Here is a 115,343-nt window from a genome sequence, read left to right as displayed (position 1 = left end):
AGCTGAGTTCATTGATGGCGAACCGGGTGCTGGATAACATCGATCCGCGGTAGCCATCAGCGGCAAAGAAAGAAGGCATATCCCTTCACTTCGCCCTCCATTGCGCGAAGCATGTCTCCTGTGGGAGCGAGCCTGCTCGCGATGGCGTCGGGTCAGCAGCATCGATGCAGACTGACCCACCGCTATCGCGAGCAGGCTCGTTCCCACAATGAGCAGGACGCTTCAGTCCCTACCACCAGGACGAACCACCCCACACATCGCGCAACTGCGCCGCACTGATAGCGCGCTGTCGCGGATTGAACGCCAGCGCCGAGCGCAGCGCTGACCAGCAGCGCCAGGGCAGGTTGCGTGGTGCCTTGAGTTGGCGGTCCAACCGGGCATCACGCGCCTGGATGGAAGATAAGCGACGAAACGGGTGATCGCCGCTCGCCAGTTCGTACAATGAACAAGCCACGCTGTAGATATCGGCGCTCGCCGATAGGGGATCACCTTCGAGCAGCTCAGGGGCGGCGTAGCCGGGAGTCCAGGCTTTGAGGCGTTTGCGGTCCAGTTGGGGAAGGCGCTTGCAGGGCTGCCTTTGGGCGAGGCCCAGGCCGAAATCGAACAACCGCACGCCCTCATCGCAGAGCATGACGTTGCTTGGCTTCAGATCTCCATGCAAAACGCCTCGGCCATGGATAAAGGCCAAGGCATCAAGCAGCGGCACGGCAATCGCTCTCAGCTCATGCCAGGGCAATCCCTGCGGCTGCTCGCAGAGCAATTTGTCGAGGGTGATGCCGTGCATCAATTCCATGGTGATAAAGGCCTTCCGGCGGGCAGCGTCCACTTCAAAGGTGTACGGCTGCAACAGGTTCGGATGGCGCAGTTGTCGAGTCAGGGCAAATTCGCTGTACAGCAACGCGCTGGCATCAGGTGATGTATCGAATTGCTCACTGAGCATTTTCAAGGCGAGATACGGCTCCGGATCGCCGTACTGTTCGTGCAGCAGGTCCCGAGCGCGGTACACCACGCCCATGCCGCCAGCCCCCAGCAAGCGTTCGAGACGATAGCGTCCGGCGAGTATTTCCGGGCTGTTGCCGGCAGTGCACGGGTTCGAAGCGACGGCAGGCGCACCAGCGGCGAACGCGCAATACGTTGGGAGAGGGTCCTCTTCGCTCATTGGCGAATCACCACGGCCGTCAGGTTATCCCGCGCCGTGCCACCCAGAGCGCCTTCGAAAAGATGCTCCAGTACTCTGCGTGGGGACGCCAGGTCCAATGCGTTCCCCAGGGCTCCAGCGCTCAGGTCCTGATATAAGCCATCAGTACATAACAGAAACGTATCGCCGCGGTGAACGTCCAGCTCCAGCACCTCAAGGTTCAACTCCAGCGTGGCACCCACCGCGCGAGTCAACGCCTTGGCCGCCGGATGGGCACACGCCTCGTCGCGGCTGATGCGGCGCGTATCGATCAATTGCTGTTGCAACGAGTGATCCTTGGACAGCTGATACAACCGTCGACCGCGCCACAGATAACAGCGGCTGTCGCCGGCCCAGATGCAAATCCCACGGTGACCTTCCAGCAACAGCACCACGACTGTGCTTGCGCTAATGCCTGGTTGATCCGCTGTGACGGTGAGTTCATGGGCCAGCCGTCGATTGGCCCAGCGCAGACACTGGCGCACCGCTTTTGAACGTGCGCTTAGATCCCGGTGTAGCGGCAGGTCCGCCAGGCTGGCGATAACCAGCTGACTGGCGATATCTCCACGCCAATGGCCACCCATGCCGTCGGCAACCGCCCACAGGCCATGCTGTGGGCATTCGAGGAAGGCATCTTCGTTGCGTTGCCGAACCTTACCGCGGTCGGTACGCCCGGCACTGTGCCAAGCGCCGACACTTGGCGTCATAGCTGCACCGGCATTCGAAAGGTGCGCAATACGTTCATGTCAAAGGGGTTCGGCGTACGCTGGCTCGTCAACAGATAATTGGCTCGCAGGCCACCCAGGTCTGCTTTGAGCAGGCGCACATCGCGTCCGCTCAGGTCCTCTGTCTGCATAAGGTCGAACAAACGAAACAGCGACCAGGGCCCGGTATTCTTCTCGATTCCCACGCCCCGCCCGACCGTTTTTTCCAGCACCAAGGCGGTACGCCCGTCCTGTGCTGCGCTTGGCCAGGTGAACGCCACAGGCAAGATCGGACCGTGGCGGTATTCAAGCGTCCTGTCACCGAAACGGAATTCGGAACGGCTTACCGTTGGATCAAGGGTGTAAGGCTCAAGCGTAAACTGCACCTGCGGTTCAGCCGGGTCCTGGGCGAAAAAGCTACGCCGTATGGTGCGCGCCGCTGCCATTTGGTCCAGATAGGCCCTGGACAACGGCAGGCCCTGGCCGTCGACGCTGCGCAGGCGGTACTGCCCCGCCGAATCGTTGACGAAGGGCCGGATATAACTTTCGAAGAATCGATCGGCAACGCCTTGATCCCTGAAGAACTCCCGAAAGTCGTTGAGCGCGACGTCGCTGGCACTGTGAGCATTGAACGGATATCGCTTGTTGATCGCCTTGGCGTAAAAGCTGTACAGCTCGTTCTGATAACGCTGGTTCAAGTAGCGGTACGAATCGTCGAGCACCAGACGCCAGCTGTCCTCGGCCACCGCGCTGAACCATGCCGCGACCGGACGCGGTAACCGAGCGGTCGCGGCGCGCAGGTGGCCCAACGCATCCTGCTGGCCGCCCATACGGTTGCGGGCCAGTTCGAATGCAGCATGATCCGGCGCACCGGCTCGAGCCAGACTCGCCAGTTGCAGTTGCACTTCGTCAAGCGCCCGCAAGGCGTGGTTCAGATCGGCCGTCGGGGCATTATCGGGTCCCAGCAAGCGATGCAGTGACTCGAAACGTCGCTGCAAGGATTTACGCGCAGTGTCCGGCAGGCTCTCCTTCAAGGACCCAGCGACATTCCCGGCCACAGCAGCGAGCCTCGCAACAGGATGCCCTCCTTCCTCGGCCGCCGGCGCCAGCGTATCGAAGTGTTCGGCAACGGTCGTGATACGAGTGTTTTCACGCACCTGGACCAACATCTGCACAATCGGCGAATGAGCCGAGGTCAGCCCTGCAAGTTGCTCGGCGCCCTGGCCCGCACGGGTGATCGTGTGGACGGCTACCTGGCCAACCGCTTCGCTCCAGCGGTCGGAATAGTCACGAAAATACAGTTGTTCCAACTCGGCCATCAGGCGACGCATGTCCATGTCACTGAGGCCTTCGCCGTCACCCAATACCCAGTTGTCTTGCAGTAACCGGGGGATGAGGGTCGCACCGCGGATCGAAAAGAATTGCTCGTAACCCTGCCGGGTGTAGAAACCGGGGATCACATGGTCGGTTCCGACGAGCAACGTCCCCTGGGCGCCCAAGTGGTGACTGAGCCTGTAGGGCGGCAGATGGCTCGCCTGGTCGCGCAGCATCCTGTACACCACGACGGCCATGGATTCACCGCGCAGGCGTTCACGGGCCTGGGCCACCAATGGCTCATCGAGTGCATGGATGAAGGGTTGCTCCAACAGACGCGCGAAATGCGCGTTCAACCTCTGTTGCCGCGCCGCGTCGGCGGGGTAGCGAAGGGACCAATCGGTGGCCATCCGCTCCATGAGCCATGCACTGTCGCGACGCTCTTTCATGCCTAGCATCAGGTACGCACGCAAGCTGACAAGCAGGTGCTCGCGTTCATCCCGGTTGCTGCGGATGTGTTCTTCCAGCCTTTTTGCGACCCGTGGCAACAGTTGCGTTTGCAACGCATGGCGGTAAGCGTCGTCTAGCACAGCGTCACTGGCCTCACCTTGGTACAGCCCCACGCGTTCGTACAGCGGCACTGTCCTGACGGGTGGGAAAACCTGGGTAGCCTCGAAGCGTGTATCAAGTGAATCGAGCATTGCAGCCCAATCGCCGGTGTTTTTCTGAACAGACTGGAGCTGATCCCAGCGTTGCGCCAACAGACGCAGATTTTCCAGACGCTCGTGATTGAACGCAAAACCCTGTGTCCACAACAACCCGAACAGGCCAGGAATCGCCAACCCAGCGAAGTACAAGGCTGACTGCCCCCAGTAGAGGCGTCGGCGCCCGCGCTGATCGAGGTCGGCCAAGTCGGCCTCCGGGAAAATTACCCGACTGAACAAATGATGGACGAATCGCCCAGGCCGACCAGGCGCAGCTCGGGCGTTCGCTCGCGTCTGTCCGCCGACCGAGTCCGGAACCCGACTCGAAGACGGTACGCAGGTCAGATAGAAGCCGCGCAATGTGCAGCCGCTGCCGGTGAATCCTTGTTCGGCCAACAAACACAGATGGGCGCCGATCTGCCCCAGTCGATGGGGAAAATCCAGGATGCTGCCGCGTCGTAGCGAGTCACGCTCCTGCTGCATCCGCGTGATCACCTGGCCATTGAGCCGCTGCAACAGTGCTTCGAACTCGCTACGCAGCAGACTCACATCGCAACCCCGCTGGTCTCGATTGAAGCTGGCGCCCAGCACCTGGTTGTTTTCCTCGCGCGTCAGCGAATCGAAGAACTCATTGAAGCCGGGCACTCGGTCCGCTTTGCTCAGGATCAGGTAGGTCGGCACATCAGTGTGTAACCGCCGTCGCAGTTCTTGCAGACGTCCTCGGATCTGCCGGGCCAAGGCGTCGACTTCACTCTCGCTGCCCGACAGCAGGAGGTCGATAGGCACGGTCATCAGCACACCACTCAAAGGGCGTCTGCGGCGACGCTTGCGCATCAGCTCGAGCAACGCAGCCCAGGCACTGTTGTCGACGTCGTTGTCCGCCTGGGTCAGATAGCGCCCGGCGGTGTCGACCAGCACGGCGTGTCCGGCGAAAAACCAATCGCACTGCCGGGTAGCGGGCAGGCTGTCGTGGGTTTGCTGGTCGAATCCGCCTTGGGACAGTTCATGGCCGCAGCTACGCAGCAGACTGGTCTTGCCGCTGGCTGGCGGCCCCATCAACAGGTACCACGGCAGGTCGTTGCGCCAGCGTCCGCTACGTCCGGGATAAAGACTGGAGGACCTCAGCGCTCTCAACGCCTTCTTGAAGCGCGAGCGCACCTCGCGTCGCTCACTCTCAACCCTGGCTTGAGACACCTCGCAGGTGTCGTTTCCACCGAGGCTCGCGGACGATTTCCCGCGCCCATTGAAGAACACCATACCCAGGCCCCAACCCAGCACAAGCACAATGATGCTCAGCAATCGCGCCGTGGTGCTCGCCCAGAATCTGTAGTCATTGACGGCCACCAGTGGCCCGACGAACCACACCATCAGCGCGACCCACGACACCAATAACAGCGTCCAGACCCAGGTCTGGCGCGCCCAATCCACGGTTTTGCGGTAAAGCAATTTCATGACACGTCCCTGTTTACGACCGCAGCCGAGCGGTAGCCGGTCCTGGCAATAGATAAGGTTGAAGCACGTTTTTACGATGCTCGCTCAACACCCAGGCGAAGCTCGAATACATCGTTCCCAGGCAGATCGCCGTGAAAAGCGCCACGGCCCAGGCAGGAGCCATGCGCATCGGTTTGCGTCGGTTTTCATCGCGCATCTCACCGGGCGGTGATAGCTCGGGGGGCACCCCGCGGACTTGGCGAATCAACCGATACAGGGCATCTCGAAGACTTTCCAGCTCCAGTATCCCGCGCGTCTGAACCCGATACTTGCCCTCGAAGCCAAGGGCCAGGCTCACATATAGCAGCTCGAGCATCGCCAGATGTTTGATGGGGTTTTTCGATAGGCGCTCGAGCAGCTGGAAAACCTTCTCGCCGCCAAACGTTTCGTTGTGGAACGTGCTGAGCATACTCATCTGCGACCAGCCACTCCCAACACCCCACGATGTCGTCACGATCGCCTCGTCAATCACGGTGCAAAGCACGTAACGAGCAGCAATCAACTGGCTGCTTTCCACGCCCTTTTGCACTGCGTGGGCCTCGAACTGCTCCAGGCCCTGACTCAGTTCCTGCTTGAGTGTCTGCAAGTCCTCGCGTTCGCCGCCACGCTTGAGCTGGATCACTTGCGACAGCAACCCGGACGCTGCCGCGACCAGTGGATTGAGGCTGACATTCGATGATTGGAGGCGCGGCTGGTGCGCCGCATAGATCATGCGCTCCTGTAGCTGTTCCATGCGTGGCGGCGCGGCGCCGTCGGTCAGGGGCCCGCAGACGGGGCGCTGTCCATGATGATCGAGCAGGACAGTGGTTTCGTCCTGGGGATTTTCCGTATCCATTGCGTTCAATTCCTGATGGCCCAAAAGTTCAGTTCAAGCCCGGCAAAATCGCCGCTGACATGAAATGCGAAGCCTGCGCAGCGCTTGAGCTGAACCAGGTCTTCGGGGCTGGGCTCGAGAATGAAATAAGTCTTGTTGGCGTGGAAAGCGATCTGCCGCGGTGCAACGGGCAATGGCCTGAGCGGGATACCGGGCAGGTGCAGGTTGACCAATTGGCGGATGCGCTCTACCGAACTGATCTTGAGATGCGACGGCAACCGCTGGCGCAGCGCTTCGCCGTCGCAATGGGCACTGGCCGCCAGTACGAACGAGGCCGAGTCCAGCAGCGAAGGGTCCTTTAGCTGCGAGACGAAGATGCCGTATTGGCGCGCCTGCAATTGCAGCTCGATGGCATGCTGCTCGAGCACCATCGCCAACACCTGCCGGATCGCTTGCATCAGGCTTCGAAAACACGTGCCTTGGTCGAGGTGCCGGTAACGGTTGTCGAGCGGCGGGCGTTTGCTCTCGCTGGAGAACGTCGACAGGTCCCCCAACAACGTCAGCAGCGCCTGGTACAGCGTTTCAGGATGCACCTGCTCCAGTTCCAGATAGTGGCGCAACAACAGTTCGCTGCGGTTGATCAACTGCAACATCATGAAATCACCGACCTGAGCGCCGCCGACTTTGCCATTGGAGCGAATCCGCTCGGCGAGGCTATCGCCACGGTGGCCAAGCATGCCGATGATTTCTTTCAGGCATGACTGTAGAAAAGGGGATGAACGCACGTGGATAACGCTCGGCACAAATTCCGGGTCGAGCCGGATAACGCCATCGGCCGTAATGTCGAGCACCTCACAGAGCTTGAGTTTCACGAAGGCATGGTCGCTCTGTTGCTCGCCCAGCAGCAGGCGCAGGTCCGGTCGGCCGCAGCTGATCTGGCTCCCGCCGGCGCTTGCGGCATTGGAGTCGATCACCTGTGTGTCGTATGTGGTATAGCGTGCCAGTACGTCGGACTGTTCCGGATTTCTGGCCTCGATGTGATTGCCGGTCACCAAAGGCAGCGCAAGGTAAATCGGGGTGTTGCGGGTGTTTGACGGTATTTCCAGGATCAGCGGTTCGGCGTTGCCTCCCGACTCGAAGAGGCTGCCGTCTGGCAGCACTCCGCTGGCCTGGCTGACCACCAGCTGGCCCATGTTGAGAAATTGCCGGTCGATTTCCAGCGCCAGGAATCCCCAGGCATAGCTGGACAGCAACCGGGTGCGCGCCCTGAGTTGATGATCGAAATAGCGGTCGTTGTGTTGCAGATGCTGCGGGCGCAACAACATGCCTTCTTGCCAGATGACCTTATCGTGGTTCATTGCCCGTCCTTTTGGCCATTGCGACAGGCGTCCTGGAGATCCCATTCTGATCCAGAGTCAGATGCGCTTCAGTCAGCTGCTGCGCCGCGATCGGCAAGGTGTAGCGCCAGCGGACATGCGGCAGGTCGCGGTAAGCGGCCAGCACGCCGACGTAACGCCCCATACCCGAGATACTGAGCCTGAGCTCCACCGTTTCGCCGGGGCGCAGTTCTAACTCTTCGCTAAAGATCAGGTCGGGCGACAGGGTATCTTTCGCTCGCTCATAGAGACTCAGGAAGTCCGCGTTCTCGAACGCCACCGGATGCTTGAGCTCGAACAGTCTCACCACCACTGGCGATGGTCGTGCGTTGATATCTGGATTGAGCTGATCACTGGTGACCAGCGTGAGGTTGAGCTTGGTCATCGTCGAGAACGGCGACAGCACGGCGCATCCGCTCAAGAGCAACGTCGTGGCAAGCGTGGTCAAGGTCCTGGATAAAAACATCGTGCAATGAGCCATGGTCGTCATCCGCGGTACTCGATATGCAGGCTGGACACCAGGCGAACCTGCTCCTCATAGGCGCGGGAGAAATCGCGGGCCAGCACCCGCTCGGTCCAGTCGTCGTCCTGGCACAGCCCCTGGTGATACCGGCCATAAGCCTTCCAGTAGTGACCCGAGGTGGTAATCAGCGGTTTATGTTCCCGCTCCATGCGATGGATCAATTGCCGGGGTGAAAAGTGCTCCAGCGTCGCCCGCAGGGTGGCCCGGCTGGCTGAGAGCAGAGCCACCTGGTGAGCTTGCAGGTCACGGTGGGCCCGGGCAATGACCTGATCGGCCGGCAATACGGATGGCGTGTCCGGAAGCAACAGCCTCTTCAACGCGAGAAGCGGATCGTCGGTACATTTCAGCGCGCCCTGCTGTTCGTCATGACTGGGCGGATCAGACAGGCGCAGCTCGTTCTTCAACTCCGACTGAGTGCGCAAGCCTTGTTGCAAACCATGGACGCTTTGCTTGAGCAACTGCGCTGCGCTGATCGCCAGGGCTTCACGCGCGTTGTCGTCCAAGCGCTCAAGGTCCAGGCCCAAGGCAGCACCGAATCGCTGCCAGAACGCTTCGCATGGGTGATCGGCTGCAATGACGGTCGGAGCTGGCTTTGGCACCGGCTCGAAGGGTGCCTCAGTCAGCTCCGGCAGCGGCAGGTTTTCCATGTCGACGCGGGCGTAATCGGCACGACCGAACGCATCAGGCAGCACGGCAGCGGGACAGATCAACTCGTCGATGTCACCAAAGGCACGCTCCTGCTGATCCAGCGCCTTCAAAGGATCGAGGGTCAGAAATGCGTCGTCCGGGATGAGATCGCCCATCGGAGTTGTACGCCCGGCTCCCACGACACCGCCAGTATCCCCCGGGACCAACCGCGCCACGACCTCCATATCTCCCAAGACGTAGACATCGCCGTCCTGTACGCGGACCGGCTTGCCCTTGGACAGGCGCAGCCCACTGGCCCGGTGGACGGTACCGTTGCCGCTGGTATCGGTCAGGAAAAATGCCCCCTCGCGGAAGGTGACCAACGCGTGCCGCTTGGAAAGCACGCGTCTTCGGTCGGGAATGACCCAATCGCAACCTTCGCCGCGTCCGATCACGCCACCGGCTGGCCCAAAGGTTTTCCGGCAAAGCTGCGCAGGGATGAATTGCCCGGTGCTGAGCACCTCGAAAACAAGTTCCATCTACACAAGCTCCTTGCGATCAACTGCCACGGTTAACCGCCTGCGGATCACCCAGAGGGCGATAATCGCTGTCGTTGAATTTGTAGTTGCCATTGCAGCCACCCAGGGCGATGAGCAGGACGAAGGGCAGCAGGACGGCTTGCCATGGAAAGACAGGCATCGGAATCTCCGCAGATGAAAGGGCCAGGGGTATTGGTAGAAATGGGCAAGTGGCAGGTTCAGCCATCGAAGTCCCTGCGTTCGACCTTCAGACGGGTCAGGCGGTAGAGCAGTGTGCGCAGTGGCAAGCCCAGCTCGCGCGCGGCACGGGTCTTGTTGCCGTTGTTCTCGCGCAGGCAATCGACCAGCAGGCGACGTTCGATTTGCGCCAGCCGTTCACGCAGGCTTACCTGGCCGCGTCCGGGTGGGCTATCGATCTGCAAGGAAAAATGCTCGACGAGCAGTTCGCCGCCCTCGCACAACAGCACGGCTCTTTCGACGATGCTCTTGAGTTCACGGACGTTCCCCGGGAAGCCATAGGCGGCCAGATGGTCAAGCGCCGCCGCTGACCAGGACACCGGCCCACGCTGCAAGAGCGCGCAGGCCTTGTCGGCAAAATGCCGGGCCAACTCGATGATGTCCCCTTCGCGCTGGCGCAACGCCGGTAGCAGGATCGGAAACTGTGCGAGGCGGTAATACAGGTCTTCGCGAAACTTGCCCTCTTCCATGAGCTGCTTCAGGTCGCGGTGAGTGGCGGCGATGATGCGCACATCCACGGTGTGGGTGTCGTTGGACCCCAAGGGTCGGATTTCTCCCTCCTGCAATACACGCAGCAGCTTGGCTTGAAGGGCCAGCGGCATGTCGCCTATTTCGTCGAGCAGCAACGTGCCGCCGTTGGCCGCATCGAACAGCCCGGCCCGGTCTCGGTCCGCACCGGTGAACGCGCCTCTGCGATAGCCGAAAAGCTCGCTTTCCAGCAGGTTCTCGGGTACTGCAGCGCAATTTTGCACGATGTACGCCTTGGACCGCCGCGGGCCATGGTCGTGGATCGCCCGGGCCACCACTTCCTTACCGGTACCGGTCTCGCCTCGCAAAAGCACGGTATAAGGGCTGTGCAGCACTTTATTGATCAGCGCACAGGTCTTGCGCATCGCCGCGCTCTTACCGATCAGGCCGAAGCCATTGCCGCCCGACAGGGCCGGGGCAGGCGACGCGGGTTCGTCGACGGAACGGCGCGGACGCTGCAGCAAATGCATCTGCCCGAGGGCGAATGCCCCAAGTTGCGTGAAGGAGTGAGCGTACCCTTGCAGGTCCAGGTGTTCGGCACTGGCACACAGCAACAGCCCTCTCGTGCCGTCCTGGGGATTGACGAGGGGCACACAAAGCAATGACTGCCATGGCGTGGCCCGAGGTGGCAGGAAACGGGTCTCGTGCAGGCTTTCACCTAACGCATCAAGGCACACGACGCGGTTCTGGCGCAGGGCGTATTGCAGCAGTTGCTCATCGTGATAATCGGACGGCAGGTCGCTGCGATCACGAAAGTGCAAGTGACCTTCGAGGCATTCGGTGTTCAACTCAAGGCGAGTGCGGTTTGCATCACAAAGATACAGCTGCACCAACTCGCAATCGCTGAGTCGCGCCACGCCTTGGATGAAGACCTCCACCAACGCAGCGCCGTCGGTAGCCCCCGAAAGGCCGGCAAACTGCTCCAGGAGCGCTTCTGCATAGGGCAGCGGATGCGCGATCTCTCTCAACATCGCACCCACCTCAGCTGAACTCACACACGACGCCCGCATCGCTGTCGAGCGTGGCATGTACATGCCGCACCTGTTCCTCCCCCGCCATGGCCGCCAGCAATCGGTCAGCGACCAAAGGCGTCAAGTGCCGGTCCAGCAAACGGTCAATCAACCGTGCGCCGCTGTCGCTGCGTGTGCATCGCTCGACCAGATGTCCCACCAGAGTCTCACAATAGGTGAAGCCCATCTGGCGGCGATGCAGCCGCTCGCCCCATTGATCGAGCTTGGCTACCACCAACTCACGCAGAACCGCCCCATCGACCGGTAGATAGGGCACCACGCACATACGCGCCAACAATGCGGGCTTGAAATGCTGACTCAATATCGGGCGGATTGCCTCCTCAAGGCGTTCGGCACTCGGCGTCCCATCGCTTTCGCACAGTTCGGCGATACGTTCGCTGCCCAGGTTGGACGTCAGCAAAATGAGGGTGTTACGAAAATCGATTTCCCGTCCTTCCCCGTCATTGGCCAGACCTTTGTCGAAGATCTGGTAAAACAGGTTCAACACCTCCGGATCGGCCTTTTCAACCTCGTCCAGCAACACGACGCAATAGGGTCTTTGGCGAACGGCCTCGGTGAGCATGCCGCCTTCGCCAAAGCCAACGTAACCCGGGGGTGCGCCGATCAGGCGGGAAACCGTATGTTTTTCCTGAAACTCGGCCATGTTGAGTATGGTGATGAAGCGATCGCCGCCGTACAAAAGGTCGGCAAGGGCATGTGCCGTTTCGGTCTTGCCGACTCCGCTGGGCCCGACCAACAGAAACACGCCCACCGGTGCATCGGTCCGATTCAGGCCTGAAGCGGCGGCGCGCATCGCCCGATCAAGCGCCTGTACGGCCGGTTCCTGGCCTCGAATGCGGGTACGCAAGTCCCCCGCGAAACTGGCGACCTTGGCGTTATGTTCCCGAGCCAGTTGTGCCAGCGGCACACCGGTCCATGCATTGATCACCTCCGCCACCAGTCGCGGGCAGACTTCGAAGCTGACCAGTCGCTCCTGGAGCTGCGCAGCCACCAACAAGCGGTGGGTCTCGTGCAGCGCCTCCTCCAGGGCCTCGACACCCAGAAGCTGATCGCCTTTGATCTCGCGCGCCTCGGCCAACTGCCGTCGCAGTGACAACAGCCGCTCGGCAAGGATGCGCTGCTCGGACCATTGGATTTCCAGCGTCCGATGCTTGAGATCAATGGCTTGCAGGTGTTTCTCCAGCGCGTCCAATGCGTGGGGATCGACCGGTAATCCAGCTTCTGCATCACGGCGCAACGCATACCGCTGGCGTTCGCCTTCAGCCTGCTCGCCACGCAATCGTTCGAGGCTTGGAGGCGCAGCGGCCAAGCTGATGCGCACGCGGGCACAGGCAGTGTCGAGTACATCTACGGCCTTGTCGGGCAGTTGCCGGCCTGCCAGGTAGCGAGCCGACAACTGCGCCGCCGCGACCACCGCATCATCGCGCAGATAAATGCCGTGGCTGCTTTCGTAGATCCGGGCCAGCCCTCGCAGGATCGTCACGGCTTGATCGACGGTCGGTTCGTGCAATTGAACCGGTTGGAAACGGCGGGCCAGCGCCGGGTCCTTTTCGAAATATTGTTTGTACTCGGTCCAGGTGGTGGCGGCGATGGTGCGCAGCTCGCCCCGGGCCAGAGCAGGCTTGAGCAGGTTGGCGGCGTCGCTGGCGCCAGCGTTGTTGCCGGCGCCAATCAGGGTATGTGCTTCGTCGATAAACAGGATGATGGGGCTGGCCGACGCCTTTACGTCGTCGATCACACCCTTGAGACGCCGCTCGAACTCCCCTTTGATGCTGGCGCCGGCTTGCAGTAGCCCCATGTCCAGTGCCAGCAGTTCCACACCGTCAAGCACCGACGGCACTTCCCCGGCCGCGATGCGCAAGGCCAGCCCCTCGACAATGGCCGTCTTGCCCACCCCGGCTTCACCCACCACGATTGGATTATTCTTGCGCCGACGAACGAGGATATCGATCATCTGCCTGATCTCATCGTCCCGACAAAGCACGGGGTCGATCTGGCCCTCGCGGGCCTGCCGGGTCAGGTTATGGGTGAACTGCTCCAGCAAGTCGGCGTTCATCGTCGCGGATCGATTGAGGTCCGACTGGGGCGGCTGTAAGGCCAATTCCTTGAGTCGGTCGGCACTCAACCTGCCAAGCAAGGCCTGATAAGCACTGCCCGCATAGCGAAGCGGGTTACGTAGCAACACCAGGACCAGCGCAGCTTGTCCGACCTGGCTCTGGCCCAGTTCGAGATGGGCGACCAACAACGCATCCTGCAACCATTGCACCAGCTCGGGCGCGAACACCGGACTGCGCGTAGTACTGTGTCCCAACTGCGGTTGCAAGGCGGCGTTCAGCTCGCCGACATCTATCCGCGCCTCCTGCAAAGCACGCACAAGCAGCCCCTGCGGACGACCCAGCAGGCTGAGCAATAGATCTTCCACCAGCACTTTGTCCGCGCTGCGGACTATGCACTGCTCGGCCGAGCGCTCCAGGTCGCTTTTCGTTTCGGCGTCCAGCGCCTGGATAAGTTGCTGAAGGTCTACGTTGATCATGTCGTCCATTCCAAATGAGATTTGCTGCCGAGGATCACCACGCCATCCGCACGCTCGCGCCCCAGCCAACTGGTCCATCCCAGGCGACAGGTGTTCTGCTCGCCGATGCGCAAATCGCGTATCTGCTGCTGACACAGGACCAGGCGGATGTCGTATTCCAGCGAGTCACGCAGGGTGAATCGCACCAACGAACACAGCGGCTGGTAACCGATGCCTATGGGCAGGAATTCATGGAAGCGTTGCCAGTCCAGCCCGCTGATATGGATCCGGAACTTGCCACCGCAATCGCGCACTCGTTCGCCGAGTACCAGCTCGCTGCTCAACCGGCTGTTGACGTTCCCAAGGCGATTGCACTGCTCGTCAGGAATGTCCACGCGACGCTCGACGCACTGTTCAAGGTGGACTTCGGCGTGCTTGAAGTAGTAACGCAGTACGGCTTCGATCAATGCAGCCGAATGAGCACGTAGACTCAACAGGCCCAGGTAAGGCAGCAGACGCCGCCAGTTCAGGTGGCCGGCCCTGCGCAGCTCTTCGTCGCCCAGACCGACCAGGGCAAACAGCTGTTGCGAGAACGGGTCTTGCGCCCCTCTTTTAAAACTCGCGCAATAACGGTACTTGCGCCAGATCGGCAGCATCAATCGCTGGAGGCGGTGGTGGAAGATGTCCAGGAAATGCAGCGTCGGATTACTGCCCTCCTCCCCCAAGGCCTGTTCACCGTAGAACGCCGGTAGCGGCGATCCGGCTCCAACCAGGCTCAGCAGATTCAGGCGCAAGCGCGCCCGTAGCTCGCCGTGCTCCTCGAAGAATTCGACGCGGTCAATATCGCTGGCGGGAAACCCCAGGCTCGGGTTGGCATGGAATTCCAACCGGTCATACAGCGCTTCGTCATCGAGTTCGGGATGGGCTTCACGCAGCTTATCGATGACCAGCGACACAGCCTGGAACAACGAGTACTCGCGTATTGCTTGTGTCAGCGCGCTCATAGAAGCGGCTGCTGTCCCATACGGGGCGCCCATTGGTACACCTCTCCTTGTGTGCTGGTCACGCGCAGTTCGTGGTACGAATTGAGGCTGGCATACAACGCGAAAAATTCGTTGAGCACTGAAGCAAAGAGGAACAAGTCCCCTTCGCCGATATAACCCTGAGGGTCGATGGTCAGCTCCGTACACAGGCCACGAACCGGCAAGCCTCGATGCAGCCGGTCGACAGGCCGATGTCTGATGGACTTGAGCCCATCGAGCAATCGCTTGCTGACCTTTTCCGCCTGATCATCGTGGTACTGCGCAAAATCGTAGGTTTTGAGGATCACCTTGAGCGCATTGACGTTTGCCAGCGACAGGTAGTTGAGTGACATGTTGCTGATCAATTTCCAGAGGAAGTCGTGACCGAGCGGAGGTGCGAAGCTCGGCGTCACCCGGCCGATATTGCGAAAACTCAAAGACTCCGGAGTTTTTTCTCCAGGCTGGTCGATGTCCCCAGGCCTCAACTGGCGTGGCAGGTCCTGATTGGTGCACATCAGCTCTATGGACAGGGTTTCATGAGGCCTGATGTGTTGCACCCCGAAGCTCAGGCGGGTATCGAGGCCGCCATGCAGTGACGATGGACGCTGGCGGACGCTGTAATAAGGACGGTCCTGGGACACGTCAAAGCTTGCATCGTGCTCGAAGGATTCGAACGGTACATAGGTCTGGTGACCCAACCCACCAGGCTTCCACCCGGTGACGCCTTCTACTGAAAATACCGCGCAATGCTTCTGCTCGTAGTCGGCCGGCAACAATGGGTAGTCGTCCTGCTTGCCATCCAGGCGGATGGGCTGCGCATCATGCTTGAACAGGTTGACAATCGGCGTGCAGTAGAGCTTTACGTTTTCCAGTGTCGGACGCATCCGCTGCAAAGCACTTGTGCCAATGTCGAAGCGCAGCTCCAGACCGCGCATCTGTTCGAAGCTATCGGCTTGCAAGGTATTGATCACATCCAGGCCGATGACGTCGACAAACAGAAACTTGTCTTGGAATGCAAAATACTCCTGCAAGTAGCGATAACCGCGGAAGGTATTCAGCGGGTAGGGAAGCAGGGCTTCCTCTTCGGCAAACCCTACGGGCCGGACACTGTCGGGCGCGATATTGAATGTGAATGGGGCGCCGTCTGCAGCCTTGAGGGCTGCCCCGGCTCCGTCCAGCGGAACCAACTCGATACGTTCAAGGTGACGTAGCAAGCTGAGATAGAGTGCCTGGCTGATGTAACGCTCCCCAGCCAGGTGCAGACGCAAACGACTCAGTTGGAGGTCGCCAAAATGACCGTCGCAGCACATCTCCAACCGCAGGTTCAGCAGCGAACCTTCGCCTTTAACCGAATAATTCAAGCCCGTCAGTTCCAATGCCAGGAGGTCGATTGGATAACAGGTCAGAAAACGGCAAGAGACCTCTTCGACAGGCTTGCTCTGTACTGATGTATCACGCGCCACTCTCAGCGCAGGGCCGGGGCGCCTGAGCGGGTCGAACTGCAACATGCCAAAGGCTGGCAACGGCCGCATATAATTGGGCCACAACAGCTGCATCAACGAATGGCTCAGTTCCGGCAATTGATCGTCGAGCTTCTGGCGCAGGCGCCCCGTCAGGAACGCGAAGCCCTCCAGCAGCCGCTCCACATCCGGGTCTTGTCCCGCCTGCCCAAGAAAGGGCGCCAATGCTGGATTGCGTTCAGCAAAGCGTGCGCCCAATTGGCGAAGCGCAGTCAGCTCGCTTTGGTAGTAATGGTTAAGAGGCATGTGCGGCTATCCCTGTCTGACCTGGACCTGCCCGCCGCCGTCCAGGCATGCGGCGAAACTGACCTGCCGCTTCATGCTGCCAACCTCCAGGACCGCCTCGATGCTGAAGGACAATCGAAGCGGATCGGCGTCACCGGGCCTTGAAGCGACACGGACATTCCTGAGGCGCGGTTCACAGGCCTCGACGAACGCCTGGATCGCCAAGCGGGCCTGACTCCTTGCATCGTGCAGGCCCAAGCGCAGGTCATTGAGATCCGGAAGCCCGAAATCAGCCAGCGTCTGCACGCTACCCGCTCGGGTACTGAGCATCCTGGCCAAATGAGCAGCTACGGATGACGCGACACCGGCCTCGTGACTCATACCTGGCCGTGCTTCGACATCACCACCAAGGCGCTCAAAAAGGCTGCCATAAGTCATGAGGCCGCTTACGCCTTATCCAGCTTGCCGACCAGCGACAAGGTGAAATCAGCCCCCATGTACTTGAAGTGAGGCCGTACATTCAGGCCTACGCGATACCAGCCCGGCTCGCCTTCGACATCGCTGACAACGATCTTCGCCGCACGCAACGGACGACGACCACGGACTTCGGCAGCCGGGTTCTCCTGATCGGCAACGTACTGGCGGATCCAGTTGTTGAGCTCCCTCTCCAGGTCCGTACGCTCCTTCCATGACCCCAGTTGCTCACGCTGTAGAACTTTCAAGTAATGAGCCAAACGATTAACGATCATCATGTACGGCAGTTGGGTGCCCAGCTTGTAGCTCAGCTCCGCATGCTTGTCGTCGGCACCGGTGCCAAAGAACTTGGGCTTCTGCACCGAGCTGGCAGAGAAGAACGCAGCGTTATCGCTACCTTTGCGCATGGTCAGGGAAATGAAGCCCTCTTCAGCCAGCTCATACTCGCGGCGATCGGAAACCAACACCTCAGTCGCAATCTTGGTTTCGATCTCGCCCATGCTTTCGAAGTGGTGCAACGGCAGGTCTTCAACCGCGCCGCCGCTTTGAGGACCGACGATGTTCGGGCACCAGCGGAACCTGGCGAAACTGTCGGTCAGCCGGGTACCCAGCGCATATGCGGTATTGCCCCACAAGTAGTGCTCGTGGCTGTTGGCTACGGTCTCCTTGTAGGCAAAGGATTTAACGGGGTTCTCGTCGGGATCATATGGATTACGCAACAGAAAGCGCGGCACGGTCAGGGCGATATATCGAGCATCTTCAGACTGACGCAAGCTTTGCCACTTGGCGAATTGCGGTCCTTCGAAGTGGTCCTTCAGATCCTTGATGTCCGGCAGACCCGTGAAGCTTTCCAGACCAAAGAAGCTCGGGCCGGCCGCAGCGATGAACGGCGCATGGGACATGCAGGCGACGCTCGATACGTACTGCATCAATTTCACATCGGGCGCGCTGGGAGACATGAAATAGTTGGCGATGATCGCCCCCACCGGCTGCCCACCGAACTGCCCGTACTCGGCCGTGTAGACATGCTTGTAGAGGCCCGACTGCATGATTTCGGGAGAGTCATCGAAGTCCTCCAGCAGGTCACTCTTGGAGACGTTGAGCATTTCGATCTTGATGTTCTCGCGAAAATCGGTGCGTTCGACCAGCAGTTGCAGCCCGCGCCAGGCTGACTCAAGTGCCTGGAAGTCGGGGTGGTGGAGAATCTCATCCATCTGGCGACTGAGCTTGGCATCGATCTCGGCGATCATGCGGTCGACCATGGCCTTCTTGACCGGCTCGCCGTTGTTATGCGGTTTCAACAGTTCTTCGATAAATGCCGATACGCCGCGCCTGGCGATGCTGTAGGCCTCGTCATCCGGCAAAAGTCGGGTTTGAGCGACGATGCCGTCGAGAATGCTCTGTTCGTTGTGTTCGCTAATTGCTTGCTGTGCTGCACGGGTGCTCATCGATAGCTTCCTTGACTATGGGTTCAGGCGTCCTGGACGGCGGCATTCAAGCCCAGCTCATCCAATATTCGACTGCGCGAATCCTGGTCGGCGAGCACGTTTTCGATCGCTTTTCGAAACGCCGGCGCATTGCCCAGCGGCCCCTTCAGCGCCACCAGCGCGTTGCGCAACTCCATGAGCTTGTTGAGCTCCGGCACCTGGTCGACCAGATTGGCAGGGGTGAAGTCCTTCATCGAACGCACGCGCAGCTGTACGGCCAGATCCTCGGTTTCGCTCTCTTCCTGGAGGCGGTTCGCTACGCTCAGCGTCAGGCTCAGCTCTTGCTTGGCCAGCACTTCATCGAACGTCGTTTTGTCGATGCTGATCGGCTTGCGATCCTCGACGTTGCGTTCGTCCTTGCGGTGGGTGTAGTCACCGATCGCCAACAGCTTCAACGGCAGCTCGATCTCCTCCTGGGCGCCGCCGGTGGCGGGCTTGAAGGTGATGTTGATGCGTTCCTTGGGGGCGATCGAGCCTTCTCTGGCCATGATTTTTTCCTTACGTTCCAGGGCCCGAAGGCCTATTCAATGACCCGTTCCAGGTCGAGATGACACAACCTGCGATAGGTCTCTTCCCTATGCTCACGTATGGTGTGGCTCTGGGGTAACAGCTCGCAGCAGTTATGGAGCAGATGCAGTATCTGGAGCGCGAGTTCGGGCTCCCATACATGCAGCTCGGCGCGATGCAACATCTGGTCGAGCGCTTCGAGTTGAACCTTGGCAAGTTCGTATTTCCTGGCCGAGAAGCACAGGCGGGCCATTGCGAACCGCCAGAGGAATTGCTCGCGTGCCCCTTGGGCGCTTTGCATTCCTTGCCTGAGCGACCGGATGGCAGGCTTGAGCCCTTCCTGACGCAGGACCGCTTGGGCTTCTTCGAAAGCCTGCTCCCAAGGTGCCTGGTTGTCCCCAATGACAGCGGTATCGGGCGCAGGGCTGGCAGTCCGCAGGTGGGGCTTGACGTGGGTTTCGATCCAGGACCGAGTAGCCGGGTCGGCGAAAGCCCCCCCGTCATGCCAACGCAGTTCAATGACCCCCGGTAGTCGCTCGATGAACGATGCGAAATGGATTTCCACTTCCCGCATGGCTTGTTCGGCATCCAGGCCTCGCAGACATTCCCAGGCAAGCCTGTGGCCATCGAACCAGAACGGGGACTTCGCCAGGCTGGCCTCGATTTCCACGAGCAGGTCCGCGTAGTGCCCCTGCCGGAAACCGTCCGAAAATCTTTTCAACGTGTCCGCCGGCAGCCCGCGAAGTTGCGTGATCTGTTCGGCGTTCCGCTCGGGCAATACATCGATGGAGAGCCAGAGCAAGGTTCGATTGAGGCGTAGGGCACGGACATCGGTCGCTTTTTGCTTGAGCCACCAGGCACATAACTGTTGAGCGCCTTCCTGCTGCGCGCGCAGCGCCTTATGAGCCTCTTTTTCGCTTTCAATGGGGGTGCCAGGCGCGAGCAACTGCGTGGCGGCTTGTTTTACCTGGGCCACCACCGCCTCAATGGCACCGGGCTGGGGCAGGTTTTCGGTTGTACGTTGGATCATGGTGTTGAGCCGCCGGCACAGCGGCAACAACAACGGCGCGTCATCGCCCAACTGAGCGCTACAGATGGCCTCGAGGCCTGCAAGTCGCTCCGCCAGATGATGAAATATCGGCAACTGGTCCTTGATCGCTACGTCATCACCCAATGCCTGTTCCAGACGGGGCAGCAACCAACCGATGCTGGCTGCACGGGTTCGATTTCTGAGTGGATGCACCTGTGGCCAATGGTGATGACACAACTGCTGCAACAGGCCGATTCCGGCCAGCAGGCCTCGGTACGACTCGCACTGATATAACGCCCAGGTCAGCCATGCCGCGACACGCAGATCCTTCGACTGGGTGCGCAGCAGTTGCTCGCAGCCTTCAATGACTTTTGACCAGTCGACCTGGCTACTTCCGTGCATCGACCCGGCTTTATTTACCTCGCGCTCCAGTGCTTCGTATTCGTTTGAAAAGCGTACGTCCACGCCCACAAAACTCTCTTGGGAGATTGGGCTCCTGGCTATAGCCAGATAATGGGTGGACAGCTTTTCGGAATAGGACATTCGCGAGCCTGTTTTGAACTTTACAAATGGACTTACATGAGTGATTGGGCTATTCGCGTTGAATTTTCGCAACGACTTGTAGGAAGTTTCATCTCATGCCGTCACTACCCGCCCGACGCCAGTCAGCATGGGCTTCGATCTTTCGAACGCCCGACAGAATGCCAAGATTCAGCAATTAAAAAAGTAGGAAATTTCGCTTTTTCTATAAAAGCTGGAAATCAAATTCGCACTGGAAGTTTCAGCACAGAAATTGTCCTCTTAAATATTGTTTCAATGCCCCAGACGAAACACTTTCTTCACTGAATAAAAACCACACATCATTTTGTCTATGCCCTAAAGGCAAACCGTACCCATGGGATTAGCGACGGCTTCGCCGCCGAGCGGGAGCAAGCTCCCTCGCCACGGGTCGTAGCATGGTCCGGTTCAGCGGTCCAGCCACCGAGTTCTTCCAGGGGCCATTTGCGGTCAAACCTTTTGGCCGTTTCGATCCCCTTTTGGCCTCTCCTGCCGTTCTCTGAAACGCCCCGCCCCGCAAGACTGTGAGCCAACGATTCAGCCTGCGGAGAACAACAATGCTGACGATCTATTCGGACGATCATCACCTGCACCACGGACGCTGCGAATTGATGGACGGGCAGTTGATGCCCTGTTTCGAGATGCCTTCGCGTGCCGATCACGTGCTGGAGCGGGTCAAGGCTCAAGCGCTGGGGCCCGTTGAAGCGCCGGAGGACTTTGGGTTGGGGCCGATCCAGCGGATTCACACGCCCGCCTACCTGGAGTTCTTCAAGGGCGCCTGGGCGCGCTGGGCTGAGTTCGGGCGCGACGGCGACTTGCTGCCCTTTACCTGGCCGGCGCGGACGTTGCGCACGGTCATGCCCACCAGCCTGCACGGGCAGTTGGGTTATTACAGCTTCGACGGCGGGGCACCGATCACCGCCGGGACCTGGCAGGCGGCCTACAGCGCCGCCCAAGTGGCGCTTACCGCCCAGGCTGCGATCCAGCGCGGCGCCCGCAGTGCTTTTGCGTTGTGCCGCCCACCGGGGCATCACGCGGCCAGTGACTTGATGGGCGGTTATTGCTACCTCAATAACGCGGCCATCGCGGCCCAGGCATTCCTCGACCAGGGCCACAAGAAAGTGGCGATCCTGGACGTGGATTACCACCACGGCAACGGCACGCAGTCGATTTTTTACGAACGCAGCGATGTGTTGTTCGCCTCGATCCATGGGCACCCGGAGGCTGAATTCCCGTTTTTCCTGGGCTATGCCGATGAGCGCGGTGAAGGCGCGGGTGAAGGCTTCAATTTCAACTACCCTTTGCCGGCCGGCTCAGGCTGGGACACCTGGAGCGCGGCGCTGGAGCAGGCGTGCGGCGAAGCCCAGCGCTACGACGCCGATGTGCTGGTGGTGTCGCTGGGCGTGGACACGTTCAAGGACGATCCGATCTCGCAATTCAAGCTCGACAGCCCGGACTACCTGGCGATGGGCAAACGCCTGGCGGCGCTCGGCAAGCCGACGCTGTTCGTGATGGAAGGCGGTTATGCGGTGGCAGAAATCGGCATCAATGCCGTGAACGTTCTCGAAGGTTTTCAAAGCGCCCAATGAGGAAAAACAGCATGAATAAACTCAAGCGTTTAATGGCCCCGACCTTGTGCGCCGCGCTGCTGTGTGGCGCCGTTCAGGCCGAGGAGCGCACCTTGCGCGTCTACAACTGGTTCGACTACATCACGCCCAAGGCCCTGGACGATTTCAAGGCGCAGAACAGCCAGGTGAAACTGGTCTACGACATTTTCGACACCAACGAAGCCCTGGAGGCCAAGCTGCTGACCGGCAACTCCGGCTATGACGTGGTGGTGCCATCCAACGTATTCCTGGCCAAGCAGATCGAGGCCGGGGTGTTCCAGCCGCTGGACCGCAGCAAGCTGCCGAACTGGAACCACCTCGATCCCAAGCTGATGAAGTTGATCGAGGCCAACGATCCGGGCAACAAATTCGCCGTGCCCTACATGTACGGCACCATTCTGATCGGCTTCAACCCGGACAAGGTCAAGGCAGCCCTGGGCGACAATGCACCGGTGGACAGCTGGGACCTGATTTTCAAGGAAGAGAACATCAGCAAGCTCAAGCAGTGCGGCGTGGCGCTGCTGGACTCGCCTTCGGAGATTCTGCCGCTGGCCTTGCAGCACCTGGGCCTGGACCCCAACAGCAAGAAGCCGGCGGACTACGCCAAGGCCGAAGCGCTGTTGATGAAGATTCGTCCGCACATCACTTATTTTCATTCGTCCAAGTACATGGCCGACATCGCCAACGGTGACATCTGCGTGGCGGTCGGCTATTCCGGCAGCTTCTCCCAGGCCGCCAACCGGGCCAAGGAAGCCAAGAACGGCGTGACGGTGGACATGCGCCTGCCCAAGGAAGGCGCGCCGATCTGGTTCGACATGCTCGCCATCCCCAAAGGCGCGAAGAACCCGGACGATGCCTACACCTTCATCAATTACTTGCTGCAACCGGAGGTGATCGCGCCGGTCAGCGATTTCGTCGGTTATCCGAACCCGAACAAGGACGCCACGGACAGGGTCGACCCGGCCATTCGCAACAACCCCAACCTGTACCCGACCGAGGCGGCGATGGCGACGCTGTACACCCTGCAGCCGCTGCCCAAGGACGCCGAGCGGGCGCGAACGCGGGCCTGGACCCGGATCAAATCCGGACAGTGAAAGACTCTGTGAGAGCAAGGTTTGCCCGCGATCAGGCGTATGCCTGTCGTGAAGATGCTGGAGGTGCCGCCGTCATCGCGAGCAGGCTTGCTCCCACGGGAGTCCGTGGTGGGCGTGGAGTTTGCGAGCCGCATTAGCCGAAACTGTGGGAGCAAACCTGCTTCCACAGGGCATACATAGTTACCGCCTCCCCCATCTGGCACCGCCCTAGCATGGAAACCCCGGAGCGTTTTGCTGCGGGGTTTCCATGTATCAAGGCAGGGAGCCATAGATGACACCCACCGCTATCACACCGATCCCCAAGCCCGAGACCAGCCCCAGGGATGTCGTGCTCAATCAGTTGCTCGCCGGGCCGACGTATCCGGAGGTCGCGTCGGTACTGCTGCGCGATGCGCTCAAGAAGCTCTATCCCGAGCTAAACCTCGATCCCTATAACACCGTGGTCGGCGAGCCGGCCTGGGACATCGTCGATGACGAAATCGTGCGCCGCCCGACACGCTACGAAACCCTGAGCGAAATGCTGGCCGGGCTGGTGAATGAAAAAAGCGATCCGATGTTGCTGATCGAAGGGCTGCACTTCCTGACGCAGTTGCCGCTCACCTCCCCCGATGTGCATTTGCCAGTGCGAATCGACCAGATCGGGCGGTTGCTCAACGAGTTGGTGCCGGCGATGTTGACGGCCTGCCAGGAGCAGCAACTGGCGTACTGGAATGCCTCGCTGGGTGAGGCCGGCCCGCGCTGGCATGAACTCTCCAGCGCACTGCGCAAGGCCTGGAATGTCGGCCATGTAAAAGGCTGGACGTCGGATGAATGCGCCATGGCCAGGCAACTGTTTCAGTATCCTGACTATAAGGACCGCAAGGAGCATGACTCTTACGACAGCCACGCGTATCTGATCGACATCGATAAGGTCGATGGCCCCGAGGTATCGCGGCTGGGCGGTAACTCGATCGTGGTGCTGATCGGCACCATCGACAAAAAAGAGGTCATCCTCAAGTACTCGATCGTCAACGGCTATCAGAAATTCGACTCTCGGCAGGCCCTGGGGCAATCCCTTCCGGACCACTTTGGCAGTGCCACTTACCGCAAGATCCAGTGGCAGCTGTTTGAGCCCGACGGCAATATTTTCGATCACAAGGCCTGCGGGATGATTGCCGAGCAGGTCAAGGTCATCGGTTCGTTGCCGCAAACGTGGATGACCTACGAGAACAAGCCTGCCGGCGCTGACGATCCGGATGAAGATGCGCTGGTGGCCTGGTTCCAGAAGCAGATGCCTCACTGGTTGCTGGCAGCCTCGCCTTCGGATCAGACCCTGTTCGCCCAGCACATGAAAGACCTGTCGATCCTCAACCAGGTCCATGCCGGCAAGACTTACCTGGATGAAATTCCGCCCATTCGTGCCTACGCCTTGGACCTGCTGAGAACCCAGATGATCGCGCAGCATCCTGACGCCGCGAAGCTCGACCTGGAGGAACTCGAGATCGAAGTCCGCAGCCCGGTCATCTGGGGTAGTTTCGTGGTACCGGGCAAGATCGACGTCACCCGTTTCAGCCTCGTTGAGCTGGCCTTGCAGAACCTGATCGCGCTGCCACTGGGCGACAAGTCCCTGGTATTCCTGGACGAGACAGAGTTACCCGAGTGGCTGACCGTCGACTACCTCGAAGGCCTCATTACCCAGGTGGATATCGGTCGCGTATACCCCGAGTTGATCAAGCGCAAACTGCGTGACGATCCGGCGGAGTCGAGCCGCCGTGAAAAGCTGTACATCGAACAGTTGCGCATTCAGCTCCCCATGCTGGCGCTCGAATGCAAGATCCGCGGTGAAGGGCACCTGGACGACCGTGGCTACCGCTACGTCGCCGCCCTGATGGCGAAGCGGGAGGCTGATCGCAAGGTCGACGGCAAAACCATTGTCATACGCAAACTGGCCTTCGTACCCGAACTGCAACTGGGCGACGCCGAAGACATCGTCACCAATATGTTCGTCATCGGCCCCGAGGATTCGAGCGCCGGGCCTTGCCTGCTGTATCGCCCGATGCTGCAACCGCAGTTGAGCCAGTACCCCTCGTTCAGCAACCTGTTGTATGCGATCAGGCAGACCCCTTCGCTACGCCAGTCGGTGCTGGCCTGGTTACCCGACGGGGTACGTGACGACTACGGCCGTTATGTGTTCCCGGATTTACTGCCCTCGCCCTGGAGCATCGTGGCGTTCGTGGCTGCGCCTCTGACGTCCCTGGCCAATAGCGGGCCCGTCAGCCTGACCGACAAGACCCTGGGGGCGAACTTCCTGACGCAGCTGTTCAAGGCCAACGCCGATGCCATGGTCGAGCTGGCTGATCGTCAGTCGGTTTCCAATCGAGAAAATCGCTGGGAGAGTTTCAAGCGCGCCGGCTGGCTGATATTCAATCTGGCGCTGCCGTACCTGGGCACGGCGGTCGGCACCGCAACCTGGCTCTGGCAAATCCTGGACGACATCGACAAACTGACTCAGCTCAAGGACCCGGCCGACCGGCCAGCCAAATGGGAAGTGTTCACCGACCTGCTGCTGAACGTCGCACTGGCAATCATTACCCACGCCATCGACCGCGCCAGGGCCTCCCGAAAGCCATATCAGGCCCAACGCCCACAGGAAGTGCGCGAGCTGGAAAGTCTGCCCAAGCCCAAGCATGAGCTGGTGATAGAGCAACTCGAACCGCTTTCGAGCAAGGCGCTGCCGGCCGAACACTACGAGGCCATCCGTTCCAGCGGCGCCTTGATGGGCCGATCACGCGACAGCACCAGGTTGCTTGACACCTTGAGTATCGACGAACCCCAGGATCCGGGGCAACTGCAAACCGAGGGCGCGCTTAAAGGGCTCTATCAGCAGGGGCAGGACTGGTCGGTCAAAATGGCCGGCAGCTGGTTCAAGGTGAAGGTCGAAGGCGAGCTGGTCTCCATCGTCGATGGCAAGGACCCCACCCGCGAGGGACCGCCCCTGATAGGCGACGCTCACGGTAAATGGCACATCGACACGCGCCTGCGCATACGCGGCAGTGGCTCCAAAGCCATCAGGCAGAAAGTCGTGGCCGACGCCCAGCGGCGCCGGATTGATCTGCTGGCGGCGCTGAACAAATTCGAGGAAACGAAACCGCAGAACCAGCAACTGCTGACCATGCACGCCAAGGAAATGAACGAAGCGTCGGGGCCTGCCAGGGAAGTGAAGCGCGATGAGTACGTCAGCCTGCTCAAGGCACAACGCGCGAACTACGAACAGGCACTGACGGTACTGATGGAGTGGCCACTCTTCCAGTCCAGACCCGACTACCCCCGCACCCGGCTCGGCTACCTGAACGCGCAGATCAACTTCACCTTCGCCGAGATGGAAGCGCTTCAGGAACGATTCGCCCCGGCCATCGGTAAGGCCAAGAGCATGGTCACCTCCAGGGTCAAGGTGCTGGAGCAAGAGCACATCGATGCGGCCCAGAACATGGTCAACGTCGGTGATGACATGATCGAGCGCCTGGACTACATGGAAACACGCTTCACCGAGCTCAAGGAACTCGGCTATGAAGGCTTCGAATTCATCCGCCGGCACCGCAGAAAAATGCCGCTCTACACCGCCGCCGACCTGCGCCTGATCAAGCTGGATATGTACCGCCACCTGTGCCTGTCACTGGAAAGCGTCGAGACGATGCCCGAAGGTTGGGAAGCGCTCAACCAGGTTGTCGACAACGCCACGGTTGCGTACCAGAGCCTGCGCGACGCGATCGATGAGCGCAGCGTGATCCGGCTGGACGAGCGAATCGATGCATTTGGCAGCCTGGCCGAACAGTTCGCCGCCATCGATGAACACCTTCACTACCTGGGTACCGAATACCGGGGCAGCATACTGCCGCAGCAACTGACTCGCCTGCGCACGGGAATCGCTGCGCTCGAGCAGTGGACGGTCTATCACCTGGCGACTGCTCTGGATGAAAGACGCGACCGGCGAAACGCCGGCTCGCCTTATGAACAGCGCCCCAGACCCAGGAAAAAATTCATTCGTGCGCGCTTCTGGGGCCTGGTCAGTGGCGAACCGCGCCTGTCCAGAATGATGGAAGAAACCGATTGGCTCGACGTGAAGAATCCGTTCTCGGGAGACATCATCGTCACCTTCCACCGCAAGGAGACCGGTGAATGGATTCCCCATGTGAAACCGGACGCCGCGTCTGCCACGGTGCCGGCACTGGACGTCAGCATCGTCAAGGGTAATAACCTGATCAACGGGCTGACGGCATTCAAGGCGCAGATGGAGGAGGCGGTGAAAAAGCCCGGCCAGACAACCGCCGGTATCGGCATGGTGCTCAACGCTCACGCCGGTCGAATGGAAAAAGTCAGCGCGGCGATCAAAAAAGCGCTCGATCAGGCCCAGGGTGTGGAATCCAACGAAACCTTCGAGCTGCCGGAGGCACAACGGCGCTCGGCAGAGGCCCTGCGCACGCAACTCGATAAGGAAGCGAGCGCCCTGTATGTCCTGGGCTTCGACACTGTGATGAGTGTGATCAAGCAACGCCCGCCGACCATGAGTGGCGTGATATGGCTCAAGAGCCGCAACCAGATCTCCATTAGCAAAAAGACGAACCGGCAGCGCATCAAGCAGCCGCCCTACGGCTACCTCGACCGCTATGAGATCAAGGACCTGAAGTCCAACAAAACGCTCTGGTTTGCCGATTTCCGTTATTCGACCAACTGGGTGCCCGCCTACACTTTTCTGTCGGCACGCTTGAAAACCGTGGAGCAAGCCAACGAGAGGAGCACCCTTGACGAGGTGAACCAGCCCCTTAGCCAACGACAACTGATCGACCTTTACCGCAGTGAAATTGCGGTGGATCAGGCCAAGGAGGTGTTCTTTCAGAAAAAACACTCATGACACTCAGCGGCGGGCCTGTAAGGCTGTTCACTTAAGGCTTGTCTGACTCGTTGTGGCGAGGGAGCTTGCTCCCGCTGGACTGCGCAGCAGGCCCATCACAGCTGGCGGCGTTTTGCCTGCTGAACCGGGTTGCCGCTACGGGGGCCGCTGCGCAGCCCAGAGGGACCAAGCTCCCTCGCCACAGGGTGGGTGATTGTTGAATGAGCGGCGTTGCACTTCATGGCAGGTCTGACGCCTCAGTTTCTCCAGGCTTTCACCAGGTCCGCCAGCGCCGTTGCAATCGCCGCTGGCGGGACGGCAGCGAAACCCAGTACCAGCCCGGCCCGAGCCTGCTCTGCCGGGGTAGCCGGTAACCAATAACTGCTCAGACCATTGATTTCGACCCCCACCGCAGTGGCCTGCGCGATCAACTGGCGTTCACGTTCAACGTTGTCCACCGGCACCATGACGTGCAGACCCGCGACGACCGTGGGCATGGCACCGACCCCGGCGATAGCCTTCGGCCAACCGGCCAGCAGCGCATCACGCCGGGCCAGGGCGGCCCGGCGCATGCGCCGGATATGCCGCTGAAAATGCCCGGCGGCCATGAACTGGGCCATCACCGCCTGAGTACTGACTTCCGAGTGGCGCACATCCACCGCACGGCGCCGGGCGAACGCGTTGACCAGGCCCGGCGGCAGTACCAGGTAGCCCAGGCGCAGCGCCGGGAACGCCACCTTTCCAAACGTGCCGACGTACAGCACCCGTCCCTGGCGATCCAGCGCCGCCAAGGGCGCCAGCGGTGCGCCGCTGTAGCGGTACTCACCGTCATAGTCGTCTTCGACGATCCAGCCATCGTTGCGCTCGGCCCAGGCCAGCAGCTCCAGGCGCCTGGGTAGACTCATGACCACCCCGGTGGGGTATTGATGAGACGGCGTGACGTACGCCAGCTGACAATGGCTCAACGAAGCAAGCGCGGAGCAATCCAGGCCGTCGCTGTCCACCGGCACGCCCCGCACCTCAGCCCCGGCTACGGCAAATGCGTGCCCGGCAGCGCGATAGCCAGGGTTTTCCACCGCCACCACGTCGCCGGGGTCCACCAACAGCTGTGCACAAAGGCTGATGCCCTGTTGTGCGCCACTGGTGATCACAATTTGTTCAGCCGTGCATTGCAGGCCTCGGGAACTGCGCAGGTAAGCGGCGATCAGGCCGCGCAGGCGTGCATCGCCCTGAGCATCGCCGTAGCACAGCTGTTGCAGATCCGGTTTACGCCAGAAAGCCGCATTCAGCTTGGCCCAGACGTCGAACGGAAACAGATCGAACGCCGGGACACCCACTCGAAAAGCCCGTGGCGGTCCGCTGGGTGGCTGGGCCAAATGGTTCTTCCGGACCCGTTCCAGCGCCCCACTGTGGATAACTTTACTGGATGGACCCACAGGTAAATCCAGCCAATCTGTGGATAAGGTTGTGTATAAGCCTGTTGAAAACCCTGTGGATATATTTGTGGATATATTTTCCGGCGAAGGGCTTTTCGCGAGCAGGCTCGCTCCCACGTTCGAATGCACATTCCCGCGGGTGCGGGCCTGCTCCCGATGGGGTCCGCCCGGTACCAGAGAAGACAGCTCAGCCACATATGTGCCGTCCCCCACCCGCCCCTCGATGAATCCCTCGGCGTATAGCTGATCGTAAGCGCGCACCACGCTGTTACGGGAGATCGACAACGCCGTCGCCAGGTCACGACTGGCCGGCAGACGCGTGCCGCTGGCGAGGCGCCCGTCGAGCACCCGCGCACGCAACGCCTGGTAAAGCTGGCGACTGAGTCCATGACGACGGTCCAGCTCGATTCCGGCGGGGTTGAACGACAGCGGCGGCACGGTGGGGCTCATGACAACCTCGCAATGGTCCTATCGAATTGGCCCGAAGTGGCTCTTACAACAGACCAATAGCCTGCCTAGGATGCTCGCAATCGCCAAGGAAAATCGTCATGTACAACCCCAAAGCTTTCGCCGTGGAGGACCTCTCCGAGTTGCACCGGATGATGGACGACTGCCGCCTGGCCGTGTTGATCACCCAAGGTGAGCACGGCTTGCAGGCCAGTCATCTGCCGCTGCTGCTGGATACGCAACAAGGCCCCAACGGCAGCCTTTATGGGCACATGGCCCGGGCCAATCCGCAGTGGCGCGACCTGCAAGCTGGGGCACAGGCCCTGGTGGTTTTTGCCGGGGCCGATGCCTACGTCAGCCCGGCTTTCTATCCCGGCAAGGCCGAGCACGGCAAAGTCGTGCCGACCTGGAACTACCTGGCCGTACACGCCTACGGCAGTGCCGAGGTGTTCAGCGATCCGCATCGGCTGCGCAAGCTGGTCGGCGCCCTCACCGACCGCCACGAAACCGGTCGCAGCCAGCCCTGGAAACTCGACGATGCGCCGGCCGAGTACATCGACAGCATGCTCAAGGCCATCGTCGGGTTCGTCCTGCCCATCCAGCGTTTGGAAGGCAAGCGCAAGCTCAGCCAGAACCGCAGCCCGGCGGACACCGCCGGAGTACAGAACGGCCTCGCCGCCAGCCTCGACCCGCAGGATCAGGCGCTCGCACGCTTGATGCCCGCCCCCTCGCCCAAGGAGTGAACATGAGCCAGACCCAGATCCGCCTCGTCAGCGCTGACGACCACGCCGCCTGGCTGCCGTTGTGGCAGGCCTACCTGCGGTTCTACAACACCGAACTGCCGGACGCCGTCAGCCAGAGCACCTGGCAACGCCTGCTCGACGAGCGCGAGCCGACCCACGGTGCACTCGCCTGGCAGGGCGATAAGGCGGTGGGCCTGGTGCACTTCATTTATCACCGCTCGAACTGGAGCATCGAGAACTCCTGCTACCTGCAAGACCTGCTGGTGACCGAACAATGCCGCGGCACGGGCGTCGGCCGGCAGTTGATCGAATTCGTCTACCACACCGCCAAGGCCGACGGCTGCTGCAAGGTTCACTGGCTGACCCACGAAACCAACGCGACCGCGATCCAGCTCTACGAGCGCGTCGCCGAACGGCCTGGCTTCATTCAATTTCGCAAAGCCCTGTAAGGAGCGCAGCATGTCGATTTCACTCGCCGATTGGAAAGGTGTCCCGGCGCCTACCACCCGACTGATCGAAGGAAGGTTCATCCGCCTGGAAAAGCTCGACCCGGCGCGCCACGCCGACGGGTTATGGCACGCGCTCGAAGGCCCCGGCGCCGATCCGAAACTCTGGGACTACCTGCCCTACGGTCCGTTTTCCGAGCGTAAGGCATTCAATGCCTGGCTGGACAACCACGCTGCCCATCTCGACCCGTATTTCTTCACCGTGATCGATCGCGCCAATGAACAGGTGCAAGGCATCCTCAGCCTGATGTCCATCGTTCCCGCGCAGGGCCGCATCGAGATCGGCCACGTAACCTTCGGCGCGCCGATGCAGCGTTCGCCGAAAAGCACCGAGGCGGTGTACCTGCTGGCGAAAGAAGCGTTTGCCCTGGGCTATCGGCGCCTGGAATGGAAGTGCAACAACGCCAACGCCCGTTCGCGCTACGCCGCCGAGCGGCTGGGCTTCACCTTTGAAGGCGTGTTCCGCCAGCACATGGTGGTCAAGGGACAGAACCGCGACACCGCGTGGTACTCGATGCTGGATTCGGAATGGCCGGCGCTCGGCGCGGCGTTCGAGCGATGGCTCAGCGACGAGAATCAGCGAGAAGGCGGCCAGGTGCGCAGCCTGGCCGAATGTCGCTCGGCGTGATGAGCGAGCGAGGATCGCCACCGCGCATCGGCGCGCGGTGGCGATCGTTCAAGGTCGATCAGGATTCAGGCGGCTTCCTCGTGGCCAGGAACGGCTCGAGCACCTGCGGCGTCACCCCGCTTCGAGCGTACGGCCAGGCCCATTGGGGTATGGCCCCATGGGCACTGACATAACTGGCGAAATCCAGCCGGCCATGCCCTGTGGAGCTCGCCGAAAAATCGAAGTTATGCAGGAAGTACTGAACCTGTCGGTCGCTCATGGTGAACGCATCCCGGATCAGTCGATGCGCCCGGGCCTCATCATTGACCAGGCTGTCGATCAAGGCGCTGGTGAGCGCCGACTCGCTGTCCAACGAACCTGGTCGCCCCAATGCGAAACGGATGTTGTCGTCGCTGAACTGCGGCCCGATCAAGTCGTGCCAGATGGCCCTGGCGCTGTCGCGCGAAATCCCGCGCATCGAGCGAATGGAGACCCAAAGGTTCGACCGGTTGAACAGGATCGCGACCCGGCTGTTGGACAGCGGCTGCCCTGGCAAACTAAACAACCGGGCGACCGCCGACAGGTCACTGTCCTTGACGTACCGGACCTCCTGGAGAAAGCCGAAGAAATCCAGCAAGGCCTGGCGATGGGTGAACAGGCTGTGCAGGTTCCAGTCGTCGAACGGCCGCATCCAGTTGATATCGATGGCGCCATACCTCGTCAATTCGTCATAGCGGCCGCTGACGTAATCGCCGATGAGCTGAAGGCGCGAGTTGGAGATGCTCGGTGTGCGTATCCATTGCGACAGCAGGCTCACGGGGAACAGGCCTCCCAGGTTGGAGGCGATCACCGGAGACTTGAGTAGAATGCTTGCCCGCGCCTGCAACACGGGAAATCGCTCCAGCGCCACGGTGAGCAAGTCGACAAGGTCATCGGCGCGGTCGTAATAAATGTGTTGCTCCAGCAAGTCCGCATCGTCATCCATGAGGTTGCCGGTCTCCTGCTCGTAGCGTCTCTTGGCCTTCTTCAAGTCATCGCGGTCCACCAGGTAGGCACCGTTGAGCGTCTCTTCGAGCTGCGTCTCGTTGAGGTGGCCATGCAGGGCGTCGTCATAGCGCACATAGGCCAGGCTGTTCCTGGGGTGGTGATCGGTCAGCTCACGGGCCTTGAGCCCGTATTCGAGCATGATATGCACCACGTCCTGGGAAAACATCAGGTATTCATTGTTGAGCAGTTCGACGATTTCCGAACGGTTGATGGGCCCCAACAGCGTGTCTTCGAAGAAGGTCCGCAGGGATCGATCGGTTTGCGTGTAGTACGGGATGCTGCTCAGTATCGGGCGACCCGGTGCCCGGGGGGACAGGTAACTGCCGATGTGCCGCAGGATCTCGGGCGGCAGGGCGGCGTCCCAGGCCTGATTCAATGTTCGGCGCGCAGCGTCGCCAGCATAGAGGTTGAGAAAATTCACCAGCGGTTGAAACAGGTTATGCGGGTTGTGCGTGCCGTAGACAATCTGGCTCACATCGAAGACCGCGGCCTTGCCCATCAGATGCTCCAGGGAACGTGCGTTGTCGGCGAGCGCTTGCTGCAGGCCGGTGGGCGGGGCCACCAGGTAATTTCTCATCTCGGGGTGGCCTTCGATGTAGGCAGCGGTTTCGTTACGCAGCCCCTGCATCGAAAACCGCTGTGACGGCTGGCCCTCGTTCAACCCTCGGACGACGGCGTTGAAGAAGCAGTTGCCATCGGGGTCGAACGTGACGTCGGTATCGCCCGCCAGCCGCAGCGTGTAGTGGTTTTCCCCTGTGCGGATCAGCACGACGTCCGTGTCGGCGCGCAGCGGGTGCGTGCCGGTCGGGTAGCCGCTTTCGACCACGCCCGGGGTAAAGCGTATCGACCAGTCCTGGTGTCCACGCCGTTGATCGATGACCAACAGGCTGCGGTTTCGCGGCCAGCTTGGAAGGCGGGTGATGAGCGCGGGGACCAGGTCCATGATCTCGACGTCCCACTCATTGGGCGTGCGGACCAGGTCGGCCACGGCGCGAAGCGCGGTCGAGGGTTGTTTGGCGCTCGACGGGCCCGCTTGAGGCGAACCTGCCGGCGAGCGTTTACCCCCGCCCAGGCCAAAGCCGACGGCGTGCCATTCGCCATTGGGCGCACGCGCCACGGTGCTTCTCATCACGCCACTGGAGCGGATGTTCAACCCTGACACCGGGTCGACGATGGTCGCCTCGACGGCCCCGAGCGGCGTGTGGTCGTGCACCCGAAACACCGTTCCGTCGGGTTGCTGCACATACACCCGGCGCGCGGCGCTCCCCGTGGCGCTGTCGGTGATGGTGGGGCGATAGAAGCCGCGGGCGTCCGCGGGCAGCCCCCGGATCACCGTGGTATCGGCCACTGCATAGCGCCGATAAAGCGCCGCTTCGAGGGGCAGGCCAAACGGCGCGCCAGGCGCGTTCTGGCGCGCCGTCACCGCCAGGAAGGAGGAACCTCCTCGTACGTTGAAGCTCACGCCACCAAGGCCTGCGGTCTTACGGGTATTGGCCACCGCATGGACAAACGCCAGAGTGGTCGTGTTCGTTGGCACCGCGCCGGTTCTGAGCACCAGCAAGCCGGTCCTGATGGCACGGGTCAGCATCTGGAAGCCGGGGATCAACAACAGGGCGGCCAGGTCCATGACGATTTCCACCGCCATCATCACCAGTCGCGCAGTGGTTTGCAGGCCGATGTCGCGATTGCTGTTGGAGCGGTGATCCGCGTAGGCGCTGTGGTAGTTGACGTGGGCCCGGTGAAAACTCTCCAGCCAATCGTCGCTGATCAGCCAGCCCCGAATCAGAGGACGCCCACGGTGCTGGCCCAGGGCGCGTTTGATTTGTTCCTGATCGAGGGCTGAAATGCGCGAACGGAAATACGTGCGCCATTCTTCCTGCTGCAACAGCCCGGTAATGCCGTCGCTCAGGTCGGCGAATTCATGCAGGTCATTACCCTGGGGGCTGTCCGGAAAATACACGCCTACGGTGCCCTTGATGTCTGGCCCGGCCTGGTCTGAAAAAACCAACGCACCGTCGATGCTCAGGGCATTGCGCGGCGCGCTGCCCTGAGCATCGACACTGCCTCCCAGGAGCAGACCGTAGACATGAACCCGGCGGCCTCCCACCCATGGCCGCGTGGCTACCGTGGGAGATTGCACGATTGCCTCCAGCCAACTGGCCAACAGCTTTGGCGGATGGGCGGGCTTGGCGACCGGATCGATCACACGCGCCTTGAACACGGCGTCGCCCTGGAGCGTCGCCTCATAGCCCTTGAATAGCAGGTTGGCCCGGTAGGCCGCCTTCCAGGCCGCCTTGTAGCGAGGTTCGTTCATTCGCTCGCGCAACAGGAGTTCATAGTTGCCACCGGCGTCGATGCTCGTCGCCATCCTGGCCAGCTCGCCTCCGGTCATCGTGACCGAGAAGCCACTGTCCGGGTGCCGAATGCGTTGACCGTGGCGGTCGATCAGGTACACCGCCAGCACTTCGCGCATGGCGTTCGGGTATTGCTGCGCCCGCAGATTGTCGAGCATCAACTGAGTCAGGCTAGTGGTCCGCGATTGTCTCGGGTTGGCCCTGTCGCCGAAGAACAGCTTGACCTGGGTCCGATCCGGGTCCACGTCGATGCGCGGGTGGAAGGCTTGTTGTACGTACTGCCTGATCTTCTGCTGCGTGAACCGCACCAGCGTCGGCACGTCGCTGCCCAGAACGTAGACGGCGTCGAATACCTGGCTTTCGAGACGCCGATAATGGGCCTGCTCGGCCGGGGCCGCGCTCTTGTAGAAAGCGGGGCGACGCTTCTCTATCAAGGCTTCCTGGCGGGCCACCAGTGGCCCGGCCAACGATAACGACGGCAGGCCGAGGGCATCTTCGGTGAGCCGCGCAAAATCATTCACCGCAACCGTTGGCTTTGCGGGCGCGCTGAAGACCTTTTCCAGCGCTGCGCCTTGCATCTGCAGCAGGTCCGCGGCCGCCACCTCGAAGACATGCCCCGACAGTTCGGTGGAAATGTCCCGGATCACGTGCTCCTGGCCGTCAAGAAAGGGCCGTACGCGGCTGACCAGGTCCTGGAACGCTTCGAAGCGCTCAAGCCCACGCTCCAGGGAATACAGGAACAGCGAAGGCCGGTCGGTAAACTTGATCACCATCGCCGCCGGCCACTTCTGCCGCTGTGCCGCGCCGCTGTCGAGCATGACTGCATAGACATGAGGCACGGGAGCGCGCGACAAACGGCTCCGGTCGTCTTGGGACGGATGCGTGGTGATGAGGTCCAGCAGACGATCGTCATCGCTTTGCTGGATTCGCACAGCCTGGCTGGGCTGGGCGACAGGGTCCCGATCGGCCTTGTACAGATCGAACAGGTGCAGGAAGCGTCGGGACAACAACTGCGCCAGGGCGGCTTGCGTGGTGGACGAGGCCGTCACGCCCAGCGCCGCCTCCCAGTCCTTGCGCTGACGAAAACGCGCCAGCTCATCACGGAACTCACGTTTCACCTGCTCGTTCGTGGGCGGGTGCGGGATATGGAACACCGTCTGCAGGGCCCGCAACGTAGGCCCGTCGAGCGCGACGGCAAAGAGGCTGTCGGCGTCCTTGAGGGAATCGGGGCGAGTGAAAAAACCGACGCCACCGTTGGCAAAGTCAGGGGCCGTGCCGGTTATCAGGCTGTTGCGCAGCAGCTGGGTAAAGCTTTCTGTTGAAATCAGGATGCGTTGGCCGTTCGGGCTCGTGGTGAAGCGGTTCACATAGCAGTGATCCGGTTCCAGTCCCGCCAGCAGCGATGGACGAAACATCTTTGCCGCAATCCTGGCCTTGAGCAGGCCGACCAGCAGGTTTCCCATGACCTTGTCGAAGGTGGGAACGGCGGCGAACAACCGGGACAGCTGTACCTGGTGGGTGTCCAGCAGGTCCAACTGCCTGAGTTGCTCCCTCGCCTGGGCGTCGGTCGCTTCCGACTGGGGGCCGGGCGATGCAACACCCGGTTCATCGTTGGGGAAAATCGACATCTGAAGGGTCCGGTTCTGATTGAAGAGTCCGGACCCTATCGCGCCGTTCGAGCCGCCATGGCGTACATATGTATGGGAGACAGCTGGGCCGCTGCGCGAGCGTAAGTTGATGTGACCATGGCCCGTCAAACCGACCGGTCCGAGGATGCTGTAGGGCAAAGCGTCAGCCCTTGCCAGCCGACACCATGAATCATTGAGCGCACTGCCAGTGGCCTACGGATTTCATCCGCCGCGTCTTGCCCGCAGCAAAGACATGGCTGGCATCGCTCGACGGCTGGAATTTTTACAGTGCGGACTCCCTTCATGAGAGGTCGCATTCGATGCCAACCCGACATTCATACCCGCCCCGTCACCTCGCCCTGGCCGTTGCGCTGGTGCTGGGTAGTGCTGATATCTGTATGGCTCAGCCATTGGCCGATATCCCCACAACGGCCGAGCTGCAAGGTCGTCTCAAAGCGTTCGCCGAGGCGACGGACACCCATCCGAGCAAGAATCTCAAGCCTCACAAGGACGGCGAGAGGCTGACGGACATCAACGACCTGGCCATCCTCAACGGACGCGGAAAATTCGTTGGTGCCGTGGACGGGGGTGGCGGCACGAACATGCTGAAACTGGACATTGCCAAGGGCGGGAAACTTGAAGAGGCGCGCCATTTCGAGGGGTTGCACCTGACAAAAGGTGAGTGGCAACACACTGGACGCTTCGCTGGCTGGGCTGTGATCGAGCCGAAGACCACACTCGTGAACAGCGGCCATATCGAAGGACCGATCGGCGTGCTCGGTACGTTGGATAACCAGGGCGTGTTGGCCAATCGCATCATTGTCGAGCCCGAAGCGCGCATGACCAACACCGGCACCGTCACCGGCCGTGTGGAGGTGCGCGAGAAAGCCTGGTTCGGTGGCAATGGTACGGTGGAGTGGCTCAACGTCGCGGGCCAGCTGGAAATCGGCCCACAGACCGGTGCGCCGTCGGTGGTCCGGGATCTTTCCCTGTCGGAAACGGCCAACCTGATTCACCGGGTCAACGCCGAGGGCCATTACGCCACCCTCGACGTGGGCGGTACCGCACGCCTGGGCAACGCAACATTGACCGTCACCGGCGTGGCGGGCGATGCCATCGAGAACGGCGCGCATACAGTGATCCGGGCGAACGCCATCGAAGGTGAGTTCGGCGAGGTCGTCAATGAACTGGCCTTCATGGACGCCAATGCAGACTACCTGGACAAGGAAGTTCGCCTGATCTACACCCGTAACTACGTACCGGTCACGCTGGCAGCGACCACCGAAAACGGGCAATCGTTCGTCGAGGCTGTTGAAGACCTGCAGCCGCTCAAACCGACAGTGACCGAACCTATCGAAGAAGCCATCATTGCCGAGGCTGCGGCGGCTCCAGCGGAAACAAAAGCAACGGCAACCCCGCTCGTCGAAACCCTGCAAGCAGCGGCTCAAGCCTCGGTCGCCCCGGCGCAAACCGCCCAGCCCCAACCAGAACCCAACACCGCCATCAATGCCCTGCTCGGCACCAACCTGACGACCGCTGCCGACGCCATCGACCAGCTCACTGGCTATGACGTGGCCGACCTGGGCAATGCCACCTTGAGCAGCATCACCCCCATCGGCACCGGGGTGCTCGCGGCCATGGGCCGGAGCAATCCCCAGGGCGCCCATGGCAACGGCCAGGTCTGGGTCCAGGCCATCGGCAACAGCGGCCGCATCGGCAAGCATCTGGACGACTACGCCCTGAAGCATTCGACTACAGGCGTGCTGTTGGGGACCGATTGGGCAATCAGCCCGGCTTGGCGCCTGGGGATCGCCGGCGGCAAGAGCGAGACGCGGCTGGACGGTTATCGATTCGATGGCGGGCTCGACAGTTGGCACGTCGGCGCCTACGCCTTGCGTCAGGACGGGCCGCTGGCGCTACGCCTGGGCGCGGTGTACGGCAATCACGAAGGCAACACCAAGCGCCACGTCGACTTCAATGGCTTCAACGATCGCTTGAAGGGTCGTTACGACGCCAGCACGCAGCAGGTCTTCGGGCAAATCGGCTACAACCTGGACGTTGGTCATTTCGATATCGAGCCCTACGTCCAGCTGGGCTACCAGCGCTACCAACGCGATCACTTCACGGAGAAAGGCGGCGACGCGGCGCTGCAGTTCGAGGGCCAGACCCAAGACCACTACACCAGTGGTCTGGGCCTACACCTCGCCCGCGCCTTCGTTCTGGACCAGGGCACGCGGTTGATTCCCCGGCTGAACGTCGGCTGGAAGCACCTCTATGGCGACATCCGCGGCAGCTCTCGCCAGCGTCTGGTCGACGGCGGCAAGACCTATACCGTCGAAGGCATCGAACTGGACCGGGACAGCCTGCAGCTGGAAGCCGCACTGGACCTGGCCGTTTCGCCGCGACATACATTGGGACTGAGCTACAAGGGTGAAACCGGCCAGGACAATCGCAACGGTGCGTTGATGGGGCAGTGGCGGATGGTGTTCTGACCTGTTCCGTGCAGACCTCCATCCCCTGTGGGAGCGAGCCTGCTCGCGATGACGGCGTCACTATCACCGACTATGCGCGCTGACCCAACGCTATCGCGAGCAGGCTCGCTCCCACAGGGGGTCCGCGAAAATTCAGGCAAAAAAAAGGGGAGCCCATGCCCCCCCGAGGTTAAAACGTTGTATCGAGGCTGTTCGTTCAGCCTTCGATCTCGATCAGGATCTCGCCCGGGTTGACCCGGTCGCCCTTGGCCACGTGGATAGCGGTGACCTTGCCGGGGATAGCCGCCTGGACTTCGGTTTCCATCTTCATGGCTTCGGTGATCAGTACCGCCTGGCCGGCCTTGACCACGTCGCCTTCCTTGACCAGCACATCGACGATGTTGCCCGGCATGGTGGTGCTGACGTGGCCTGGTGCAGTGGCTTGCTTGCGCTTGCTGCTGCCGCCGCCGACGAATTCGTTGAGCGGCTCGAACACCACCTCTTCCGGCATGCCATCGATGGACAGGTAGAAGTGACGCTTGCCTTCGGCCTTGACGCCGACGCCGGTGATGTCGACGCGGTAGGTCTCGCCGTGCACGTCGATGACGAACTCGGTCGGCACGCCTTCGCCGCCAGCAGAGCTGACAGCGCCTGCCTCGGGGATCGGCAACAGCACTTCCGGAGTCAGGGTGCCGGCTTCGCGCTCTTCGAGGAACTTGCGGCCGATGTCCGGGAACATGGCATAGGTCAGTACGTCTTCTTCGGACTTGGCCAGCGCACCGATTTCGCCACGCAGCTTGGTCATTTCCGGCTTGAGCAGATCGGCCGGACGCACATCGATCACATCTTCGCTGCCGATGGCCTGGCGACGCAGCTTCTCATTCACCGACCCCGGCGCCTTGCCGTAGCCGCCTTGTAGATAAAGCTTCACTTCGTTGGTGATGGTCTTGTAGCGCTCACCGGCCAGTACGTTGAAGAAAGCCTGGGTGCCGACGATCTGCGAGGTCGGAGTCACCAACGGCGGGAAGCCGAGGTCTTCGCGCACCCGCGGGATTTCCGCCAGCACTTCGTTCATCCGGTTCAGCGCGCCCTGCTCTTTCAACTGGTTGGCGAGGTTGGAGATCATCCCGCCCGGCACCTGGTTGACCTGGACGCGGGTGTCTACCGCCGTGAACTCGCTTTCGAACTGGTGGTACTTCTTGCGCACGGCGTAGAAGTACAGGCCGATCTCTTGCAACAGTTCCAGGTCCAGACCGGTATCGAACTCACTGCCCTTGAGGGCGGCGACCATCGACTCAGTGCCCGGATGGCTGGTGCCCCAGGCGAAGCTGGAGATCGCGGTGTCGATGTGATCGGCCCCGTTTTCCACGGCCTTGAGTTGGCACATCGCAGCCAGGCCGGCGGTGTCGTGGGAGTGGATGAACACCGGCAGCGATTGCTCAGCTTTCAGTGCCTTGACCAATTCGCCGGTGGCGTAGGGGGTCAGCAGACCGGCCATGTCCTTGATCGCCACCGAATCGCAACCCATGGCTTCCATCTGCTTGGCCTGAGCCACGAAGGCGTCGATGGTGTGCACCGGGCTGGTGGTGTAGGCGATGGTGCCCTGGGCATGCTTGCCGGCAGCCTTCACCGCTTCGATGGCAACCCGCAGGTTACGCACGTCGTTCATTGCATCGAAAATGCGGAACACATCGATGCCGTTGACCGCCGCTTTGGCAACGAATGCGCGGACTACGTCATCGCTGTAATGGCGGTAGCCCAGCAGGTTCTGGCCGCGCAGGAGCATTTGCAGGCGGGTGTTGGGCAAGGCCGCGCGCAGTTGGCGCAGACGCTCCCAAGGGTCTTCCTTGAGGAAACGCACGCAGGCGTCGAACGTCGCACCGCCCCAGACTTCCAGCGACCAGTAGCCGACTTTGTCGAGCTTGTCGCAGATCGGCAGCATGTCTTCGGTGCGCATGCGGGTGGCAAGCAGCGATTGGTGGGCGTCGCGCAGGATTGTGTCGGTGACAAAGATCTTCTTGGACATGTTCATGATTCCTTACAGGCCTGCGTGGGCGGCAATGGCGGCGGCGATGGCCAGAGCCAGCTCTTCGGGTTTGCGCTTGATCGAGTAGTTGGTCAGTTCAGGGTGGCTTTCGACGAAGCTGGTGTTGAACTGGCCGCTACGGAATTCCGGATTGCGCAGGATTTCCTGGTAATACGCGGCGGTGGTCTTGACCCCTTGCAGCCGCATGTCGTCCAGGGCCCGCAGGCCACGGTCCATCGCTTCTTCCCAGGTCAACGCCCAGACCACCAGCTTCAGGCACATCGAGTCGTAGAACGGCGGAATGGTATAGCCGGTATAGATTGCCGTGTCGGTGCGCACGCCCGGTCCGCCGGGGGCGTAGTAGCGGGTGATCTTGCCGAAGCTGGGCAGGAAGTTGTTTTTCGGGTCCTCGGCGTTGATCCGGAACTGCAACGCAAAGCCACGGTGTACGATGTCCTCTTGCTTGACCGACAGCGGCAGCCCGGACGCAATGCGGATCTGCTCGCGAACGATGTCGATCCCGGTGATTTCTTCGGTGATGGTGTGCTCCACCTGCACCCGGGTGTTCATCTCCATGAAGTACACCTCGCCCTCGGCGAGCAGGAACTCCACGGTGCCGGCGTTCTCATACCCCACGGCCTTGGCGGCGCGCACCGAGAGGTCGCCGATATAGGCGCGCTGTTCAGGGGTCAATTGCGGGCTGGGGGCGATCTCGATCAGCTTCTGGTTACGACGCTGGATCGAGCAGTCACGCTCGAACAGATGCACCACATTGCCGAAACTGTCACCCAGGATCTGCGCTTCGATGTGCTTGGGATTGACGATGCACTTTTCCAGGAATACTTCCGCCGAGCCGAACGCCTTGGTGGCCTCGGAAATCACCCGTGGGAAGGCCTGTTCGAGTTCTTCACGGCTGTTGCAGCGACGGATACCGCGACCGCCACCGCCGGAGGTGGCCTTGAGCATCACTGGGTAACCGATACGGTCCCCTTCGCTGAGCGCTTCTTCGATGCCCGACACGTTGCCTTCGGTGCCCGGCGTGACCGGCACACCAGCCTTGATCATGCTGCGGCGCGCTTCGGTCTTGTCGCCCATGCGGCGAATGACTTCAGCCGCCGGACCGATGAATTTGATTCCGCGTTCGGCGCAGATGTCCGCCAGTTCGGCGTTTTCCGAGAGAAAACCGTAGCCGGGATGCAAGGCATCGCAGCCAGTCTCCACCGCCAGGTTCACCAACTTGCGCGGGTTCAGATAACCGGCCAGCGGATCGGCACCGATGCTGTGGGCCTCGTCCGCACGCTTGACATGCAACGCATGCCGATCAGCGTCGGAATAGACCGCGACCGAGCGAATGCCCATCTCGGCGCAGGCGCGCACGATGCGAACGGCAATCTCACCGCGGTTGGCGATCAGGATCTTTTTTATCAATTGGAGGTTCCCTTGAGCCGGTGATACCACGACCTGGAGCCCAGGCCGACGCGTGACCAGATGTAACAATTGGTCGCACATCCACACTAGTCCCGGCTGAGGATTAACAAAAATGAATATTTATTGGGTCGTGTATAAGCAAACCTTTATAGTTGTTCCATCCACCGCGGCTCAGAGTACCTAGCGAATGCGTAAGTCATTGATGCGTATGACATTGCGACAACTTCAGGTTTTCAATGAGGTGTGTGACCTACGGTCCTACAGCCGTGCGGCCGATGAAATGTCGCTCACGCAACCGGCCGTTAGCCTACAGATTCGATCCCTTGAAGAGCTGATCGGCCAGCCGCTGTTTGAATATGTAGGCAAAAAGCTCTACATGACCGAAGCCGCCGAAGCGTTGCAGCGGGCCAGCCGGGACATCTTCGGGCGCCTGGAAAACCTCGATATGCAACTCTCGGACATGCAGGGTTCGCTGCAGGGCCAGCTGAAACTGGCAGTGGAATCCAGTGCCAAGTATTTCGCCCCGCACCTGTTCGCCGCGTTCAAGCGCCAGCACCCGGAGGTGAACCTGAGCCTCACGGTGGTCAATCGCGGCCAGGTCATTCGACGGCTCTCGGACAACCGCGATGATCTGGTGATCATGTCCATGGTGCCTCAGGACATGGGTCTGGAATTCCTACCGTTTCTCAACAATCCCATCGTCGCCGTGGCGCCGCCCGACCATCCGCTGTCCCACATGCCCCCCCTGCGCCTGCAAGATCTGGAACCGTATACGCTGTTGCTGCGCGAACCGGGCTCGGGTACGCGGTTGGCCTGCGAAGAGTATTTCAAGGAGAAACGGGTGCATTTCACCCAGACCCTGGAGGTGGCCTCGGCCGAGGCCCAACGCGAGTGCGTGGTGGCGGGCCTGGGCGTGGCGCTGTTGACGCGCCACGCCGTGAGCCGTGAGTTGTCATCCGGCGCGCTCATCGAACTGCCGGTCGAGGAACTGCCGCTCTACCGCAGCTGGTGCCTGGTGCAGGCCCGGGCCAAGCGCTTGTCACCGGTGGCCCACGCTTTCCTGGCATTCGTGCGCGGCGAGCGCGCTCAGATCATTGGCCTGGTTGAGCGTTTCGACGGGAAGCCAACGGTGACGCCTGCCAGTAATTGAACTCGACCGCGTCAGGAAATTCGCTGATTTCTGCCAGAAGCTGACGCTGCTCATAGCGGTCTTCGATCGCACGACGGAACGCCATGCGGCGCTGGTCTTCTTGCTGACGGCGGGTTTTGACGGCGCTGCGTTCTTCGTAGGACTGGGTCATGTCGAGACTCCCAAGACGTATACGGGAGCTTTACGATGCAGGCGTGGGATGACCGTTTGGCGGCGCATGGGTTACAGAACGATGAATTCAGGGATGAGATTTTGAAGGGACAAAACTGTGGCGAGTGGATTTATCCCCGCTGGGGTGCGCAGCAGCCCCGAGGACGTCCCACCGTCAATGAAATACCAGAGAAAAGCTTGGGACTGCTGCGCAGTCCAGTGGGGATAAATCCCCTCGCCACAGAGCAAGCTCCCTCGCCACAGAAGCTCTGCCTTCGGGGCTCAGTCGTCCAGCGCCTTCACCGACTTGGGCGACAACCGCAGGCTGCGCAGGCTGCGCTTGACGCTCTTGAGGTGGTTGACCAGGCTCGGGCCGCGCGCCATGGCGACGCCCATTGCCAGGACGTCGATGACCACCAGATGCGCGATGCGCGAGGTCAGCGGCGTGTAGATCTCGGTGTCCTCATGCACGTCGATGGCCAGGTTCACCGTGGAGAGCTCGGCCAGTGGCGTCTGGCTCGGGCACAGGGTGATCAGCGAGGCCCCGCTCTCACGCACCAGGTTGGCGGTGATCAGCAAGTCCTTGGAACGTCCCGACTGGGAAATACAGATCGCCACGTCGGTAGGCTTCAACGTGACCGCCGACATTGCCTGCATGTGCGGATCGGAATAGGCCGCCGCTGTGAGCAGCAGCCTGAAGAACTTGTGCTGGGCATCAGCCGCTACCGCGCCGGAAGCACCGAAGCCGTAGAACTCGACCCGCTGGGCCTGGGACATCGCCGTCACGGCTTTCTGCAACGCCACCGGGTCGAGCTTCTCGCGAACCTCCATCAAGGTGTGCAGGGTGGTGTCGAAAATCTTCAGGCTATAGTCGGCGACCGAATCATCTTCATGGATCGCAAACTGGCCGAAGCTCGCCCCGGCCGCCAGGCTTTGCGCCAGCTTGAGCTTCAGGTCCTGGAAGCCAGAGCAACCGATGGCCCGGCAGAAACGCACGATGGTCGGTTCGCTGATGCCAACGCTGTGGGCGAGATCAGCCATGGAGCTGTGCATGACGGCCGCAGGGTCAAGCAGTACATGATCGGCAACTTTCAATTCCGATTTGCGCAGCAGGTGGCGTGACTGGGCGATGTGTTGCAACAGGTTCAAGGGGCTGGACTCTTGTTATTGGCAGGGGCCGGGATGTAGCAATCTTGTAGTTATACTACAAGAATTGGCATTTTGCCTGGTCAAAACGTAACTGGATGGGCTTGGCTACCCCTGGTTTTGGCGGGAAATGCGCCATGTAGCCACCTGCAGCGGCCTTGCGGACATATGAAAATCATCTGACAACAAATCTGGAATGTGGCCGACGGCTTTCGCATCCATGGGCGTAAGGATGCTGACGCGTCAAAGCCCCCGAGCCCACTCATCCGCCCAACTAGTGTTATTGAACACTAGTTGGTTTCCCAGACCGTACCCAAACTAAAAAATCCAACTAACCCTAATAAGCCGAATACATACTATCTTTCAAATCCACGCACACCCTCGTCTTCCCTAATTAATTGCAGCCTCCTATATTGGTGACGCAGGACGCAACACCCACTCAATTACAGGAGTTACAAACATGACTATTAAAACCAAAAACTGGACCGCACAAATCGACCGCATGCCGGGCGCCGCCTCTTTCCGCGCGTTTGGCACCGTAGAAATCCCCAACACCGGCGTTACGCCGACGCTGGTGCGAAGTGCACTACAAGACAAATCTTTTGACTTGCGACTGGAATTGAAGTTGGAGCACTCCAGCGATCCGTCGCTGCAAGTCATCACCGAAAAACACGTTGAATATGCCGTTGCAGGACAGTCGAATGTGACCGGCGTCAGTATCTTTTACCAAGGCGAGCTACTTCATCACATCGATGAAGTTATCATCACCCATTAATTAACACCTTGATCTTCCCACCGGACCGTCACGACACCTGGCGCTGCGGTGGGAAGTTCATTCCATGTACTGTTTCTGTAGCAACCGGACCAGCTCATCAGCCTCGACCGGGCGACTGATGAGGTAACCCTGCACCTCGTCGCATTGCTCGGCTTTCAGGAAGTCGAGCTGTTCGCGCCGCTCCACGCCCTCGGCCACTACCTTGAGCGACAACCCATGGGCCATCGTGATGATCGCCCGGGTGATCGCCGTATCCACGCTGCCCTCTTCCAGCCCGCGAATGAACGCCTGGTCGATCTTCACGTAATCCACCGGGATACGCTTGAGGTAGCTCAAGGACGAATAACCGGTGCCGAAATCGTCGATTGCCAGCTTGACCCCGAGGTCACGCAATTGCTGGAACGTGGCGATGATGTGCTCCACGCTGTCGAGCAATTGGCTCTCGGTCAACTCCAGCTCCAGGTATTGAGGCGCCAGGCCGGTTTCTTCCAGCACTTGCCGCACCAGGCTGACCAGTTTGCCATGGCGTAGCTGATGCACCGACAGATTGACCGACACCCGGATGGGCGCAAGCCCTTGGCGCTGCCATTCGCAGGCCTGCCAACAGGCCTGGCGCAACACGAATTCGCCAATTGGCCCGATGAGCCCGGTTTCTTCGGCCAGACCGATGAAATCCCCCGGCGGGACCTGGCCCATGAGCGGATGCTCCCAGCGCACCAACGCCTCGACGGCGTTCAAGCGTCCGGTCGTCAGGCACAGCTTGGGTTGGTAGAAGACTTTCAACTGCTGCTCTTCGAGGGCCTTGCGCAGCTGATTTTCCAGTTGCAGGCGTTCCAGGGTACTGGCCTGGAGGCTGTCGGTGTAAAACTGGAAATTATCTCCACCCAGGTGCTTGGCATGCTGCATCGCCATGTTCGCCTGGCTGACCAGCGTGGACACTTCCCGTGCATTGTCGGGCAGCAGGCTGATGCCGATAGAGGCACTGACTACCAATTCGTGACCTTCGATGGTCACCGGCAGGCGCAACTTGGCCGACAGACGCGTCGCTACCCTCGCCAGGCTGGAAAGGTTGCCATATGCATCGAACAATACCGCGAACTCATCGCCGGACAGCCGGGCGATAGTGTCCGCCTCGGGAAGCGCATTGATCAGGCGTCTGGCCATCTTCTGTAGTAACTGGTCGGCAATATCGTGACCGAGGCTGTCGTTGAGCAGCTTGAACCGATCCAGGTCGATATGCAGCAACGCCAGACTGCGCCGCCCGCCCTGACGTACCCGTTGGTGAGCCTCGTGGAGGCGCTCACGGAACAACGAGCGGTTCGCCAGGCCGGTCAGCTCATCGTAATGGGTCAGATAGCGCATGCGCTCTTCGGAGGCGCGCCGCGCCGAAAGATCAGCAAAGAAGCCCACGATATGGCTGATATTTCCCCGACTATCGCGCACCACATTCAGTTGCAACCATTGCGGGTACAACTCGCCATTGGCTCTGGCTTCCACCAGTTCACCCTGCCAGGTGCCGTGTTGCTTGAGCGATTGACGGATGATCGGGTAGTGTCGGCGCGCATCGCGACTGCACGGCAGGTCGACCACGTTGCGACCCAGCATGTCATCGATATTGAAACCGGTCACCCGGGTGAACGCCTGGTTGGCGGCCAGTAATGCATAGTTGGGGTCAAAGATCACGATGCCTTCGCTGGCGGCTTCAAACACCGTGGCTGCCAGTTGTCGTTGCTGTTCGAGTTCTTTAGTGGCACTGATGTTTCGCCGGGTACCGACCATGCGCAGCACCCGTCCGCTGGCACTGCGTTCCACCGCACGGCCGCGGTCTTCGATCCATACCCAATGCCCGTCGCCGTGGCGCACCCGATATTCGATCTGGTAATCCTCGCTGCGGCCCTTGAGGTGTTCGACCAACGCCCGCTTGAGCACCGGCAGGTCCTGAGGATGCAGGCGCGGAGTCAGGTGGCCGAGCATCGCCGTGACGTATTCGGGCTCCAGGCCGAACAGTTCCTTGAGTTGGGTGTGATGAACCTCGTCCGTCTGCAGGTTCCAATCCCACAGCCCCAGCTCACTGGCCTTGAGGGCCAAGGCCAGGCGAGCCTCGCTTTTGCTCAGGGCCTGGCTGGCCACCTCCAGCGCCTGGCCGCGCTGGGCCACTCGGGCCTCCAGGCCGGCCTGGGCGGCGCGCAACTGGTCTTCGGCGTTACGACGCTGCTCGACTTCCCGTGCGAGTGCCTCGTTGAGCTGCGCGCTGCAGGTTTGCGCCTGCTGCAAATGCTCGATCAACGCCTGGTTCTGGAACCGCCGCAGCATGCCACTGCGTATCAACCGATTGACTTGCCAGGCCACTACGCTCAACGAAACCAGCACCACCAGCCCGAGCCAGCCCCACCCCCGCTGCTGCTCGTCATCGCCCCAGAACAGATAGAGAATGGCCGGCAACAGGCAGGGCAAGGTAAATGACAGGAACGCCGGCAGACTCACCGCATAGGCAACGCTGGCCGACAAGGTAGCGGCCCCGATCAGCCCGAACACCCAGGCCTGTTGCTGGAAGCTGTCGGCCGGAACCAGAGCGATGCCGGCCCCGGCCAGTGTCAGTCCGGTTAGCGCGGAGCCAAGCAAGAACATGCGCAGCCAGATGGGCTGTGCCTGGCGACTGGGAATCGCCGAATCGAACGCGGCGACCTGAATCACCCGCAACGCGACCAGCGACAGCAACCAGACAAGCCAGACACTCACCAGGAAATAGCGCCGCGGCTCCCAAAGCAGCGCGGCACAAACCAGGCCGTTGATCAGCATGAACAGCGTAGGCAACAGAGAGCCTTGATACAGCAGACGCGTGCGTTCGACCGCCATCTGCGTGGCGTACTGCTTGTAGATGACCCGCGGTTCCACACAAGGGCCCGCCGGATCGGGATTGAGCGTCATTGGCACTGTTGTTGTTCTTATTCAGCGAGGCGTGGAGAACCCGAACATGCAGCGAGCATACACAAGCCATAGGCCATCCCACACTGTCCTGGCTCATAAAATCAGCGAAAAAAGTCACAATTTCCGTTGGTACAACGCCTCCAAGCGAGGCCCACCGATGCCTGTAGGCCATGACCAACCGGTCATCAACAAATGGTCTTTTATCGGCTGGTGCAAAGCTCGGTTTGCCCGGGGTGACTTCGACACCCTAGAATGCCCCGATGCGCGATGATCTCTCCCTTCTGCTGAATTCCCTCAACGATGCCCAACGTCAGGCCGTAGCCGCCTCCGTGGGTCGTCAGTTGGTCCTGGCCGGTGCCGGCTCCGGTAAGACCCGAGTGCTGGTGCACCGTATCGCCTGGTTGATCCAGGTCGAGAATGCCTCGCCCCATTCGATCCTGTCGGTGACTTTCACCAACAAGGCCGCTGCCGAGATGCGTCATCGCATCGAGCAACTGATGGGCCTCAACCCTGCCGGCATGTGGGTCGGTACTTTCCACGGCCTGGCGCACCGCCTGCTGCGGGCACACTGGCAGGGAGCCGGTCTGAGCCAGACCTTCCAGATCCTCGACAGTGATGACCAGCAGCGCCTGGTCAAGCGAGTGATCCGCGAGCTGGGGCTGGACGATCAGCGCTGGCCGGCGCGCCAGGCCCAGTGGTTCATCAACGGACAGAAGGACGAGGGGCTGCGCCCGCAACACATCCAGGCCAGCGGTGATCTGTTCCTGGCAACCATGCGCAGCATTTACGAGGCCTACGAGGCTGCCTGCCAGCGCGCCGGCGTCATCGACTTTTCCGAGTTGCTGCTACGTGCGCTGGACCTGTGGCGTGACCACCCAGGCTTGCTGGAGCACTATCAAAAGCGCTTCCGGCATGTGCTGGTGGACGAATTCCAGGACACCAACGCCGTGCAATACGCCTGGTTGCGCCTGCTTGCCAAGGGCGGCGACAGCCTGATGGTGGTGGGGGACGACGATCAGTCGATCTATGGCTGGCGCGGTGCCAAGATCGAGAATATCCACCAGTACTCCGCTGACTTTCCCGACGCCGAAGTCATCCGCCTGGAACAGAACTACCGCTCCACCGCCGGTATCCTCAAAGCCGCCAACGCCTTGATCGCCAACAACACCGGACGCCTGGGCAAGGAGCTGTGGACCGACGGTGGCGACGGCGAGGCGATCAACCTCTACGCCGCCTTCAACGAACACGATGAAGCCCGCTATGTGGTGGAAACCATCGAGAGCGCGCTGAAAACCGGCCTGGCCCGCAGCGACATTGCCATTCTGTATCGCTCCAACGCCCAGTCGCGGGTGTTGGAAGAGGCCTTGCTGCGCGAGCGGATCCCTTATCGCATCTACGGCGGGCAGCGCTTCTTCGAGCGCGCCGAGATCAAGAACGCCATGGCCTACCTGCGTCTGATCGAAGGTCGCGGCAACGATGCGGCCCTGGAACGAGTCATCAATGTGCCGACCCGGGGCATTGGCGAGAAGACCGTCGAAGCCATTCGCGATCACGCACGGCACAGCCATGTGTCCATGTGGGAGGCCATGCAGCAGTTGGTTGCCAACAAAGGGCTGACCGGCCGCGCAGCCGGTGCGCTGAAGGCGTTCATGGAACTGATCGAGGACCTGGCCACCAAATGCAGGGAAATGCCCCTGCATTCTATGACCCAGACCGTCATCGAGCAGTCCGGGCTGATCGCCTACCACGAAGCGGAAAAAGGCGAGAAAGGCCAGGCCCGGGTGGAAAACCTTGAGGAACTGGTCAGCGCCGCACGCAACTTCGAGAACACCGAAGAAGACGCCGACCTGTCGCCATTGGCTGCCTTCCTTGGCCACGCCTCCCTGGAAGCCGGCGACACCCAGGCTGACGAGCATGAAGACAGCATCCAGCTCATGACTCTGCACAGCGCCAAGGGCCTGGAATTCCCCTACGTATTCCTGGTGGGCATGGAAGAAGGTCTGTTTCCGCACAAGATGAGCCTGGAAGAACCGGGACGCCTGGAAGAGGAGCGACGACTGGCCTACGTCGGCATCACCCGCGCCATGCAGAACCTTGTGCTGACCTATGCCGAAACCCGGCGCTTGTATGGCAGCGAGACCTACAACAAAGTGTCGCGCTTCGTACGTGAAGTGCCGAAAGGCCTGATCCAGGAAGTGCGCTTGTCCAACAGTGTCAGCCGTCCGTTCGGCGGCCAGCAGCAAGGCACCAGCAGCCTGTTCGGCGGCAGCGACATCCCGGAAACCGGCTTCAGCCTCGGCCAGGCCGTGCGCCATTCGGTATTCGGCGACGGCGTGATCCTCAATTTCGAAGGCGCCGGCACGCAGGCCCGGGTGCAGGTCAACTTCAGCGAAGGCAGCAAATGGCTGATGCTGGGGTATGCCAAGCTCGAGGCGATCTAGAAATTTGTGTAGACCCTGTGGGAGCGAGCCTGCTCACGATTGCGCAGTAACAGTCAGCATCCCTACTGACTGACCCACAGCAATCGCGAGCAGGCTCGCTCCCACAATAAGGTTGCCCTCAGTTCTCCGACAGAACTAATCCCTCTTTCCTACAGCCCAAAGCGAACAAGCCCTCTTGCGCGATTGAAGCTGAACCTGAGCTGTCACGCAAAAGCCCGAAACACTCTGCCGCTAGCCAGCAACAGTTCAGCTGTGCAACATGGCGCGCGTGCTATCCACAAATGGGAATGCCTTTATATGAAACGTTTTCTTAGCATCGCCATGGCGTTGTGCATCGGCCTGACGATGGCCATCGACGCCAATGCCGCCAAGCGCTTTGGCGGTGGTAAAAGCTCGGGCGCCGCTCCGACTCACCAGACCAGCCAGATGGCGCCGTCCTCTGCCGCCGGTTCCACTGCGGCCACCGCAGGCGCGGCCGGTGCCGCCGGCGCCGCTACCAAGGCCAGCGGTGCTTCGCGCTGGCTCGGCCCCCTGGCCGGCATCGCCGCCGGTGGCCTGCTCGCCTCCATGTTCATGGGCGACGGCTTCCAGGGCATGCAGATCTTCGACATCCTGATCATGGCGGTCATCGCCTTCCTGGTCTTCCGCTTCATTGCCGCTCGTCGCCGCAAGCAGCAGGAGCAGTTCGCTCCGGCCGGTCACGCGCCGATGCAGCGTGAAGTGTTCAACCAACAGCCAGCCAGTGGTTCGATCTTCGGTGGCTCGCCAGCCCCTGCTGCCGCCCGGCCGGTCATCAACGCGCCCGCCTGGTTCAACGAACAACGTTTCATCGAAGCTGCCCGCAGCCACTTCATGGCCCTGCAGCAACATTGGGACGCGAACGAAATGGACAAGATCGCCGAGTTCGTAACCCCGCAACTGCTGGAGTTCCTCAAGCGCGAGCGAGCTGAGCTGGGTGACGGTTTCCAGTCCACCTACATCGACAACCTGCACGTGCAACTGGATGGCGTCGACGATCGCGCCGACAAGACCATCGCCACCCTGACCTTCAGCGGTGTGTCGAAAGACTCTCGCTTCGACAAGGGCGAGGCGTTCAGCGAAAGCTGGAACATGGAGCGTGTCCAGGGCGATGACCAGCCTTGGCTGGTGGCCGGTATCCGTCAAAACGGTTGAACCTTCGCCGGTTTCGCATGTTGAAATAAAAGAACCCCGGCCCAGGCCGGGGTTTTCTATTTCGCGGTTGCATCTATAGCGAGCTACTGTATAAACCGCTGCATTGTGAAACCGCGCCATCGAGAGAGAGGATCCCCGGACGTGGAAGAAATCATCGAACAACTACGTGAAGCCAACGAGCCCGTACCGGTTCCGCTGGAATTGCCCGACGAAGACCTGCTGGTAGAGATCGAAGAGCAATTGTTCATCGACATCCCATTTGTCTTCAGGGAATTCCTGCTGACTGTCAGCGACGTGGTCTATGGCAGCCTGGAACCCGTGACCGTCACCGATCCGCAGTCCCACACCTACCTGCCGGAGGTGGCGGCCAATGCCTGGGATGCCGGGGTCGACCGCAGCCTGATCCCGATCTGCCAGGACGGCGACGATTACTATTGCGTCGAAGAAGACGGCACCGTGGTGCTGTGGCAAGCAGAAGAAGAACTGATTGCGCAAGAGACCTGGGAGTCGGTCTGGCACTGGGCCCGGGACGTCTGGCTGGAAAGCTGACCCCGCCGGCGCCCGTCCTCGGTCAATGCCCGGACGACTCCTTGTGGTTGTCCAGGGTTTCGAGCAAGGCCACCTGCATCCGCGTGTGCAGTCGGATGAGCCAACGCCAGAGCAGCGCCGCCACGCCTGCTGCCACCACCGCAATCAACACCAGCAACTTGTTGGTCGGCAGAATACTGGCCGACAGGGCGGCCAGTAGCAGGAAAATGACCAGCAGCGAGAGGATAGGGATCACTTCGGCAATGACCCGACGCACGCGCTGGGTGTGGCGGCCCGCCATTTCTGGCGTCACGCCCATTTCCGCCAGCAGCATCGACAGCGCCTTGAGCTTACGATAAGCGGCAATCAGGAACGCAAGCGACAGCAGCAACGCCCCACCCCAGATCAAAGCCTTCTGCCAGCTCGGGTCGCTGATCCACCCGCTTAAATACGCCGATATCCCCTCGGCGAAATAGCCGCCCGAGACAAAAATCGCGATCACTAGCGCCAGGTTGACGCCGACCTGCAACAGGATACGCCTGATCATCGAGGCCACCATCGCGCCCTCGCCTTGCGGCTGGATGCTGCGCAACCATTCGCCGTACATTCCCAGCACCCGGGTCAGCCGTTGCGGCATCGCCGACGCCAACCGGACGGACAGCGGATCGGCGGCCCGGATTAAGTAGGGTGTCATTAGAGTGGTCAGCACCGAGACGGCGACCGCGACGGGGTAGAGAAAATCGCTGGTGACCTGCAGCGTCATCCCCAGCGAGGCGATGATGAAGGAAAATTCTCCAATCTGCGAAAGCCCCATCCCTACGCGGAGTGAGGTACGTCCGTCATTACCGGCGATAAAGGCACCGAGGCCACAGGACACCATCTTACCAAGCACCACTGCACCAGTGATCACCGCGATCGGCCAGGCGTACTGCAGCAAAATGGCCGGATCGAGCATCAGCCCGATGGCGACGAAGAATATCGCGCTGAACAGGTCACGGACCGGCTCCACCAGCCGCTCGATCTTCAACAACTGCCGGGATTCGGCCATGATCGCGCCGATCAGGAATGCCCCCAGCACCATGCTGTATTCGAGCTTCACCACCAGCAGACAGAAGCCGAAGCATAGGCCCAGCACGGTGATCAACAGCATTTCGTTGCTGTCGAACTTCGCCACGTAGGCCAGCAGCCTGGGCACCAGCAAAATGCCGATGACCAGCGCGACAATCATGAACAGCGACAGCTTGCCGACGGTGGAAAATACCTCGCCCGAGCTCACCGTGCCACTGACTGCAATGCTAGACAGCAAGGCGATGATGCCGATGCCCAGGATGTCCTCGACGATCAGCACACCGAAAATCAGCTGGGCGAAGCGCTCGTTCTTCATCTTCAAGTCGTTGAGGGCCTTGACGATGATGGTGGTCGAGGAGATCGCCAGGATAGCGCCGAGGAACAGCGAGTCCATGGTGCTCCATTCAAACCAGCGGCCAATCTCGTAGCCGATCCATATCATCAGCACGATCTCGAGAAACGCTGCGATGAACGCCGTGGCCCCGACCCGAAACAGTTTGCGCAGGCTGAATTCCAGGCCCAGGCAGAACATCAGGAAAATCACCCCGAGCTCGGCCAGCGTCTTGATCGTATCCTCGTCGTGGATGAAACCGAACGGTGGGGTGTGCGGGCCGATGAGGAAGCCCGCGACGATATAGCCCAGTACCACCGGTTGCTTGAAGCGATGAAACAGAACGGTCACCAGCCCCGCGGCGATCATGATGATTGCCAGGTCTTGTATGAAGCTGATGGCATGCATGTAGGAAGCTCCCTGTTCGGTGGCGTAGCGCCGACTTGAAAAGTCCGTTTCCTTCGTAGGAAATGCCCTCAAGATGGGCTTTTGCAGGGTAACACCGCGACTTCCGACAAAAAGTCGATGCAATATATGGAAACAGACCCACCGAGGCGTGACGGCAACTACAAGCGCAGCGTCCCCGATATCGGTGGTTTATAGAACCCAGCGCCCGCAGAGGCGCCCTCCCCTGAAATTGCTGCCTTGAACCGTGAGAACGCTATGGAACCTGGAAACGCCCAGCTGTCGATGACGGTGTTGATGACCCCCGATATGGCCAACTTCTCTGGCAATGTCCATGGCGGCACCTTGCTCAAATACCTCGACGAAGTCGCCTACGCCTGCGCCAGCCGCTACGCCGGGCGCTACGTGGTGACCCTGTCGGTCGACCAGGTGATTTTCCGGGAGCCGATCCATGTCGGCGAGCTGGTGACCTTCCTGGCGTCGGTGAACTACACCGGCAATACGTCGATGGAAGTGGGCATCAAGGTCGTCACCGAAAATATTCGCGAGCGCTCGGTACGCCACACCAACAGCTGCTTCTTCACCATGGTCGCGGTGGACGACCAGCGCAAACCCGCCCCCGTCCCGCCCTTGCAGCCACAGAACAGCGAAGAGAAACGCCGCTACAAACAGGCGCAGCAGCGCCGGCAGATTCGTCAGGAACTGGAAAAGCGCTATCAGGAAATCAAGGACGACGGGGTCAACTGATCAACGCAATTCAAAATGTGGAAGCGAGCCTGCTGGCGATGAAGGTGTCACAACCCACGACAATGTCGGCCATGACAACGCTAACGTGAGCAGGCTCGCTCCCACAGGGTGTGCTGTCGATCAGAAGCTGATCGGCACTGCCTCGAACCGGACCCGTGGATGGGCGATACGGTCCTGGGCGCGCACCAACTCCAACTCGTAACTGGCGCAGGCCTGGGTTTCGAGCAGCACTTCGTGCACCGCTGCGGCGGTGAACTCAAACGCCGCCACCAGGCTGTCCCCCAAAAGTATCCGCGCCAGGAACAACCCCGACGTCAGGTCACCCACGCCCACCGGCTGAAGGGGGAAGGCCAGCAGCGGACGGCGCAGATGCCAGCTGCCATCGGCCGTCACCAGGAGCATTTCGAAACTGTCTTCGGGCTTGCCCGGATAAGCCAGATGCTTGACCAACACCGCCTTCGGTCCGCGCTGCAACAAGGCCCGGGCCATCGCCAGGCAATCGAGCAGCGACTGCGCCTTGCGTCCCGAGAAGCTGTCCAGCTCCAGTTGATTCGGGCACATGAGATCTGCTACGGATGCGGCTTCGTCCAACAGAAAGTCACTGACCTCAGGCGCCACGATGCAGCCCTTCTCCGGGTGCCCCATGACCGGGTCACAGAGGTACAGCGCCCTTGGATTGGCCGCCTTGATTCGCGCCACGCCCGTCAGGATCGCTCGTCCCTGGGCGGCGCTGCCCAGATAGCCGGATAGCACCGCATCGCAGTTACCCAGCTCACCGATTGCCGCGATCCCCTCCACGAGCGCCGGGATCTGCTCAGGAGCAAGTACCTCGCCGGCCCACTGGCCGTATTGCGTATGGTTGGAAAACTGCACCGTATTGAGCGGCCACACGTTCACCCCGAGCCGTTGCATCGGGAAAACGGCAGCGCTGTTGCCGGCGTGACCGAATACCACATGGGACTGGATGGCAAGCAGATGAGGTGTGCGCTTCATGCGGGACATTTCCGTAAAACGATTGAAATTCAAGCCGCGCAGTATGCGACTAAACGCAGCCTGTACGACAGACCGGCGAGACAGTTAAGCTGATAACAACTTGTTGGAGCACTTCGTTCATGCTGACCCTTGGAAACATTTTCGTGCTGATGCTGCTGGCTACCGGCGGCGCCTGGCTGTGGCACAACCATGGTTTGCGCGAGCGGGCATTGGCGAGGGTCATGCAGCACTGCGTCAACCTGAAGATCGAATTGCTCGACGGCAACGTGGCGCTGAAAAAGATCGGTTTCGTGAAGGACGCTCATGGGCGACGGCGCCTGGCACGGGTCTACAATTTCGAGTTCACCGTCACGGGTGAAACCCGCCACACGGGCACCATCACTCAGTTTGGCGCCCACAGCGCGCAAATCGAACTGGCCCCCTACCCGATGCCCTTCGAAGAAACCCCGCCAACACCGATCGAGCCGGTGCAGACCCGGCCCCGGGCTGAAGTCATCGAGCTGAGCCAGTGGCGCCAGGAGCATAACAAGTGGAAGTCCTGAAACTCAGGGACAACGGCAATCTACCAGACTGTTTTGCAGGGCCATAACGTCCTGGGGTTCGTCGAAAATCAATTCAATCCGTGAATCCTCCCGCCACTCGCTGGGTATCCAGTGCAACGTCGCGCTGTCCAGGGCGTTGGCCGAAACCCAACCGTCGGGGCTGTGGATAACCATCTTCGCCCGTTTCCAGCGCATGGTTTTCAACCATTGAGCCAGCAGCGCGCTGTCGAATCGCTGGCTCGGATGCCAACGCCAGCCAATGCTCCACGCACCTTCTTGCTGTCGATACAGGCAATTCGGCGTGCTCGGATCGCTCCAGATCGCCGGCAGCTCTCCCACGCCCTGGGGTAACTCCAGGTGATTCGCAGAGCCGTGCCCCTGCGCTGCATGGCCCGGCAGTCGGTCGATGGGTAACGCGGCCTGCTGTGTCCAGTACAACGCAAGCTTTGGCAGCTCGGCGGCCAGCCGTTCGCGATCGGCCTGAGTCAGGCACTCGGACTTGTTCAGCACCAGCAGTCCGGCATGGTTCAGGGCTTGGCGCTGTGCATCGGCCAGGGGGCTGCCGTCCGCCATCGCGCGAGCATCCAGTACCAGCACGCAAGGCTGGACGGTCAGTACACCGACCCAGGGCGCCTGGTTCAGTTGCCGCATCAGTTGCACCGGATGGCCCAATCCAGAGGGCTCGATGAACAGCCGATCCGGTCGAGCCTTGCGCAGCAGACGCCCCAGACCGATCTGAAACGGCGCGCCGTTGACACAACACAAACAGCCCCCGGCCACTTCGCCCAGTGCGATACCATCGGCGGACTGGTTAAGTAACGCAGCGTCCAGTCCGATCTGGCCGAACTCGTTGATCAACACGGCCCAGCGTTCGTGGGCCGGGCGCTGGGTCAGCAGATGCCGGATTAGCGTGGTCTTGCCGGCACCCAGGGGCCCGGCGATGACATGGGTGGGAATGTGCTGCAACATAATCGACGGCTTTTGATGGAGGTGAAGATGCGGATGATCGGCTGGTTCTTGCTGGCCCTGACGTCGAACCAGGCACTGGCCCAGGCGTGTGTGGTGCACAGTCAGGCGGAACGGCTTGATGTGCAAGTCTGCCAGCAGAACCGCAACATTCCGCAGAAACTGTTCGCCGACGGTTTCTGTCAGCCAAGCCTTGCCGGACAGAAGGTCGAGGTGCAATACGTCGATCAGTGCCCTGGCGGCGCGTTCGGCATCTGCAGCAATGCCCAGGTCGCCAATATGCCTTACCGCCAGGATATTCACTATTACGGCGTGGCGACCGACGCCGCTTATCTGCGACCATTTTGCGAAGGGCAGAGCCAGGGCATCTGGGTCAAACCCTAATGCAGACAACCCTTGATGTTACGCTGCGGCCTCTTCATGCCACGGGCCGAACGGGTCCGGCAACTGCCGCCAGGCGTCCATGCCGAGGGTCATCTCCGCGTCGGTGAGCAGGCAAGCGTCCAACTCGGCGGTGAGTCGGCTGAAGTCGATGCCCTGGCCGATGAACACCAGCTCCTGGCGACAATCGCCGGTGCCGGCAAGCCAGTTCTTCATGATAAAGGCAGTACTTTCCTCGTCCTGCGGCCATTGGTTTTTCGGCACGAACCGCCACCAGCGCCCGGCAAACCCGTGGCGCATCAGCCCGCCGGCCTGAGACCAGCTACCCGCTTCCTCGGGCTTGCTGGCGAGCCAGAAGAAGCCTTTGGAACGCAACAGTCTGCCATTTTCCCAAGGGCGGTTGATGAAGTCGAAGAAGCGCTGGGGATGAAACGGCGCCCGGGCCCGGTAGGCGGTCGAGGCGATGCCATATTCCTCGGTCTCCGGCAGGTGCTCGCCGCGCAGCTCGCGCAGCCATCCGGGTGACTGGGCGGCGCGTTCGAAGTTAAACAGCCCTGTATCGAGGATCCTACCCAGCGGCACCTGCCCCATGACCATGGGCAGGATCTGCGCCTGGGTGTTGAGGCGCTTGAGGATCTCAATCAGTTCTTCGCGCTCCTGCCGGCTGATCAAGTCGATCTTGCTGATCAGGATCACGTCGGCAAATTCGATCTGTTCGATCAGCAAGTCGGTGATCGAACGTTCATCATCTTCACCCAGGGTTTCCCCTCGTGTCGCCAGGCTTTCGGCGGCCTGGTAATCCAGCAGGAAATTCACCCCATCGACGACTGTGACCAGGGTATCCAGTCGAGCGACATCGCCCAGGCTACGGCCTTCTTCATCACGAAAGGTAAAGGTCTCCGCCACAGGCAGCGGCTCGGAAATGCCAGTGGATTCGATCAGCAGATAATCGAAGCGCCCTTCCTTGGCGAGTTGGCTGACCTCCTGCAAAAGGTCTTCGCGCAACGTGCAGCAGATGCAGCCGTTGCTCATTTCCACCAGTTTCTCCTCGGAACGATTCAAGGTGACATCACGCTGGACTTCGCTCCCATCGATGTTGATCTCGCTCATATCGTTAACGATTACGGCGACTCGTAGATTGTCGCGATTACGCAGGATGTGGTTGAGCAAGGTACTTTTACCGGCACCGAGGAACCCGGAGAGTACGGTGACTGGGAGGCGATTGGGCATCAGGAAATCCTCATCGGATAGCGGCGCTGGAGACGCAGATAGCACCCAGCACGCAAAGTCAGGTATCGGTTCAGCCGAAGCATAGATTTATTGTTATAGTATAACAACACAAATATCTGGGCTCCGGAAACGCCCTGAGGCCTCAATGCGTACCTTATCCAAATTGGTATTGGCAATTGCGCTGCTACTGTTGGCTCTGAGTGCATTTGCTCAGGCCCCAATGAAGACGAGTTGCACGCGTAGCGCGAATCTCTTGGCCTGCAGCGACAGTCTTGGCAATTTCTACAGTGTCGCCGCCGCCGGAAATATCGTTTATCTCCGTGGATTTGAAGCAGACAGCCGCCGCTTCTGGGCGCAAACCAACAGCCGTTACGGCCAGCTTACGTTCTTTACAGGCTTGGCTTCTGATGGTGAAAGTTGGGTGGGTTACAGCCGGCGGGTGGGCTGGACCACGATTAATCACTTTTCAAGCTCAGGGGGAAGCGTAGGCAGGTTTACCTGTGCACGGGTAGGAGGATGCCAAGGTTCTAGGTGATGTTTCACGTGGAACCCAGGCGTGATGAAACTCTTTTCATCGAAAAAGGCTACGCTACATTTATTGTTATACTATAACATTCAGCTAAACCTACGATGGATGTTCCCCATGAACGCAATAACGCTGCCGGATGTGGCCGCGCAGGAGTCCGGACAAACGTTGCCTCTCGCCTGGGTTGGCATGCAGGGCATTGCCGTTCCTTTGCTTATCGATGGCCAGCGTGTGGATGCCTTGGCGGACGCAGGGGTAAGTCTCGATGACGGAGCGGCTCGCGGTATTCACATGTCCCGCTTGTACTTGGAATTGGAGGCGTTAGAGAACTCACCACTGTCTATCCGTTTGCTGCGCCAAATCCTGCAGCAGTTCCTCTCGACTCATCACGGAATATCCCGCGCGGCTTCCCTAGATCTTCATACCCATCTGCTAGTCAAGCGCCCGGCCCTCGTCAGTCCTTTGTCAGGTTGGAAACGGTATCCAGTGAGCGTCAAGGCTCGCTTGGCAAACGATGTGTTCCACGTGGAACTAAAAATCGAGATCCCTTACTCCTCTACCTGCCCGTGCTCAGCGGCACTTGCTCGGCAACTGATCCAGCAGCAGTTCGTTGATGATTTCGCTAACAAGACTCTGGAGCATGCTGAGGTCCTGGCCTGGCTGGGCTCGTCGGAGGGCATCATCGCGACGCCTCACAGCCAACGCAGCACAGCCGTGCTGAATCTGCGGCTGAACGCTGACGCAGATGAATTGCCTTGGGAAACCCTCATCAACGAAGCCGAAGCCGCCTTAGGTACCGCCGTCCAAACCGCAGTCAAGCGTGCCGATGAGCAGGCGTTCGCGCTTGCCAATGGGCAAAATCTGATGTTCTGCGAAGACGCCGCCCGACGATTGAGCACAGCCTTGAGGCGCTCCTCCCACGTCAGTGCATTCGATGTATGGGTAGTTCACGCTGAAAGCCTGCATGCCCACGATGCCGTCGCACAAAGCCGCTGGAACTGGGAGCGCCCATGATCGACTGTCAAGCGCTGCGTTGGGGTGCCCCGGGCCAACCCCTTACACCGCCGCTGAATCTGCAACGACCGGCCGGAAGCCTCACCGCAGTGATCGGCGCCAACGGGGCGGGCAAAAGTAGTTTGTTGAAGGTGCTCGCGGGGTTGCAAAAACCTCTTTCCGGAAAGGTCACGCTGGATGTTCCACGTCGCGGCGGGGTCTCGTTCGTACCGCAGCAACATCATCTGGACCGGCAGTTTCCCATCAACCTGCAGGAGTTGGTCGCAGCAGGCTCATGGGGCACTCGCCATACACCCGCCATGAGACGCCTGAAGCTGCAAACCGTGCTGGACGACTGGGCGCTGAATGGCCTTGAGCACCGACCGTTGATGGCGTTGTCCGGCGGGGAATTGCAACGCGCCCTGCTCGCCCGCCTGAGCCTTGCCGAAGCACCGCTGCTGTTGCTCGATGAACCTCACGCCGCCCTCGACGAACTGGGCCAGGCGCTGCTGTGGAACCATATCCACCGCTGGCACGCGGAGGGCCGGACCCTGGTCGTGGTGTGTCATGACCTGGCTGCGGTACGCCAGCATATCGCGCAAACGCTACGGATCAGCCCGTCCGGCTGCGTCCTGGGCGCCAGTGCGGAACTGATCGTCCAACACCCTCACGCGCAGGTGGCTTGATGCTGGCGGCCACTCATTTCTGGCAGCCATTCCAGGAATTCATCTTCATGCGCCGGGCGCTCATAGGCGGGCTGGTGTTGGCCTGCAGTACGGCTCCGCTGGGGGTGTTCCTGATTCTTCGTCGCATGAGCCTGATCGGCGACGCCGTGGCGCACGGTATCTTGCCCGGCGCAGCCCTGGGTTTCTGGTTCGCAGGCTTGAGCCTGCCGGCCCTGACATTGGGCGGTTTGGGCGCAGGCTTGGGCATGGCCGGATTGGCGGCCTGGATCACCCGTCGTACTGGCTTACGCGAGGATGCCAGTCTCGCGGCAATCTATCCCATCTCCCTGGCTGCCGGCGTATTGATCCTCGGCATGGCCGGCAAACGCCTGGATCTGCTCCATCTGTTATTCGGCTCTGCGTTGGCGGTCGACGGTCCGACACTTACCGGCATGCTCTGGGTATCGGGCGTCAGCCTAGTCGCCATGGCACTGATTTATCGCCCTTTGCTGCTCGACACGCTAGATCCACTGTTCCTGCAAACGGTCAGCCGTCTCGGGCCTCTGGCCCACGGCGTGTTCCTGACCTTGGTGGTGTTGAACCTGGTGATCGGCTTCCAGGCCATCGGCGCTCTGATGGTGGTCGGCTTGATGATGCTGCCGGCGGCCGCGGCGCGATTCTGGAGCCGCCGCCTGCCGATCCTGATGATGGTCGCGGCGCTGCTGGGATGCCTCTCGGTATGGCTGGGCTTGTTGTTGTCATTCTATTTCTCACTGCCCAGCGGCCCTTCCATTGTATTGGTGGCGGGTGCGTTGTACCTGCTGTCCGTGATATCCGGTCCGGTGCACGGCTTGCTGCACCGCCCGCCCTTGCTCACATCCCAATGAGGTTTGCGCCCATGCGTATGCTGCTCGTGCTGCTCAGTCTGACGCTGTCCATGTCTTTATCAGCCGCTGAAAAACTCCAGGTGGTGACCAGTTTCAGTATCCTCGCCGACATGACCCGACAGGTCGGCGGTGACCATATCCAGATCACCAACATGGTCGGCCCGGATGCCGACGCACACACATACGAGCCCACGCCCGACGATGCCAAGGCACTACTCAGCGCAAAACTGATCATCAAGAATGGGTTGGGTTTCGAGCCGTGGCTGGATCGGCTGATTACGAGCACTGAAACAAAAGCACCGGTGATCAGCGCCAGCCGTGGGGTCATTCCACGCTCACTGGAAGAGGATGGCGAGACCATTCCAGACCCACATGCCTGGCACAATCTGGCCAATGCCGAGCTGTACGTTCGCAACATCACCAAGGCCTTGGAAGCCGTGGACCCGGCCAATAAGGCCGACTACGAGCGAAACAGCCAAGCGTATCTCAAGAAAATCTACGGACTGCTCGCCGAAGCGAAGTCCAAGCTCGGCACACTGCCTGCGGGCAATCGCAAGATCGTGACCTCCCATGATGCCTTCGGCTATCTGGGCCAGGCCTATGGCATCGACTTTATGGCGCCCCAAGGGTTATCCACGGAGCGTGAGCCATCGGCGGCGGAGGTTGCCGCACTGATTACCCAGATCCGTCAGGCGAAGGTCAAAGCGGTATTCATGGAAAACATCAAGGACGCCAGGCTGCTCAAGCAGATCGCCGACGAGAGTGGAGCGCACATCGGCGGAACACTGTATTCCGATGCCCTTGCTGCGAGTGGACCGGCCAGTACGTTCACTGGCCTGTTTGAATACAACCTCAATACGTTGTATGAGGCGTTGGGCCGGCCTTGAATGCGCAGCGGCCACAGATCCTTTTTGGGGCCGCGTCGCGGCCCAACGGGAGCAAGCTACCTCGCCACAGGAGCTTGGGGCCCGTCAGGCCCGCGGCTTGACCGTTCCGCAATCCTGCCCCAGCCACACGGCACGGGTATCGAGGCTGCCGTTCTGCTGGATGCCGGTGGCGTTGAACGTGCCGTTGACCTTGGTGGTGAATTCACGGTCGCTCTGGAACGTCGCCACCCCACTACCCTGCGCTTTCGGGCAACTGAAGCGAAACTTCCACTGGTTGCCGGTCCGCTCGGTGATCTGCTGCTTGCACCCCGATTGAGGGTCTTGCAGCGGGATGTCATTGGTTTGCACCTGGGCTGGGGTCAGGCATACACGGATGCCTTTGCCGCCCATGGTAATGCCCTGCTTTTCCAGCATGGCCCGTTGCTCCGGAGTCATCTGGGTTTGCAGCTGGCCGAGGATCAGTTGCAGGTCCGGCAGGTTCTGGTTGTCGACTTTCATATTGCTGGTCGTCAATTCCCACAGCCCCGGTTGAAGCATCTGCGCCTGAGCGGCCACAGGAATCGATAAACCCACCGCCAAGGCCAAACCCAGCAGACGAACATTCATTGCAAGAACTCCAGAGGACAAGTGGCCGTTAGACGCCGCAGGCATACTTCGGTTCAGGCGCGAGCCAGTGATTTAAATAGCGACATTCGCCGTGGAACATGGTCTGTTAAGCATTGGACTTCAGGAGCAAGGCTGCCCAATGGATTACTTCGGCCCGCATGTTTTCGGTTATCTGATCGCGCTGCTGCATACCCTGGGCGCCATCGCCGCCGTGCATGCGGTACTGACTGTACGAACCGCCCAAGGCTCGATCGCCTGGGCCTTGTCGCTGGTGTTCATTCCCTACCTGACGCTGATTCCTTACTTGGTGTTCGGCCGCAGCACCTTCGATGGCTACATTAAGGCCCGTCGACAGGCCAACGAGCAGATGCGCAAAGCCATCTCGGAATTGAACTGGCGCCCCTGGGTCGAGGAAGCCCTCGCAGCCCGAGCATCCAGGGCCTATGCCTCGTTGCGGGCCATGCCAAAACTGGGACGGGCACCTTGCCTGGCGAATAATCAGGTGCGCTTGCTGGTGGACGGACGAGTGACCTTCGAGGCGATATTCCAAGCCATCGAAGCTGCCCGACAGGCAGTGCTGATCCAGTTTTTCATCATCCATGACGACCGGCTCGGCCAACGCCTGAAAACGCTGGTCCTGAAGAAAGCTGCCGAAGGCGTGGCGGTGTATCTGCTTTACGACCGGATCGGTAGCCACGCCCTGCCCCACCATTATGTCCAGGCCCTGCGCGACGGCGGCGTACATGTCAAAGCGTTCGCCACTCGCAGCGGCTGGCTCAACCGGTTCCAGGTCAATTTCCGTAACCACCGCAAGATCGTCGCGGTAGATGGCGTGCTGGGGTTCGTCGGCGGGCACAACGTGGGCGATGAATACCTCGGCGAAACGCCTCCGCTGGCGCCTTGGCGCGATACCCATGTCCAGGTCCGCGGACCGGTGGTGGCGAGCATGCAGGAGTCGTTCGCCGAGGATTGGTTCTGGGCGGCCCGTTCGCTACCGCCGCTGATTCTGCCGGACGCTTATCCGGATGACGGTGTGCTTTGCCAACTGCTCGCCAGTGGCCCGGCCGACCCCTACGAAACCTGTTCGCTGTTCTTCGTTGAAGCGATTCACGCGGCCAGCGAACGGGTCTGGATCACCACGCCGTATTTCATTCCGGACGAGGCGGTTTTTGCGGCGTTACGCCTGGCGGTATTGCGCGGGGTGGATGTGCGCATCCTGCTGCCTTCACGTCCCGACCACAAGGTGGTCTATGCGGCGTCGAGCCTCTACGCATTCGAAGCGGTGCGCGCCGGCGTCCGGGTGTTCCGCTATGGGCCGGGCTTCCTGCACCAGAAAGTGGTGCTGATCGACCAGGAAATCAGCGCCATCGGTAGCGCGAATCTCGACAACAGGTCGTTCCGCTTGAATTTCGAAGTGATGCTGCTCACCGTGGACAGTTCATTCGCCACCGAGGTCGAACAGATGCTCGAAAAGGATTTCGCCCAAGCCCTGGAAATCGACAAACAGGAAAGCCGGGAGACTCACCGCGTGCAGAAAATCGGCATGCGGATCGCCCGGCTTATCTCGCCGATCCTCTAGGGCCTGTAGATGTCGTCGCGGGTCCATGGCAACTCATGACTTCCATCGGCATGCGCCTTCACCGCCAGGATCTGGTGCAGGTTGATCCAGCCCTTGGCGAACGCATAGGCACACCCGGCCAGATACAACCGCCAGATCCGTAGCGCCTGCTCCGGCACTTCTTTCGCTGCGGCCTCGAGGTTGTCCTCCAGGCGCTCGCTCCAATGATCGAGCGTGCGGGCATAATGCAAGCGCAGGCTTTCCACATCGACAATCTCCAGCCCGGCCTCGCTGATATGGGCGGAAATCATCGACAGGTGCGGTAGCTCGCCGTTGGGGAACACATACTTCTCGATGAACTCACCTGCCCCCCTTCCGACCGGACGGCCATCGGTGTGCCTGGCAGTGATGCCATGATTCATGACCAACCCGCCTTCGCGTACCGCGCCGAACAATGTCTTGCAGTACTGGGCGAGATTGGCATGACCCACATGCTCGAACATCCCGACGCTGACCACCTTGTCGAAGCGGCCATCCTGGGGCAAGTCTCGATAATCGAGCAATTGCAGTTCCACCTGGCCTTCCAAGCCTTCAGCCTTGACTCGCTCGCGAGCCAAATTCAATTGAGCCTTGCTCAAGGTGATGCCAAAGACCCTGGCGCCGAATTCCCTTGCGGCATAACGCGCCAAGCCGCCCCAGCCACAGCCCACGTCTAGCAGATAATCTCCCGGCTGCAAACGCAGCTTGCGGCACAGATGACGGAATTTGGCCTGTTGCGCCTGCTCCAGCGTTTCACTGCCCGTCTCGAAATAGGCGCAGGAATAGGCCATGTCGCTGTCGAGCCACAGCTGATAAAACGCGTTGGAAAGATCGTAATGGTAGGAAATGGCCTTGGCGTCGGTTTCCTTGTCATGGACCGACCGAACCGGCTGACTGCCGATGTCTTCCTCCAGCAGGGCCTGGCTCCATTCATCACAAACCCGGACGACCTCGTGGATCGAACCTTCGAGTTCCAGTTTGCCTTCGACGAACGCCGCCCCCAGCGCATCCAGGCTGGGATGGGTCAATTGCGCGACCATTTGTGGGTCCTTGACCACGATCGTGACGCTGGGATCGGCCCCCAGCGCGAATTCATGGCCGTCCCAGAGCCGAAGCCGAAGCGGCAGATGCAAATTCTGTAAGGCCGGTGGAAGTTGCGCGAGCATGGGATATCCCCCTGATTCCAGATACCTGAAATGAGGGTAGTCCATGCTGGAAAAATAGCAGGCTATCGAATTTATAGCCTTTATCTATCGCCGTCCTGATCTACTGGATGCCAGTAACTGCCTGATATGGCGTGCCCCTCTCTTCGTTGCTGACCGCAAGTCTAGTCCACAGTTCGACCCAACGCTTGCGACTGTCCGTCCTGATGGATCTTCGCCAACGGCTCCTGGAACCGCAGCAGGCGTCCGGCATTCCCCAAGACCAGCAACGTGCTCAGGTTGTGCAGCAGTGCAGCGATCATCGCCCCCGCCGCACCCAGCCAGCCGAAGGCGGCAAACGCGACGATGGCCAACGTCCAGCCCAGGCCGATGATCACATTGACCTGCAGTGTGCGTCGGCACTGACGGCTGAGCCGCACGCACGTGCCAAGGCGCCGCAGGTCACTGCCGATCAGCACGATATCCGCCGACGCCAGCGCGATGTCCGCGCCGCCCGCGCCCATCGCGACGCCCACCACGCCGGCCTTGAGCGCCAGGGAATCGTTGATGCCATCGCCTACCACCATAGGGCGGTAGCCATGAGCGATCTCGCCCATGACTCGTTTGAGTTTGTCCTCGGGCAAGGCCTGGGCTTGCACATCGCCAATGCCGACGTCCCTTGCCAACGTAGTGGCTACACTCTGTCGGTCGCCGGTGAGCAACAGTTGCCGCCCCAGTCCCAGCTCCCGCAGTTCAGCCATCGCGACCCTGGCCTCCGGTTTCATACTGTCGGCCAACAGCAGCCAGGCGAGGAACTGTCCGCCCAGCGCCAGGCCGGCAATAGGACCGTCGTGATCCGGCACGGCCGGCGTCTCGATACCCAGTAGGGCGAACAATTCGGGCCGGCCGAGCGCCGCTTCGCCCTGTGCGGTCATCGCGACGACGCCCAGCCCTTGGCGCTCATGTATCTGTGTCAGCGGCACAGCACTTTCCGCCTCCACCAACCCGGCCAGTGCACGGCTGACTGGATGGCTGCTGGCCGAACCCAGGCTGGCGGCCAAGGGCAACAACATAGACGCGTGATCGTCACGGGCGCGTTCCACCGATTGCAGGCGCAGGGCGCCGTAGGTCAGGGTCCCGGTCTTGTCGACCACCAATGAAGTGAGGTCCGCCAGCTCTTCAAGAAATGCCGAACTGCGAATCAGGATTCCATGGCGTGCCGCCACCGCAATCCCGGCAATGGCTGTGGCGGGCGCCGACAACACCAACGCGCAGGGGCACGCCGCGACCAGCACCGCGAGCATCGCCTGGGCATCGTTCGTCACGAACCAGGTTACCGCTGCCAGCAGCAACACCAGCACCAGATAGCTGCCGGCGTAGCGCTCCAGCAATCGGGTGATCGGCGGCTTCGAGCGCTCCGCGTTTTGCATCAGGGCGATGACTTTACCCAACGTGGACTCGTCACCGGTGCGGGTCACTTCCAGGCGCAACAAGCCGTCCAGGTTAATTGCCCCACCGAAGACGTCAGTCCCCACCACAGCCTCAAGTGGCACCGATTCGCCAGTGATCGGCGCAGTGTCCAGACTGGCCTGGCCGGACAGCACCCGGCCGTCCGCAGGCACTCGGTCTCCGGCACGCACCTCCACCACATCGCCTGGCCGTAGCGTGCCGTTGTCCACGTCGATGATCGTTCCGTCGGCCTGCACCTTGCGCCCTTGGCTGCGCGTCAGCTGGCCCAGGGCGTGGATCGCCTCTTGGGAGCCGATGACGCTGCGCTCTTCCAGCACATGGCCGAAGATCATGATGATCGGCAACAGCGCCGCCGTCAGCAGATCGCCTGTCGCCCAAGCACCCAGCATGGCCAAAGCGATCAGTTGATCGGTGATCCCGTGGAGGCTGGGGTAGCGCAAGCTGTACCAGGCCGACCGCATCACCGGCACCGCCACCAGCAGCGAGGCAAAGCCCAGCAGCAGTTGACTGACCCCGCTCTGCTCCGGCGACCAGCCGCGCCATGCCAGACCTAATGCGAGCAAACCGAGGGCGAGCATCGCCAGGGTCAACTGCCGGGCGGCAACGCGTTGTTCAGCCGAAGATAGCATGGGCAAGGCGTGGGTTTGGGCGGTCATTGTTCGGCTCCCTGAATGATCAGGCGGGAATCGTCTTTCGGATTAACCGTGGTCACTGAGCCGGCCTGGCGGAGAATGCCAGGCATGCGTTCGCGATACAGGCGCAACAACAGTTGCGGATCGCTGCCTTGGGTTTTCGCCAGACCGAGCACCGTGGCGGTGTCGGCCGAAGCCCTGGCGAGCCGCTCGCTGGCCTGGGCATGGGCGACTTGCACGGCGCGGTCAGCCTCCTGTCGAGCGGTCTGAGTCAGTTTTTCGGCTTCGGTCCGGGCGTTGGCAACAGCCTTGTCCGCCTGTTGGCTGGCCGTCAGTACGGCATTGAATGCACCAACAGCCGGCCCGGGCAGACTCGATTGCACATCGACCCGCACCACTTCCAGACCCAGCCCCTGCCCTGTCGTCGCCAGGTCGGCCAAGCGGCGGTTGATGCCTTGCACCAAATCGCCACGCAAGCGTTCGCGGCGTTCGGCGGCCTGATTGTCACTGCCCATTAGTTCAGGACGAGCCACCAGAATGGTGTCCAGATCCCGTGCCGCCGTGAGTGCCAAGGCGCTACGCGTGGCTATCCGGTCCAATGCAGGCAGCACATGTTCTCCTTGCAACACAAAGGCAAACGGATCGGTCACTCTGTAGAACACCCGTACATCCAGTTGCACCACACCGGCGTCTCCGGTCAATAAATAACCAGACCCTGCCAGCGCATCGCTCACTGGTGTAGCGAAACTGGCAACGCGATCAGCCTGCAGCGCTTCATCCGAACGCAGCAGATTTTCCACGCGCCGTTCAAGCACCCGGTCTGCTGCCGGTAGCAACACCACTTGTTCCACGGGACGTGGCCAAGCCAATAACAGGCCCGCGTTCTGGATTCGATCCAAAGCGCCAAAGCGCAGCACCACCGCGCGGTCTTGCGGGTCAATCTGGCGGACGTTGGAAAACGCCCAAGCCAGCGCCGCCAGCACCGTTACCGCATACAGGGCCAGAAAAGCCAGGCGCCCAGCCTGGATCCACGGACTGGATAACTCATTTGTTCCACGTGGAACCAAACTCATGGTTGTGTTCCACCTTTGAGTTCCATGGAAGGTGGACCGTCCACCAATACCCGAAACGGCGCCGCGTCCGTGCGCAAAATGAGTTTGGTGCCTGGGCTGACAATCGTGCCCAAAGTGTCCAGCGAGCGCAGCAGGTTGTAGAGCTGGGGTGAACCGGCATACGCCTTGCCATAGATGGCCGCCGCTTCCACCCGGGATCGCGCCTCGATATCGGCGGCTTTTACCGTGGCATCGGCCTGCACGATCCGCGCATCGCGTTCGGCAGCCGAACGGATCTGCGCCGCTTCGCGCTTGCCGATGGCGGTACGTTCGGTGGCGATGGTTTCGCGCTCGGCCCGCATGCGGTCCACTGTTGCGGTCAGCGTGACCGAGGGCAGCGTCAGGCGCTCGACACCCACCTGCAACACGCGCACGCCATACGTCGTGAGCAACTGCTGGTCGATCTGCTGACGCAATTGCGCTTCGAAATCGGCGATGCGCACTTGGCTGGCGTCGGTGTTCACCAGATTCGCCAGGTCAAAACTGGCCGCCGTGGTTTCCAGCGCCGAACCTACAAAGGTTCGAATCTGCCGCGCTGCTTCATCCGGTTGATTCTGCACTGCGCGCATGAAGCGCTGAACGTTATCGGGATCCCCCTGGACCTGCCAAGCCACGTAAGCCTGAACGATGATCCGCAACCCGTCGCGTGTCCCGACATCCTGTAGCCCGCTGGAGGTGGTGCGCAGTCGCAGGTCCACCGGGATCGCCGCTTCGAACGGCGCCGGCCAACGCCAACCCAGCCCCGGTTGCAACAGCACCCGGGCCGGATTGCCAAAACGAGTAATGACGGTGGCCTCCCCCGAGCGCACTTGTACAAGGCTGGCGGCTGCGATGGCGAATGCCACCAGCAGCGCTGCCCAGCCCATCCGCCGCCAGGGAAACGGACCGGCCTGCTGCGGATCGCCATGATGGTGGTGGTGATGGCCATGGTGATGACCGGCATGCGCGTGATCGTGGCCGGCGTGATCATGATGAGTGTGGGAAGAGGACTGGCTCAATGGGCAGCTCCTGGCTGGACAGAGTTACGCGGCGACGCGGGGTCTGCCGGCAGCATGAAGGTACGCAGGTCGATAGTCGGCGCGTTGCCGCCGGCGCCCAGGCGATGATCAAGAATCAACAGCCTGGCATTGCCGAGGCCCCGGCTCAGTTGGCTGAGGTATTGCTCCAGCACGAAGGCATGGCCGGCGGTTGTGTAGGCTTTTTGGTCGGCGCTGAAGCGCAAGTCGCTGGCCTGGGCAGCGGCGTTGATTTCCTGGGCACTGGCCTGGGCCTGGTCATGGGCAATGCTGGCTTGTAGCTGCGCCTGGTTGATCTGCTCCGCCGCCGCGCCACGCTCTCGGGCAATCAACGCCTGGACGCCGATCTGTGCCGCTTGCACACCGTGGTAGGCATTGGCCGCCCCCGCCGGCGGGTGAATCGCTTCCACCACGGTTGCGAGTATTTCTACGCCGCTGTCGAGTGATTGCAAATCGGCCTGCACGGCGCGACCGATTTCATCGGCCAGGCTGAGACGGTCCACACCGAGCAAGCCGTCCAGCGTGCGCGACGCAAACTCGTGCACCAGGACACGGCTGGCGATGCTGCGAATCAGCGTTGGCACATCGGCACTGTTGTAGGTCGCGGCCAATGCCGCTGCGTCAGTCAGACCGATGCGATAGACGAAGCGCACATCCATGTTGACGATCTGAAAGCTCTGCTGATCGGCACGGCGGCTGGCAATCACCTGGGATTTGTCGTTCACATGGCTGGCGTCCCACAGGCGATTGGCAATCAGCGGCGCCGGTCCATCCGCCGGTTCCGTCTGGGTGGGCACGGATTTGTCGCTCGCGCTGGTCGCCAATTCGCGCACCACCCCGTATTCGACAGGGAGTACCCTGCCCCACGGCCAGGGCAATCCAGCGTGCAAGCCCGGGCCGAAGACTTCCACCGGTTTGCCGAAACGCTCATAGATGCCCCGCTCATGCAACGGCACTTCATGCACCCCCGTGAGTAACCAACCCAGCAATGACACGAGCGCCAGAACCGGCAAGAACGCGCGGCGCATGTAACCGAACGCCCAGATCTGGCGCAGGTCGATGCCGAAACGGTTGTGCAGCTCATGCTGCAGCGCCAACAGCGGTTGCGGCGGCCAGCGCAACAGGTCGGCAACGACACTGCGGCCAAGCAGCGTCGGCTCCACGGTATCTCGCCGCGCAACGAACAGCGAAAGCAATGCACGCAGCAATAACTCCAGCGCCACCACCCCTGGCAAAATCCCCATCAACACCGCCAGGCGCACCGGCCACACAGACGTTTGCGAAGCGAACAGCAAGCACAACGCGCCGAGCACCAGAACGATGATCGGCACCCGGGCCAATTGCGCCAGTTGCTGGGCTTCCGGCCATTCCAAAGGGGATTGCTGGACCAACTGACGCTCGAACACCAACAGCCCGAACGCCGACAGCAAGCCCAGCACTGCCCCCACGCTGGCCGACATACCAAGCGCCGCCGCAGGCAAGTTCAAGTCCCAGGTCTGCTCCAGGCTCAACAGCACGAGCATTGCCCAACCGGCCAGCCACAAGGTGGGCGCACCGATCTGCTTGAGCAGTTGAACCGAGCGGGCGCCAATGCGATCAAGCAGTCGCTCATACCAGCCAGGGTTCTCCTGCCCCGGATATTCCAAGACCGTGTCATTTCCGGCTGTCGGCGCTAATGCCTGGCTGCGCCACCGGGTGATCCACCAGACGGACTGCACGCCCGCCACCAGCACCAGCAACCCGGCGCTCTGGCTGACCAGCAAAGCCGGCCACAGCGATTGCGGCGAAAAGAGTCCGATGAAAAACGCCAGGACAAGCCCCAGGCCGGCCATCGTTGTCAGCGCAACACCGACGCGCTTCAGGCGTTGCGCCTGGAACGTCGCTCGCTGAAAGCGCGGCCATTCGGCCACCTGGGCCCCCTCGACATCCAGATCGACTTGCATACCACCCCAGCGCCTGTAGCGATCAAAAATCCGGGCCGGTGGAAAACACCAGCGCCGCTTCGTTATATCCCGTTACCTTATAACGATTGCTGTGAAATTTCCGTTTTGAATTCTTCATGACGAGGGCCGTGCAGGCACTTGACTAGAGCCTTGACCTGAATCTGCAAAAACGCTCATATTACGAGCATAATTTTTTCCAGTCCGAACGGGGAGTGTAGCGATGAGCAACTACGACGTGGTGATTCTGGGCGGCGGCCCCGGTGGCTATAACGCGGCGATCCGTGCCGGACAGCTGGGGCTCAAAGCCGCCTGCGTCGAAGGCCGGGCGACCCTGGGCGGCACCTGCCTGAACGTGGGCTGCATGCCCTCCAAAGCATTGCTCCACGCCTCGGAGTTGTACGAAGCGGCCACTGGCAAAGAGTTCGCCGATCTGGGTATCGACGTCACCCCGAGGCTCAATCTCGCGCAAATGATGAAACAGAAAGACGAGAGCGTCGCAGGCCTGACCAAAGGCATCGAGTTTCTGTTTCGCAAGAACAAGGTCGACTGGATCAAAGGCTGGGGCCATATCGACGGTCCGGACAGAGTCACCGTTACCCACGCAGACGCCAGCAAGACCCAGCTCAGCGCCAAGGACATCGTCATCGCCACCGGTTCCGAGCCCACTCCACTGCCCGGCGTGACCATCGATAACCAGCGCATCCTCGACTCCACCGGCGCGTTGTCCCTGAATGAAGTGCCGCGTCATCTGGTGGTGATCGGCGCTGGGGTCATTGGCCTGGAACTGGGTTCGGTCTGGCGCCGACTGGGGGCGCAGGTAACGGTGATCGAGTACCTGGATCGCATCTGTCCGGGCGTGGATGCTGAAGCCGGCAAGACCCTGCAACGCGCCCTGGCCAAACAGGGCATTACCTTCAAGCTAAGCACCAAAGTCACCGGCGCCGTGCCCTCGGCCAGCGGTGTGCAGTTGCAGATTGAACCGGCGGCGGGCGGCGAGTCCCAGGCCATGGACGCCGACTACGTGCTGGTCGCCATTGGCCGTCGGCCTTACACCCAAGGGTTGGGGCTGGAGAATGTCGGACTCGCTACCGACAAGCGCGGCATGCTCGCCCACCAGCAGCACCGCACCGAAGCACCCGGCGTGTGGGTGATCGGCGACGTGACCTCCGGCCCGATGCTGGCCCACAAGGCTGAAGACGAAGCCATGGCCTGCATCGAGCGGATCGCCGGCAAGGCCGCCGAGGTCAACTACGATCTGATTCCCAGCGTCATCTACACCCGCCCGGAACTGGCGAGCGTTGGCAAGACCGAGGAACAGCTCAAGGCCGAAGGCCGTGCGTACAAGGTCGGAAAATTTCCATTCACTGCCAATAGCCGGGCCAAGATCAACCACGAGACCGAAGGCTTCGCCAAGGTACTGGCCGATGAGCGGACCGACCAGATTCTCGGGGTGCACCTGATAGGCCCGAGCGTCAGTGAAATGATCGGCGAATACTGCGTGGCGATGGAGTTCAGCGCCTCGGCCGAAGACATTGCCCTGACCTGCCACCCGCACCCGACCCGTTCAGAGGCGTTGCGTCAGGCGGCGATGGATGTCGAAGGAATGGCCACGCAGATGTAAGCGGCTGCCCCTTGACCCTGTGGGAGCGAGCCTGCTCGCGATGAGGCCTGTGTGGATTTTTGACTGAGTACATATCCATTGCTGCGGTAACGGCGGCTTAGGGTTCCGCCCTTACGGCGGGTCACTTTCGACAGCGCGAAAGTAACCAAAGCGCTCTTGCCCCACCACTGGGCACCTCGCCAAGGCGAGGTGTTCCCTCACTCCGGCATTGCTCCGTGGGCCCGCCGCGATGGGCCATCCATGGCCCTGCGCGGCTAACCCGGCATCCATGCCGGGTTGCCCACTACGCAATGCCTGCGTTCGGCCCTTGTGGTTGATGGGGCGTCCAAGATCAAAAGCAAAAAGCAAAAGCGGCTTTATAGCCGACCTGTTTTTTCGGTTGTGCCTGGATCTACTGTGGGAGCAAAGCTTGCTCGCGAAGCGGCCTTACAGTCGGCCTGTTATTTCGACCGAGCCCAATTCAATTGTGGGAGCGAGCCTGCTCGCGATGAGGCCTTCAGTCCCGCCTCATGGTGTCAGTCAGGACGGCATCGCGTGCAGGCTCGCCCTCACAGGTATTCCCCTTTAGCCTGCCGACATCCGTGCTTTGCGTCGGCGTCGGCTGATCAGCCCCAGCGCCACCGCGACCACCAGCACCACGCCGGCAAACTCCAGCCAAACCTTGTAAGGCCGTAGCGTCGAGCGAATCGGTTCCAGCGCCTGGGTGACGTAGCGTTTGTCGGCTTTCTGGAAGTCCGGTTCCTGGCACTGGTGACCGAAATCGCCGGCCCAGGTCACGTAAGGCCCTTCCTCGACATAACGCTGATACAGCGCGCTTTGCTCTTCCAGGCTGGAGTTGTAGCCCACCGCCTTGCACAACACCGCGGCAAACGCCTGGCTAGTGTGGGGCAGATAGTCAGCCGCCTTGCCCGCCAGCGCGGTGGCGACAAACCGATAGTGGTAACGCACGTCCGGTTGTGCGGCGCTGGCTTGCTGGCGTTGCACTTCACCCTCGGCCACCAGCGGCTCGACTTTCAGTTCGACCGGTTCAAAGCTGTAGCTTCCGCCCAGGCTGGCGTAGTCCGGCGCCATCTCATAGCCGAGCAGTTCCATGCCCCACCTGCGCGCCATCCACGACGCTTGGTAATAAGCCTCGGCCCGGCGGGTCGGCCACCATTTCGATTCGGCGTCCTGACGCAACTGCCCGTAGACCTGCGCCTTGTTCTGCAGATCGGGATTATCGAAGTAGGCCGGCGCCTCCTCGTAACGCCCTTCCCTCAACAGGCGGCGACCCAACAGGTTGCGCAGGCTCGCGGCGACCGGCAGCGGCACATAGTTGTCCCGATCCTGTTGGCTCAACGCCGGCGGCGCTGGAACCTGGGCGTCGACATACTGTTTGAGTTCCTCGACAGTCAGCACGCGCTCGGCGACTGCGGCGGCGTCGTACCAGTAATTGCTCTGGCCGCGATAAAGCTGATCGAAGGCTTGCAAGTAATCGCCGCGCTGCAAGGCAAGAATCGCGCTTTCCCCTTCGACCCGGCACTTGGGCTGAACCGACTCGAAATCCCAATCCGGTGTACGGCGACTGCCCCACGACTCATCGTCCGGGAAGGCCTGGGCCGCCTTGGCATAAGCCGCCGCCGCAGCCACCTTGTCACCGTCGCGCAACGCCAGCTTGGCTCGCACCCACCAGGCTAATCCGGAGTCGGGGGCTTTTTCCACGAAAGCCTTGGCGCTGGCGTAGTCACCGTGTTGATAACTCACCGCCGCCAGGCGATCAGCATCGTCAAGATTGCCTTGGGTGTTGGCTTGCAAGAGTTGGAACAGTCTTTTCTCGCCCGAAGGTTCCTCACCGTCCCACCAGCCAACGCGACTGAGCAGGTACGCAGTCGCCAGGCGCTGCACCGCCTTGCTCTTGAGCAACTCGCTCAAATGCTCGTCAGATTGCACGTTCAGGTCACCGGCCAGTTGCAACAGCGAGCTGTAGCCCACCGGTGAACCTTGCAATAACTGGCTCGCATACAAACCGATGGCACTGTCCCAGTCGTTGCTGGTGTAGGCCACCCGGGCTTCTTCGCCCAGGCTGGCGACGCCCAGTTCCAAGGGATCGCTAAAGCCGGCAACGCTCAGCTCGCGGGCCTGGCGAAACGCTTCGCGCGCCTGCTGGTGCAAGGCCGCCGGTTCGCCGCTGCCGGCCTCGGAACTCATGTTGAACAAGGCTCGCCCAAGGGAATACGCGGCCCAGGTGCTGCGCAGCGGACGCTGGTCGGCCGGTAACGCCAACAGTTGCTGGAACGACTCGACGGCACGTTGATGCTCGCCAGCGCTGAAAGCCGCCGCGCCGATGGCATACAAACGCAGCTCGTCAGGCAGCTTTGCCGCTTCGACAGCGATCTGCTCCGGATCCGTCATCGCCCGCAGCCGTTCCACCACCGCTTGCTGGGGTGGGGTCAGGCCGATCCGTTCGGCCTGATTGCGCTGTTCAATGTAGGAAGACACATCGTCATAGCTGTAATCGGGATTGCGCGTCGCCTCGGTGACCGGCTTGAGCCCGCTGATGGCCTGGCCGAGACGGCTGACTTCGAAGCGAAAGCTGCCTTCGGGCAGTTCGGCCAGGGATTGGGCGCGATTATCCAGCAGGCGCATCGGGAATTCCGGCCCGCACGCCAACGCGGAGCCCAACGGCAGGCTGAGGCTCAGACACAGCAGGCGACGAGGCCACTTACGGGTAAACATTGAAAGCTCCTTGTTCAATTTTTGTACAGCGCGCCCAGCCAATTGCCCGTTGCGCACCCGCAGCCAGGCGGCCTTGCTGAATGCGGGTGAAGGTAAGCAGTCCGGGACTTTGTTGCAACGTGTAACCCGCCAAGGCATCGACACCGTCACACGCGCCGACCGCCAGGGTCAGGCGTTGCGGCCAAGGGCTATCCAGATTGCCCTGGTTAACCAGGCGGATGTCGTACAGCCCGCCCCGCTCTTCCAACTGCAAGGCCAAGCGGCTGTCCAGGTTGTCCCCTCGGGCGACGGCGCTGAGGGTGGTCAGGCTCCAGGCCCGTCGGTCGCCGGCCAGTGGCAGGCGAAACCAGATCAGCCCGGCCAGATGCTTGGGCGGGTCGGCCCGCAAGTCGGCCGCCAATCCGGCGACTTGTTGCGGATCGGCCAGCAACTCCCGACGTTCGCCGACCCGATCGATCGGCACTTCGCTTTCAACCACCGGCCCGCCGCCGTCCTTTGTCAGCAACGCCACGCCGTAGGCGGGCATGGCCAGATAGAACGGCCGTGTGGTGACCGCACCCCAGCGCTCAGCCCAGCGCCGGGCCTGTTTCGGATCGAACAATCCCTGGCGTGGGTCGCTCACGGCATGGACTTGCAACACGCTGCTGTCTACCGTTGCCAGCAACCCTGGCAGTGCCGGGCTGTCGAGCCAGGCCGGCAGCGCCGTGATGCTCAGCCGCAAGCTTTCGGGCAACACCTGGCGCAGTTGGTGAAGGAATTTTCCGTAGGCCGGCAGCCGGCCGTTGCCGGCGTCGTGGTCGATCTCCACACCCACCGGCGCCAGGCCTTGGGCCTGCCAATCGCTCAAGACTTGCTGAATCTGCGCAATCACCTCGTCCTGATCCAGGGCTTTGAGCTGGCCGTCCAGGCGAATCACGGCAATCACAGGGCGGCCATCCGCCTTGAGCAAGGCCGGATCGATATGTGCGCGGCTCCACCCTGCCCCAGGGAACGCCTGCAATGCCAACACCCGCAAACTGGAGAAATCGCCACGGCTCTGACGCAGCGCCGACTCATGAGCCGGCGTCCACTGGCGTTGCCAGATATACAGCTGTTGGTCTAGAACGACCGGTGTCGGCTGCCCGCAGCCGCCCGACAGCAACGCGGCGAGCGCCAGCGAAAGCCGGAAAACAAATCTCATGAAACCTCACCACCCCAAATGGCCGGCAGATTACCGCCACATAGGTCGACAGCAAACCGGTGGCGAGGGAGCTTGCTCCCGCTCAGGTTGCGAAGCAGCCTCGGTAATGGGCGCTGCGCACCCAAGCGGGAGCAAGCTCCCTCGCCACAAGAAATCGCCCGATCAAGCAGGCTTACGCGCAATAATCACCTGACTCTTGGCTACCACCGCATCCAGCGCCTGCTTGATCTGCGCCCCGCGTGGCGAATCGAGCACCGCCTGCCAGGTGTCGGCCCAATGATTGAGCAGCGGGTGGTCGGCGTTGCTGAAGTCGACCTTGGCCTCCCAGAACAGCAGCATCCACATCGACCAATAGAACCCATACTGGCTGTGGCTCAACACCTCCAATCCGGCCTCGCTGACCATCGCCTTGAACTGCTCTTCGCTGATGATGCGAATGTGGTTGGGCTTCTGGAAATACTCCGGCGCGGCGATGTCCTTTTGCAGGTCTTCGGAGCTGGGGTGCGGCACGCTCAACAGGTACAGCGCACCGGGTTGGCCGACCCGCACCAGTTCGGCGAGAAACTGCGCCGGGTCATCGACGTGCTCGATGACTTCGGTGGAGACCACCCGAGTCGCCGTGGCATCGGCGAGGGGCAGCGGGTTGCAGTCGGTCACGTGGCATTCGACGCCCCGCGCCGGCGTGTCGCTCAAGCGCTGGCGCGTGGCCTCGACCTTGGCCGCGTCGATGTCGGCGATGATGATCTTCGCCCCACGCATCGCGCAAAAATGCACGTTGCCGCCATCGCCGCAGCCCACGTCCAGCAGCGTGTCGTCAGCCGTTACCGGAAAACCGCTGAACAGCTCTCCCGTCTGCTGGTTGAACCAGCCACTGAGCATCGCATCGTGCAGCCCGAGCATATAAGGGTCGACCTTATCAGCGGCAGGCGTAGCGGGCGCGGGCGTGCCCGTGGTGAGTTTCTTCAAAAGGCTCAGCATGAAGGGGCTCCGGAGACAGGAAGGGTTCGGGCGGCGGACAGGCGTCCGACCAGTTGGGCGCCGCGATTGCGCAGGGGCATTTCCACCAGCCGGTAGTTGAGCTCGCTCAGCAGGCCGATCAACAACAAGGCGCACGACAGGGCCAGCCAGGGATGGCTCGCCGGGTCCTGTGAGCCCAACGGCGCGAAACGAAACCACAACTCGCGCAGCAGGAAAAACACCGGGACGTGGATCAGGTAGATCCCGTAGGACCGACTGCCCACCCAGGTCAGCGCGGTCTTCAATCGGCCCCGAGGCAGCAGATAGTCCCGGTCATAGGAAGCCACCCAGACCAGCACCGCACTGAGTATCGCGATGGCCCCGAGTCGGTAGAAAGACAGGTTGAAGCGCTCGGTCGCGATCCAGGCCATCACGCCTCCGGCTGCTACGATCAACGCCAGCCCAAACCCGGGCCAGCGCAGCCATTTGGGCTCCAAGCGCCAATAACCCGGACGCAGACTCCAGATCGAGAGCAGCACGCCAAGCGCCAGGGCATCGGTGCGGATAACCGACAGCCACAGCGCCCGCCAGGTAAAGAACTGCACCACGACCACCGCCAACAGCACCCAGACCAGGTAGCGGCGCGAGACGAACACCAGCAGCGGCAAAATCAGATAGAACTGCTCTTCCAGCGACAGCGTCCAGTAGACGAAACTGGCGCCGTATTCATAGCGCATGAAGGCGTCGGCGAAGCGCAGGTTGGCAAATTGCAGGAAACCGGCCAAGGTCGCTTGCAGGTTGGCCTGCACGCTGCCGAACGCGCCGGAGCGATTGAAGAAGAACACTGCCAGCAGCACCAGCAGCAGCCACAGCCACGCCGACGGCAACAGACGAAACGCCCGGCGAATCCAGAATTCGCGGGTCACGGCCCAGTACTGTCGGGAGCTGTCGCAACCACGCAATTGGGGAATCAGGCTGCGCCCGATGACAAACCCCGAGATGGCAAAGAACAGATCCACCCCCCACCACAGCTGGAACGTACCGGCCAGTGCCGTCAGGCGCGGCCAGCCGCCCGGGAACATGCCCTGTATGTGATGGAAAAGCACCCCGCCCACCGCAATGGCGCGCAGCAACTCGATGTCCAGGATCCGCTTGCTGCTCATGCGCCACCCCTGGCCGAAGGATCGGGTTTGCGTGCAATGATGACCTGGCTCTTGGGCATGAACCGGTCCAGCACCTGTTTGATCGCCAAGCCATCGGGTTGCGTCAGCAAGTCCTGCCAGACACTGGCCCAGCGCTCCATCAAAGGCGGGTACGGCGCCTGGATGCGGTCGCGCACGGCGCCTTCAAGACTGCGCCCGGCCGCCTGTTGGCTGGCCCAGAAGAAAATCATGCCCATGACCCAGAAGAATCCGCTGGCCTGGCGATGCTCGATCACCAGCCCGGCGTCCTCCACCAGCGCGGCAAAGCGTTCGGCGCTGAAGATCTGCACATGGTTGGGCGATTGGAAATAGGCGGGCGGCGCGATGCCCTGTTGCAGATGCTCGCCCACCGGTGCCGGTACGCTGAGCAAGTACTGCGCTCCTGGCCGGCCCATGCGCACCAATTCGGCCATGAACGGTTCCGGCTGGTGGATATGCTCGAGCACTTCCATGCAGACGATTTTATTCGCACAGCCATCGGCCAGAGGCAGCGGCAAGCTGTTGCTCACCAATCCCAGGAACGGTGCGCCCGTATGCCCTGCGACCTGGCGCGCCAGATCACGCACCTTGTCGTGCTCGCTGTCGGTAAAGATCACCGATGCGCCCTGGCGCACGCCGAACAGGGTCGCCACGCCCTCTCCACAACCCACGTCCAGCAGAGTGTCGCCGGCGCCCAAGGCGAAGCCTTTGAGCAACTCGCCGGTCTCATTGCAGAACCAACCGTCCAGCATCGCATCGTAGAGCCCTGCATCACGGGGCGAAACGCGGTCGGTAGGTGACAGCGCAGGTTCAACTGGCGGCCTGAGCCGTGCTAGCCATCGCTGGATCATGGCTGTGACGCGCTCCGGCGACGCTCGGACAACTGCTGGAAGAACGTATGCAAACGCTGCTCGGCGTTGGCCTGGCTGCAGAATGTCTTCAGGCTGCGCACGGCATGGGCGGACATCCGGCGATAACGCTCGGGGTCGTTCTTGGCCACGTCATAGCTGGCGTGAAAGGCCGAGCACAGCGAGTCCCAGTCAGTGACGTAGCGCAGGGTTCGATAGGCCGCTCGGGGATCATGGGGCCAGGCGGTCAGCTCCTCTGTGGAGTCCACCACAAAGGCGTTGTCGTGGTCGATGTAATCGGCCATCGCCGTGTTCAGCGGTGCGATGGCCGGACGGCCGCAGGACATGAACTCCATCAGCGGCAGGCACTGCCCTTCGCCATAGGAACTGTTGACCACGTAGCGGGTGGCTTCCACTAGGCGCTCGTAATCCGCATCCGCCAGGTAACCGTGGATCAGCACGATACGACAGCGATAGGACTGGTTCTTGTAGACGTGATGCAGCATGTCGGTGAGCGCAGACGCGACGTCGTGGTGGGTCAGCTTGAGCACCAGCGTGGCGTCATCGACGTCGCGGAACGTGGTGCAAAAGGCGCTGATCATGTCCTTCCAGTTCTTGCGCCCGTCGTACGGGTTGAACACCGACGTATAGACCACACCGTCCAACAGCAGCTCGCAATCCTGGGGTGGGCCGTCGAGCACCAGCGGTGTGCCGGCCTGATGCGCCGGTGGGCCATAGGGACGCAGGTCGGTGGTGCGGCTGTCGATCAACAAGCCACGCAGTTGCAGACGCAGGTGCTCGACCGTTGGCCGTTGGGCCAGCAGTGCGCCTCGGGTGGCGAAGCGGTCCCATACGGGGGCCGCGATGGCGATGACGGGAAAGTCCGCTCCCATCACTTCGCGCACGGCGTTGACGGTGAAGCTGGAATGGGTGATCGCCATGCCGGTAGCACTCAGTACCACCCGCCAGTCATGTCGGGGTTCTCCTTGCCAGCTCTCGGTAGGGATGGTGCTGAACTCCCAGGCGAATACCGGAATCGTCGGGCAAGCATAGTGAGCGGCGGTGCGATGGGGTGGAGAAAAGGACAGGAATACGCAATCCTCGCCACGTCTCTGGCATTCGGCGTACAGCTGATCGACTTCCTCGTCCGGGCGGGTCACTTCGACCACCTGCCCCAGCCGCTCCAGCACCGGGCGAAACTCCTTGAGCACGAAGTAATAGCTGTATTCAGGCTTGCCGAGGTTTTCCAGGATGTTGGTCTGGTTGGTTTCCGAATAAATGATGATCAGCATGAGGCCGCACCTGCGCTGGCGACGAATGGCAGTTGCTCGGCACCCGCGGGCGGCACCAGGAAATCCGCCAGGCGCTGCCGCACCGGCTCGAAGCCGCAATAACGGCGCATCCGCTCGTTCGCTGCTTCGGCCATGGCCTGGTAGGCCTGCGGTTGGTGCCGGGCCATGGCATAGCTCTGCTCATAGGCGAGTTTCAACGACCCCCAATCCGGTCGGTGGCGCAGGGTACGATACAAAATGCGCGAATCTTCCGGCCAGATGGTCGGCTCACGGCTGGACTTGACGATAAAGGCCACCTCAGGGTCGATGTAGTCGCGCATCGCTGTGTGGTCCGGCGCGATGGCCGGCCGGGCGCAGGACATGAACTCCATCAGCGGCAGGCACAAGCCTTCGCAGCGCGAAGCATTGACGTAGAAGCTCGCCGCACCATACAAACGGGCAAACTGTTCGTCCTTCAGAAAGCCGTGCATCACCACCACCCGACAACTGAACGGCGACAATTGCGATAACAACGTGAGCAACTCGACGTAATAGGTCGACAGGTCGTTCTGAGTCATCTTCAACACCAGCGTGGCGTCCTCGACGTCCCGCAGGGCCCAGCAGAATGCTGTGATCAGGTGGTGCCAGTTCTTGCGCCCGTCATCGGGATTGAACACGCTGACATACACCACCCCGCTGACCTGGGTCTCCACGATTTGGCTGGTATCTGGCAGGATCGCCTGGGGGTGCTCCGGTGGTGGCGGCTCGGGTGGCGGCTCGACAAACACCGGGACCGGCGGGGTTGCCGGCCCTCGCAACAGCCGGCTGCTCAAAATACGCAGCGGCACCGGCATCAGGTCGCGGACCGCTTCACGATACCAGCACAACAGGTTGTGCTTGATCTGCCATAAGCGGCCCTGCTCGGCGCTACGCGTAAAGACACGAATGACCTCACGCAGGTAATGGCGAGAGATGAATGCACGCCGCCGCCAGGTAGGCGGCGCCGGCTCGGCAACGGGCACAGGCTCGGGTACCGGCTCAGGCACAGCTTCATCTTCGATGAGCGGTGCAATCAGGCCATCGGCCGAAAGCCCGAGGGAGCGGGTGTCGATGATGCACCCCCGAATTTGCAGGACCGCGCCCGGGTTCACCGGCACACTCGGATATTGCTCACGAACAGCGGCAAAGCGCTCCCACAGCGGCGTCGGTAACACCAACACCGGGAAATCCTCGCCCAGGGTCCGCCGGATCGCCTCGGCGGTATGACTGGACAGCGTAATCACCCGGCCATGGCGGGCCAGCGTACGACTCCAGTCGTGGCGAGGATCGTCGTCCCAATGCTCGGCTGGAATCGAATCGAATTCCCATGCCACCACACAGACCATCGGGCACTGCAAATCCAACGGTGTCTTGTGCGGCGGGGAAAATGAAAGAAACAGGCAGTCCTGCCCGGCTCGCTGCAATGTCAGGTACAAAGGATCGACCTCGGCAACCGACGACACCACATGCACCTGACCCAGGCTCTCAAGAACCGGGCGGTAAGCCTTGAGGACGAAGTAGTAGCTGTACTCCGGGCGGCCGAGGCTACGGCTGATGGAGTGATCGTTCACGTCCGAGTAAAGAATGAAATTCATGGCACCCCATCATCGGGCCGCCATCCTGGCAGCCTTTCTTCACGACGGCCGAGTCACGGAGCGAACCGGCCGGAGCCGCATTCGTCGATGATCTTGTTACCGTCTCGTTCTTGTTGTTGTGGCCCTTTCCTACAACATGATCCGAAGACCGAAATGCGGGGGCGGGCAGCGTGACGAGGGGCATTCTAAACACATCCGCCAAGGGTTCGTGAACCGCCTGGCGCGAATAAACCGACTATAAATATGAGAACTGACCAGTCACGTTTTTCACTGTTGAAATTGCCGCAGATTTGGCACAGATTGACCGTCAAACAATTACAACAAACGCGCCTCCAGGCTGATCGATGAGCGATTTTTCCCCGATCTTACGGAAATTTCCCACACCGGCTCGCCATAAGTGAAGCGTCCACAGAAGGGGATTGATGCTTGAAAAAACGTCTGTTCATTACGGGCCTCAGCGGTTTCGTGGGACGTCACATCAAATCTCATCTGGAAAACCACGAGGCGTGGCAGGTGATATCGGTCCCTGTCCGCTATGACCTGACAGACGCCAAGACCCTGGAGGGTCTCTGGCCTGAAATACCCGACGCCGTGATCCACCTGGCAGGCCAGACATTCGTTCCCGAATCCTTCCGTGACCCGGCGCGTACCCTGCAAATCAACCTGCTCGGCACCCTCAACCTGCTTCAGGCCCTCAAGGCCCGAGGTTTCACCGGTACCTTCCTGTATGTCAGCTCCGGTGATGTCTATGGCCAGGTCAGCGAAGACCAGTTGCCTATCACCGAAGGGCACCCCCCTGCCCCGCGCAACCCCTATGCCGTGAGCAAGCTCTCGGCCGAACTGCTGAGCCTGCAATGGGGCATGAGCGAAGGGTGGCCGGTACTGGTGGCGCGCCCGTTCAATCACATTGGCCCCGGTCAGAAAGACAGTTTCGTGATCGCCAGTGCCGCCCGGCAGATCAGCCGTATCAAACAGGGCCTGCAACCGGCCCGGCTGCAAGTGGGCGATATCGACGTGACCCGCGACTTTCTGGATGTCAGCGACGTGATCGCGGCCTACCTGGCCTTGCTGGACAAGGGTACGCCGGGACAGGTCTACAACATCTGCTCGGGGCAAGAGCAGAGCATCCGCCACCTGATCGAACAACTGGCAGACATCGCCCAGGTCGATGTGCAACTGATCCAGGACCCTACGCGTCTTCGCCGCGCAGAACAGCGTCGTGTCTGTGGTAGCCAAGCCAAGCTAAGACAAGCCACCGGATGGACGCCTGAAACAACAACACAACAATCCTTGCGGGCGATCCTGTCCGACTGGGAGATACGGGTACAAGAAGAATGAAAAGTGCATTGATCACAGGGATCACCGGCCAGGACGGCGCGTATCTGGCCAAGTTGCTGCTCGACAAGGGTTACAGGGTCCACGGCCTGGTGGCGCGGCGCAGCAGCGATTCGCGCTGGCGGCTGCGAGAGATGGGGATCGAACAGGACATCGTCTACCTGGACGGTGACATGGCTGACGCCTGCTCGGTCCAGCGGGCCGTGATCAAGTCTGCTGCGCACGAAGTGTATAACCTGGCCGCCCAGAGCTTTGTCGCCGCGTCCTGGGACCAGCCGGTGACCACCGGCATCGTCGACGGGCTGGGGGTCACCCACCTGCTCGAAGCCATTCGCCAGTTCAGTCCCGAAACCCGTTTCTACCAGGCCTCCACCAGCGAAATGTTCGGGCTGATCCAGGCCGAGCGACAGGACGAGCACACGCCGTTCTACCCCCGCAGCCCCTATGGCGTGGCGAAACTGTACGGCCACTGGATCACCGTCAACTACCGCGAGAGCTTCGGCCTGCACGCCAGCAGCGGCATCCTGTTCAACCACGAATCGCCCCTGCGCGGCATCGAGTTCGTGACCCGCAAGGTCACCGACGCCGCTGCGCGCATCAAGCAGGGCAAGCAGACCGAACTGCGCCTGGGCAATATCGACGCCAAGCGCGACTGGGGTTTTGCCGGTGACTACGTCGAAGCCATGTGGCTGATGTTGCAGCAGGACAAGCCCGACGATTTCGTGGTGGCCACCGGAATCACCACCACCGTGCGCGAGATGTGCAGAATTGCCTTCGAGCATGTGGGCCTGGATTACCGCGACTACGTGAAGATCGACCCGGCGTTTTTCCGCCCGGCCGAAGTCGAAGTGCTGCTCGGCAACCCGGCCAAGGCCCAGCGGGTCCTGGGCTGGAAGCCCAGGACCGATCTCGACACCCTGATCCGCATGATGATGGATGCGGATATGAAACGCGTTGCCAAGGAGTAGGCCATGCTCATTCCCGTGATTCTTTCCGGCGGTGCCGGGACGAGGCTGTGGCCGGTGTCCCGCGAAGGCCATCCGAAACCCTTCATGATCCTGCCCGACGGCCAGTCGCTGCTGGGCAAGACGTATCGTCGTGCCGCCGGGCTGTTCGACGGTCGCGGCGATATTGTCACCGTGACCAATCGCGAGTACTACTTCCAGAGCCGCGACCATTATCAAAGCGCCCAGCTGCAACGGCATCGCGGGCATTTCGTGCTGGAACCGACCGGCCGTAACACCGCGCCGGCCATCGCCGCCGCGACCCTGGCGGTACAAGCGCTGCACGGCGACGATGCGATCCTGGTGGTAATGCCCGCCGACCACCTGATCCGGGATGAGGCCGCGTTCAGGTCCTCCGTGGAGCATGCAGTGGAACTGGCAAAGAGCGGGCACCTGGTGACCTTCGGCGTACTGCCCACGGCCGCCGAAACCGGCTTCGGTTATATCGAGCGCGGCGAGCCGCTGGATACCAAGGGCGCGGCCAGGGTCGTGCGTTTCGTTGAAAAACCGGATCTGCAGACCGCCACCCATTACCTGGAAAGTGGCCGGTTCCTGTGGAATTCCGGGATGTTCTGCTTTTGCGTCAAGACCCTGCTGGCGGAGCTGCAAACCCACGCACCCGAGCTGTTGGAGCAGGCGCGGGTCTGCGTTACGGCCAGCACAGCCGTGGAGACTTCAGGCTGCGTGCAACAGGAGTTGTCCGCGAGCCATTTCAGCGACATGCCGGACATCTCCATCGACTACGCCTTGATGGAGCGCTCCACCAACGTCGTGGTGATTCCAGCCTCATTTGACTGGAGCGACATCGGCTCCTGGAACGCCGTGGCTGACCTGGTGCCCGCCGATGCCCGGAACAACCGCGCCACGGGCGAGGCGTTGTTCATCGACAGCCAGAACAACTTTGTCCAGGGCGAGGACCGCCTCGTGGCCGCTCTGGGCGTGGAAAACCTGATCATCATCGACACCGCAGACGCCGTGTTGGTGGCCCACGCCGACCGCGCCCAGGACGTACGCCGCGTGGCACGGCAACTCAAGGATAAGGACCACGAAGCCTATCGCCTGCACCGTACGGTCAGCCGCCCCTGGGGCAGTTACACCGTGCTCGAGGAAGGCCGCCGCTTCAAGATCAAGCGCATCGTGGTCAAGCCCGGCGCGTCGCTGTCGCTGCAGATGCACCACCACCGCAACGAGCATTGGGTAGTGGTCGAAGGCATGGCCAAGGTCACCAACAACGGCTCGGGTTCGCACCTGGTGGCCAAGAACGAATCGACGTTCATCCCCGCCGGCCACAAGCATCGCCTGGAGAACCCCGGCGTGATCGACCTGGTCATCATCGAAGTCCAGAGCGGTGAATACCTGGGCGAAGACGACATCGTGCGCTTCGAGGATCACTACGGCAGGGTCGTATGATGTTGCTGGCATTGCAGCGCACACTGTGGAGCTACCGCGGCTTCGTCCTCGGCAGCGTCAAGCGCGAGTTCCAGGCGCGGTATCGCAACTCGTTGTTCGGCGCGTTGTGGACAGTGCTCAACCCGCTGTCGATGATCCTGGTCTACACGGTGATTTTTTCCCACATCATGCGCGCGCGCCTGCCAGGGGTAGAAGACGGCATGGCCTACAGCGTCTACCTGTGTGCCGGGCTTCTGACCTGGGGGCTGTTCGCGGAAATCACCACCCGCAGCCAGGGCATGTTCCTGGAAAACGCCAACCTTTTGAAAAAAATCAGCTTTCCCCGGATCTGTCTGCCGGTGATCGTGCTGCTCAATGCCGGGATCAACTTTGCGATCATCCTCGGATTGTTTCTCGGCTTCCTGCTGATCACCGGTCGCCTGCCGGGCTTGAGCCTACTGGCGTTAGTGCCGTTGCTGGCCCTGCAAGTGATGTTCGCCGCCGGGCTGGGCATGCTGTTGGGAATTCTCAATGTGTTTTTCCGCGACGTCGGCCAGCTGTTCGGGATTTTCCTGCAATTCTGGTTCTGGCTGACGCCGATCGTGTATCCGATGACGATTCTTCCGCCATCGGTCCAGCAACTGCTCGTCTTCAATCCCATGACCGCCCTGATGCAGAGCTACCAGAACCTGTTCCTGTATAACCAGTGGCCGGCCTGGGGTTCGCTGACGCCGCTGCTGGTGGTCGGCCTGCTGTTGTGCGCCGTGGGCTTGCGGATGTTCCGTCAGCGCGGCGGTGAGATGGTGGACGAACTCTGATGGGACATTTGCGCGTCAGTGGCCTGGGCAAGGCCTACAAGCAGTATCCGAATCGCTGGAGCCGGCTGTTCGAATGGGCGATTCCGTTTTCCCCTCCACGTCATCAGTTGCACTGGATCCTGCAAGGCGTGGATTTCGAGATCCAGCCTGGCGAGGCCGTTGGCATCGTCGGGGTCAACGGCGCCGGTAAAAGCACCTTGCTCAAGATGATCACCGGCACCACCCAACCCACCTGCGGCCACATCGAGGTGCGAGGTCGCGTGGCCGCATTGCTGGAATTGGGCATGGGTTTTCACCCGGACTTCACGGGCCGCCAGAACGCGTTCATGGCCGGTCAGTTGTTGGGCATGCAGGTAGAAGAAATCCAGGCACTGATGCCGCAGATCGAAGGGTTTGCCGAAATTGGCGAGGCCATCGACCAACCGGTGCGCACCTATTCCAGCGGCATGCAGATGCGCCTGGCCTTCAGCGTCGCCACTGCCCGGCGACCGGATATTCTGATCGTCGACGAAGCGCTGTCGGTGGGCGACGCCTACTTCCAGCACAAGAGCTTCGAGCGCATCCGCAGCTTCCGCAAAGCCGGCACGACCTTGCTGATCGTGTCCCATGACCGTTCGGCAATCCAGTCGATCTGCGACAGCGCGATCCTGCTCGAAAACGGACGCATGGCCATGCACGGCAGGCCCGAAGAAGTGATGGACTATTACAACGCGATGCTGGCCCAGCGCGAAGGTCAGATCGTGCGCCAGGAAATGCTCGCCAACGGCCAGGTGCGGACGATTTCCGGCACCGGCGAGGCCGGTATTCTCGATGTACAACTGCTCGACAGCCACGGCCAGCCGGTGGAAGTGGCCGAGATTGGCCAACCGATGGTATTGCAGGTGCGGGTCGAGATCCGCAAGGACATCGAGCGGCTGGTGCTGGGCTTCCTGATCAAGGACCGCCTCGGCCAGCCCATGTACGGCATCAATACCCATCGCCAGGACCAGGCCGTCACCGACCTGGTGGCCGGCGAACGCATCACCTTCCGCTTCAGCTTCGACATGCGCCTGGGCAAGGGCAACTATTCCGTTGCCCTGAGCCTGTCGCGACTGGATTCGCATCTGGACCGCAATTTCGAGTGGCGCGACTATGGACTGGTTTTTCACGTGATCAACAATCGCCAGGAAGATTTCGTTGGCTGTTCGTGGCTAGCGGCCCGGACCAGCATCCAGCGTTCCAGCCGGCCTGCCGTCGAAGCGCTTGCGCAAAAGGAGTTGCCATGACTCGCCTGTTGGTGGATTGCACCTACGTGTACGATCACCCGAGTGACAACTCCGGCATTCAGCGGGTAGTGCGCAATGTGATTCGCGAGCTACCGGCCAAAGACCAGCAGCGCGAATGCATTCCAGTGGTGATGCTGCAGGGTGAGCTGTACGAAGTGAAAAGCCTGGCGCCGCTGCCTGCAAAGGGCCTGGACCTGGCCGGCCTGCGGGCAAAGCTGCAACAGTTCGCCAATCTCTTCTGGCTAAGGCAGCGAACCCTCGAACGGCGGCGCCCCTTCAGCCAATCCGTTTGGGCCCGTCGTCTGTTGTACTGGGGCTGCCGGTTATTCGCCGTGGCCTGTCTGAGCATCCCGATCCGGCTGATCGACCGTGTCCTCACCCGCGAACAAGCCCCGGCACGCAGCGTACCGTTGCAACACCGTGCAGGTGACCAGCTGGTGTTACTGGATTCCTCGTGGCACTCCGGCTTTTTCCCCTTGGCCGAACGGCTCAAGCGCGACGGCGTCGGGATCATCTCCGTGATCTACGACCTGATCCCTCTGACTCATCCGCAATTCTGCGACGCAGGGCTGGTCAAGGTATTCAACCATTGGTTCGACTGGATCGCCCGCACCGCCGACGGCTACATGGCTATTTCCACCACCATCCGCGACCAGGTGCGCGAGGAACTGGTACGGCGCATCGGCGCACAGCAAGCACAAGAACGTTGGTTCGACTATTTCCACTTGGGTAGCGAACTGGATCTGGTGGACCCCAACCTCAAGGTCGACCAGGATCTGCAGCGAATGCTCGAGAAACCCGAGCCGGTATTTCTGATGGTCAGCACCATCGAGCCGCGCAAAAACCATGCGTATCTGCTCGACGCCTTTGAACGCGCCTGGGCGTCCGGCTCACGGGCACGGTTGTGCATCGTCGGGAAAATCGGCTGGAAATGCGAAGCCCTGATCGAACGGATCGAACGTCATCCGCAACTCAACAAACGCCTGTTCATGTTCAACAATCTTTCGGACCGAAGCCTCGAACATGCCTACCAGCATGCCACCGCACTGGTGTTCCCATCCTACGTGGAAGGCTTCGGCCTGCCCCTGGTCGAAGCCATGCAACGCGGCCTGCCGGCGATGGGCAGTGACATCGAAGTGTTTCGGGAGATCGGCGGCGACTTCATGGTCTATTTCGACCTCGATGACCCGCAAAGCCTGGCGGACCTGGTCACCGGCATGGAGCTCAGCGGGATTTTTCCGGCAGCTCGCCCTCTGAACCAATGGCAATGGCTGAGCTGGCGCCAGGCCAGTGAGCAACTGGTGGAACGCATCGAACATCACGTGACGACTACTGCCTCCGACCGGGAAACGGTATGCGGATAGCCTTCAACGCCCGGATTCTCCAGGCCCCTCGTACCGGAATCGGCCATTACGTGGCGGAACTGGCAATGGCCCTGACCCGGGAACCAGATGTGCACTTGTCTCTGTTTCACGGCTGGGGCTGGAGTTCGCAGTTGCCGCAAGCCGCCATGCCGGGCTATTCGCGCCTGGGCCCACTGCTGCGCCAGGTTCCGGGGGCCTATCGGGCGCGTCGCTGGCTTGAACAGAAACGCTTCGATCAGCGCCGTTCCCAGGTCATCGACCTGTACCACGAGCCCAGCCTGTGGCCGCTGGCCTTCGACGGTCCGACCGTGATGACCCTGCATGATTTGACTCACCTGCGTTATCCCGAAACGCAACCGCCAGCCCGGCTCAGGGAAATCGAGCGCAGGTTGGGCCACGCCGTGGAACAGGCACGACTGATCCTGACGGACTCGCAGTTCATCGCCGATGAAGTCCGGCAGCACTTCGGTCTGCCAGCCGAACGCCTGCGAGTTGCCCCGCTGGGCATCTCGGCACGTTTCCACCCTCGTGAACCCGAGGCTATCGACGGCGTGCTCAAGGCCCACGGGTTGGAGGCGGGTCGCTATTTACTGTGCGTCGGTACGCTGGAGCCGCGCAAGAACCTGTCGCTCGCCCTGCGAGCCCACGCAGCCTTGCCCGAGTCGGTGCGCCAGGCCTTCCCTTTGTTTATCGTTGGAATGAGCGGATGGCAGCAGGCGCAGCTCAACGCCGAATTGAAAAGCGCCCTGGCCGACGGCCACGTATGTCTGGCTGGTTACTTACCGGACGAACAGGTGGCCCAGTTGCTGGCCGGCGCACGAGCACTGGTTTTTCCGTCGCGCTACGAAGGCTTCGGCCTGCCGGTGCTCGAAGCCATGGCCAGCGGCACGCCGGTGATCACCACCCGCTGCTCGGCAATGCCCGAAGTGGCGGGGCCAGCCGGCAACTATTGTGAACCGGACGATCCCCAGGAACTGCGGGAGGCTATGCTGCGGTTGATCGAAGACCGGCAGCACTGGCAGGCGTGCCGGGCGGCCGGATTGCAACAAGCGACGCTGTTTTCTTGGGAACGTTGCGCGAAGTTGACCGCTGCAGCGTATCGCCAGGCCTTGGGGGGTTGAATGCGAGTCCTGCACTTTTACAAAACCTACCTGCCTGATTCCATGGGCGGCATCGAACAGGTGATCTTTCAGCTGTGCGATAGCACCGACCGGTTGGCTATCGATAACACCGTGTTGACCCTGAGCGGGCGGCCAGACCCCGGGCCGATGAAGATCCGGCAGCATGTCGTGCATCAGGCTCGCATGGATTTCCAACTCGCCTCCACCGGGTTCTCCTACAGCGTTTTCAGAAAATTCCGCGAGCTGGCCGCCGAAGCCGACGTGATCAACTATCACTTTCCCTGGCCATTCATGGACGTGGTGCACTTTTGCAGCGCCATCAAAAAACCCTACGTCGTCACTTACCATTCGGACATTGTCCGCCAGCGCCATCTGCTGACGCTGTATCGGCCCTTGATGCGCCGCTTCCTGGACGGCGCCGATCGCATCGTCGCGGCATCGCCGAACTACGTGCACACCAGCGATGTGCTCAAGAATTACCCGGATAAAACCAGAGTCATCACCTACGGCCTCAACAAGACCAGTTATCCACAGCCTGACAGCGAGCGCATGGCGAGGTGGAAGGCCAAACTGGGCGAACGCTTCTTCCTGTTCGTCGGCGTGATGCGCTACTACAAAGGCCTGCACATTCTGCTCGATGCCCTTGAAGGCGTGGACTATCCGGTGGTCATCGTCGGTGCCGGCCCGCTGGAGAAGCAACTGCATGCCCAGGCCAAGGCACTGGGCCTGCGCAACCTGCATTTCCTCGGACGCCTGGGGGACGAAGACAAGGTGGCGCTACTGGAGCTGAGCTACGCCATCGTATTCCCCTCGCACCTGCGCTCGGAGGCCTTCGGCATTTCCCTGCTCGAAGGCGCGATGTTCGGTAAACCAATGATCTCCAGTGAAATCGGCACCGGCACCAGCTACATCAACATCCACGACGAAACCGGGCTGGTGGTGCCTCCCAGTAACCCCGAGGCGTTCCGCGAGGCAATGCGCACTCTGTGGGAAAACCCTGACCAGGCCCGAGCCATGGGCCAGAAGGCCGAAGCCCGCTACCGTCAGCTGTTCACCTCCGAAGAAATGGGACGCAGATGGGTGCGGCTGTATGAAGAAATGCTGGAGGAGCGGGCGCTGTCCTATGCCTAGGATCAGGATGCGCCACAAATCCCCGTGGCGAGGGAGCTCGCTCCCGCTGGGCTGCGCAGCAGACCTTTGATGTCACGCCGCAACATGAACCAACTACCGAGGAGCTGCTTGTTGGGGCTGCTGCGCAGCCCAGCGGGAGCAAGCTCCCTCGCCACAGGAAATTTCAGTTGTTTCAGGCGTGCCGCTGCAACCCCACGACCGTACGCGGCATGCCCACAAAATGCGGCAAGGCTTCGATCCGCGCCAGCCAGGCCTGAACGTTCGCGTAATCATCCAGCGACACATTGCCCTCCGGCGCGTGAGCGATATATGTGTAGGCGGAAATATCGGCGATGGTGGGCACATCACCGGCCAGATAGCGGCTGGTGCTCAGTTCCTGATCCACCACTTTCAACAGGCCGTGGGCACGGGCGATCACGTCCTCGGCGTTGTAGGCCGCACCAAACACCGTGATCAATCGCGCCGTCGCAGGCCCGGCGTGGATCGGCCCGGCAGCTGCCGACAACCAGCGCTGCACCCGGGCGGCACCGATCGGGTCGGTCGGCAACCAGCGGTCCTTGCCATACTTGGTCGCCAGGTACACCAGGATGGCGTTGGAGTCCGCCAGCACCACGCCGTCGTCGTCGATGACCGGTACCTGGCCAAACGCATTGATCGCCAGGAATTCAGGCGACTTGTGGGCGCCCTTGGCCAGGTCGACGAAAACCACTTCGACCGGCAGCTCAAGCAACGAAAGCATCAGTTGGACACGGTGCGAATGGCCGGAAAGTGGGAAGTGGTAGTGCTTGATAGGTTTCATGGTCAACTCCGCTGAGAGTGACGCCATCAGCACAACGGCGTCGATGGAGTCATCTTGCTCCGTGGGCGAAACCAGGAGAATCACCCGCAAATGCAATCCATCGTTTCGTCTCATGAAACAATCAATTCAACCGCTCAAGGCCGCATGTTCACGCAAGGCGCTGACCATGAAATCGACAAAACTGCGCACCCGCGCCGGCGCATTGCGGCCGCCCTGATAGACGACATGGATGGGCAGCGGCGGCAGCTCGAATTCAGCCAGGACGATTTCCAGTTCGCCGGCCGCCACATTGCCCGCCACTTGGTACGACAGGACCCGGGTCATGCCCAGCCCCTGGCAGGCGGCCGTAATCGCCGCCTGGTTGGCGGTCACTACCAGGCGCGGCAGGGGCCGGACGGCCATAGCCTGGCCTGCGTCGATGAAGGTCCAGTTCTTGATCTGGCCGATGGCCGAAGACGCCACCACCGGCATCCGCTCGAGGTCCTGAGGATGCTCGGGCCGTCCGTGGCGCGCAAAAAATCCAGGCGAACCGCACACCACACGGCGCACCTCGCCCACACGGATGGCGTGCAGGTTGCTGTCCGGAAGTTCGCCAATGCGCACCGCCACGTCGATGCCCTCCTCCACCATGCTGACCGTGCGGTCCAACAGCAGCGCATTGATGCAGACTTCCGGAAACCGTTGCAGGTAGTCGACCAGCGCCGGCGTGACGAACGACTGACCGAACAATACCGGCGCGGTAATCGTCAGTTGCCCTCGCGGCTGTACGTGGCTGCCGGCCGCCGAATCCTCGGCCTCCTGCAAGTCCGCGAGAATCCGCCGACTGTCATCGAGAAAACGCTGGCCGGCTTCGCTCAAGTAAACGTTGCGTGTGGTGCGCACCAACAGCGGCGTACCGATGCGTTGTTCAAGCCCCGCCACTGCCCGCGTCACGCTGGCCGCCGACAACCCCAGGCGCCGCGCTGCGGCCGAAAAGCCCGCATCCTGGGCGACTGCGACAAAGACCTGCATTTCCTGGAACCTGTCCATCCATCCCCCGATGAGAAATCCTGATACAAGTTTTCTAAACACCTCGAAGCAGCGCCACACGCCCAGTGTAGAGGCCCGGACCAGTGAACCACAGCCTGGCGCAGCCGGACACCAGGAGATTGGCGCCGCCCAGTGCGGCGGTGCTTGGTACCATCGCGCTCAATGACTGAAGGAAAACCCTGTGGGAGCGAGCCTGCTCGCGATGGCGTCGGAACAACATCCATGCATGTTGGCTGACACACCGCTATCGCGAGCAGGCTCGCTCCCACAGGGTACGTGTGCAACCCCATGGTTTGGCTTGAACTGAAAGGCCTGTTTTAGTGAATTCCATTTTTTCCCGTTCGAGTACGTCTCTCATCGCCCTGGCCAGCTGCGTACTGCTGGTCCCCATCACCCTACGCCTGGCACTCGGTTGGTCCGACCCCTTGGGCTACCTCTCGGACCTGGGCATTGGTGGTTTGCTGGTCGTGTTGCTCCACCGTCGCCCCTGGTGGCTGGCATTGCCGGTGTTGCTGGCCTGGAGTACGTTGATGCTCGCCAGCATCGAGTTGGTCAGCGCCGTCGGGCGGATGCCCAATCCCTCGGACCTGCATTATCTGTTCGATCCGCAGTTCGTCGAGAACTCCACCAGCGGCGGTTTCGCCCATCCCTGGCTGGCGGCGATCCAACTGGTGGCGCTGGCCCTCTGGCTGGTGGTCCGCTGGACCGGTCACCCTTCCCGGCAGGCGCGCTTGCCACGCCACGCCTGGGCATTGCCGGTGACGCTATTGCTGGTTCACAGCGCCGTGCAATCCTGGCGGCCGAGCGAGGCGGACCAGTGGAACGTATTCAACCTGCCACACCAACTGGTCGCGGCGGGCATCGTCGCCGGGCAGGAACGGGCCCAGCAATGGCTCGACGGCGATGCGGTGGATCCGGCCCCGCCCATGCAGGGGCTGACCCGACTGGACCTGAATGGGGAAAAACTGCTCGCCGCATCCGGGACCGCCCGCAACGTCCTGATCATTGCTCTGGAGGGTATTCCCGGAGCCTATGTGAAGGCCAACCGTCAGGCCTTGAATAGCCGCTATCAGGAACACCTGATGCCGCACCTCAGTGCCTGGGCCGAGCGTGGCATGAACACTCCTGATTACGTCCTGCATAGCCATCAGACCATTCGCGGCCTCTACGCGATGCTGTGTGGCGACTACGACAAGCTCGACGACGGCACGCCCAAAGGCGTCGAAATGCTCAACCAGACCCAGCGCAACCAGGCCTGCCTGCCGGCCCAGTTACGCCAGAACGGGTTCTCTACCCACTTCCTGCAGGGCGCCGGCCTGCGGTTCATGGCCAAGGACCGGATCATGCCGCACATCGGCTTCGACACGACCCTGGGCATGGACTGGTTCACCCGACCGGCCTACCTGCAATTCCCTTGGGGTATGGATGACAAGACTTTCTTCGAGGGCGCACTGGATTACGTCGCACAACTGCAACAGGCGGACAAACCCTGGATGCTCACTCTGCTGACCGTGGGCACCCACCAGCCGTACTCGGCGCCGGATGACTATCTGCAACGCTACGACACCGCCAAACAGGCCGCCGTCGGTTACCTGGATGACGCGCTGGAGAGCTTCCTGGCTGGCCTGGAGCGTCAGGGCATCCTGGACAGCACACTGGTGGTCATCACCTCGGACGAATCCCACGGCATCGATGATGTGCGCCTGGCGTCCTCCTGGGGGTTCAACCTGACCCTGGCCCCGGAACCATTGCCCCGAATCAAGAACGGCGTCTACGGCCATGTCGACCTGAGCGCCTCGATCCTCGATTACTTCGGCTTTGCAGTGCCCAGCTCGTTGTCCGGCCGCTCGATGTTCCGGGACTACCAGACAGGTCGGGAAATCATGTCATTCACCAATGGCAAGCTGCGCTATCACGATGGCAAGGGCCGGTTCACCGAATGCGATTTCCAGCAACGTTGCCGTGACTACACCAGCGAAGGCTTTATCGCCGATCACGCCAATTACGCCGGACAATTCAGCGGCCAGCGTGCCCGGTTGATCGACGCCCGCGCCGCGGCCCTGGGCCAGACCCTTTCACCTACGCCGCTGAACCAGCATTACCAGTTCGGCAGCGCGGACAAGATTCCACTGCCGGCCCAGGTCACCAACGACTGGACCGATAACCTGATCGGCGCTCAATACCTGGAGATGCCCAAGGGTTCGCAGACCCGTGTCAGCCTGACCATCCGCGCCCTGGAGCCGGAGCATGCTGCGTACATATCTCTCAAGGCCAAGGAGTTCGAACGCGATGTACCGATGGATTTGCCGACCGACGTAGCGGTCACGCCCGAGCAGCCGCTAGTGATGAACATCAGCTTCGACAACCCGCAACCGCGCAAGGCGTTTTCCTTTCACCTGCTCGGCCATGGCGTTGGAGCTATCGAGATCAGCGATTTCAGCGTCGTGACCGAGCCGCTCGATCAGGCGGACCAGCCGGAGTACCTGGATGACATGCAGGACGAGGGCGAGGTCCAGTCCAGTTGAGCCGACACCCTGAGGTCTGCACCGGGGTCAGTCCAGCAACCGATGCAGCTTGGCGTACTGCAATAGCATGATGGTCTTGCCGTCGCAGATCTCGCCGGTTTCGATCATGCCCAAGGCCTGGTCGAGGGGCATTTCCAGCACCTCGATCTCTTCGCCCTCCTCTTCGAGGCCACCACCTTCATGCTTTCGGTCCTCGTCGAAGTATTCGCCGACGAAAAAGTGCACCCGTTCAGTCACTGACCCTGGGCTCATGAAAGCCTCGAACACCTTGCGCACGTCCTGGATGATATAGCCGGTCTCTTCCTGGGTTTCCTTGCGGATGCAGGTGTCAGGGTCGTCGTTGTCCAGCAGGCCGGCGCAGGTTTCGATCAACAGCTCGTCGTAGCCGTTGACGAAGGCCGGGAAACGGAATTGCCGGGTCAGGACTACGGTCTGCTTGGCCTTGCTGTACAGCAGGATCGTCGCACCGTTGCCCCGGTCGTAAGTCTCGCGGGTCAGCTCGCGCCATTGGCCGTTGCGACCCAGGTAGTCATAGGTGGTCTTGCGCAGCACGTACCAATTGTCCGAGAGGACTTCGACGTGCTTGATGCGTACGCGGTCTTTGGTACTGATTGCCTGTGTCATCCAGCCACTCCATCCAAGGATTGTTCATTCAAAATGCCGGGACTCGCGGCAGCGCGCGTTTGTGGGCGGTCTTGAGGTAGGCGCGTTCGATGATCTGTTGCGCCTGGGGCGACACCTGTTCGCCCATCAGGTAACCATCGATTTCCTCGTAACTGCAGCCGTATGCCGTTTCATCCAATTTACCCGGTGCCAGGTCTTCCAGGTCAGCGGTCGGGGCCTTGCGTACCAGCTGCGCGGGGGCGCCCAACGCGTCGGCCAACAAACGCACCTGGGTCTTCGTCAATCCGGACAGCGGGGCCAGGTCGCATGCGCCATCGCCGTACTTGGTGAAAAAACCCATCACCGCCTCTGCCCCATGATCGGTGCCGACCACCAGGCCATTGCTGAAATTGGCAATGGCATACTGCGCCAGCATCCGGGCCCGGGCCTTGACGTTGCCTTTGGCAAAGTCGGTCAGTTCGGCCGAAGGCTGCAAACCCTCGATGGCGATACTGTCCATCAACCCGTCGACACAAGCGGCGATGTTGCTGGTGGTGATCAGATCCGGTCGGATGAAATCCAGCGAGGCCTGGGCATCGTGCTCGTCGGCCTGGGTCTTGTAGGGCAGACGGACCGCGATGAAACGTGTTTCGTGGCCTTCACTGCGCAGTTGCTCCACTGCCAACTGGCACAGGCGCCCGGCCGTGAGCGAGTCGACGCCACCGCTGATACCCAATACCAGGGATTTGCAGCCCGACTCAAGCAACACCTGCTTGATAAACCCGACGCGACGGGCAATCTCGGCCTGTTCGCCACCCGGTTTGAGTTGGCGGTCGATACCCAGTTCCCGGGCGATGCTCTCTTGCAGAAGCGAAGTCATATCAGGCTCCCAGCTGTGGATTGGCGAGGGCGACGTTGAACACTTGCGCGGCATAGCGCAGAAATGAAGCGTCTTCGCAGACATTCTTGATCGGGTCATCGGAGAACTTCACCACCGGCTCGCCGTGGACGCGTACCAGTTTCATGACGATGCTCAGCGGCTCGACCCCTTCGACATCACAGGCCAGGCTGGTGCCCATGCCAAACCCGAACCGGGCCTTGCCACGCACATGACGCAGGATCGGCAGGCATTTTTCGAAATTCAGGCCGTCGGAGAACATCAGGTCCTTGGTGCGTGGATCGACACCCAGCTCGTGGTAGCGCCGCAGCACTTTGTCAGCCCAGACGATCGGGTCACCGGAGTCCTGGCGCAGGCCGTCATAGAGCTTGGCGAAGTACAGGTCGAAGTCCTTGAGGAAGAAGTCGGTGCTGATGCAGTCCGTCAGCGCGATACCGAGCCGGCCACGGTACTCGCGCACCCAGTTTTCCAGCGCCGCGTTCTGACTCTCGCGTAGCCGCCCCAGTTGCTGGTGCACCATCAGCCATTGGTGGGCCATGGTGCCGATCAGCGGGAGATCGAATTCATAGGCCAGGTGGGCGTTACTGGTGCCGACAAACACCCCGGGGAAATCGCTGCGCATCACATTCACCACTTCCCGCTGAGCCCTGAACGACAGCCGCCGGCGGGTGGAGAAATCCGAAACACGAAACTCGGCCAATTCTTCCCGACTGGCGTTTTTTTCCAACCATTCAAACTTCTGGTACAGCTTGCGGGTGACATCGGCCAGCTCGACTTCGGGATATTTTTCACGGTTGCGCAGTTCGCTGACCATCGCCAGGACCGGTTGCTCGAACATGATGCAGTGCAACATCGGACCACGGACGCGAATGTGCAGTTGGCCATCGACTTCCGACACGTGGATGTAGCGCAGATTGAAGCGAAACAGGCCGAGGAATTGTTCGAAGTCCGGGGTCAGGTATTCACGGAAACGCTTATTGAACAGAAACCGCTGCTCTCCCTCGCGCAGTTGCAAACCGGCAAGCTTTTCCAGTTCCACGCGAATGTCGGGAATCAGGTGGCCGAGCCGTTCCTTGGAACGCACGATGAATTGATATTCCACCTCCACGTTCGGGTGCTGGTGCAAGACCGCCTGCATCATGGTGAAGGTGTAGTAGTCGGTATCCAGGAGACTCTGAATAACGCCGCTGCTTGAATCGAATGCACTGTCCATGTTCGCTCCTTATTTGCTTGCCAGGCGGATGGTTTCTTCGCGGGTCGCGGCAACCTGAACCCCCGCCTGCTGCAAGTCTTGAATGGCTTGGGTTGCGCCCTCCTCGCTGATAGCCCGGCAGGCCGGCAGGTGAATGATCACCTTGAAGCCGGCCGCGGCCAGTTGCAGCGCGGTGGTCTTGACGCAAAAATCCAGCGCCAGCCCACCGACAATCACCTGCTCCACACTCTGGCCTTTCAAGTACTCGATGGCTCCTGTGGACAACTTGCCGTGCAAGTCGTGGTAGCAGGCGCCGTATGGGTGCAGGTCCGGTTCCACGCCTTTCCAGACGAAATAGTCGTAATCGTAGGGGGTCGGCAATTCGTCCAGCAGGGTGAAACCCTCGGTGCCGGGGACACAGTGGCTGACCCAGGTGATGTCGGCGTGCTCGAGCCCGGTCGGCACGAGCATCTGTGAGTGCTCGGCAACCACCCATGGGGCCAGGGGCGTGTGGGCGTCCTTGCTGCCGATGCGCAGGCTGGACAGCGACGCCATGAAATTCAGCTCACCACCGATCCGATCGCCACCGGGCACGGGCAGCTCATCAGGGCAAAGCGGTGTGAAGCTCTTCTGTGCGTCGACATCGAAGGAAGCAGTCTTGCGGGTCAGGCTGTTCATGCTGGGTCTCTCCTCTTCATGGGCACAAAAGTACATGATGTGTACTTTCATAACAAGCCACCGACTCAAAATATTTCTGGAGCCAGATAGCCTTTATGAAATGAACCGGGGGAGTTGCCCAATCGAAAATTTTGCTGGTAGAGTACACGTCATGTACCAAATGGAGATGAGCCATGTTCGAGATCGCTCTCTATGGCGGGGCCTTCAACCCACCTCACGCCGGTCACGCCCAGGTGATGATCGAGGCTTCGCTCCAAGCCAGGCGGCTCCTGGTGGCCCCCAGCTTCAGGCATCCCTACAGCAAGCGGATGGTCGACTATGAGATTCGCCTGAAATGGCTGGAATCGATCGTCGAGCGCATCCAACCGCTGTGTTGCGCCGAAGTGCGGGCCAGTCGGGTGGAGCAAGTCGTGGCACGCGGGGTTGAAGGCGCCATCTACAGTTACACCCTGCTCGCCCACCTCGCCGACAGCCTGGCCCTGGACGGCAAACGAATAGCCTTGGTGGTGGGCGAGGATGTTGCGGCGCTGCTGCCGACCTTCTATCGCGGCCAGGAACTGCTGGAGCGTTTTTCCATCCTCTGTGTAGAGGAAAAGATCCACGTGCACAGCACGGCGCTTCGAGAACGCCTGGCCTTGGGCAAGCCGCTTCCCATTCACTGGATGGCACCCGGCATGAACCCGTTAAACTATGACCTTTATGCTGCCCACGGAACCTGACATGCCCAATCCCACAGCCCCCGCGCGCGACTATCTGCACACCATCGACCTGTGTGTGCTGCGCTTTTGCCGGGACACCCAGGCGTTGGAAATCCTCCTGAACCGGCGCGAAGCCGAGCCGTTCGCCGGTCATTGGGCGCTGCCAGGGATCGTGGTCAACGGGGGGGTGGAAGATCTTACGCTGAACGACGCCGTGGAGCGCCTGCGTAACTCCAGCAAAGTCGGCATGCCATTGGCCTGGATCGAACAAGTCGGCACCGTCGGCGACGCATTCCGCGATCCGCGCTGCTGGTCATCGTCGACGTTCTACCTGGCGATCGTCAGCGATACAGTCCTACTGGCCGAGCACCAGGGCTTTTTCCCGCTCAAAGGCGTCGCCAGCGGTTCGATAAAACTGCCCTTCGACCACAACAGCCTGGTTGCGGCGGTCCACGAGCGCTTGTTATCCAAAGCCCTCTACAGCAGCCTGCCGCTGATGTTCCTGGGACCCGAATTCAGCGCACCGCAAGCCGTGAATATCTTCTCCGTCGTACTCGACCGCCCAGTACTCAAGACCAGCATTCGCCAGCGCTTGCTGAAGATGGCCGAGGCGGGCTACCTACGTGAAACCGGTCGCAAGAAAAGCGGCGACGGTGGCCGTCCACAGAGCACGGTGGAAAACCTCAAGCCGAGCAGCGTTTATCTTTTTGATCGGTGTTTTCTGGAGTGATGCTCAGCATACAGCCTGGCTTTGAGACTCCTCCAAACGGTTTCAGATTGAGGAAGCGTTCAGCAAAGGCCTTCGAGCAGACCTGCATCCCGTAGCAGATCCACGATCACCTGCTCATCCACTGCATAGACGCCACGGGAAGCTTTCCACACCAGTTTTTTCTCCTGAAGCGCCAGGAGCGCTTGCTGAACACCGGGCACTTCAACTTTTATATCGCTCTCGGCGATACCGGCTTGCACCATCGCTCTCGCGTACAGGTTCATCGTCGGGGCCTCGAACGGTGCATAGCTTTCGCCTTTGGCGCTCATGACCCGGATCACTGCAGATTGGATAGGCGTCAGGCTATGAATCACCTTCTGCAGATCTGCATTGAGCTCCTCAGCTTGCGCCCGAACCAGCAAGGCGAATCGATGTGGGACCATTTGCGGGTCCAACGCAAAATCGAACCGAATTTCGTCGGCGGCAGCACCGAGCAACTCAGGTCGGTAACCGCTCTCCTTGAACAACTCGAATACGTTGGAGGGATCGAGCGAATGGGGAAGGTCAACGTTGGCGCAAAACCAGCTGATGAAATCTTGATCCAGGGTAGGAAACTGCACCATGGACGCCCCGAAAAAAGCCTGATCCTTGCTGTTTCGCAACATGGCCAGCTTGTCCCGGTTCGATCCGGTGCACACTATGCGCAGGCCATGATGCTTTGAACTGTTGAGTTCGTCCCTCGCCGCTTTCAATGCGAACAGGGCCGCTACCCCCTGATCGGTGGTGATCGCATGCTGGGCTTCGTCGATGATCAGGACAATGATCTTTTTCGACTCATCCGAAAGAGCTGCAAGCGCGGTGGTCAAATCGATGTCCTTACCGAGCCCGATTCTGTCCAGACTGAAGCTCAGACCGCCAACGGTCAGTTTCTCCATGCCAGCACCCTTCGCCAGACGCGTCACGAATCCTTCGCTGCGCCCGACAGCCTCCCGAACCGCTTGCACGATCACCAGACCGGGATCTTTCGTCTGGTCTTTCCAGAGATCGGCGTATAGGACAATCGCTCCCGCTTCCTCCAACGCAGGTCGCAAGTCTTCGCGTGCGAACGTTGACTTGCCGGTACGTCGGGGAGCCGCCAGGAAGACGCCGGAGCTGGCAGCGCTACCGATTGCCACCTGCATGATCAATTTTGACAGGCGAGCCGCTAACACTGGACGATGGTAGAAAATTTCAGCCATTGGAACGCCTCTCTATAGAAAACTATAGAGCGACTATAGACCAATTATTCGAGGCGAACCGTAGGCGTCACTTAATTATAGGAAATTATAGAGTGACTATAGTCCAATTATAGTTACTGAATGCCGCTATTGAGGCCGATCGTGCTGGAGACGCCGGACGTGGCTTTGCCGTGGTCTCGGACGACGTGCGCACCCTCGCCCATCGCACCCAACAATCGGCGCAGGAGATTCACAACATGATCGAGGAGTTGCAAGCCGGTGCCGGCAACGCCGTCAACGCCATGCTTGAAAGCCAGCGTCACAGCGACACCAATGTCAGTACCGCCAGGCTTGCCGGTGAACGGCTTAATCGAGTCCTGCAGGGCATTGGCGAAATCGACGAAATCAACCTCTCCATGGCCACCGCCACTGAAGAACAAACCTCGGTGGTAGACAATCTGGATCGTGACATCAGCCACATCAATGAGCTGAACCAGAAAACCGTAGGCAACCTGCAATCCACTTTGCAGGCGTGCAACGAGCTGGAGAACCAATCAATCCGGCTGCAACAAATGGTCAGTACTTTCAAGATCTGAGCATGATTCAGGACCTGTCCGGCGAGCCGGCCGATTCGGTCCTGAACCCAAGAGCCTATCGAGAAGCGAAACTTACTCCACCGTCACAGACTTCGCCAGATTCCGCGGCTGGTCCACATCAGTGCCCTTGAGCACCGCCACGTAGTACGACAGCAGTTGCAGCGGAATGGTGTAGAGGATCGGCGAGAGGATGTCGTGGATGTGCGGCATGTGCACCACGTGGGTGCCTTCGCCATTGGTCATGCCGGCTTTTTCGTCCGCGAAGACAATCAACTGGCCGCCACGGGCGCGGACTTCTTGCAGGTTGGACTTGAGCTTTTCCAACAATTCGTTGTTCGGCGCCACGGTGACCACCGGCATGTCGTTGTCCACCAGGGCCAACGGGCCATGCTTGAGCTCACCGGCCGGGTAGGCCTCGGCGTGGATATAGGAAATTTCCTTGAGCTTGAGGGCGCCTTCCATCGCCACCGGGAATTGCGCGCCACGACCGAGAAACAGGGTGTGGTTCTTCTCGGCAAACAACTCCGCGACTTTCTCCACCGTGCTGTCCATCGCCAGCGCTTCGCCCAGGCGGGCCGGCAGTCGACGCAATTCTTCCACCAGTTTGGCTTCGACGCCTTCGCCCAGCGTACCGCGCACCTGGCCCAGGGACAGGGTCAGCAGCAGCAGGCCGACCAGTTGGGTGGTGAATGCCTTGGTCGAAGCGACACCAATCTCGCGACCGGCCTGGGTCAGCAGCGTCAGGTCGGACTCGCGCACCAGTGAGCTGATGCCGACGTTGCAGATTGCCAGGCTGGCGAGGAAACCCAGTTCCTTGGCGTTGCGCAGGGCTGCCAGTGTGTCGGCGGTTTCGCCGGACTGGGAAATCGTGACAAACAGGGTGTCGGGTTGCACCACCACTTTGCGGTAGCGGAACTCGCTGGCGACCTCGACCTGGCACGGAATACCCGCCAGTTCTTCCAGCCAGTAACGGGCGACCATACCGGCGTGATAGCTGGTGCCGCAAGCAACGATCTGTACGTTGCGGACCTTGGCGAACAGCTCGGCCGCTTGCGGGCCAAAGGCCTGGACCAACACCTGGGTCTGGCTCATACGGCCTTCCAGGGTGCGTTGTACCACGGCGGGCTGCTCGTGGATTTCCTTGAGCATGAAGTGACGGAACTCGCCCTTGTCGGCGGCTTCGGCACCGTCGCGGTACTGCACAATCTCGCGCTCCACCGCTTGACCGCCGATGTCCCAGATCTGCACGCTGTCGCGACGGATGTCGGCGATATCGCCCTCTTCCAGGTACATGAAACGGTCGGTGACCTGACGCAACGCCAACTGGTCGGACGCCAGGAAGTTCTCACCCAGGCCCAGGCCAATCACCAACGGACTGCCGCTGCGGGCCGCCACTACGCGATCCGGCTGTTTAGCGCTGATCACCGCCAAGCCATAGGCGCCGTGCAGTTCCTTGACGGTCGCCTTGAGGGCTACGGTCAGGTCCGCCAGGTCCTTTAGCTTGTGATTGAGCAGGTGGGCGATGACTTCAGTGTCCGTGTCCGAGGTGAACACGTAGCCAAGGGCCTTGAGTTGTTCACGCAGGGCTTCGTGGTTCTCGATGATGCCGTTATGCACCACCGCCAGGCCGTCGGAGAACATCGGGTGGGCGTTACGTTCGCACGGCGCACCATGGGTGGCCCAACGGGTGTGGGCGATTCCCAGGCGACCGATCAACGGCTCGGCGTCCAGAGCTTGCTCCAGCTCGCTTACCTTGCCGGGACGACGCAGGCGCTCAAGCGTCTGATCATTGGTGTACACCGCTACGCCGGCGCTGTCATAGCCGCGGTATTCCAGGCGCTTGAGGCCTTCGAGCAAGATTGCTGTGATGTTGCGTTCAGCAACGGCGCCAACAATTCCACACATGTTATTTCTCCTGGCTGGCAGGCGCGCAGATCACGGTAATCCCGCGGGCCTGGATCTGATCGCGGACCTCTACGGGCAGGCGATCATCGGTAATGAGGGTATGGACGCTGCTCCACGGCAGTTCCAGATTGGGGATCTTGCGACCGATCTTGTCGGCCTCCACCATCACGATCACTTCACGGGCAACCTCAGCCATCACACGGCTCAAGCCCAGCAGTTCGTTGAAGGTGGTGGTACCACGGACCAGATCGATGCCGTCGGCGCCGATGAACAACTGGTCGAAATCGTAGGAACGCAGGACCTGTTCGGCCACTTGGCCTTGGAACGATTCGGAATGGGGATCCCAGGTGCCACCGGTCATCAACAGCACCGGTTCATGCTCCAGTTCGCTCAGGGCGCTGGCGACATGCAGGGAATTGGTCATCACCACCAGGCCCGGTTGCTGACCCAGCTGGGGAATCATCGCTGCCGTTGTACTGCCGCTATCGATGATGATTCGCGCATGCTCACGGATCCGCTTCACCGCAGCCCGGGCGATGGCCAGCTTATATTTGGAGACGGTTTGGCCGTTATCGGCCACCAGCTCCTGGGGCATCGGTATCGCACCGCCGTAGCGACGAAGCAGCAAGCCGTTGCTTTCCAAAGCGGCGAGATCCTTGCGAATCGTAACTTCAGAGGTTTCGAAGCGCTTGGCCAATTCGTCCACACTGACCTCCCCCTGCTCTTGGAGCAAGGCGAGAATGTTATGACGGCGTTGTGGCGTGTTGCGCTTTGACATGAGGAATTAAGTTTCGATTCGAAAGATAACGTAAGCAATCAAAACCTATTGCAACGGGATCGTCAAGGCGCGAGGAGAAAAATTCAGAAATGGTGCGGATCGAAAATTGTTACCGATCCTGTGGGAGCGAGCCTGCTCGCGATGACGGCGGCGCAGCCGACATCATCATCAACAGACCCACCGCTATCGCGAGCAGGCTCGCTCCCATAGGGAGAGGCTGTGGATAACTCAAGACTTCTTGATTTTCTCCGGGCGCTTCCAGCCATTAATGTTGCGTTGGCGGGCTCGTCCAACAGCCAATTGGCCGTTATCCACATTTTGCGTCACGGTTGAACCGGCCGCAGTCGTTGCGCCACTGGAGATATCCACAGGCGCCACCAGCGAGTTGTTGGAACCGATGAACACATCCTCACCCAGCACGGTTTTCCATTTGTTGGCCCCGTCGTAGTTGCAAGTGATGGTCCCGGCGCCAATGTTGGTGCGCGCCCCGACTTCTGCATCCCCTAGATACGTCAAGTGACCGGCCTTGGCGCCCTCACCCAAATGGGCGTTCTTGAGCTCGACAAAGTTACCCACATGGGCCCGGGCTTCCAGAACCGATCCTGGACGCAGCCGCGCAAACGGGCCCGCATCGCTGCCCTCGCCCATGATCGCGCCTTCAAGATGACTGTTGGCCTTGATGACCACGCCTTTGCGCAGGGTGCTGTCCTTGATGACGCAGTTAGGCCCGATAACCACATCGTCCTCGATCACGACCTTGCCTTCGAGGATCACGTTGATATCGATAACTACATCGCGGCCCACGCTGACTTCGCCGCGCACATCGAAACGGGCCGGGTCGCGCAGCGTCACGCCTTGCGCCATCAGGCGGCGGGCGGCGCGCAATTGATAGTGGCGCTCCAGTTCGGCCAGTTGCTTGCGATCATTGGCGCCCTGCACTTCCATTGCATCCAATGGCTGCTCGGTGGCCACCACCAGCCCGTCAGCGACAGCCATGGCGATCACATCGGTCAGGTAGTACTCACCCTGGGCATTGTTGTTCGACAGGCGGCTCATCCAATCACCCAGGCGCGCTGCCGGTACGGCAAGAATCCCGGTGTTGCCCTCGGTGATGGCGCGCTGGGCTTCGTTGGCGTCCTTCTGCTCGACAATGGCGGTTACCTGACCCTGGGCGTTGCGCTCGATGCGGCCGTAACCGGTGGGGTCGTCCAGCTCGACGGTCAACAGACCCAACTGCTCGGGCGTGACCTGCTTGAGCAGGCGCTGCAAGGTGTCGACTTCGATCAGCGGCACGTCACCGTAGAGAATCAGTACTGTGTCGGCGGTAATAAATGGCACGGCCTGGGCCACGGCGTGGCCTGTCCCCAGCTGCTTGTCCTGCAGGACGAAGTTCAGGTCATCGGCTGCCAGGCGCTCGCGTACCGCATCGGCGCCATGGCCAATCACCACGTGAATGCGCTGTGGATCAAGTTGCCGAGCGCTGTGGATAACATGACCCAGCATGGAATTGCCGGCTACCGGGTGCAATACCTTGGGCAGCGCGGAACGCATGCGGGTGCCTTGGCCGGCCGCGAGGATAACGATTTCAAGAGACATGACTGGCTACCAATCCTGGGTGGTCAGCGGCTGTGACCAGATGATGAGTGTCGGGAAAGAAAAAAGGGTAGCCGAGGCTACCCTTTTTAATCAATCGCACAGGAAGCAGACGGCTTAGCCGCCGAACTTCTTGCGGATCTGCTGGACGGTGCGCAGCTGGGCTGCGGCCTCGGCCAGACGTGCAGCAGCAGAACCGTAGTCGAAGTCTGCGCCTTTTTCGTTCAGGGCCTTCTCGGCAGCCTTGACGGCTTCCTGAGCGGAGGCTTCGTCCAGGTCGGCAGCACGTTGCACGGTGTCGGCAAGGACCTTGACCATGTTCGGCTGAACCTCGAGGAAACCACCGGAGATGTAGAACACCTCCTTTTCCCCGCCCTGCTTGGTCAGACTGATCGGACCTGGCTTCAAGCTGGTGATCAGCGGTGCGTGGCCCATGGCGATACCAAGATCCCCCAGCTCACCATGCGCAACCACAAACTCGACCAGACCGGAGAAAATTTCCCCTTCCGCACTGACGATATCGCAATGGACTGTCATAGCCATCTGATTGCCTCAACCTAAATTAGCGCCCGTTGCCGGGCGCCGGGATTACAGTTTCTTGGCTTTTTCGATCGCTTCTTCGATGCCGCCAACCATGTAGAACGCTTGTTCTGGCAGGTGGTCGTAGTCACCGTTGAGGATGCCTTTGAAGCCAGCAATGGTGTCTTTCAGGGAAACGTATTTACCCGAAGCACCGGTGAAGACTTCAGCCACGAAGAACGGTTGCGACAAGAAGCGCTGGATCTTACGAGCGCGGGCTACCAACTGCTTGTCGGTTTCCGACAGCTCGTCCATACCCAGGATCGCAATGATGTCCTTCAGCTCTTTGTAGCGCTGCAGCACGTACTGAACGCCGCGAGCGGTTTCGTAGTGCTCGGTACCGATCACGTTCGGGTCCAGCTGACGGGAAGTCGAGTCCAGTGGGTCTACCGCTGGGTAGATACCCAGGGAAGCGATGTCACGGGACAGTACGACGGTGGCGTCCAAGTGGGCGAAGGTGGTCGCTGGCGACGGGTCGGTCAAGTCGTCCGCAGGCACGTATACGGCCTGGATCGAGGTGATCGAGCCTTGCTTGGTCGAAGTGATACGCTCTTGCAGCACACCCATCTCTTCAGCCAGGGTCGGCTGGTAACCTACCGCCGAAGGCATACGGCCCAGCAGTGCGGATACTTCGGTACCGGCCAGGGTGTAACGGTAGATGTTGTCGACGAACAGCAGAACGTCGTTACCTTCGTCACGGAATTTCTCGGCCATGGTCAGGCCGGTCAGGGCTACGCGCAGACGGTTTCCCGGCGGCTCGTTCATCTGGCCGTAGACCAGTGCCACTTTGTCCAGAACGTTGGAATCCTTCATCTCGTGGTAGAAGTCGTTACCCTCACGAGTACGCTCACCCACACCGGCGAACACGGAATAACCGCTGTGCTCGATGGCGATGTTACGGATCAGTTCCATCATGTTTACGGTCTTGCCTACACCGGCACCACCGAACAGACCGACTTTACCGCCCTTGGCGAACGGGCAGACCAGGTCGATAACCTTGATGCCGGTTTCCAGGAGGTCGTTGCCGCCAGCCTGCTCAGCGAAGGACGGCGCAGGACGGTGAATGCCCCAACGCTCTTCTTCGCCGATCGGGCCCGCTTCGTCGATCGGGTTGCCCAGTACGTCCATGATCCGGCCCAGGGTCGCTTTACCGACCGGTACGGAGATGGCTGCGCCAGTGTTGTTGACATCCAGACCGCGCTTCAAGCCTTCGGTGGAGCCCATCGCAATGGTACGAACCACGCCGTCGCCCAGCTGCTGCTGAACTTCCAGAGTGGTTTCGGCGCCTTGAACCTTCAAGGCGTCGTAGATGCTCGGTACGCTGTCGCGTGGAAATTCCACGTCGATAACGGCGCCGATGATTTGAACGATACGTCCGCTACTCATAGCTGGATCCTCTGAATATTTGAACCGTTAAACCGCGGCAGCGCCGCCGACGATTTCCGAGATCTCTTGGGTGATCGCAGCCTGACGCGCCTTGTTGTAGATCAGCTGCAAATCGCTGATCAAATCACCGGCGTTGTCGGTAGCGTTCTTCATCGCGATCATCCGCGCCGCTTGTTCAGCTGCGTTGTTCTCGACCACCGCCTGGTAGACCTGCGACTCCACGTAGCGGACCATCAAGCCGTCGAGCAGCTCCTTGGCATCCGGTTCGTAGAGATAGTCCCAGTGGTGCTTGAGTTCCTGTTCCGGGGTCGCCACCAGTGGAATCAACTGCTCCACGGTAGGTTGCTGCGTCATGGTGTTGATGAACTTGTTGGATACCACGGACAGGCGGTCGATCCGGCCTTCCAGATAAGCATCCAGCATCACCTTGACGCTGCCGATCAGGTCATTGATCGACGGCTCTTCACCCAGGTGGCTGATAGCAGCAACGACGTTACCGCCGAAGTTGCGGAAGAAAGCCGCACCCTTGCTACCGACCACACACAGATCGATCTCGACGCCTTGTTCGCGGTTTACCGCCATGTCCTTGACCAGGGCCTTGAACAGGTTGGTGTTCAAGCCACCGCACAGACCACGGTCACTGCTCACCACGACGTAACCGACGCGCTTGACGGCGCGATCGATCATGAACGGGTGGCGGTATTCCGGGTTGGCGTTGGCCAGATGACCAATCACCTGGCGGATGCGCTCCGCATAAGGACGGCTAGCAGCCATGCGCATTTGTGCCTTGCGCATTTTGCTGACCGCCACTTTTTCCATGGCGCTGGTAATCTTTTGCGTGCTTTTGATGCTCGCAATCTTACTGCGAATCTCTTTTGCGCCTGCCATGTAACACCTATCAGGTTAGCAAGCGGGAGCCTTGCGGCTCCCGCTGCGGCTTACCAGGTTTGGGTGGCCTTGAACTTCTCGATACCGGCCTTGAGGCCAGCGTCGATTTCGTCATTGAAGTCACCCTTCACGTTGATCTTGGCCATCAAATCGGCGTGATCGCGGTTGAAGAAAGCAATCAGCGCTTGTTCGAAGCTGCCGATCTTGGCGATTTCAATGTCAGTCAGGAACCCACGCTCAGCGGCATACAGCGACAGCGCCATGTCAGCGATCGACATCGGTGCGTATTGCTTCTGCTTCATCAGCTCGGTAACGCGCTGACCATGCTCAAGTTGCTTACGGGTCGCTTCGTCCAGGTCAGAAGCGAACTGGGCGAATGCCGCCAGTTCACGGTACTGAGCCAGGGCGGTACGGATACCACCGGACAGCTTCTTGATGATCTTGGTCTGAGCGGCACCACCTACACGGGATACCGAAACACCGGCGTTTACAGCAGGACGGATGCCCGAGTTGAACATGGCCGATTCCAGGAAGATCTGACCGTCAGTGATGGAAATCACGTTGGTCGGAACGAACGCGGAAACGTCGCCAGCCTGGGTTTCGATGATTGGCAGGGCGGTCAGGGAACCGGTCTTGCCAGTCACTGCGCCGTTGGTGAACTTCTCGACGTACTCTTCCGAAACGCGAGATGCGCGCTCCAGCAGACGGGAGTGGAGATAGAACACGTCGCCTGGGTAGGCTTCACGGCCTGGTGGACGGCGCAGCAGCAGGGAAATCTGGCGGTAGGCCACTGCTTGCTTGGACAGATCGTCATAGACGATCAGCGCGTCTTCACCGCGGTCGCGGAAGTATTCGCCCATGGTGCAACCGGAGTACGGTGCCAGGAATTGCAGTGCAGCGGATTCCGAAGCACTGGCCGCCACGATGATCGTGTTGGCCAGGGCGCCGTTTTCTTCCAGCTTGCGAACCACGTTGGCGATGGTCGATTGCTTCTGACCGATTGCCACGTAGACGCAGAAGATGCCGCTGTTTTTCTGGTTGATGATCGCGTCGATCGCCAGGGCGGTCTTACCGATCTGACGGTCACCGATGATCAGCTCACGCTGGCCACGGCCGACAGGGATCATGGCATCGACAGCCTTGTAGCCAGTCTGTACAGGCTGGTCTACCGACTTACGCCAGATCACGCCCGGAGCAACTTTCTCGACCGCGTCGGTCTCGGTGTTGTTCAGCGGACCTTTGCCGTCAACTGGGTTACCCAGTGCGTCGACGACGCGACCCAGCAGTTCCTTGCCTACCGGAACTTCGAGGATGCGGCCGGTGCACTTGGCGCTCATGCCTTCAGCCAGAGTCGTGTACGCGCCCAGTACCACGGCACCTACGGAGTCTTGCTCCAGGTTGAGGGCCATACCGTAGACGCCGCCCGGAAACTCGATCATCTCGCCGTACATGACGTCGGCCAGACCGTGAATCCGCACGATGCCGTCAGATACGCTGACGACAGTGCCTTCGTTACGGGCTTGGGAGGTCACATCGAGCTTTTCGATGCGGCCCTTGATAATTTCACTTATTTCGGAAGGATTGAGTTGCTGCATTGCTCTGCTGCCCCTTCAAACTCAAGATTTCAATGCTTCGGCAAGTTTCGCGATTTTGCCGCGAATCGAGCCATCGATAACCAGGTCGCCGGCGCGGATGACAACACCCCCAATCAGGGACTTGTCTTCCTCGACTTGCAGGCGCACTTCCCGGTTGAGTCGTGCACTGAGAACCTTGGCGAGTTTGTCTTGCTGTTCTTGGTTCAATGCAAAAGCACTGGTCACTTCCACGTCTACCGACTTCTCTTGCTCGGCCTTGTACAGGTCGAAAAGAGCGGCGATCTCCGGCAGAAGCGGGAGACGGTCGTTTTCGGCAACGACATGAATGAAATTCTGTGCCTTGGCATCGAACTTGTCGCCGCACACGTCAATGAACGTGGCGGCCTTTTCTGCGCTCGTCAGTCGCGGGGCCTTGAGCACGCGCTGCATGGTGTCATCTTGCGACACCTTAGCAGCCAGGCCGAGCATGGCTGACCAATTGGCCAGTTGCTGGTGGGCCTGAGCGTGCTCGAAGGCCGCCTTAGCGTAAGGTCGGGCCAACGTGGTCAGTTCTGCCATGATCGCCCTCGCTTAGATTTCAGCAGCCAGTTGGTTTACCAGCTCTGCGTGCGCGTTTTGATCGATTGTGGCACCCAGGATCTTCGAAGCACCGCCAACGGCCAGGCTACCCACTTGGGCACGCAGCGCGTCTTTGACACTATTGAGTTCCTGTTCGATCTCGGCTTGAGCCTGAGCCTTCACACGGTCAGCTTCGACGCGAGCCTGTTCACGGGCTTCGTCGACAATCTGGGTACCGCGTTTCTTGGCTTGCTCGATGATTTCAGCTGCCTGAGCCTTCGCTTCGCGCAGTTGCTGACCCACTTTCTCATGGGCCAACTCCAGGTCGCGAGCTGCACGGCTGGCAGCGTCCAGACCATCAGCGATCTTCTTTTGACGTTCGTGCAATGCCGCAATGACCGGAGGCCATACGAACTTCATGCAGAACAATACAAAAATCAGGAACGCAACGGACTGGCCAATCAGGGTCGCATTAATGTTCACGCCAACACCTCGCAGTTACGTTGTCCATCACATCAAACTACTCGAAAAACTCCGAGTAATTAGCCAGCGATCTGACCAACGAACGGGTTCGCAAAGGTGAAGAACAGAGCGATACCAACACCGATCATGGTTACGGCGTCGAGCAGACCGGCAACGATGAACATTTTGACTTGCAGCATTGGAACCATTTCTGGCTGACGCGCAGCGCCTTCCAGGAACTTGCCGCCCAGCAGGCCGAAACCAATTGCGGTACCCAGTGCGCCCAGGCCGATCAACAGTGCAACAGCGATAGCGGTTAGACCAACTACAGTTTCCATCTTTCCTCCCGACTTTTACGTCGTATGGTTTAGGTTTTTTAGATTAAAGCGGTAAAACAAATCGTTTCATCAGCCCTGTTCGGGCTCCTTCCCGTTTGACCGGGAAGGACATCAGACTAGTCGAGACTGGCCTTAATGGTTTTCTTCGTGCGCCATCGACAGGTAGACGATGGTCAGCATCATGAAGATGAACGCCTGCAGGGTGATGATCAGGATGTGGAACACAGCCCACGCCCACTGCAGTGCTACGCCCAGGCCGCTGAGCCAGAGCAGGCCGCTGCCGAACATCACAGCGATCAGGATGAACACCAGCTCGCCGGCATACATGTTGCCGAACAGACGCAGGGCCAGAGAGATAGGCTTGGCGATCAGGGTCACGAATTCCAGCAGGA

General features: G+C 60.8%; 92 protein-coding genes and 1 pseudogene (2 of these 93 only partly in view). 35 read left to right on the top strand and 58 right to left on the bottom strand.

Annotated elements, in window-relative coordinates:
- Window positions 1–53, top strand: partial view of a DUF6124 family protein gene (locus ACLEJQ_RS10815; protein ID WP_440794767.1) — the final stretch only. It extends 301 nt beyond the left edge of the window; 53 of the gene's 354 nt are visible here — the last part of the coding sequence; its start codon lies off the left edge, out of view; the stop codon is at window positions 51–53.
- 176 nt (window positions 54–229) lie between these two features.
- On the opposite strand, the gene ACLEJQ_RS10810 is transcribed toward ACLEJQ_RS10815, so the two are convergent.
- Genes ACLEJQ_RS10810 through tssA form a run of 16 tightly spaced genes read right to left on the bottom strand, consistent with a single transcriptional unit; the run spans window position 230 to window position 20,385 of the window.
- Window positions 230–1,159 carry a serine/threonine-protein kinase gene (locus ACLEJQ_RS10810; protein ID WP_440794765.1) on the bottom strand — a complete coding sequence of 310 codons (930 nt, stop codon included), beginning with the start codon at window positions 1,157–1,159 and terminating at the stop codon, window positions 230–232.
- A complete protein-coding gene (locus ACLEJQ_RS10805; protein ID WP_440794763.1) occupies window positions 1,156–1,884 on the bottom strand; it encodes a PP2C family protein-serine/threonine phosphatase in 729 nt (242 codons plus the stop codon). The genes ACLEJQ_RS10810 and ACLEJQ_RS10805 overlap by 4 nt, the downstream gene beginning before the upstream one ends.
- Window positions 1,881–5,351 carry a type VI secretion system membrane subunit TssM gene (tssM, locus tag ACLEJQ_RS10800; RefSeq protein WP_440794761.1) on the bottom strand — a complete coding sequence of 1,157 codons (3,471 nt, stop codon included), beginning with the start codon at window positions 5,349–5,351 and terminating at the stop codon, window positions 1,881–1,883. Before tssM ends, ACLEJQ_RS10805 begins: the two co-directional genes overlap by 4 nt.
- 13 nt (window positions 5,352–5,364) lie before the next feature.
- Window positions 5,365–6,225 carry a type IVB secretion system protein IcmH/DotU gene (gene icmH, locus ACLEJQ_RS10795; RefSeq protein WP_440794759.1) on the bottom strand — a complete coding sequence of 287 codons (861 nt, stop codon included), beginning with the start codon at window positions 6,223–6,225 and terminating at the stop codon, window positions 5,365–5,367.
- 5 nt (window positions 6,226–6,230) lie between these two features.
- Window positions 6,231–7,562 (bottom strand): type VI secretion system baseplate subunit TssK, encoded by a 1,332-nt coding sequence (gene tssK, locus ACLEJQ_RS10790; protein ID WP_440794758.1) that lies wholly within the window; start codon window positions 7,560–7,562, stop codon window positions 6,231–6,233.
- The gene (gene tssJ, locus ACLEJQ_RS10785; RefSeq protein ID WP_440794794.1) at window positions 7,549–8,061 is read right to left on the bottom strand and encodes a type VI secretion system lipoprotein TssJ; all 513 of its coding nucleotides are present in this window, start codon (window positions 8,059–8,061) and stop codon (window positions 7,549–7,551) included. The genes tssK and tssJ overlap by 14 nt, the downstream gene beginning before the upstream one ends.
- Before the next feature lie 5 nt (window positions 8,062–8,066).
- Window positions 8,067–9,269, bottom strand: a complete 1,203-nt coding sequence (tagH, locus tag ACLEJQ_RS10780; RefSeq protein ID WP_440794756.1) for a type VI secretion system-associated FHA domain protein TagH — start codon at window positions 9,267–9,269, stop codon at window positions 8,067–8,069.
- A 19-nt stretch (window positions 9,270–9,288) separates the two neighbouring features.
- Window positions 9,289–9,429, bottom strand: a complete 141-nt coding sequence (locus ACLEJQ_RS10775; protein ID WP_440794754.1) for a type VI secretion protein — start codon at window positions 9,427–9,429, stop codon at window positions 9,289–9,291.
- 58 nt (window positions 9,430–9,487) lie between these two features.
- On the bottom strand, window positions 9,488–11,005 hold the full coding sequence (locus tag ACLEJQ_RS10770) for a sigma-54 interaction domain-containing protein (RefSeq protein WP_440794752.1): 1,518 nt from the start codon (window positions 11,003–11,005) through the stop codon (window positions 9,488–9,490).
- 10 nt (window positions 11,006–11,015) lie between these two features.
- On the bottom strand, window positions 11,016–13,598 hold the full coding sequence (tssH, locus tag ACLEJQ_RS10765) for a type VI secretion system ATPase TssH (protein WP_440794750.1): 2,583 nt from the start codon (window positions 13,596–13,598) through the stop codon (window positions 11,016–11,018).
- Entirely contained in the window at window positions 13,595–14,614 is a 1,020-nt protein-coding gene (gene tssG, locus ACLEJQ_RS10760; protein ID WP_440794748.1) for a type VI secretion system baseplate subunit TssG, read from the bottom strand. The genes tssH and tssG overlap by 4 nt, the downstream gene beginning before the upstream one ends.
- Window positions 14,578–16,365 (bottom strand): type VI secretion system baseplate subunit TssF, encoded by a 1,788-nt coding sequence (gene tssF, locus ACLEJQ_RS10755; protein ID WP_440794746.1) that lies wholly within the window; start codon window positions 16,363–16,365, stop codon window positions 14,578–14,580. Before tssF ends, tssG begins: the two co-directional genes overlap by 37 nt.
- Window positions 16,366–16,371: 6 nt before the next feature.
- Window positions 16,372–16,782, bottom strand: a complete 411-nt coding sequence (gene tssE, locus ACLEJQ_RS10750) for a type VI secretion system baseplate subunit TssE (RefSeq protein WP_440794744.1) — start codon at window positions 16,780–16,782, stop codon at window positions 16,372–16,374.
- Window positions 16,783–16,790: 8 nt separating this feature from the next.
- Entirely contained in the window at window positions 16,791–18,266 is a 1,476-nt protein-coding gene (gene tssC / locus ACLEJQ_RS10745) for a type VI secretion system contractile sheath large subunit (RefSeq protein WP_440794742.1), read from the bottom strand.
- Window positions 18,267–18,289: 23 nt separating this feature from the next.
- Window positions 18,290–18,793 carry a type VI secretion system contractile sheath small subunit gene (tssB, locus tag ACLEJQ_RS10740; RefSeq protein WP_440794740.1) on the bottom strand — a complete coding sequence of 168 codons (504 nt, stop codon included), beginning with the start codon at window positions 18,791–18,793 and terminating at the stop codon, window positions 18,290–18,292.
- Window positions 18,794–18,825: 32 nt separating this feature from the next.
- Complete coding sequence (tssA, locus tag ACLEJQ_RS10735) at window positions 18,826–20,385, bottom strand: type VI secretion system protein TssA (protein ID WP_440794738.1); 1,560 nt, start codon at window positions 20,383–20,385, stop codon at window positions 18,826–18,828.
- Window positions 20,386–20,957: 572 nt separating this feature from the next.
- Here tssA and ACLEJQ_RS10730 point away from each other — a divergent pair.
- The 3 genes from ACLEJQ_RS10730 to ACLEJQ_RS10720 all read left to right on the top strand — a co-directional run bounded on the left by ACLEJQ_RS10730 (window position 20,958) and on the right by ACLEJQ_RS10720 (window position 27,989).
- Complete coding sequence (locus ACLEJQ_RS10730; protein WP_440794736.1) at window positions 20,958–21,989, top strand: histone deacetylase family protein; 1,032 nt, start codon at window positions 20,958–20,960, stop codon at window positions 21,987–21,989.
- An 11-nt stretch (window positions 21,990–22,000) separates the two neighbouring features.
- Window positions 22,001–23,101, top strand: coding sequence for a polyamine ABC transporter substrate-binding protein (locus ACLEJQ_RS10725; protein WP_440794734.1), 1,101 nt, complete (start codon window positions 22,001–22,003; stop codon window positions 23,099–23,101).
- Window positions 23,102–23,372: 271 nt separating this feature from the next.
- Window positions 23,373–27,989 carry a dermonecrotic toxin domain-containing protein gene (locus ACLEJQ_RS10720; protein ID WP_440794732.1) on the top strand — a complete coding sequence of 1,539 codons (4,617 nt, stop codon included), beginning with the start codon at window positions 23,373–23,375 and terminating at the stop codon, window positions 27,987–27,989.
- Between the two features lie 236 nt (window positions 27,990–28,225).
- Here the strand turns inward: ACLEJQ_RS10720 and pdxR are convergent, their stop codons facing one another.
- Window positions 28,226–29,854 (bottom strand): MocR-like pyridoxine biosynthesis transcription factor PdxR, encoded by a 1,629-nt coding sequence (gene pdxR, locus ACLEJQ_RS10715; RefSeq protein WP_440794730.1) that lies wholly within the window; start codon window positions 29,852–29,854, stop codon window positions 28,226–28,228.
- 98 nt (window positions 29,855–29,952) lie between these two features.
- Between pdxR and ACLEJQ_RS10710 the strand changes: the two genes are divergently transcribed.
- From ACLEJQ_RS10710 to ACLEJQ_RS10700, 3 genes are read left to right on the top strand one after another with little or no spacing between them, the layout of a single operon-like run.
- A complete protein-coding gene (locus ACLEJQ_RS10710; RefSeq protein WP_440794729.1) occupies window positions 29,953–30,594 on the top strand; it encodes an FMN-binding negative transcriptional regulator in 642 nt (213 codons plus the stop codon).
- Window positions 30,595–30,596: 2 nt separating this feature from the next.
- A complete protein-coding gene (locus tag ACLEJQ_RS10705) occupies window positions 30,597–31,043 on the top strand; it encodes an N-acetyltransferase family protein (RefSeq protein ID WP_440794727.1) in 447 nt (148 codons plus the stop codon).
- A 10-nt stretch (window positions 31,044–31,053) separates the two neighbouring features.
- Window positions 31,054–31,728, top strand: coding sequence for a GNAT family N-acetyltransferase (locus tag ACLEJQ_RS10700; RefSeq protein ID WP_440794725.1), 675 nt, complete (start codon window positions 31,054–31,056; stop codon window positions 31,726–31,728).
- A 58-nt stretch (window positions 31,729–31,786) separates the two neighbouring features.
- On the opposite strand, the gene ACLEJQ_RS10695 is transcribed toward ACLEJQ_RS10700, so the two are convergent.
- The gene (locus ACLEJQ_RS10695; protein WP_440794723.1) at window positions 31,787–36,736 is read right to left on the bottom strand and encodes a hypothetical protein; all 4,950 of its coding nucleotides are present in this window, start codon (window positions 36,734–36,736) and stop codon (window positions 31,787–31,789) included.
- A 398-nt stretch (window positions 36,737–37,134) separates the two neighbouring features.
- On the opposite strand from ACLEJQ_RS10695, the gene ACLEJQ_RS10690 reads away from it, so the two are divergent.
- Window positions 37,135–39,228 (top strand): autotransporter outer membrane beta-barrel domain-containing protein, encoded by a 2,094-nt coding sequence (locus ACLEJQ_RS10690; protein ID WP_440794721.1) that lies wholly within the window; start codon window positions 37,135–37,137, stop codon window positions 39,226–39,228.
- Between the two features lie 196 nt (window positions 39,229–39,424).
- On the opposite strand, the gene oadA is transcribed toward ACLEJQ_RS10690, so the two are convergent.
- A complete protein-coding gene (oadA, locus tag ACLEJQ_RS10685; protein WP_440794719.1) occupies window positions 39,425–41,233 on the bottom strand; it encodes a sodium-extruding oxaloacetate decarboxylase subunit alpha in 1,809 nt (602 codons plus the stop codon).
- A gap of 12 nt (window positions 41,234–41,245) precedes the next feature.
- Entirely contained in the window at window positions 41,246–42,661 is a 1,416-nt protein-coding gene (locus tag ACLEJQ_RS10680) for an acetyl-CoA carboxylase biotin carboxylase subunit (RefSeq protein WP_440794717.1), read from the bottom strand.
- Between the two features lie 187 nt (window positions 42,662–42,848).
- Here ACLEJQ_RS10680 and ACLEJQ_RS10675 point away from each other — a divergent pair, with 187 nt between their 5' ends.
- Entirely contained in the window at window positions 42,849–43,811 is a 963-nt protein-coding gene (locus ACLEJQ_RS10675) for a LysR family transcriptional regulator (RefSeq protein WP_440794715.1), read from the top strand.
- On the opposite strand, the gene ACLEJQ_RS10670 is transcribed toward ACLEJQ_RS10675, so the two are convergent.
- A complete protein-coding gene (locus ACLEJQ_RS10670) occupies window positions 43,753–43,962 on the bottom strand; it encodes a PA3496 family putative envelope integrity protein (RefSeq protein ID WP_440794713.1) in 210 nt (69 codons plus the stop codon). The genes ACLEJQ_RS10675 and ACLEJQ_RS10670 overlap by 59 nt on opposite strands.
- A gap of 281 nt (window positions 43,963–44,243) precedes the next feature.
- Window positions 44,244–45,110 carry a transcriptional regulator HexR gene (gene hexR, locus ACLEJQ_RS10665; protein ID WP_003187110.1) on the bottom strand — a complete coding sequence of 289 codons (867 nt, stop codon included), beginning with the start codon at window positions 45,108–45,110 and terminating at the stop codon, window positions 44,244–44,246.
- Window positions 45,111–45,567: 457 nt separating this feature from the next.
- On the opposite strand from hexR, the gene ACLEJQ_RS10660 reads away from it, so the two are divergent.
- Window positions 45,568–45,882 (top strand): hypothetical protein, encoded by a 315-nt coding sequence (locus ACLEJQ_RS10660; RefSeq protein ID WP_440794711.1) that lies wholly within the window; start codon window positions 45,568–45,570, stop codon window positions 45,880–45,882.
- A 57-nt stretch (window positions 45,883–45,939) separates the two neighbouring features.
- Here the strand turns inward: ACLEJQ_RS10660 and ACLEJQ_RS10655 are convergent, their stop codons facing one another.
- On the bottom strand, window positions 45,940–48,810 hold the full coding sequence (locus ACLEJQ_RS10655) for an EAL domain-containing protein (RefSeq protein WP_440794709.1): 2,871 nt from the start codon (window positions 48,808–48,810) through the stop codon (window positions 45,940–45,942).
- A 260-nt stretch (window positions 48,811–49,070) separates the two neighbouring features.
- Between ACLEJQ_RS10655 and uvrD the strand changes: the two genes are divergently transcribed.
- The 3 genes from uvrD to ACLEJQ_RS10640 all read left to right on the top strand — a co-directional run bounded on the left by uvrD (window position 49,071) and on the right by ACLEJQ_RS10640 (window position 52,973).
- On the top strand, window positions 49,071–51,251 hold the full coding sequence (uvrD, locus tag ACLEJQ_RS10650) for a DNA helicase II (RefSeq protein ID WP_440794707.1): 2,181 nt from the start codon (window positions 49,071–49,073) through the stop codon (window positions 51,249–51,251).
- 297 nt (window positions 51,252–51,548) lie between these two features.
- Window positions 51,549–52,424, top strand: a complete 876-nt coding sequence (locus ACLEJQ_RS10645) for a Tim44 domain-containing protein (protein ID WP_440794705.1) — start codon at window positions 51,549–51,551, stop codon at window positions 52,422–52,424.
- 141 nt (window positions 52,425–52,565) lie between these two features.
- On the top strand, window positions 52,566–52,973 hold the full coding sequence (locus tag ACLEJQ_RS10640; protein WP_440794703.1) for an SMI1/KNR4 family protein: 408 nt from the start codon (window positions 52,566–52,568) through the stop codon (window positions 52,971–52,973).
- Between the two features lie 22 nt (window positions 52,974–52,995).
- Here the strand turns inward: ACLEJQ_RS10640 and ACLEJQ_RS10635 are convergent, their stop codons facing one another.
- Entirely contained in the window at window positions 52,996–54,759 is a 1,764-nt protein-coding gene (locus ACLEJQ_RS10635; protein WP_440794701.1) for a cation:proton antiporter, read from the bottom strand.
- Window positions 54,760–55,014: 255 nt separating this feature from the next.
- Between ACLEJQ_RS10635 and ACLEJQ_RS10630 the strand changes: the two genes are divergently transcribed.
- Window positions 55,015–55,503: an acyl-CoA thioesterase gene (locus tag ACLEJQ_RS10630; RefSeq protein WP_440794699.1), complete on the top strand. Its 489-nt coding sequence runs from the start codon at window positions 55,015–55,017 to the stop codon at window positions 55,501–55,503.
- 120 nt (window positions 55,504–55,623) lie between these two features.
- Here ACLEJQ_RS10630 and pdxY read toward each other — a convergent pair whose 3' ends face one another.
- On the bottom strand, window positions 55,624–56,496 hold the full coding sequence (pdxY, locus tag ACLEJQ_RS10625; protein WP_440794697.1) for a pyridoxal kinase PdxY: 873 nt from the start codon (window positions 56,494–56,496) through the stop codon (window positions 55,624–55,626).
- A 119-nt stretch (window positions 56,497–56,615) separates the two neighbouring features.
- Here pdxY and ACLEJQ_RS10620 point away from each other — a divergent pair, with 119 nt between their 5' ends.
- Window positions 56,616–57,038 carry a DUF3301 domain-containing protein gene (locus tag ACLEJQ_RS10620; protein WP_440794695.1) on the top strand — a complete coding sequence of 141 codons (423 nt, stop codon included), beginning with the start codon at window positions 56,616–56,618 and terminating at the stop codon, window positions 57,036–57,038.
- Window positions 57,039–57,041: 3 nt separating this feature from the next.
- Here ACLEJQ_RS10620 and ACLEJQ_RS10615 read toward each other — a convergent pair whose 3' ends face one another.
- Window positions 57,042–58,007 carry a CobW family GTP-binding protein gene (locus ACLEJQ_RS10615; RefSeq protein WP_440794693.1) on the bottom strand — a complete coding sequence of 322 codons (966 nt, stop codon included), beginning with the start codon at window positions 58,005–58,007 and terminating at the stop codon, window positions 57,042–57,044.
- A gap of 27 nt (window positions 58,008–58,034) precedes the next feature.
- On the opposite strand from ACLEJQ_RS10615, the gene ACLEJQ_RS10610 reads away from it, so the two are divergent.
- Complete coding sequence (locus tag ACLEJQ_RS10610) at window positions 58,035–58,388, top strand: NADH:ubiquinone oxidoreductase (RefSeq protein WP_440794691.1); 354 nt, start codon at window positions 58,035–58,037, stop codon at window positions 58,386–58,388.
- A gap of 18 nt (window positions 58,389–58,406) precedes the next feature.
- Here ACLEJQ_RS10610 and zigA read toward each other — a convergent pair whose 3' ends face one another.
- Window positions 58,407–59,615 (bottom strand): zinc metallochaperone GTPase ZigA, encoded by a 1,209-nt coding sequence (gene zigA / locus ACLEJQ_RS10605; RefSeq protein WP_440794689.1) that lies wholly within the window; start codon window positions 59,613–59,615, stop codon window positions 58,407–58,409.
- 145 nt (window positions 59,616–59,760) lie between these two features.
- On the opposite strand from zigA, the gene ACLEJQ_RS10600 reads away from it, so the two are divergent.
- The 5 genes from ACLEJQ_RS10600 to ACLEJQ_RS10580 all read left to right on the top strand — a co-directional run bounded on the left by ACLEJQ_RS10600 (window position 59,761) and on the right by ACLEJQ_RS10580 (window position 63,573).
- Window positions 59,761–60,150: a glutamine synthetase gene (locus ACLEJQ_RS10600; RefSeq protein WP_440794687.1), complete on the top strand. Its 390-nt coding sequence runs from the start codon at window positions 59,761–59,763 to the stop codon at window positions 60,148–60,150.
- Window positions 60,151–60,258: 108 nt separating this feature from the next.
- Window positions 60,259–61,155, top strand: a complete 897-nt coding sequence (folE2, locus tag ACLEJQ_RS10595) for a GTP cyclohydrolase FolE2 (RefSeq protein ID WP_440794685.1) — start codon at window positions 60,259–60,261, stop codon at window positions 61,153–61,155.
- Window positions 61,152–61,820, top strand: coding sequence for a metal ABC transporter ATP-binding protein (locus ACLEJQ_RS10590; protein ID WP_440794683.1), 669 nt, complete (start codon window positions 61,152–61,154; stop codon window positions 61,818–61,820). Before folE2 ends, ACLEJQ_RS10590 begins: the two co-directional genes overlap by 4 nt.
- Window positions 61,820–62,686 carry a metal ABC transporter permease gene (locus ACLEJQ_RS10585; protein ID WP_440794681.1) on the top strand — a complete coding sequence of 289 codons (867 nt, stop codon included), beginning with the start codon at window positions 61,820–61,822 and terminating at the stop codon, window positions 62,684–62,686. The genes ACLEJQ_RS10590 and ACLEJQ_RS10585 overlap by 1 nt, the downstream gene beginning before the upstream one ends.
- An 11-nt stretch (window positions 62,687–62,697) precedes the next feature.
- On the top strand, window positions 62,698–63,573 hold the full coding sequence (locus ACLEJQ_RS10580) for a metal ABC transporter substrate-binding protein (protein WP_440794679.1): 876 nt from the start codon (window positions 62,698–62,700) through the stop codon (window positions 63,571–63,573).
- A gap of 84 nt (window positions 63,574–63,657) precedes the next feature.
- Here ACLEJQ_RS10580 and ACLEJQ_RS10575 read toward each other — a convergent pair whose 3' ends face one another.
- Window positions 63,658–64,179 carry a DUF3617 domain-containing protein gene (locus tag ACLEJQ_RS10575; RefSeq protein WP_440794677.1) on the bottom strand — a complete coding sequence of 174 codons (522 nt, stop codon included), beginning with the start codon at window positions 64,177–64,179 and terminating at the stop codon, window positions 63,658–63,660.
- 139 nt (window positions 64,180–64,318) lie between these two features.
- On the opposite strand from ACLEJQ_RS10575, the gene cls reads away from it, so the two are divergent.
- Entirely contained in the window at window positions 64,319–65,758 is a 1,440-nt protein-coding gene (gene cls, locus ACLEJQ_RS10570; protein ID WP_440794675.1) for a cardiolipin synthase, read from the top strand.
- On the opposite strand, the gene cfaB is transcribed toward cls, so the two are convergent.
- From cfaB to hflK (ACLEJQ_RS10545), 5 genes are all read right to left on the bottom strand, one after another.
- Window positions 65,755–66,942, bottom strand: a complete 1,188-nt coding sequence (gene cfaB / locus ACLEJQ_RS10565) for a C17 cyclopropane fatty acid synthase CfaB (protein WP_440794673.1) — start codon at window positions 66,940–66,942, stop codon at window positions 65,755–65,757. The genes cls and cfaB overlap by 4 nt on opposite strands.
- A gap of 161 nt (window positions 66,943–67,103) precedes the next feature.
- Entirely contained in the window at window positions 67,104–69,044 is a 1,941-nt protein-coding gene (locus ACLEJQ_RS10560) for a heavy metal translocating P-type ATPase (RefSeq protein ID WP_440794671.1), read from the bottom strand.
- Window positions 69,041–70,093 carry a protease modulator HflK gene (hflK, locus tag ACLEJQ_RS10555; RefSeq protein ID WP_440794669.1) on the bottom strand — a complete coding sequence of 351 codons (1,053 nt, stop codon included), beginning with the start codon at window positions 70,091–70,093 and terminating at the stop codon, window positions 69,041–69,043. The genes ACLEJQ_RS10560 and hflK (ACLEJQ_RS10555) overlap by 4 nt, the downstream gene beginning before the upstream one ends.
- Entirely contained in the window at window positions 70,090–71,130 is a 1,041-nt protein-coding gene (gene hflC, locus ACLEJQ_RS10550) for a protease modulator HflC (RefSeq protein ID WP_440794667.1), read from the bottom strand. Before hflC ends, hflK (ACLEJQ_RS10555) begins: the two co-directional genes overlap by 4 nt.
- Window positions 71,127–73,091, bottom strand: a complete 1,965-nt coding sequence (hflK, locus tag ACLEJQ_RS10545) for a protease modulator HflK (protein WP_440794665.1) — start codon at window positions 73,089–73,091, stop codon at window positions 71,127–71,129. Before hflK (ACLEJQ_RS10545) ends, hflC begins: the two co-directional genes overlap by 4 nt.
- Window positions 73,092–73,311: 220 nt before the next feature.
- Between hflK (ACLEJQ_RS10545) and lpdA the strand changes: the two genes are divergently transcribed.
- Window positions 73,312–74,712, top strand: coding sequence for a dihydrolipoyl dehydrogenase (gene lpdA / locus ACLEJQ_RS10540; RefSeq protein WP_440794663.1), 1,401 nt, complete (start codon window positions 73,312–73,314; stop codon window positions 74,710–74,712).
- 564 nt (window positions 74,713–75,276) lie between these two features.
- On the opposite strand, the gene ACLEJQ_RS10535 is transcribed toward lpdA, so the two are convergent.
- From ACLEJQ_RS10535 to ACLEJQ_RS10505, 7 genes are all read right to left on the bottom strand, one after another.
- Window positions 75,277–77,427, bottom strand: a complete 2,151-nt coding sequence (locus ACLEJQ_RS10535; RefSeq protein ID WP_440794661.1) for a tetratricopeptide repeat protein — start codon at window positions 77,425–77,427, stop codon at window positions 75,277–75,279.
- On the bottom strand, window positions 77,414–78,607 hold the full coding sequence (locus ACLEJQ_RS10530) for a DUF3142 domain-containing protein (protein ID WP_440794659.1): 1,194 nt from the start codon (window positions 78,605–78,607) through the stop codon (window positions 77,414–77,416). The genes ACLEJQ_RS10535 and ACLEJQ_RS10530 overlap by 14 nt, the downstream gene beginning before the upstream one ends.
- 162 nt (window positions 78,608–78,769) lie before the next feature.
- On the bottom strand, window positions 78,770–79,585 hold the full coding sequence (locus ACLEJQ_RS10525) for a class I SAM-dependent methyltransferase (RefSeq protein ID WP_440794657.1): 816 nt from the start codon (window positions 79,583–79,585) through the stop codon (window positions 78,770–78,772).
- Window positions 79,579–80,727, bottom strand: coding sequence for an acyltransferase family protein (locus ACLEJQ_RS10520; protein ID WP_440794655.1), 1,149 nt, complete (start codon window positions 80,725–80,727; stop codon window positions 79,579–79,581). The genes ACLEJQ_RS10525 and ACLEJQ_RS10520 overlap by 7 nt, the downstream gene beginning before the upstream one ends.
- Window positions 80,724–81,596, bottom strand: a complete 873-nt coding sequence (locus tag ACLEJQ_RS10515) for a class I SAM-dependent methyltransferase (protein WP_440794653.1) — start codon at window positions 81,594–81,596, stop codon at window positions 80,724–80,726. The genes ACLEJQ_RS10520 and ACLEJQ_RS10515 overlap by 4 nt, the downstream gene beginning before the upstream one ends.
- Entirely contained in the window at window positions 81,593–82,885 is a 1,293-nt protein-coding gene (locus ACLEJQ_RS10510; RefSeq protein WP_440794651.1) for a glycosyltransferase, read from the bottom strand. Before ACLEJQ_RS10510 ends, ACLEJQ_RS10515 begins: the two co-directional genes overlap by 4 nt.
- Window positions 82,879–84,498 carry a glycosyltransferase gene (locus ACLEJQ_RS10505; protein ID WP_440794649.1) on the bottom strand — a complete coding sequence of 540 codons (1,620 nt, stop codon included), beginning with the start codon at window positions 84,496–84,498 and terminating at the stop codon, window positions 82,879–82,881. Before ACLEJQ_RS10505 ends, ACLEJQ_RS10510 begins: the two co-directional genes overlap by 7 nt.
- A 426-nt stretch (window positions 84,499–84,924) precedes the next feature.
- On the opposite strand from ACLEJQ_RS10505, the gene ACLEJQ_RS10500 reads away from it, so the two are divergent.
- Genes ACLEJQ_RS10500 through ACLEJQ_RS10465 form a run of 8 tightly spaced genes read left to right on the top strand, consistent with a single transcriptional unit; the run spans window position 84,925 to window position 93,925 of the window.
- Window positions 84,925–85,836 carry a GDP-mannose 4,6-dehydratase gene (locus tag ACLEJQ_RS10500; RefSeq protein WP_440794647.1) on the top strand — a complete coding sequence of 304 codons (912 nt, stop codon included), beginning with the start codon at window positions 84,925–84,927 and terminating at the stop codon, window positions 85,834–85,836.
- Window positions 85,833–86,801 (top strand): GDP-mannose 4,6-dehydratase, encoded by a 969-nt coding sequence (gmd, locus tag ACLEJQ_RS10495; RefSeq protein WP_440794645.1) that lies wholly within the window; start codon window positions 85,833–85,835, stop codon window positions 86,799–86,801. The genes ACLEJQ_RS10500 and gmd overlap by 4 nt, the downstream gene beginning before the upstream one ends.
- 3 nt (window positions 86,802–86,804) lie before the next feature.
- Window positions 86,805–88,247: a mannose-1-phosphate guanylyltransferase/mannose-6-phosphate isomerase gene (locus ACLEJQ_RS10490; protein WP_440794643.1), complete on the top strand. Its 1,443-nt coding sequence runs from the start codon at window positions 86,805–86,807 to the stop codon at window positions 88,245–88,247.
- Complete coding sequence (locus ACLEJQ_RS10485) at window positions 88,247–89,044, top strand: ABC transporter permease (RefSeq protein WP_440794792.1); 798 nt, start codon at window positions 88,247–88,249, stop codon at window positions 89,042–89,044. The genes ACLEJQ_RS10490 and ACLEJQ_RS10485 overlap by 1 nt, the downstream gene beginning before the upstream one ends.
- Window positions 89,044–90,309, top strand: coding sequence for an ABC transporter ATP-binding protein (locus tag ACLEJQ_RS10480; protein WP_440794641.1), 1,266 nt, complete (start codon window positions 89,044–89,046; stop codon window positions 90,307–90,309). Before ACLEJQ_RS10485 ends, ACLEJQ_RS10480 begins: the two co-directional genes overlap by 1 nt.
- Window positions 90,306–91,673, top strand: coding sequence for a glycosyltransferase family 4 protein (locus ACLEJQ_RS10475; protein WP_440794639.1), 1,368 nt, complete (start codon window positions 90,306–90,308; stop codon window positions 91,671–91,673). The genes ACLEJQ_RS10480 and ACLEJQ_RS10475 overlap by 4 nt, the downstream gene beginning before the upstream one ends.
- On the top strand, window positions 91,664–92,794 hold the full coding sequence (locus ACLEJQ_RS10470; RefSeq protein ID WP_440794637.1) for a glycosyltransferase family 4 protein: 1,131 nt from the start codon (window positions 91,664–91,666) through the stop codon (window positions 92,792–92,794). Before ACLEJQ_RS10475 ends, ACLEJQ_RS10470 begins: the two co-directional genes overlap by 10 nt.
- Window positions 92,795–93,925, top strand: a complete 1,131-nt coding sequence (locus ACLEJQ_RS10465) for a glycosyltransferase family 4 protein (RefSeq protein WP_440794635.1) — start codon at window positions 92,795–92,797, stop codon at window positions 93,923–93,925. It begins immediately after the preceding gene.
- 172 nt (window positions 93,926–94,097) lie between these two features.
- Here ACLEJQ_RS10465 and ACLEJQ_RS10460 read toward each other — a convergent pair whose 3' ends face one another.
- A complete protein-coding gene (locus ACLEJQ_RS10460) occupies window positions 94,098–94,724 on the bottom strand; it encodes a glutathione S-transferase family protein (protein WP_440794633.1) in 627 nt (208 codons plus the stop codon).
- 126 nt (window positions 94,725–94,850) lie between these two features.
- Entirely contained in the window at window positions 94,851–95,753 is a 903-nt protein-coding gene (locus ACLEJQ_RS10455) for a LysR family transcriptional regulator (RefSeq protein WP_440794631.1), read from the bottom strand.
- 320 nt (window positions 95,754–96,073) lie between these two features.
- Between ACLEJQ_RS10455 and ACLEJQ_RS10450 the strand changes: the two genes are divergently transcribed.
- Window positions 96,074–98,278: an LTA synthase family protein gene (locus ACLEJQ_RS10450; protein WP_440794629.1), complete on the top strand. Its 2,205-nt coding sequence runs from the start codon at window positions 96,074–96,076 to the stop codon at window positions 98,276–98,278.
- Window positions 98,279–98,305: 27 nt separating this feature from the next.
- Here the strand turns inward: ACLEJQ_RS10450 and nudK are convergent, their stop codons facing one another.
- The 4 genes from nudK to ACLEJQ_RS10430 are packed head-to-tail and all read right to left on the bottom strand — an operon-like array spanning window position 98,306 to window position 101,649.
- Window positions 98,306–98,902, bottom strand: coding sequence for a GDP-mannose pyrophosphatase NudK (gene nudK / locus ACLEJQ_RS10445; RefSeq protein WP_440794627.1), 597 nt, complete (start codon window positions 98,900–98,902; stop codon window positions 98,306–98,308).
- Window positions 98,903–98,930: 28 nt separating this feature from the next.
- Window positions 98,931–99,761: an ammonia-dependent NAD(+) synthetase gene (nadE, locus tag ACLEJQ_RS10440; protein ID WP_440794625.1), complete on the bottom strand. Its 831-nt coding sequence runs from the start codon at window positions 99,759–99,761 to the stop codon at window positions 98,931–98,933.
- Window position 99,762: 1 nt separating this feature from the next.
- The gene (gene pncB, locus ACLEJQ_RS10435) at window positions 99,763–100,992 is read right to left on the bottom strand and encodes a nicotinate phosphoribosyltransferase (RefSeq protein ID WP_440794623.1); all 1,230 of its coding nucleotides are present in this window, start codon (window positions 100,990–100,992) and stop codon (window positions 99,763–99,765) included.
- A gap of 9 nt (window positions 100,993–101,001) precedes the next feature.
- Window positions 101,002–101,649 carry a nicotinamidase gene (locus ACLEJQ_RS10430; protein WP_440794621.1) on the bottom strand — a complete coding sequence of 216 codons (648 nt, stop codon included), beginning with the start codon at window positions 101,647–101,649 and terminating at the stop codon, window positions 101,002–101,004.
- 173 nt (window positions 101,650–101,822) lie between these two features.
- On the opposite strand from ACLEJQ_RS10430, the gene ACLEJQ_RS10425 reads away from it, so the two are divergent.
- Both ACLEJQ_RS10425 and ACLEJQ_RS10420 read left to right on the top strand, forming a co-directional pair.
- Window positions 101,823–102,368, top strand: a complete 546-nt coding sequence (locus ACLEJQ_RS10425; protein WP_440794619.1) for an adenylyltransferase/cytidyltransferase family protein — start codon at window positions 101,823–101,825, stop codon at window positions 102,366–102,368.
- A gap of 1 nt (window position 102,369) precedes the next feature.
- Window positions 102,370–103,077, top strand: a complete 708-nt coding sequence (locus tag ACLEJQ_RS10420) for an NUDIX hydrolase (protein ID WP_440794617.1) — start codon at window positions 102,370–102,372, stop codon at window positions 103,075–103,077.
- A 59-nt stretch (window positions 103,078–103,136) separates the two neighbouring features.
- Here the strand turns inward: ACLEJQ_RS10420 and ACLEJQ_RS10415 are convergent, their stop codons facing one another.
- Window positions 103,137–104,294: an ATP-binding protein gene (locus ACLEJQ_RS10415; RefSeq protein ID WP_440794615.1), complete on the bottom strand. Its 1,158-nt coding sequence runs from the start codon at window positions 104,292–104,294 to the stop codon at window positions 103,137–103,139.
- Window positions 104,295–104,410: 116 nt separating this feature from the next.
- Between ACLEJQ_RS10415 and ACLEJQ_RS10410 the strand changes: the two are divergent.
- Window positions 104,411–104,869, top strand: a pseudogene (locus tag ACLEJQ_RS10410) (methyl-accepting chemotaxis protein); the annotation flags it as partial.
- 72 nt (window positions 104,870–104,941) lie between these two features.
- Here the strand turns inward: ACLEJQ_RS10410 and glmS are convergent.
- The 11 genes from glmS to atpB form a co-directional block, all read right to left on the bottom strand.
- Window positions 104,942–106,774 (bottom strand): glutamine--fructose-6-phosphate transaminase (isomerizing), encoded by a 1,833-nt coding sequence (gene glmS, locus ACLEJQ_RS10405; RefSeq protein ID WP_440794613.1) that lies wholly within the window; start codon window positions 106,772–106,774, stop codon window positions 104,942–104,944.
- A gap of 1 nt (window position 106,775) precedes the next feature.
- Window positions 106,776–107,552 (bottom strand): DeoR/GlpR family DNA-binding transcription regulator, encoded by a 777-nt coding sequence (locus ACLEJQ_RS10400; RefSeq protein ID WP_440794611.1) that lies wholly within the window; start codon window positions 107,550–107,552, stop codon window positions 106,776–106,778.
- A 228-nt stretch (window positions 107,553–107,780) separates the two neighbouring features.
- On the bottom strand, window positions 107,781–109,148 hold the full coding sequence (glmU, locus tag ACLEJQ_RS10395) for a bifunctional UDP-N-acetylglucosamine diphosphorylase/glucosamine-1-phosphate N-acetyltransferase GlmU (protein WP_440794609.1): 1,368 nt from the start codon (window positions 109,146–109,148) through the stop codon (window positions 107,781–107,783).
- Window positions 109,149–109,262: 114 nt separating this feature from the next.
- The gene (locus ACLEJQ_RS10390; protein ID WP_440794607.1) at window positions 109,263–109,688 is read right to left on the bottom strand and encodes a F0F1 ATP synthase subunit epsilon; all 426 of its coding nucleotides are present in this window, start codon (window positions 109,686–109,688) and stop codon (window positions 109,263–109,265) included.
- 45 nt (window positions 109,689–109,733) lie between these two features.
- Window positions 109,734–111,110, bottom strand: coding sequence for a F0F1 ATP synthase subunit beta (gene atpD / locus ACLEJQ_RS10385; RefSeq protein WP_042727805.1), 1,377 nt, complete (start codon window positions 111,108–111,110; stop codon window positions 109,734–109,736).
- Window positions 111,111–111,137: 27 nt separating this feature from the next.
- Window positions 111,138–111,998 (bottom strand): F0F1 ATP synthase subunit gamma, encoded by an 861-nt coding sequence (gene atpG, locus ACLEJQ_RS10380; protein ID WP_030139034.1) that lies wholly within the window; start codon window positions 111,996–111,998, stop codon window positions 111,138–111,140.
- A 50-nt stretch (window positions 111,999–112,048) separates the two neighbouring features.
- Window positions 112,049–113,593 carry a F0F1 ATP synthase subunit alpha gene (atpA, locus tag ACLEJQ_RS10375; protein WP_024777788.1) on the bottom strand — a complete coding sequence of 515 codons (1,545 nt, stop codon included), beginning with the start codon at window positions 113,591–113,593 and terminating at the stop codon, window positions 112,049–112,051.
- 21 nt (window positions 113,594–113,614) lie between these two features.
- Complete coding sequence (locus ACLEJQ_RS10370; RefSeq protein WP_440794604.1) at window positions 113,615–114,151, bottom strand: F0F1 ATP synthase subunit delta; 537 nt, start codon at window positions 114,149–114,151, stop codon at window positions 113,615–113,617.
- Window positions 114,152–114,163: 12 nt separating this feature from the next.
- The gene (locus ACLEJQ_RS10365) at window positions 114,164–114,634 is read right to left on the bottom strand and encodes a F0F1 ATP synthase subunit B (RefSeq protein WP_030139033.1); all 471 of its coding nucleotides are present in this window, start codon (window positions 114,632–114,634) and stop codon (window positions 114,164–114,166) included.
- A 59-nt stretch (window positions 114,635–114,693) separates the two neighbouring features.
- Entirely contained in the window at window positions 114,694–114,951 is a 258-nt protein-coding gene (gene atpE / locus ACLEJQ_RS10360; protein WP_003097235.1) for a F0F1 ATP synthase subunit C, read from the bottom strand.
- 132 nt (window positions 114,952–115,083) lie between these two features.
- On the bottom strand, window positions 115,084–115,343 hold the 3' end of the coding sequence (gene atpB, locus ACLEJQ_RS10355; protein WP_047703951.1) for a F0F1 ATP synthase subunit A. It continues 610 nt past the right edge of the window; the window shows 260 of its 870 coding nt (coding positions 611–870); its start codon lies off the right edge, out of view; its stop codon occupies window positions 115,084–115,086.

Origin of the sequence: Pseudomonas sp. SMV71 (assembly GCF_052042015.1) — a bacterium.
GTDB lineage: Bacteria > Pseudomonadota > Gammaproteobacteria > Pseudomonadales > Pseudomonadaceae > Aquipseudomonas.
The sequence above is the reverse complement of the archived record's forward strand: the minus strand, read 5'-3'. Positions and strand labels throughout refer to the sequence as shown.

Excerpts from the sequence above, each read along its gene's own strand:
- ACLEJQ_RS10810 (WP_440794765.1), bottom strand. The coding sequence starts at position 1,159 with ATGAGCGAAGAGGACCCTCTCCCAACGTATTGCGCGTTCGCCGCTGGT.
- ACLEJQ_RS10805 (WP_440794763.1), bottom strand. The coding sequence starts at position 1,884 with ATGACGCCAAGTGTCGGCGCTTGGCACAGTGCCGGGCGTACCGACCGC.
- tssM (WP_440794761.1), bottom strand. The coding sequence starts at position 5,351 with ATGAAATTGCTTTACCGCAAAACCGTGGATTGGGCGCGCCAGACCTGG.
- icmH (WP_440794759.1), bottom strand. The coding sequence starts at position 6,225 with ATGGATACGGAAAATCCCCAGGACGAAACCACTGTCCTGCTCGATCAT.
- tssK (WP_440794758.1), bottom strand. The coding sequence starts at position 7,562 with ATGAACCACGATAAGGTCATCTGGCAAGAAGGCATGTTGTTGCGCCCG.
- tssJ (WP_440794794.1), bottom strand. The coding sequence starts at position 8,061 with ATGGCTCATTGCACGATGTTTTTATCCAGGACCTTGACCACGCTTGCC.
- tagH (WP_440794756.1), bottom strand. The coding sequence starts at position 9,269 with ATGGAACTTGTTTTCGAGGTGCTCAGCACCGGGCAATTCATCCCTGCG.
- ACLEJQ_RS10775 (WP_440794754.1), bottom strand. The coding sequence starts at position 9,429 with ATGCCTGTCTTTCCATGGCAAGCCGTCCTGCTGCCCTTCGTCCTGCTC.
- ACLEJQ_RS10770 (WP_440794752.1), bottom strand. The coding sequence starts at position 11,005 with ATGTTGAGAGAGATCGCGCATCCGCTGCCCTATGCAGAAGCGCTCCTG.
- tssH (WP_440794750.1), bottom strand. The coding sequence starts at position 13,598 with ATGATCAACGTAGACCTTCAGCAACTTATCCAGGCGCTGGACGCCGAA.
- tssG (WP_440794748.1), bottom strand. The coding sequence starts at position 14,614 with ATGGGCGCCCCGTATGGGACAGCAGCCGCTTCTATGAGCGCGCTGACA.
- tssF (WP_440794746.1), bottom strand. The coding sequence starts at position 16,365 with ATGCCTCTTAACCATTACTACCAAAGCGAGCTGACTGCGCTTCGCCAA.
- tssE (WP_440794744.1), bottom strand. The coding sequence starts at position 16,782 with ATGACTTATGGCAGCCTTTTTGAGCGCCTTGGTGGTGATGTCGAAGCA.
- tssC (WP_440794742.1), bottom strand. The coding sequence starts at position 18,266 with ATGAGCACCCGTGCAGCACAGCAAGCAATTAGCGAACACAACGAACAG.
- tssB (WP_440794740.1), bottom strand. The coding sequence starts at position 18,793 with ATGGCCAGAGAAGGCTCGATCGCCCCCAAGGAACGCATCAACATCACC.
- tssA (WP_440794738.1), bottom strand. The coding sequence starts at position 20,385 with ATGTCCTATTCCGAAAAGCTGTCCACCCATTATCTGGCTATAGCCAGG.
- ACLEJQ_RS10730 (WP_440794736.1), top strand. The coding sequence starts at position 20,958 with ATGCTGACGATCTATTCGGACGATCATCACCTGCACCACGGACGCTGC.
- ACLEJQ_RS10725 (WP_440794734.1), top strand. The coding sequence starts at position 22,001 with ATGAATAAACTCAAGCGTTTAATGGCCCCGACCTTGTGCGCCGCGCTG.
- ACLEJQ_RS10720 (WP_440794732.1), top strand. The coding sequence starts at position 23,373 with ATGACACCCACCGCTATCACACCGATCCCCAAGCCCGAGACCAGCCCC.
- pdxR (WP_440794730.1), bottom strand. The coding sequence starts at position 29,854 with ATGAGCCCCACCGTGCCGCCGCTGTCGTTCAACCCCGCCGGAATCGAG.
- ACLEJQ_RS10710 (WP_440794729.1), top strand. The coding sequence starts at position 29,953 with ATGTACAACCCCAAAGCTTTCGCCGTGGAGGACCTCTCCGAGTTGCAC.
- ACLEJQ_RS10705 (WP_440794727.1), top strand. The coding sequence starts at position 30,597 with ATGAGCCAGACCCAGATCCGCCTCGTCAGCGCTGACGACCACGCCGCC.
- ACLEJQ_RS10700 (WP_440794725.1), top strand. The coding sequence starts at position 31,054 with ATGTCGATTTCACTCGCCGATTGGAAAGGTGTCCCGGCGCCTACCACC.
- ACLEJQ_RS10695 (WP_440794723.1), bottom strand. The coding sequence starts at position 36,736 with ATGTCGATTTTCCCCAACGATGAACCGGGTGTTGCATCGCCCGGCCCC.
- ACLEJQ_RS10690 (WP_440794721.1), top strand. The coding sequence starts at position 37,135 with ATGGCTCAGCCATTGGCCGATATCCCCACAACGGCCGAGCTGCAAGGT.
- oadA (WP_440794719.1), bottom strand. The coding sequence starts at position 41,233 with ATGTCCAAGAAGATCTTTGTCACCGACACAATCCTGCGCGACGCCCAC.
- ACLEJQ_RS10675 (WP_440794715.1), top strand. The coding sequence starts at position 42,849 with ATGCGTAAGTCATTGATGCGTATGACATTGCGACAACTTCAGGTTTTC.
- ACLEJQ_RS10670 (WP_440794713.1), bottom strand. The coding sequence starts at position 43,962 with ATGACCCAGTCCTACGAAGAACGCAGCGCCGTCAAAACCCGCCGTCAG.
- ACLEJQ_RS10660 (WP_440794711.1), top strand. The coding sequence starts at position 45,568 with ATGACTATTAAAACCAAAAACTGGACCGCACAAATCGACCGCATGCCG.
- ACLEJQ_RS10655 (WP_440794709.1), bottom strand. The coding sequence starts at position 48,810 with ATGACGCTCAATCCCGATCCGGCGGGCCCTTGTGTGGAACCGCGGGTC.
- uvrD (WP_440794707.1), top strand. The coding sequence starts at position 49,071 with ATGCGCGATGATCTCTCCCTTCTGCTGAATTCCCTCAACGATGCCCAA.
- ACLEJQ_RS10645 (WP_440794705.1), top strand. The coding sequence starts at position 51,549 with ATGAAACGTTTTCTTAGCATCGCCATGGCGTTGTGCATCGGCCTGACG.
- ACLEJQ_RS10635 (WP_440794701.1), bottom strand. The coding sequence starts at position 54,759 with ATGCATGCCATCAGCTTCATACAAGACCTGGCAATCATCATGATCGCC.
- ACLEJQ_RS10630 (WP_440794699.1), top strand. The coding sequence starts at position 55,015 with ATGGAACCTGGAAACGCCCAGCTGTCGATGACGGTGTTGATGACCCCC.
- pdxY (WP_440794697.1), bottom strand. The coding sequence starts at position 56,496 with ATGAAGCGCACACCTCATCTGCTTGCCATCCAGTCCCATGTGGTATTC.
- ACLEJQ_RS10620 (WP_440794695.1), top strand. The coding sequence starts at position 56,616 with ATGCTGACCCTTGGAAACATTTTCGTGCTGATGCTGCTGGCTACCGGC.
- ACLEJQ_RS10615 (WP_440794693.1), bottom strand. The coding sequence starts at position 58,007 with ATGTTGCAGCACATTCCCACCCATGTCATCGCCGGGCCCCTGGGTGCC.
- ACLEJQ_RS10610 (WP_440794691.1), top strand. The coding sequence starts at position 58,035 with ATGCGGATGATCGGCTGGTTCTTGCTGGCCCTGACGTCGAACCAGGCA.
- zigA (WP_440794689.1), bottom strand. The coding sequence starts at position 59,615 with ATGCCCAATCGCCTCCCAGTCACCGTACTCTCCGGGTTCCTCGGTGCC.
- ACLEJQ_RS10600 (WP_440794687.1), top strand. The coding sequence starts at position 59,761 with ATGCGTACCTTATCCAAATTGGTATTGGCAATTGCGCTGCTACTGTTG.
- folE2 (WP_440794685.1), top strand. The coding sequence starts at position 60,259 with ATGAACGCAATAACGCTGCCGGATGTGGCCGCGCAGGAGTCCGGACAA.
- ACLEJQ_RS10590 (WP_440794683.1), top strand. The coding sequence starts at position 61,152 with ATGATCGACTGTCAAGCGCTGCGTTGGGGTGCCCCGGGCCAACCCCTT.
- ACLEJQ_RS10585 (WP_440794681.1), top strand. The coding sequence starts at position 61,820 with ATGCTGGCGGCCACTCATTTCTGGCAGCCATTCCAGGAATTCATCTTC.
- ACLEJQ_RS10580 (WP_440794679.1), top strand. The coding sequence starts at position 62,698 with ATGCGTATGCTGCTCGTGCTGCTCAGTCTGACGCTGTCCATGTCTTTA.
- ACLEJQ_RS10575 (WP_440794677.1), bottom strand. The coding sequence starts at position 64,179 with ATGAATGTTCGTCTGCTGGGTTTGGCCTTGGCGGTGGGTTTATCGATT.
- cls (WP_440794675.1), top strand. The coding sequence starts at position 64,319 with ATGGATTACTTCGGCCCGCATGTTTTCGGTTATCTGATCGCGCTGCTG.
- cfaB (WP_440794673.1), bottom strand. The coding sequence starts at position 66,942 with ATGCTCGCGCAACTTCCACCGGCCTTACAGAATTTGCATCTGCCGCTT.
- ACLEJQ_RS10560 (WP_440794671.1), bottom strand. The coding sequence starts at position 69,044 with ATGACCGCCCAAACCCACGCCTTGCCCATGCTATCTTCGGCTGAACAA.
- hflK (WP_440794669.1), bottom strand. The coding sequence starts at position 70,093 with ATGAGTTTGGTTCCACGTGGAACAAATGAGTTATCCAGTCCGTGGATC.
- hflK (WP_440794665.1), bottom strand. The coding sequence starts at position 73,091 with ATGCAAGTCGATCTGGATGTCGAGGGGGCCCAGGTGGCCGAATGGCCG.
- lpdA (WP_440794663.1), top strand. The coding sequence starts at position 73,312 with ATGAGCAACTACGACGTGGTGATTCTGGGCGGCGGCCCCGGTGGCTAT.
- ACLEJQ_RS10535 (WP_440794661.1), bottom strand. The coding sequence starts at position 77,427 with ATGTTTACCCGTAAGTGGCCTCGTCGCCTGCTGTGTCTGAGCCTCAGC.
- ACLEJQ_RS10530 (WP_440794659.1), bottom strand. The coding sequence starts at position 78,607 with ATGAGATTTGTTTTCCGGCTTTCGCTGGCGCTCGCCGCGTTGCTGTCG.
- ACLEJQ_RS10525 (WP_440794657.1), bottom strand. The coding sequence starts at position 79,585 with ATGCTGAGCCTTTTGAAGAAACTCACCACGGGCACGCCCGCGCCCGCT.
- ACLEJQ_RS10520 (WP_440794655.1), bottom strand. The coding sequence starts at position 80,727 with ATGAGCAGCAAGCGGATCCTGGACATCGAGTTGCTGCGCGCCATTGCG.
- ACLEJQ_RS10515 (WP_440794653.1), bottom strand. The coding sequence starts at position 81,596 with ATGATCCAGCGATGGCTAGCACGGCTCAGGCCGCCAGTTGAACCTGCG.
- ACLEJQ_RS10510 (WP_440794651.1), bottom strand. The coding sequence starts at position 82,885 with ATGCTGATCATCATTTATTCGGAAACCAACCAGACCAACATCCTGGAA.
- ACLEJQ_RS10505 (WP_440794649.1), bottom strand. The coding sequence starts at position 84,498 with ATGAATTTCATTCTTTACTCGGACGTGAACGATCACTCCATCAGCCGT.
- gmd (WP_440794645.1), top strand. The coding sequence starts at position 85,833 with ATGAAAAGTGCATTGATCACAGGGATCACCGGCCAGGACGGCGCGTAT.
- ACLEJQ_RS10490 (WP_440794643.1), top strand. The coding sequence starts at position 86,805 with ATGCTCATTCCCGTGATTCTTTCCGGCGGTGCCGGGACGAGGCTGTGG.
- ACLEJQ_RS10485 (WP_440794792.1), top strand. The coding sequence starts at position 88,247 with ATGTTGCTGGCATTGCAGCGCACACTGTGGAGCTACCGCGGCTTCGTC.
- ACLEJQ_RS10480 (WP_440794641.1), top strand. The coding sequence starts at position 89,044 with ATGGGACATTTGCGCGTCAGTGGCCTGGGCAAGGCCTACAAGCAGTAT.
- ACLEJQ_RS10475 (WP_440794639.1), top strand. The coding sequence starts at position 90,306 with ATGACTCGCCTGTTGGTGGATTGCACCTACGTGTACGATCACCCGAGT.
- ACLEJQ_RS10470 (WP_440794637.1), top strand. The coding sequence starts at position 91,664 with ATGCGGATAGCCTTCAACGCCCGGATTCTCCAGGCCCCTCGTACCGGA.
- ACLEJQ_RS10465 (WP_440794635.1), top strand. The coding sequence starts at position 92,795 with ATGCGAGTCCTGCACTTTTACAAAACCTACCTGCCTGATTCCATGGGC.
- ACLEJQ_RS10460 (WP_440794633.1), bottom strand. The coding sequence starts at position 94,724 with ATGAAACCTATCAAGCACTACCACTTCCCACTTTCCGGCCATTCGCAC.
- ACLEJQ_RS10455 (WP_440794631.1), bottom strand. The coding sequence starts at position 95,753 with ATGGACAGGTTCCAGGAAATGCAGGTCTTTGTCGCAGTCGCCCAGGAT.
- nudK (WP_440794627.1), bottom strand. The coding sequence starts at position 98,902 with ATGACACAGGCAATCAGTACCAAAGACCGCGTACGCATCAAGCACGTC.
- nadE (WP_440794625.1), bottom strand. The coding sequence starts at position 99,761 with ATGACTTCGCTTCTGCAAGAGAGCATCGCCCGGGAACTGGGTATCGAC.
- pncB (WP_440794623.1), bottom strand. The coding sequence starts at position 100,992 with ATGGACAGTGCATTCGATTCAAGCAGCGGCGTTATTCAGAGTCTCCTG.
- ACLEJQ_RS10430 (WP_440794621.1), bottom strand. The coding sequence starts at position 101,649 with ATGAACAGCCTGACCCGCAAGACTGCTTCCTTCGATGTCGACGCACAG.
- ACLEJQ_RS10425 (WP_440794619.1), top strand. The coding sequence starts at position 101,823 with ATGTTCGAGATCGCTCTCTATGGCGGGGCCTTCAACCCACCTCACGCC.
- ACLEJQ_RS10420 (WP_440794617.1), top strand. The coding sequence starts at position 102,370 with ATGCCCAATCCCACAGCCCCCGCGCGCGACTATCTGCACACCATCGAC.
- ACLEJQ_RS10415 (WP_440794615.1), bottom strand. The coding sequence starts at position 104,294 with ATGGCTGAAATTTTCTACCATCGTCCAGTGTTAGCGGCTCGCCTGTCA.
- glmS (WP_440794613.1), bottom strand. The coding sequence starts at position 106,774 with ATGTGTGGAATTGTTGGCGCCGTTGCTGAACGCAACATCACAGCAATC.
- ACLEJQ_RS10400 (WP_440794611.1), bottom strand. The coding sequence starts at position 107,552 with ATGTCAAAGCGCAACACGCCACAACGCCGTCATAACATTCTCGCCTTG.
- glmU (WP_440794609.1), bottom strand. The coding sequence starts at position 109,148 with ATGTCTCTTGAAATCGTTATCCTCGCGGCCGGCCAAGGCACCCGCATG.
- ACLEJQ_RS10390 (WP_440794607.1), bottom strand. The coding sequence starts at position 109,688 with ATGGCTATGACAGTCCATTGCGATATCGTCAGTGCGGAAGGGGAAATT.
- atpD (WP_042727805.1), bottom strand. The coding sequence starts at position 111,110 with ATGAGTAGCGGACGTATCGTTCAAATCATCGGCGCCGTTATCGACGTG.
- atpG (WP_030139034.1), bottom strand. The coding sequence starts at position 111,998 with ATGGCAGGCGCAAAAGAGATTCGCAGTAAGATTGCGAGCATCAAAAGC.
- atpA (WP_024777788.1), bottom strand. The coding sequence starts at position 113,593 with ATGCAGCAACTCAATCCTTCCGAAATAAGTGAAATTATCAAGGGCCGC.
- ACLEJQ_RS10370 (WP_440794604.1), bottom strand. The coding sequence starts at position 114,151 with ATGGCAGAACTGACCACGTTGGCCCGACCTTACGCTAAGGCGGCCTTC.
- atpE (WP_003097235.1), bottom strand. The coding sequence starts at position 114,951 with ATGGAAACTGTAGTTGGTCTAACCGCTATCGCTGTTGCACTGTTGATC.